We start from the raw sequence: 113,396 nt of genomic DNA on the forward strand, positions 1-113,396 counted from the left end.
GCCGAGGTATTCGAGGGCCCCGTCGGGCCGTCGCCGCACGCGGTCGCCGGTGCGGTACATGCGCTCCCCCGGCTCGCCGTACGGGTCGGCGACGAAGCGGCCCGCGGTCAGTCCGAGCCGGTCGTGGTACCCGAGCGCCAGCTGCGGGCCGGCGATGTACAGCTCACCGGTGGTGGCCGGCCGCAGGAACGGGTCGAGCACGTAGAGGCGGGTGTTCCACACCGGACGTCCGATGGGGACGGTGCTGCCCTCCGCCCCGTCCACGTCCCAGGACGTGACCTGGACGGCGGACTCCGTCGGGCCGTAGACGTTGTGCAGCGGCGCGCCGGCCGTGGCCAGCCAGTGGCGGGCGGTCTCGGCGGTCAGCGCGTCACCGCCGGCCAGCACCCGCCGCACCCCGGCGAACGCGCCCGCGCCGGCGTCGGCGAGCGGGCCGAGCAGCGACGAGACGGTGACGACGGTGGTGACGCCGTGCTCGCGGACCAGCTCGGCGACGTACCGGGGGTCGCGCAGCCCGTCCGGCTTGGCGAGCACCACCGCGGCCCCGGCGGTGAGCGGCCAGAAGATCTCCAGGATCGACGGGTCGAAGCTGGCGGAGAGCTGGTGCAGGACGCGGTCGTCGGGCCCGAGGCCCCACCTGTCGCGGGCCCAGGCGAGCTGGTGGCCGATCGCCCGGTGGGTGACGAGGACACCTTTGGGTGTGCCGGTCGAGCCGGAGGTGTAGAGCAGGTAAGCGGGGTCGCTCGCGGTCGGCGGCGGTCCGTCGACGGCCGGGCCGTCGATGTCGAGGTCGCGGAGGACGAGCGTGGCGCCGGAGTCGGCGAGCAGGAACGCGATCCGGTCTTCCGGGTAGTCCACGTCGACCGGCAGGTAGGCGGCGCCGGCCCTGAGCACGCCGAGCAGCGCGACGATCTGCTCCACCGAGCGGGGCATGGCGACGGCGACGACCTGTCCGGACCGGACGCCCCGCGCCCGCAGCCGCCCGGCGAGCGTGCCGGCGCGCGCGTCCAGGTCGGCGTAGGACACCCGCTGGTCGCCGGCGACGAGTGCGGTCGCCTGTGGACGGAGCGCGACCTGCTCCGCGAAGGCGGCGACGAGCGTGGTCCCCGGTACGTCCCGGGCCGGTCCGGCGAGCGGCTCCACCGGCGGGATCAGGTCGACGCGGGCGGCCAGCTGGTCCGGGTCGGCGGCGACCGCGGTGAGCAGCCGGGCGAGCTGGTCGGCGACGTCCCGCACCGTGGCCGCGTCCAGCCGTGCGGCGTCATGCTTGAGCCGCAGCTCGAGACGGTCGCCCGGCATGACGATGAGAGCGAGGGGGTAGTGGCCGGTGTCCACGTAGTCCGGTACGCCGGCGCGGAGCGTGCCGCCCGGGTCGGTGAGGTCGCCGTCGACCGGGTAGTTCTCCAGCACGACGATCGTGTCGAAGAGGTCGCCGAGCCCGGCCATCCGCTGGAGCTCGGCCAGCCCCACGTGCTGGTGGTCGAGGAGCGCGGACCGCTCGGCCTGCAAGGTGCCGAGCGCGGTGGCCAGCGACTGGCCGGGACGCCAGCGCATGCGTACCGGCAGCGTGTTGACGAGCAGGCCGACCAGCGACTCGACGCCGTCCACCTCGGCGGCCCGGCCGGAGACGGTGGTGCCGAAGACGACGTCGGTGCGGCCGGTGAGGCGGCCGAGCAGCAGGCCCCAGGCGCCCTGGACGACGGTGCCGAGGGTGAGGCCGCGCTCCCGGGCCCGGGCGGTGAGACCGGCGGTGACCTCCTCGGGCAGCGCGACGCGCACCTCCTCGTGGCGCGGCGGCGCGGTGGCGGCGGCCGGTGCGAGCATCGTCGGCTCGTCGAGCCCGGCGAGCGCGGCCCGCCACGCCTCGGTCGCGGCCGCCCGGTCCCGCCCGCCGAGCCAGGCCAGGTAGTCGCGGTACGGCGCGGGCGGCGGCGGTGCGGCGCCGCCGTAGAGGGCGAGCAGCTCACGGAGCAGGACGGAGACCGACCAGCCGTCGGCGACGATGTGGTGGAAGCGCAGGACGAGCTCGTGCCGCTCGGCGTCGCGCCGGACCAGCGCCGCCCGCACCAGGGGCCCGGCGCCGAGGTCGAACGGCGCGTCCACATCGGACCAGGGCAGCTCGACCGACGGCGCGATCAGCTGCACCACCCGCCCGTCCGGCCGCTGCCGGAACGTGGCGCGCAGCGGGGCGTGCCGGTCGACGAGCGCCTGTGCCGCGCGGCGCAGGGCCGGCACGTCGAGCGGCCCGGTCAGGTCGACGGTGAGCCGGACCGCGTAGACCGCGGAGCCGGGATCGAGGTGGGCGTGGAAGAAGAAGCCCTCCTGTAGCGGCGACAGCGGCAGCACCTCGGCCGCGTCCTCGCCCGGCAGCGGCTCCAGGACGACGGCGGGCAGCTCCACAGTGGACCCGCCGGCACCCGCGGCCGTGGCGAGCGCGGCGGCGGTCCGGTGCCGGAAGACGTCCCGCAGCGACAGCGCGAGGCCGGCCTCGCGGGCCCGGATCAGCAGCTGGATCGCCACGATGCTGTCGCCGCCGAGCGCGAAGAAGTCGTCGTCCACGCCGACGCCCGGCAGGTCGAGCACCTCGCCGAACAGCGCGCACAGCACGCCTTCGCGGGCGTCCCGGGGCGGCGTGCCGGTGGCGAGCGCGGCGAAGTCGGGAGTGGGCAGCGCCTTGCGGTCCAGCTTGCCGCTGGCCGCGACCGGCAGCCGGTGCAGCGGCACGATCGCCGACGGCACCATGTACTCCGGCAGCCGCTCCCGGGCGTACGAGCGGACCGACCGCAGGAACGCGTTGACGTCCAGGAACGCGGCGGGGGTATTCGCCAGCGCCGGCCGGACCCGCTGGCCGGGGCGGTACACCGTGCCGAACCCGGTGCCCGGCCGGGCGAACACCGCGTCCAGCTCGCCGACAAGGCCGTCGCCGGCCCAGGTGACACCGACCTCGTAGCCGAGCTCGGCGGCGAGGTCGTGCAGGTCCTCCGGTTCGACGCCGCCGACGGCCAGGCGCGCGTTGGGGATCCCGGTGACGCGCAGCCGCTCGAGCCGGCGCGTCCGGAGCAGGTCGAGGGCCTGCGGCCACGGCGCCTCGGGAGCCGCCGTCGCCGGGGCCGGCGGCGAGAGCACCACGTCGTACCGGTACCGGCTCAGCTCGTTGTGGTAGCGGCCCCGCTTGACCCGCACGTCGGCCACCACACCGGGCAGGGTGGTGAAGTAGTCCGGGTCGAGCAGCAGCTCGCGCTCCCAGGCCACGGCCCGGTCGACGTCGGCCGGCCCGCCGCCGCGCACCGACTCGATCGCCGCGCGGAAGTGGCGCAGCAGGCGGTGGTTGCGGATGTCCCCGGCGAAGACCCGCCCGCCGGGCGCGAGCAGGCCGAACGCGGCGGTCAGCACCGACGTGAGGTAGGCGGCGCTCGGGAAGTACTGCGCCACCGAGTTGACCACGATGGTGTCGAAGAAGCCGCGCGGCAGCCCGTCGAAGTCGTGCGCCGGCTGGCAGCGCAGCTCCACGTGCGGCGGGATCCCGGTACGCAGCCGCCGGATCGCCTCCGCCGACAGGTCGGTGGCCCAGTACGCCTCGGTGTGCGGGGCGAGCGCGGTGAGGATCAGTCCACTGCCGACACCGATCTCCAGCACCCGGCGCGGGCGCAGCGCGAGGACGCTCTCCACGGTGGCGTCCCGCCAGGCGTGCATCTCGTCGACGGGCAGCGGTTCGCCGTCGTAGCTGCTGTTCCATCCGGCGAACGGGTTGTCCACCGCGTCCGTCTTGAAGAGCGCGTCGTGCGCTTCCCGCCAGCCGCGCACGTGCGCGTCGACCTCCGGCGTGGCGCCGACGGCCGGCACCACGTAGGCCGCCAGCCGCTGGTCCCGCGCGACGACGGCGACCTGCGCGACGGCCGGGTGTCCACCGAGGACCGCCTCGACCTCGCCCGGCTCGATCCGGTACCCCCGGATCTTGACCTGGTCGTCGGCCCGCCCGACGAAGTCCAGGCGCCCGTCGTCCAGCACCCGCACGAGGTCGCCGGTGCGGTAGAGGCGGGTGCCGGGCTCGAAGGGGTTGGCGACGAACCGCTCCGCGGTCAGCGCGGTCCGCCCCAGGTAACCGCGGGCGAGCCCGGCGCCGCCGAGGTACAGCTCACCGAAGTCCGCCGGCCGCAACCGGGAGTCGAGAACGTGGACCGCCGTACCGGGGTCCGCCACTCCGATGGGGACGGACGAGGACGCGGTGGATGGATCGCACAGGCCCAGCGTGGAGTTGACGGTCGCCTCAGTCGGGCCGTAGGCGTTGAACATCCGCCGGCCGCGGGCGTGCCGCGCGACGAGCTCCGGCGCCACCCGCTCTGTGCCGGCCAGCAGCGTGGCCCCCTCGGGCAGCACGCAGTCGGCGGGCAGCGCGGCCAGCAGCGCCGGCGGCAGGATCATGAAGTTGGCGCCGTGCGCGTGGATGTAGTCGGTGAGCGCCGGTCCGGGCACCCGCCGCTCGGCCGGCACGACGACGAGCCGCCCGCCGGAGAGCAGGCCGAGGCACAGGTCCCAGAACGCGACGTCGAAGCTCGGCGACGCGAACTGGAGCACGCGGCTGTGCGGCCCGACGCCGAACCGCTCGACCTGCGTGGCGAGGAGCTTCGCGACGCCGGTGTGCGACAGCACGACGCCCTTGGGGCGGCCGGTGGAGCCGGAGGTGTAGATGACGTAGGCGGCGTTGGTGACGTGGAGCGACCGGACCGGGTCGGTGTCCGGCTGGCCGTCGGCGAGCCCGTCCAGCGAGTCCAGGACGCACACCGGCGACGCGTCGGCCACCATGAAGGCGATCCGCTCGGCCGGGTAGTCGGGGTCGAGCGGCAGGTAGGCCCCGCCCGCCTTGAGCACCGCCACCTCGGCGACGATCATGTCGACCGAGCGGGGCAGGGACAGCCCGACGACCTGCTCCGGGCCGACGCCGCGCGCGACGAGCGCGTGGGCCACCCGGTTGGCGCGGGCGTTGAGCTGCGCGTACGTCAGCTCGGTGTCCTCGAAGACGAGGGCCACCGCGTCCGGCGTCGCGCGCACCCGCGCCTCGAACAGGTCCGGCCAGGTCGTTCCACTGCTCACTTGTTGCCGCCTCCGGCGAGGATCGGTACGACCTGGTCGATCGCGTACGGGATGCTCAGCACGGTGTTGAAGGAGAGCGCCCCGCCCAGCGGCGGCTCCTCGTACGGCAGGAACGTGGCCCGCCCTTCCTTGGCCACCGCGAGCCCGGCGTAGACCTTGTCCGCCTTGACCCGCGACTCAGCCGTGGGATCGCTGCTGAGGAAGAGCAGGCGGTCGACGTCGACGAGGTCGAGCCGCTCGGAGCTGACGACCGTGGCGTTCTCCTTGCCGGCGAGCTTGGTGATCTCGTCCGGGATGGTGAAGCCGAGCGCGGTCAGGAACACCGCCTTCGGGTCGCTGCCGGCGAAGACCGCGTACTGGCCGGGCTCGAACGGGTCGACGACGGCGGCCGTCTTGCCGGCCCACTCCGGGTGCTGCGCGCGCACGTCGGCGAAGCGCTTGTCGATGCCGGCGATCAGCTCCTTCGCCCGCGCCTCCTTGCCCAGCGCCTTGCCGATCGCGAGCGTCATGTCCTGCCACGGCGCCGCGTAGTCGTCGAACTTCGGCGGCTGTCCCACCGTCGGGGCGATCTGGGACAGCGTCGCGTAGTTCTCCTTCGTCATCCCGCTGTACTGGGCCAGGATGAGGTTCGGCTTCAGCGCGGCGATCTTCTCGAAGTTGTACTCGTCGCGCTCGCCGACGATCTCCGGCGGCGCGGAGCCCCACAGCGGCTGGGCCCACGGCCACTTGCCGAACGGCTTCTCGCCGAACCAGTCCACCGCGCCGACCGGCTTGACGCCCAGCGCCAGCACGGCGTCCTGGTCGCTGAGGCCCAGCGTCACCACCCGGGCGGGCGCCGCCTTGATCTCGGTGCTGCCGTACTTGTGGGCCACCGTCACGGGAAAAGAGCCCTGGCCGGACGCCGCCGCGGGTTCCTCCGGATCGGAGCCGGAACCGCAGGCTCCCAGAGCCAGTGCGGCCGCGAACGCGGCCACCACGGGCATGCGTGATCGCAACATGTCGCTCCCCTGGGACTGGTCGAAGGGTCAGGCAGTCGTGAACTGCGGGGCGGGCACTCCCGCGCCGACGATCGAGGCCAGGATCTCGGCGGCCCGGATCGCGGTGTTGGAGAGCAGCGACGACGTGATGCCGTGGGTGTGCTCGGTGCCGCCCTGTAGGTAGATGCCCGGTCCCAGCGCGGGATCGGTCACCACCCGGTAGTCCCGCCCCACCCGCAGCCGGCCCGCCTCGTCGCGGTCGCAGGGGCAGGACGCCAGCAGCGGGCCCGGGTCGGCGGGGCGGTAGCCGGTGGCGTAGATCACCGCGTCGGCGTCCAGCACCGTCCGCTCGCCGGTGGCCAGGGACTCCACTGTGGTCCGGACGCCCGAGGCCGTCTCGACCGCGTCGGTGACGCGGGAGACGTTGAACAGCCGCAGCCGCTGGGCGCCGAGCACCTTCTCGCGGTAGACCCGCCGGTACAGCTCGTCGATGAGGTCGATGTCGACGACGGAGTAGTTGGTGTTGGCGTGGTAGTCCACAAGGGACTGTTTGACGTCCGCGGGCGCGTCGTAGAAGTCGTCGACCGCGGCGGGGTCGAAGATGCGGTTGGCGAACGCGCTGTCGTCGGCCGGGCTGTACCCGTACCGGGAGAAGACCGCGCACACCTCGGCCGCCGGAAAGCGCTCGTGCAGGAACGCCACCACCTCGGCCGCGCTCTGCCCCGCCCCCACGACCACGAAGCGCCCGCCGTCGGTGAGCTCGCCGGCCCGTTCGAGCAGACCGCGGTTGTGCCAGATCCGGCGCGACTGGACCACCCCGGCCGGCAGGTGCGGGCGCAGGCCGGTGGCGAAGACCACGTTGCGCGCGCGGTAGACGCTCACGCCGTCGGGGCTGCGCACGGTGACGTCGAGGAAGCCGTCGGCCGGCTCGACGCTCAGCACCTCGTGGCCGTAGCAGACCAGGTCGTCCACTTTGGCCGCCGCCCACTCGAGGTAGTCGTGGAACTCCACGCGAAGCGGGAAGAGGTTCTTGTGGTTGATGAAGTCGATCAACCGGTCCTTGCTGTGCAGATAGCAGAGGAAGGAGAACTCGCTGGTCGGGTTGCGGAGCGTCACCAGGTCCTTGAGGAACGAGACCTGCATCGTGGCGTCCTCGATCAACATGCCGCGGTGCCAGCCGAAGTGCGGCTGCCGCTCCAGGAAGACGCCGGTCGTCTTGTCCGCGGAGATCGCGTTGTGCTCGGCCAGCGCGATCGCCAGTGCCAGGTTCGACGGCCCGAAGCCGACACCGACGAGGTCGTACACGGGTACCGCCTGCGACATGCCTGCCCCATCACTCGGTTGCGACTTAGGACAGCCTTGCTTAAGTTATCGAGTTAGGCAAGCCTTGCTTAACTGATCACATTTTGTGGAGGGCACTGATGCGGGTCGTTATGTTCGGGTATCAGACCTGGGGGCATCGCACCCTCCAGGCACTGCTCGAGTCCGGTCACGAGGTAGTCCTCGCGGTCACCCACCCGAAGAGCGACCACGCGTACGAGAAGATCTGGGACGACTCGGTCGCCGAGCTCGCCGAGAAGCACGGGGTGCCCGTCGAGATCCGCAGCCGGCCCGACGAGAGCCTCGTCGAGCGGCTGCGCGAGGTCGAGCCGGACGTCATCGTCGCGACCAACTGGCGCACCTGGATCCCGCCGGAGATCTTCCGGCTCCCCCGCCTCGGCACGCTCAACGTGCACGACTCGCTGCTGCCCGCGTACGCCGGCTTCGCGCCCCTGATCTGGGCCCTGATCAACGGCGAGGAGCAGGTCGGTGTGACCGCGCACATAATGGACGACGACCTCGACGCCGGCGACATCGTGCTCCAGCGGGCGGTGCCGGTCGGCCCCACCGACACCGCCACCGACCTGTTCCACCGCACGCTCGACCTCTTCGGACCGATCACAGTGGACGGTCTCGGGCTGATCGCGAGCGGACGCACCGATTGGGTGAAGCAGGACCGTTCCAAGGCCAGCTTCTTCCACAAGCGATCGATTGAGGACAGTCGCATCGACTGGAGCTGGCCCGCCGAAGACATCGAGCGGCTCGTGCGCGCGCAGTCCGACCCGTACCCGAACGCGTTCACGTACCACCGGGGGCAGCGCCTGCGGATCCTCGCCGCGGCCGTGTCCACGGGTCGCTACGGCGGCACGCCCGGTCGGATCTTCATCCGGGAGGGCGACGGCGTGGTCATCGTGGCCGGCGCCGACGCCCGGCATGGCCGTAACCACGGACTTCTCGTCAAACGGGTACGCCTCGAGGACGGCACTGAGCTGCCCGCGGCGGACCACTTCACGACCATGGGCGGGTACCTCACACCCCACGCCTGATCACAGTTTGACGCAAGAATCCCCTAGGACCGGCCTCCCATCGCTTGACACTTATCTGAGTCTATGTAACAAAATTGAAACGTAGTCCTAACCGCCGGGGAGGCCGGTATGGGACAGGTTTCGGCACCGAGTGGGCACCTGGTGCGGGTGGCCATCCGCTCGCCCCGGCGCCTGTTCCGCGACACGCTGGCGGTCTGCCTGTCCGGGCAGCCCGAGTTCACGGTCGTCGGGCACGTCTCCGACGACGCGGCCCTGCTCGGCCTCTGCGACCTGTGCGGGCCTGACCTGGTCGTCTACGACGCGGGCGCCGGCGTGGGCGAGGCACTGCGCGCCCTGCGGATGCTGCGCACCCGCTTCGTCCGCCTCCGGCTCATCGTGATCTACGACCGGCTCACGCCCGCCGACCTGTCCGGCAGCCGCCAGGTCGGCGTCGACACGCTGATCCCCTGCTCGCACGGGCTCGACGCGCTGCTCATGCTGCTGCACCAGCACGTCGACGCGCTGCGGTCCGGCGTGGCGGTACCGGTGCCGGGCGGGCTGACCACCCAGGAACGCGAGATCATCACCCTCACCGCCGCCGGGCACCCGGTCAGCCGCATCGCCGAGCTGCTCATCACGACCCCGTTCGCGGTGGAAAACTGCAAGCGGCGGATCTACCAGAAGCTCGCCGTCACCAGCCAGAGCCACGCGATCGCCCGCGCCATCACGCTCGGCCTGGTCAACCGCGCGCCACTGCCGCGCCCGCGGGTCTACGCGGCCGGCGGCCTCACCCTGGCCGTCCTCTGTGGACCGGACGTGCCCGCCCGCTACGACGTGGCGGTGGCGCTGCTCGCCCAGCACATCCCGTTCGTCACCGACGGCGGGAACGGCGGCGAGGGCCTCGACCTGTGGGACCACGCCGGCTCGGGCACGGTCCCGGTCATCCTTGTCGACCCGGACGCGGAGGCGTGGCAGCGACTCGGCGACGCCCGCGTCCCCATCATGGTGGTCACGACCCGCCCCATGAGCCGCGGCGAGACCCTGGACGTACTCGGCCGCGGCGCGGTGGCCATCGTGGCCGCGGAACGCATCGGCGAGGCCCTGGTGCCCGCCCTCACCCTCGCCGCGGCCGGTCACCTGACCATCGACCCCGCCGCCGCCAACTGGCTCATCGCCGCCGCCGGCACCCACGCCGGCGAGGCGGACGGCGGGCTGCCCGAGCTCACCATCCGCGAGGGCGACATCCTCCGCTCGATCGCGGCCGGCCACAGCGTGCGGCAGACGGCCCGGTCACTCGGGATCGCGGAGAAGACGGTGGAGAACACGCAGGCGCGCCTGTTCCGCAAGCTGGGGGCGCGGAACCGGGCGGGCGCGCTGGCCACCGCCCACGCACTCGGCCTCCTCGAACTCCTCGACCCTTAGGTTTGCCCACGTCCGCTTTTGGTTGCGCGCCGCATGCTCCCGCGGGCCTCAGCTTCGCTTGTGGTCGCGGTTAGATCGGCGCCTCCGGCGGGGCCACAGTGTCTGGGCGGCTCCATGATCGTTAGCCCTCCAGCTGTGCGACACGCCGGGGAGAGTCCGGTTTGCGGGCTAACGATCATCGGGCGGAGCGGTCGCGCGGTGGGCTTGTCCCGCGGACCCGGCAGTGGACGGCCGGGGATTTCGGCTCGCCCTGCGAGCCGCCGGCCGGGAGCGGTGCCCGCGGGAGCATACGGTCTACCGCTGACACGGACCTGGGAAAGAGTCTGTTCCGGATTTGACCGTGCGTTGTGGCCAGTCTCGCGACCCCCGACCGCGAAAGCTCTCCAGAGCGGTGATCAGGGAGTTGGTGGAGCGCCCCACCGACTCCCTGATCGACACGCCAGACCTCACTCAACCAGGCTGCTCGCCCACGGCGAACTGGACGGCGCCGTTGGCGTCGACCGCGGCGTCCAGGCTCTTGTCGTCGAGGATGCGGGCCGCCTCGGTCTCCAAAAAGACGCGGGCGCCGGCCTCGTCGCGCACCTCGTCGCCGTCCATGGGCTCGGCGGCGAGGGTGAGCATGAGCGCGCCTTGGGCGTCGTCGGTGGCGATGCGCAGGCCGGCGCCCTCGGGCACCTGGGGCTGCTCGGTGAGGTTGCGGATCACCGCCACCGCGTTGTCGGTCAGCGTGAGCATCGGAAGCTCCCTCCGGTTTTCTGCATGCAGGGTCCCGGCCGCCATACCCACGGATCCGCCGCCCGAACCTTGTCTTGACGACATCGACATGCCCACTTACCGTCTCGAAAGGAACAGCGGACGTCCTATGTCTGATCGCCCACCAGCGAGTGGAGGACCCCATGACCCGCCTGCCGAGACCTGCCGTACTCCTGTTCACCGCCGCCCTCCTGGCCACCGCCGGGTGCGCCGAGGCCACCGCCGCCGGGGGTGACCGGGAGCGGTGTTCGAGCTCCGTCCCGTACGTCGCCGGCACCGACGGGTACAGCGCCTTCCGCATTCCAGCTGTCGTGGCCGCCCGGTCGGGCGCGCTGCTGGCGTTCGCCGAGGGGCGGGTCGGTGGGCTCGGTGACGCCGGCGACATCGACCTCGTGCTGCGGCGCTCCACCGACGGCGGGTGCACCTGGGGGGCGCTCCAGGTGGTCGCGGACAGCGGCGCCAACACCTCCGGCAACCCGGCGCCCGTCGTGACGGCCGGTGGGCGGGTGGTGTTGCTGTCGACGTACAACGGCGGGACGGCGACCGAGGCCGCGATCATGCGGGGTGAGGTGCCCGCGGACCAGAGCCGGCGGGTGTTCGTCCAGACGAGCGACGACGACGGGGCGAGCTGGACGGCGCCGCGCGAGATCACCGCGGCGGCCAAGGCGGCCAACTGGCGGTGGTACGCGACCGGGCCCGTGCACGGCATCCGGCTGGCCCGGAGTGGGCGGCTGGTCATCCCGGCCAACCACTCGATCGCCCCGCCGGCCGGCTCGCCCGACAGCGGCACCGAGGCGAAGTACTACGGCGGGCACACGCTCTACAGCGACGACGGCGGCGAGACGTGGGCGATCGGGGCGGTCGACGACAACCCCAACGGGTACCTCAACGTGAACGAGACCACCGTCGCCGAGCTGCCCGACGGGCGCCTCTACCTCAACACCCGCGAGCACAACGGCACCGGGCCGGGAAACCGGGCGGACGCGTACAGCGCGGACGGCGGGGTGACCCTGGAGAAGCCCTACCGGCCGCAGGCCACGCTCACCGGGCCGGTCGTGCAGGGCAGCGTGCTCCAGCTGTCCGGGCCGGGCGCGCCGCTGGTCTTCGCCGGGCCCGCCGACCCGGCCGCCCGCGCGGCGCTGACGTTGCGGGTGAGCACCGACCGGGGCGTCACGTGGCGGGCCGCGCTGCCGCTCTCCGGGTTGCCCGCGGCGTACTCCGATCTGGTGCAGCTCGGCACCACGCTGGGTGTGTTGTACGAGACCGGCGACTTCGGTGCCAACGAGCGGATAGCCTTCCAGCGGATACCGATCCAGCAGCTTCGATAGGGTAACCTCGGACGTCCTATGACTCGCGCGAAAGACGGAAGACCATGACCCCACCGCGGCGGGGAGCCAGCGAAAACCAGCGGGCGCTGCAAGAGGCGATCAAGGAGCTGATCGTGCGGCGCGGACTGGCCCCTGGCTCCCTGCTGCCGACCGAGACCGAGCTGATGGCCGAGCTCTCGGTCAGCCGCCACCCGCTGCGCGAGGCGATCAAGGCGCTCCAGGCGCTCGGCATCGTCGACATCCGCCACGGCCTCGGCACGTACGTGGGCACGCCGTCGTTCTCGCCGCTGGAGGCCGGCCTCACGTTCCACTCGCACCTCTCGCTCCGCGGCGACCTGCGCGACATCGGCGACCTGGTGCAGATCCGCGAGGTGCTGGAGACCGGGCTGGTGCGCCAGGTGCTCGCGCTCGTCGACGACGCCGACTTCGACACCCTCGAGACCGCGGTCGCCGCGATGGAGCGGGAGGCCGCCGACGGGCGCTACTCCCCCGAGGCCGACTGGCTCTTCCACAAGACGCTCTACGAGCCGCTGCGCAACGAGCTGATCAGCGACCTGCTGCGGGTCTTCTGGAGCGTCTTCGACAAGGTGAACGCCGAGCTGCCGCGCACGGTCGAAACCCCGCAGGTGGCGGCGGCCGCCCACCGCAACATCCTCAACGCGTTGCGCGACGGCGACGGGCAGGTGCTCGCCGCCGCCATGGCCGACCATTTCAACGACATCCGTGAACGGATCTCGCGCGTCCCGCGCCGGTGAGCGCGCGGCGGCGGGCGTAGCATCGGCCCGTGAACCGCGGTGAGGTGTGGACCATAGGAGACCGCACCGACCTGCGGTACCGGGTCGTCGTGCTCTCCGGCGACACGCACAACGACCGCCCCAACGCCGCGCCCTACTGCGCGCCGGTCGTGCGGCAGCGCGGCAGCATCACCGACCTGCCGCCGTTCGCGGTGCCGCTGTCGGAGACCGACCCGGTGTCGGGCGTCGTCGTGGTCAACCGCATGCGCCGCCTCCCGGTGACCTCCGGGGCCGAGCGGCTCGGCATGATCACCGGCGCCAGCCTCGCCCGCGTCGACGACGCGCTGCGCAACCTCTTCGACCTCTGAGCGCGGCGGGGTCAGCAGCTCCACATCAGCAGCTCGGTGCCGGTGGCCGTCGCGGCGCGCTCCTTCGTGGACAGTGCCCCGGCCTCGGGGGGCTGCGGGAAGCGTTCGCCGTACAGGCGGCGGTTGTCGTCGCTCAGCGCGGTCGGGTAGCCGTCGGCCGGTCCGGGCAGGGTGGTCAGCTTGCCGGCGGGTGAGATGACCGTCGGGCCGGCGTCGCCGGGGATGGCGACCCAGCCGGTGGCGTTGACCGCCGTGGCCGGCATGGCCAGGTCGGGCCAGTGGGTGACCTCGCCGGTGCGCAGGTCCCAGCGGGCGGGCGCGGTCACCAGGTTGCCACCGGCCACCGCCTTGCCGAGCATGTCGAGCACGCGCCGGTCGGGCTCGCTGCCCTGCACGCGCGGGGCGACCTGGTGGGCTGGCGGGGGGCCTTCCTCGACCGGGAGCCCCACCCAGCCGGCGGCCCAGTGCCCGCGGACGGCGAGCACCTGCCCGGCGGCCGCGCCCGGCGGGAGGTCGAGGGCGCGACCGGTGCCGTCGGGGTGCCAGGCGTACGGTGCGGCGCCCTCGCCGCGCGTGCCGACCACCGTGCCGTCGCCGCCGACGCCGGAGCCGCGCACGTCGCCGGGGCGGGTGAGCAGCACCGGTCCGCGGAGCGGGTCGGCGTGCGGCCACGACACGACCGCGAACCGCACGCCGCGCCACGCCTCGCCGGTGACGTCGCCGCCCTCGTCGACGGCGAGCGGCGTCCACCATTCGTACCCGTCGACGGGGGCCAGCTTGACGGTCGAGCCGTCGTGGTAGATCCAGGCCAGCGGGCCGCCGTCGGCGGTGGCGGACGTGCCGACCACGACGCCGGAGGAGTTGACCGCGCGGGGCTCTGCGTTCGTGCCGACGGCGGGCAGCACCTTCGGCTCGCCGCCGGTCCAGAGCACCGGGCGCACGGAGCCGTCGGGCCGCACCAGGCCGGCCGCCGCGTACCGGCCGGTGGGGTCGGCGACGACCTGCCCGGTGAGCCTGCCCTTGCCGGCCGGTGCGGGCAGCGCCGCCACGGTGCAGGTGCTGAACGGCGGCGGGGTCGAGGTCACTGTCTCGCCGATCGGCACGTCCAGCCGGTCGGCGCCTTCGGTGCGGTCGAGCGCCTGCCCGACCGCCGCGGTGCCGGCGAGGGCGAAGACGGTCGCGGCGGCCACGGCCGCGTACCGGCGGCGGCGCCGCACCACTCCCCCGGCCTCGATCGCCCGCGACAGGTCGGCGTTGGCCGGCGGGACCCGCGCGGTCTCCAGCAGCACGCGAACGTCGTCGGCCCGCTCCTCGAACGGATCACTCACGCTTACAAGCCCCCACCCTTGCCCGTGCCCGCCCCGGCGAACGGTGCCTCCTGGCCGAGCCGTGCGCGCAGCGTGGCGAGGCCGCGCGCGGTCTGTGCCTTCACATTGCCGGTTGAGCAACGCATCGCCGCCGCCACGCTCTCCACCGGCATGTCGCAGAGGAAGCGCATCACCAGCACCGTGCGCTGGCCCTTGGGCAGGTCGGCGAGCGCCCGCACCACAAGGTCGCGCTCCTCCACGCCGCTGTCGCCGGACGCGCCCCGCTCCGGGGTCGCCGACATCAGCCACACCTTCGACCAGGCCAGCCGCTTTTCGTCGATGTACGTGCGGACGAGCATGCGGTGCACGTACCCGTCGAGGTTGTCGGCGGCCCGGGCCCGCGCCCAGTGCACGTAGAGCTTGGTGACGGTGGTCTGCACCAGGTCGTCGGCGCGGTGCTCGTCGCCGCACAGCAGGTAGGCGGCGCGGTGCCACCGGGCCAGCCGCGCCGAGACGAACTCGACGTACTCGGACGTGTCGTCCGTCCGCATACGGTGCACTCCTCCCCCGACCACCCTCACCCACGATGACGGGCGGCGGTCACGGCGGGGTTGCGGTGGCGGCGAAGAAAAAAGAGCGGGCCCCGCGAGGGGCCCGCTCCTGTGTGCGGTTGGTTACGCGCCGCACACGTTGTCGTTCAGGCGGATCCCGGTCGGGCCGGGCGAGCCGCTGCTGGTGAACCCGATCGTCGCGGACGCTCCCGCGGCGAGGGTCGAGTTCCACGACGGTGCCGCGGCGGTGACCGTGGTGCCGCTCTGGCTCACCGTCGCGTTCCAGCCGCTGGCGACCGTCGCACCGGCCGGCATCGTCCAGGTGGCCGTCCACGGGCTGAGCGGGGCGGTGCTGTTGTTGCGCACCGTCACCTCACCCTGGAAGCCACCGGACCACTGGCTGCTGATCCGCGTCGTCGCGGTGCACGTCTGCGGGCCGCTGGTGGACGGCGGCGGGCTGGTCGGCGGCACCGACGTGGGCGGCGGGCTGGTCGGCGGCGGAGAGGTGGGCGGGGTGCCACCGAACTGCACGTCGACGCAGTTGTAGAACGCCTCGGGGCTGTCCGACCGCTGCCAGATCGAGTAGATGATGTGGCGGCCCTGCTTCACCGGCAGGCGGGCGTTCCAGTAGTACTCGTTGCCGGACGAGCCGTTTTGCGTGGGCGGGTTGGTCACCTGGTCGAACGGCGTCGCCTCGAGGTCCGACCACTTCAGCGGCTGGTTCGGGTCGAACCCGTCCCGGGTGATGTACTGCGTCCAGGTGCCCGGGTGCGGCGCCCACGCGTTGTACCGGAACTGCATCGTGCTGCCCGACTGGACCTGGGTGACCGGCCAGTCGAGGCGGCCCGCGTTGTAGGCGGCGTACTTGGTGGTGCCACCGCCGCACAGCTGGCCGTCGGCGATGATCGTCCGGTGGTTGCCGGCGGCGTTGCTTTGCAGCACGCCGAACCAGTCCCACAGCGGCTGCTTGCCGCCCTGGGCCACGGCGGCCACGCAGGCCGGGTTGGTGGGGTTGATGTCGCCACCGCCGCCCGCCAGGCCGTCCTTGTAGCACGCGTACGTGCGGGTGGCCGGAGACACGAACGCGCCGTGCGCCTCCACCGGACTGGGTTTCAAGAGCAGCGGAATCCCGCTGCCCAGTAGCGCGGCGGCGGCGAGCACCGCCAACCTGCGTCTCGCTTTCACTTTCGTTGCCTTTCGTCGCGACTGCACAGGGTCGCCCGGACAGGCGAGGGCGCCCACCGGGGGTGCCGCCCGTTGACACCCGTGCCCGGCGCGCCCTTCGCGGTCGAGAAAGGCCACTCGCGTCCGACTATTGAATCATGCGAATACATGAGCGAACAAACAGGCCCGGCCTCCGCGGAGGCCGGGCCTGGTTCGCCGGTACAGGCTCAGTAGCGCGTCTGGGTCTGCGCGTTGAGCTGGTGGAACCTGTTGAACTCGGCGCCGAAGAGCCGCCAGTCACGCACCTGGAGGACGTCGAGGCCCTTGGTGATGTCGTTGGAGTAGATGTAGCCGTTGTAGTAGTACGCCGACCACGATCCGGCCAGGACCAGGTCGGTCGCGGAGACCGGACCCCGCTCCCAGTACGCGATCTCCTTCGGGCGGGACGAGTTGGTGAAGTCCCAGATGGAGATGCCGCCCTGGTACCAAGCCTGCACCATGATGTCGCGGCCGGGCACCGGGATCAGCGAGCCATTGTGCGCGACGCAGTTCTCGGTCTCGGCGTTCAAGCGGGGGATCTTGAAGTAGCTCTTGAACACGAGCCGGCGGTGCTTGCCCCAGCCCTGGATGTCGTAGATCGCGTCCGCGCCCTTGGTGGACGGGACGCTCGCGAGGCACTCCGCCGCCACGCCGCCGCCCAGCTCGTCGGTGAAGACGACCTTGGTGCCGGCGTTGTTGAACGTGGCCGAGTGCCAGAAGGCGAAGTTGACCGTGTCGCGCACCCGGGTGATCACCCGCGGCGCCTCCGGACGGCTGATGTCGAGCAGGATGCCGTCACCCATGCACGCGCCCGCGGCGATGTCCTTCTTCGGGTACGCGGTGATGTCGTGGCAGCCGCTGGTCTCGGTGCTCGGCGTGCCCGGCGGGTTGCCAGAGTCGCCCGGGAACAGGTTGGGCGTCGCCACGACCGCCGCGGAGGTCGGGTTGCGCACCGGCACCTTGACGATCGAGATCAGGTCGTGCGGCGGCTTGCAGTCCGGGAACGTCTCCGACGGGAAGTACGACGACACGTACACGTAGAGCGAACGGCGGTCCTTGCCCGGCACCAGCGTGTGCGTGTGCGAGCCGCAGTTGGTCTCCACGGACTTCACGTAGCGCGGGCTGGCCTTGTCGCTGATGTCGAAGATGCGGATGCCTTCCCAGGCCGCCTTGTTGGTGGCGGAAAGGCTCGTGCTCTGGCACGAGTCGTCGCTGCGCGACGAGTCGACCGACATGATGAGCAGGTTGCCGTCGACCGAGACGTCACCCTGGCCGCCGGGGCAGGACACCTGGGAGACCAGCCTCGGCTGCGACGGCCGGCTGATGTCGAAGATGGCGAACCCGTTGAAGTTACCGGCGAACGCGTACTTGCCCTGGAACGCGATGTCGGAGTTGATGCCGTTGGCGAGCGGGCCCGAAAGGGGCACGTTCGTCAACAGGCGGATGTTGTTGCTGCTGACGATCTCGTCGACGCCGGGGATCTCGTTTGTGGACGGCGACTGGGCACTCGTCGGGGAGGCGGAGGCCGCGACAGCCAGCGTGAGAGCGAACGCGGCCGCCGCGACGGCACTGAGCCGCCGCAACCCTTGTGGGGCCGATCTGAACATGGGCATACCCCGTCTTTCAGGCCCTTTCAACGGCGAAAGGGCGCCAGATTGGTGCACACCTTACCGAGGCATCGTAACCGTCGATGTGACACCCGTCACTCGGATACTCAGGTCGGCGATATACGATCGCGCGCACCCTGCGATTACGGAGGTCAGTCTTGATGAGCCGTCGCACGTACGCGGTGATCGGCGCCGTAGTGGTGGCGGTAGCCGGCGTCGCGATAGCCCTCGGCGTCCGCGCGGCCGGCTCGGGCGACGACCCGGCGGCGAGCGCCTCCCCGACACCGACCACGTCGCCGGTCCCGGTGATCGTGCCCGGCCGCCCCGGCGAGTCCGCGTCGGTCATCCCCTCCGACAAGATCCCCGCGCCCGACGGCAGCCTCTACAACCAGGCCGACGCCTTCTTCATGCGCATGATGATCCCGCACCACGCCCAGGCCCTGGAGATGGCCGCCCTCGCCCCCGACCGGGCCGGCCACGAGCAGATCCGCGCCCTCGCCTCCCGCATCACCGCGGCGCAGAAGCCGGAGATCGCGGTGTTCCAGGCCTGGCTGAAGGCGCGCGGCCTCCCCGAAGACCAGGCCGGCCACAGCCACGCCGGCATGTGGGGGATGCAGCCGCCGGAGGCCCTGAAGGCGCTGGCCGGCATGCGCGGTGACGCGTTCGACAAGATGTTCGTCGACATGATGGTCGCCCATCACGAGGGCGCGGTCGCGATGGCGACGGACGCACTGCGCGCCGGCCGCGACCAGGAGGTGGAGCGGCTCGCCACCGGCATCGCCGCCGAGCAGCAGGCCGAGATCGGCCGAATGCGCCAGATCCCCCTGTAACGCCCGCGCTCAGTCGCGCTGTCGGGGCCGCACCAGCACCACCTTGTGCGGGTCGACGCCCGGCCGGTGGTAGAGCTGCGGCACGACCCGGGCCTCCGGAAACTTCTCGACCTCCAGCAGTCCCTGTTCGAACGCCTTGCGCATAGACTCGCCGAACGCGAGCGACGAGTAGACGCGGGCCGCGAACATGCGGGCCATCGTGTCCGGCAGCCGGCCGCGCATACCGATCACCACATCCAGCAGGCGGGCCGCCGCGACCGCCTGCTCCTCGGAGTCGCAGACGTTGAAGAACGCCACCCGAAGGTGATCGGCCGACGCCTTGAACATCCGGACCAGCAGGTCGGTCGGCACCGGCTCCGGCCGATCAGGACCGCCGGTCATGATCAGTGCGCCCGGCTGGCCGTGGCCGCTGAAGTGGACCATGTACGGCTTGTGCCGGTTGAACATGGGCATCAGGTCCAGCGGACGCGTCGCCTGCCATGCCTTGAGCCGGACGTACGCCGCCAGCGTGGCGTCATTGATCTTCATTTCGATCTCACGCGCCTCCTCGGCGACGTCGACCGTCGTCTCCTTGGGCACGTGGGACGCGAAGAGCAGGACGGTGACGCGCTCCGGGAGTGCGTCGAGCTCCGCCTCGGGGATGGCGCGCGAACAGGGCTCGGACACCGGCTGGAAGTCCGGATTCCAGCCCCTCCGCTCGACCGTCGGCTCGACGGCGTTGGTGATCTGGGCGACCGTGCCCTCCACCGCGCGGAACGTCACCCGCGCGTTCGCGACCTCGCCGGCCAGCCGATCGATCCGGGTGCCGATGGCCTTGACCGCACCGGCCTGGCCGGCCTGGCCGCTCCGGAGTGCGCCGATCGCGTCCGTCAGCGCGCCGACCCGGGTCTCCAGCGCGGACAGCCGCGCGCCCAGGTCGTCCACACCCTTCCGCAACAGGTCGTGCTGGCGCTCAGCGCCCAGGAGGAGCTCCGATGCGGCCCACATCGCGGCGATGAAGTCGACGATCTCCTTCTCCTTTGCTTCGAGCCTCCCTTGCAGCGCCTTTTCCTGCGGCCGGATAGCCATCTTGGCCTCGTGCGCGTTCTGCGCCTTCCGGTGCAGATGGCTCCGCCGCGACCCGGTGCTGCCGCGCATCTCCTCGATGAACTCGTTGTATTCGTCGGTGAGGTCGTCGCGCCGATCCCGCAGCACGCGGATCTGCTGGAAGATGGCGGCACGATCGGCAAGGAGGACCGAGAGCCGCTCGAGGTTGAACGCCGGCATCAGGCGCCCGCTCCGCCGGACTGCTCGTCGGCCAGTGCGGTCAGTAAAGTGGCGACGGCCTCGACGAGCTTCTCCGGTAGGTCGTCCGTGGCGTATCCGTCGGTCTCGAACACCACCGAACCACCCACCGGCGTGTGCCCGACCGCCACCGTGATGCGGCGCCGGCCCGCCGGGTCGGGTCGCGACGACCGCCAAAGCCGACGGACGAGCCGGGCGACCTCATGCCGGCCGACCAGGATGGACACCGCATCCGCACCCAGGCCGAGCCCTGCGCCGAGCACGGCCGCGGCCGCCTGTGCGGCGTCGAGCACCTCTCCCGCGCCACGGTCGTCGCCGCGTCGGAGGAACCCGTCGCTGTGCAGGTCTCCGGCCAGCTCCGGGGGGACTCGCACGTAGAAACCGGCCGCCATGAGTCAACAGACTAGAGACGGATCGACGGGACGGAACGGATCGACCAAGATCTGTCAATCGATCCGCCGCCACCCCGGGTCAGCAGCCGACGCGGGTGGTGCTCAGGGCTATGTCGTCCATGAGGATGTCGTAGGCGGGTGGGGTGGGGTCGCCCTGGTAGAGCTGCCAGCCGATCTTCACCGTGTCGAAGCGCGGGAAGACGAAGTCGACCGGGTTGCCGCCGTGGTCCTTGGTGGTGACGGTGAGGTCGGGCTGGGGGCGGCCGTCGATCCAGATGTCGATGCGGTTGTCGGCGGCGTCGGCGCGCCACTCGACGCACTGCCAGCGGCCGGCCACGGAGGGGGCGGACTCGCGCCAGTTCGTCCAGTCGCCGGTCGGGCCGCCGTCGGCGCCGACGCCCCACAGCGCGCGGTCGAGTGTCGGGACGTACTGGCCGCCCAGCGGGCGGACGATCTCCGGGCCCTGGCCGGTGGCCTCGACGAGCGTGTAGTGGGCCCAGTCGGGCGCGGTCGGGAAGGCCGCCACGCGTAGGCGGAGGCGGCCGAAGAAGCTGTTGCCGGGCGCGGCGAAGTCGTCGACCTTGAGGAAGGCGCGGCCGTTGCCCTCGGTGTGCACGTGGAGTACGCGGTCGCCGCGGTGGCGTTCGACGGTGAGGGTGCCGTGCTTGGTGTCGATGCCCCACTTGAGGCTGGCGGCCCCGCCCAGCGGCATGCGCTCGAAGTCCTCGCAGAACAGCAGCCGGTCGGAGCATCCGCCGCGGGAGTGCGCCGGCGCGGCGGCGGGAGCGGCGAAGAGCAGGAGTACACCGGCCGCGGCGGCCGCCAGGCGAGTCATCATGTCGATATTCTTACATATCTCGATGGAGTGTCGGTCGAACGTCGTTCGGTTCCGCGCGGATTTTCCGGTGGCGTCCGGATTTGCTTCGGCGGCGCTGGTCATGCGGCTGAAAGCGAATAGCGTCGGGCCATGACGTTCGATCATGAACAGCTTACCGTCCACAAGGGACGACGCAGCGGGCTGCCGGTGGCGATCGCCGTGCACTCCACCGTACGGGGCATGGCGATCGGCGGGTGCCGGCTCAAGCACTACGCCGACTGGCGCGACGGGGTGGCCGACGCGCTGCGGCTGGCCGAGGCGATGACGTACAAGACCGCGGTCGCCGGCCTCGACCACGGCGGCGGCAAGACCGTCGTGGCGCTACCGACCGCGGCGCCGTTGACCACCGACGAGAGGCACGACGTGCTGCTCGACGTGGGCGACGCGGTCGAGTCGCTCGGCGGGCGCTACGGCACCGGGCCCGACGTCGGCACCGGGCCGGCCGACATGGTGACGATCGGCGAGCGCACGCGGTGGGTCTTCTGCCGCCCGGCCGAGCGGGGCGGCAGCGGCGACTCGTCCGGCCCGACCGCCGAAGGGGTGCTCGCCGCGCTCGCCGCCCTCTGCGCGCACCGCTTCGGCAGCGCGGACATGGCCGGGCTGCGGGTCACGCTGATCGGGCTGGGCCACGTCGGCACCCACCTGGCGAAGGCGCTCGCCGGCGCCGGCGCGATCCTCACGGTCACCGACGTCGACCCCGGCCGTCGCACGCTCGCGGACGCGATGGGCGCGGCCTGGGTGGCTCCGGCGGAGGCGGCCACCGCGCCGGCCGACGTGGTCGTGCCGGCCGCGCTGGGCGGGCTGTTGACACCCGATCTTGTACCGCGCCTGCGCTGCGCCGCCATCGCCGGGCCGGCCAACAACCAGCTCGCCGAGGAACGCGTCGCCGACATGCTGCACGAGCGGGGCGTGCTGTGGGTGCCCGACCCGGTGGTGAGCGCGGGTGGCGCGATCTACGGCACCGGCGTGGAGCTGCGCGGCCTGACCCCGGCGGCGGCGCTCGCGGAGGTGCGCGGGATCGGCGCGACGGTCACCCGGATACTCGGCGCGGGCATGAGCCCGCACCGCGCGGCGAAGGACCTGGCCGAGGAACGCCTCAGGGGAGCGTGAGGCCGGCGTCGTGGGCGAGCAGCGCCACCTGCACCCGGTTGTTGAGCTCCAGCTTGGTCAGCACCCGGGACACGTGCGCCTTGACCGTCGCCACGCTCATGAAGAGCTCGCCGCTGATCTCCGCGTTGGACTTGCCCTGGCCGACCGCGACGGCGACCTCCCGCTCCCGCTCGCTCAGCCGGCCGAGCAGCGCCAGCGCGTGGCGCCGCCGCCCGTCCGCGCCGGTGTCGCTGACGTGGTCGATGAGGCGGCGGGTCACGGCGGGCGAGAGCATCGGCTCGCCGAGCGCGACCCGGCGCACCGCGCGCAGGATCTCGGCCGGCGGGGTGTCCTTGAGCAGGAAGCCGCTGGCGCCGGCCCGGAGCGCGCGCAGCACGTACTCGTCCGCGTGGAACGTCGTCAGCACGATCACCTCGGGCGGCTCGGGCCGGCGGCGCAGCGCCTCGGTGGCGGCGAGACCGTCGAGGCGGGGCATGCGGATGTCCATGAGCACGACGTCGGGCGCGTGCGAGCGGACGGCGGCGGCCACCTCGGCGCCGTCGGAGGCCTCGCCGACCACCACGATGTCGTCCGCGCCGCCGAGGATCATCGCGAGGCCGGCGCGGACCAGCGCGTCGTCGTCCACGATCAGGACCTTGATCGGCGCCTGGCCGCCCGCGGCGCCGACGCCGCCGGCCCGCGCGCCACCCGGAAAAGCGCCCGCGGCGCCGTCGCCGCCGGGCGGCGGGCCGCCCGGGAAGGCGCTCACGCCGGCCACGGCAGCCAGGCCCAGAGCCGGAAGTCGCCGGACGCGGTGCGGCCGCTCTCCAGCCGCCCGCCGGCGAGCGTGGCCCGCTCGGTGAGCCCCACGATGCCGGTGCCCGTGCCGGGAATCTCCGGCCCGGCCGGCACGCCCACCGGCCACGGGTTGCGCACCTCGACCGACAGGCCGTCGCCGGCCGCCCCCGCCACGATCACGTCCACAGTGGAACCGTACGCGTGCTTGCGGGCATTCGTGAGTCCTTCCTGCACGATCCGGTACGCGTTTCGCCCCACCGCCACAGGCACCGCGCCGAGGTCGGCCACCCGCCGGTCGAGGCGCACCCGCATGCCGGCCGCCCGCGACTCGTCGACGAGGCCGGGCAGGTCGGCGAGCGTGGGCTGGGGACGGTCGGGCGCCTCGTCGGCCGGGTCGTCGCGGAGCACGCCGATCACCTCGCGCAGCTCCTGGAGCGCCTGGTGGGCGCTGTCGCGGATCACGCCGGCCGCGCGGGCCACCTCCTCCGGCGGCGCGTCCGGGCGAAACTCCAGCGCGCCCGCGTGCAGGCTCAGCAGCGAGATCCGGTGGGCCAGCACGTCGTGCATCTCCCGCGCGATGCGGGCCCGCTCGGCCTGGCGGGCCTGCGCCACCCGCAGCTGCTGCTCGGACTCGGCGCGGTGGGCCCGGTCGCGGAGCGAGAGCACCAGCTGGCGGCGGGCCTTGACGACCAGCCCCCAGGCGAGCACCAGCGCCATGAACACCAGGGTCCAGACCAGGTCGACCCACATGGGGCTGCTGCTCCACTCCGGCCGCAGCAGCGGAAAGACGAAGCCGCTGGCGACGCCGACCGCGGCGAGTGCCAGCGCCACCGCGACGCGCCGGTGCACCACGACCGTGAAGAACGCGACCACCGCGGCACCGACGCTGGTCACCGACCAGAGGCCGACGACCGTCACGGCGATAGTGAGCCCGACCGGCCAGCGCCGCCGCACCCACAGGCCGAGGCAGCACAGCAGGCCGAGCAGGAAGTCGAGGGTCATCCGCCCCTCGTCGATGCCCTGCTCGAAGCCGTACGCGGCCAGGATCAGCGCGAGCCCTACCGCGAAGAGGAACAGCAGCACGTCGACGACCCAGTCGCGGGCCGTGCGCCGCACCCGCCGGCGGTCCTCCGGGTAGGGTTTCGCCAGCAGCGCGCCGGGCAGCAGCGCGCGGTATTCGGGCGTTGCCCCACCAACCATGATCAAATGGTACGACCCGGCAGGCGCCCGGGCATCCGACCAAAGTCGAATGCCGGCCATAGACCTCGGTCGGCGCGGGGACAGCCCTCGGTCACCCGCCGCCGACCTCGGGCCGATTCCGGGGTACCGGCCGGAGCCGCAGGCTGGACGCATGATCAGTGTGGAGCACCTGACCAAGCGGTACGGCCAGCACACGGCCGTCGACGACGTGTCGTTCCGCTGCGAGGCCGGGACAGTGACCGGGTTCCTCGGGCCCAACGGCGCCGGCAAGTCCACGACCATGCGCATGATCTGCGGCCTCACGCCACCCACGGTGGGCGGGGCGACGGTGGACGGCGTGCCGTACCGGCGGCTGCCCAACCCGGGCCGCCGCGTGGGTGTGCTCCTGGACGCCTCCGCGCAGCACCCGGGCCGCACCGGCCGGGAGACGCTCAGCCTCGCCGCGCACGTCATGGGCGTCGACCGCGGCCGGGTGGACAAGCTGCTCGACCTCGTCGGGCTGGACGCCAAGGCCGGCCGCAAGCGGGTCCGCCAGTACTCGCTGGGCATGCGGCAGCGGCTCGGCCTGGCGCACGCGCTGCTGGGCGACCCGCGCGTGCTCATCCTCGACGAGCCGGCCAACGGGCTGGACCCGGAGGGGATCTTCTGGATGCGTACGGTGCTGCGCGACTTCGCCGACCGGGGCGGCACCGTGCTGCTCTCCTCGCACCTGCTGCGCGAGGTCGAGGCGGTGGCGGACCGGCTGGTGGTCATCGGGGGTGGCCGGGTCGTCGCCGACGGCAGCAAAGAGGAGTTGCTCGCCGGCTCCGGGGTACGGGTGCGCGGCCTGGAGCCGGACAAGCTCGAATGGGCGCTCACCGCCGCCGGCGTGGCCGTGACCCCCACGCCGGACGGCGCGCTCGTCGCGCAGACCGACGCGGAGACCGTCGGGCGGGCCGCTACCGCGGCCGGGCTCGTGCTGCTGGAGCTCCGCCCCGCCGACGGCGGCGGGCTGGAGCAGCTCTTCCTCCAACTCACCTCGAACGGAGCGCCTCGATGACCACTCTGGAAGCGCCGCCCCGCCCCTCGCTCGGGCGCCTCACGCTCGTCGAGGTGCGCAAGATGACCGACACGCGGGCCGGCTTCTGGCTGCTGGCCGTGACCGGGCTCGCGTACGCGGCGCTGGTCGTGGTCATGCTCATCGTCGCCGACCCGCCGGACCTCACGTTCTACGGCATCTTCCAGACCACGCTGCTGCCGGCCGGCGTGCTGCTGCCGGTCATCGGCATCCTCTCGGTCACCAGCGAGTGGACGCAGCGGGGCGCGCTGACCACGTTCACGCTGGTGCCGGAGCGCGAGCGGGTCGCCGCGGCCAAGGTGCTCGCCGGCTTCGTGCTGGCCGGCGCCTCGGTCGTCGCGGGGCTGCTCGTCGCCGCGGTCGGCAACGCGATCGGGATGACGTTCTTCGACGGCGACGGCAGCTGGCGGCTGACCGCCGGCGCGCTGGGCAGCGCGGTGCTGTTCCAGCTGATCAACATGACCGTCGGCGTGGCGTTCGGCATGCTGCTGATGAACTCCGCGCTCGCCATCGTCATGTACTTCCTGCTGCCGACCGTGTGGAGCATGCTCACCAACATGATCGACGCGCTGCGGACGCCGGCCGAGTGGCTCGACCTCGGCATGACCTCCCAGCCGCTCGTCGACAACACCATGGCCGGCGCGGACTGGCCCAAGCTCGCCGCCTCCGTCGGCGTCTGGCTCGCCGTGCCACTCGCCGCCGGCCTCGCGCGCCTCCTCCGCCGGGAGGTGGCCTAGGGCCTGTCTCCTGGGTCTCGGTGGAGCGAGGCGAGATCCAGGCGGCGTCCGGGGGTGCCGGGCGAAAGGCCGCATACAACACCGGTATGCGACCTTTTCGCCCGGTGCCGCCGCTCGTCGTCTGGGCCCGCCGCAGCCCGTCGAGACCCAGGAGACAGGCCCGGGCGGTATACAGAGGAGATGGCGGCTGACGCGGTACCCGGTGAGATGTCTGAGGCTGCGACGGCGCTGCTCGCCGCGCTCGACGGCGAGCAGCGCTCACTCGCGTCGCGGCCCTTCGCCGACGAGGCCGCGCGGCGGTGGATCGAGTACCGCCCGCGGCCCCGGCCCGGCGCGTGCCTCGCGGACCTGGACCGCACCGCGCGCAAGGCGGCCCACCGGCTACTCGCGACGGCGCTGAGTCCGCCCGCGTACGCGCAGGCGATGGCGATCGTCGCCCTGGAGGAGGTGCTCGACCGCCAGGAGGGGTGGGCGCGCGGGCGGCACAGCAACGACTACTGGGTGGCGGTCTTCGGCGAGCCGGGGCGGGACGAGCCGTGGGGGTGGCGCTTCGAGGGCCACCACCTCTCGGTCACGATGACGGTCGCCGACGGGGTCGTCTCCCCCGCGCCGATCTTCCTGGGCGCCAACCCGCACCGCGTCGGGTACGCCGGCGGCACCGTGCTGCGCCCGCTCGCCGCCGAGGAAGACCTGGCCCGCGCGCTGCTCGACGCGATGGGCCGCGCCGACCGCCGCGCGGCGATCGTCTCCGACGAAGCCCCGCCGGACATCCGCACCGCCACCCGACCCGCGGTCGGCGGGCCCCTCGAGCCGCGGGGCGTGCCGGCCAGCCGCCTCGGCCCCGGCGCGCGGGCGGCCCTCTACCGCCTCGTCGCCCTCTACCTCGACCGGCTGCCGCCCGGCCTGGCCGCGCTGGAGTACGCGCGGATCGAGAGCGGCGAGCAGTGGTTCGCGTGGGAGGGGCCGACCCGGCCGGGTGGGCGGCACTACTACCGGGTGCAGGGCGAGGACGTGCTGATCGAGTACGACAACACGACCGACGACGGCAACCACGCGCACACGGTGCTCCGCCGGCCGCACGGCGACTTCGGCGACGACGTGCTCGCCAGCCACCGCGCGTCGGTGCCACACTCCGCCTAGCGCGGCCCGCTCACCCAAAATCGCGCAACGATTCGTGAAGTTGCTGCGAATGTGTGCTTAGGGTACCGACCGCTTCGCCGCCGCTTCCGACCATTCCAGCAGGAGCAGGGTGGCGTCGTCGGCCGGCGGCCCGCCCTGGTGGTCGCGGACCGCGTGGGAGATGCGTCGGGCGGTCTCGGCCACCGGGAGACCGACCGCGGCGTGGCGTTCGACCAGGTCGACGAGGCGCTCCAGGCCGAAGAGCGTGCCGTCGGCGTCGCGGGCCTCGGTGATCCCGTCCGTGTAGAAGAGGAGGCGGTCGCCACGCTCCAGGCGCTCCTCGGCGACGGCGGTGGGCGCGGGCACGCCGAGCGGGGTGCGGCGGCCACCGGCCAGCGCGCGCACCGCCTTGCCGCGGCGCAGCAGGACCGGCGGCGGGTGGCCGGCACCGACGTAGCGGAGGTGGCCGGCGTGCAGGTCGAACTCGGCCAGCACCGCCGTCACGAAACGCGAGTCGGTGAACTCCCCCTTCAGCGCGCGGTCGACCTCCTCCGCCATCTCGGCCAGCCCGGCACCGGCGCGGCGGCTGGCGCGGCTGGCGCCGAGGGCCACGGCGGTGGTGAGGGCGGCGGGCAGGCCCTTGCCGACTCCGTCGTACACGGCGAAGCGGGCCACCCCGTCGTCCACTGTGTAGTCGAACGCGTCGCCGCCCACCTCGTAGCTGGGTTCGAGCACGGCGGCGAGGACGAAGTGGTCGGTGGCGAACGTGAGCGGCGGCAGCAGCTGCCACAGCACCTCGGCGGCCGTGGTCATGGGCCGGGAGCGGCGGGCCACGACGATCGCGTCGCCGTACGCGGTCTTCGAGGTGATCATGTGCCCGACCAGGCCGGCGAGGAGGCGGGTGCCGGAGATCATCGCCGGGTCGGCCGGGTCGGCGCCGCGGACCTCCAGCACGCCGATCCGCTCGGTGCCGTTGACGATGGGCATCCAGAGGCGGGGCGGGTCGCCGGCGGACGGCACCGGGGTGAGCGTCATGAACGCCCGGCCCGCGACCGAACCCCGTATCGGGATCGGGTCGGTGGCCTTGTCGGGCGACAGCACGCGCAGCCGCTCCTGCTCGTGGTCGACGAGGTGGATGGTGACGTCGAGGCCGACCCGCGCGGCGGCCACCTCCACGATCTCGGCGAGCCCGCTCGGGCCGACGAAGTGTGCCACGTCGATCAGCTCGGCGAGCATGCCGTGCCATTCCGCGGGGCGCGGGACGCTCATAGCCCGAACAGCGGCGCCACGCCGGTGATCCGCAGAACCTCCTCGACGATGCGCCGGGGGTTGCGGACGCACAGCCGCACGCCGCTCCGCTGGGCCGCCTCGCGCCCACGCAGCAGCGCGCGCACGCCGCTGGAGTCGAGGAACGGCACGGCCGACAGGTCCACCACCACGTCGCGCTGGGCGCGGGCGAGCGCCGCCTCGATCTCGGCGACCACGCGATCCTCGGCCTGCATGTCCAGGTCGCCCTCGAGGTAGATCACGGCTACCTCGTCCCGCGCGAGTGTCATCGGTCGCCTCCTAAGCCGTGATCAAATCTCAGTTACCCCGGACCGACCCTACTCACACACGCGGCCCTCGACAGCTCTGCCGCCAGGTAACTAGTCTGAGGCACATGAGTCCTTACATCGTGGAGGCGGCCGCCTGGCAGGAAAGCTGGGACCGCCAGCAGGAGGCGTACATGCCGGACCGCGAGGAGCGCTTCACCGCCCTCCTGGACACGGTCGACGCGGTCACCGCCGGACGCGCACCCCGCGTACTCGACCTGGCCGGCGGCACCGGCTCGATCTCACTGCGGCTGCTGCGGCGCTTCCCCGAGGCCACCACCACCCTCCTCGACCTCGACCCGGTGCTCCGCCACATCGCCGCCGGAACACTCGGCGAGCGGGCCACGGTGGTCACGGCCGACCTGCGCACCAAGGAATGGCTGTCGGCCCTCCCCCACCAGGACTTCGACGCGGTGCTGACCGCGACCGCGCTGCACTGGCTGGACCCGTCGCGCCTGGCCGAGCTGTACGGCGAGATCCGCGAAGCCCTCCGCCCCGGCGGCGTCTTCGTCAACGCCGACCACATGCCCGACGACGGCCTGCCCGGCTTGTCAGCCCGCCTCGGCGAGCGCGCGGACGCACTCCGCCACGCCCGCTACGCGGCCGGCGCGGCCCTGTCGTGGGCCGACTGGTGGGATCGGGCGGCGGCCGACCCGACGCTGGGGCCGCTGGTGATCGAACGCAAGCGCCTCTTCACCGAGCACCACAGCTCGGAGTGGACGCCACCGGTGTCGTGGCACCTGGAGGCGCTACGGGCGGCGGGGTACGCGGAGATCGGGCTCGTGTGGCGCGGCGCGCGGGATGCCGCGGTGGCGGGGGTCAAGGGCTAGGCATCTTTGCCCGCGTCCGCGTCTGGTCACCCGCCGCCACTCCCGCCCGGTACCGCTCGCCCGTGCGCTGCGCTTAGCTGAGGCTGCGCACGCGCTCCTCGAATCAGGCCGCGCGCACGCGCCGCACTCGGCCCGGGTTTCGGGCGAGCACCAGGTCCACATGGCGGGACAAGCGGCTCGCATCTGAGATGCGCCATGATCGTTAGCCCGGAAACCGGACGACACGCCGGGGAGACTCTGGGTGTTGGGCTAACGATCATCGGTGGACGCATTCGTGCGAGCAGGTCGACAGCTCGCCGAGAGCCACACCGTGACCCCCGCGCGCGGAGCGTGGCTAGGCGAAAGCGCTTCGGGCGAAGCTCACGCCGCCGCGTTCGGCCGGGTCTAGGAATGGGCGAGGCACCAGGCGCGGCGGCTGCCTGATGTAGACCTGGAGCGACGCGGCCTGGACGCGGATGTCGAGCCCGTCGCCCGCGATCCGCCAGTCGGGGTCGATCCAGCCGGTGCGGGGCGTCTCCTGCCGCACCTCGCGCAGCACCGCTGCCGTCTCGACGCGGCCGTGACCCAGACGGGCCGGCCGCGCGTCGTGGCCGATGGCCGCGGTGATGCCGCCGGCGTCGCAGTCGAGTGTCGCGGGCGCGACCCACCACAGCGGCTGGCCGTCGGGGGTTTGCGGCTCGACGCGGCGGACGATGTAGTCGAAGTCGACGCGCAGGTAGTCGACGGGCATCGTGTCGTCGACGATGTCGTCCTCGTCGGGCTCGCCCTCCAGCTTGCCGACGTCGACGGCGTGGACCAGGCAGCCCTGCCAGGCCAGCACGGGGGCGTCGTCGAGCGTCCACGCGGCCGGGTGCCACCAGCGGGCCGCGGGCAGGCCGGACTCCGGGTGCGCGGGTGGAGCCACGCCCGCCAGTGTCACATGTTGATCATGTGGCCGGCCAGGCCGTGGATGGCTTCCTTGACGGCCTCGCCGAGGGTGGGGTGGGCGTGTACGTTGCGGGCGACCTCGTGCACCGTCAGGTCCCATTGCTGGGCCAGGGTCAGCTCGGGCAGCAGCTCGGTCACGTCCGGGCCGATGAGGTGGGCGCCGAGCAGCTCGCCGTACCTCGCGTCGCTGAGCACCTTGACGAAGCCGGAGGTGTCGCCGAGGCCGTTCGACTTGCCGTTCGCCGTGAAGGGGAACTTCGCGACGCGCACGTCGAAGCCCTTCTCGCGGGCCTGCGCCTCGGTCCAGCCGAAGCTGGCGATCTGCGGCTGGCAGTATGTGGCGCGCGGAATCATCACGTAGTCGAGCTCCATGGTCTCCGCGTCGCCGATCGTCTCGGCGGCCACGATGCCCATCGACTCGGCGGCGTGCGCGAGCATCAGCTTGGCCGTGACGTCGCCGATCGCGAAGATGTGCGGCACGCTGGTGCGGCAGCGGCCGTCGACGTCGATGGCGCCGCGGTCGGTGAGCTTGACGCCGGTGTTCTCCAGGCCGTAGCCCTCGACGCGGGGCTGGAAGCCGATCGCCTGGAGCACCTTGTCCGCTTCGAGCACCTGCTGCTGGCCGTCGCGCGACACGGTGACGCGCACACCGGAGTCAGACTCCGAGATCGACTCCACGCGCGTCGAGGTGAGCACGTCGATGCCGAGGCGGCGGTAGCGCTTGGCGAGCTCGGCCGACACCTCCTCGTCCTCCAGCGGCACGAGGCGGTCGAGGAACTCCACGATCGTCACGCGCACGCCGTAGTTCGCCAGCACGTAGGCGAACTCGACGCCGATCGCACCGGCGCCGGCGATCACGATGCTCGACGGCAGCGAGTCCGAAAGGATCTGCTCCTCATAAGTCACGACACGTGGGGACAAAGACGTCCCGGGCAGAAGCCGCGTCGTAGCCCCCGTCGCGATGATGCAATGGTCGAACGTCACGGTGGCATCCCCCACCCGCAACGTATGAGGATCGACGAACACACCTCGCGCGTCGTACTGCCTGATCTTGTTCTTCTTCATCAGGTAGTTGACGCCCTTGACCCGGCCGTCGGCGACCTTGCGGCTGCGCTGGAACGCGGCGCCGTAGTCGAACGTCACCTCGCCCTGGATGCCGAAGGTCTTCGCCTCCTGGGTGAAGATGTGCGCCAGCTCCGCGTTGCGCAGCAGCGCCTTCGAGGGGATGCAGCCGATGTTGAGGCAGACCCCGCCCCAGAACCGCTCCTCGACGACGGCAACCGACAAGCCGAGCTGGGCGGCCCGGACCGCGGCGGTGTACCCACCCGGTCCGGCGCCCAGCACCACGACGTTGAAGTGGTCAGTCATACAAGAAACCTAGTCAGCGCGACGACAACCGCCGACCGACCGCCGAAATCAACCGGTCGAGCTCCGAGCCGAACGGGTTGTCGTGCACCAGGTAGGTCCAGGTGGCCGACGGGCGGACCAGCGTGGCCTCCTCCGGTTCCCAGTCTTCGGTGACCTCGATCGTCTCGAAGGTCTCCAGCGTGAGCTGCTCGATCTTCGGGAAGAGGTCGTTGAACGCCGGCACCGCCGACCGGTGGAACTCGTCGAGCGGGTCGAGCCGCCCCAGCGCCCGCAGGTGCACGCCCTCGCGCACCTCGTTGAGCTCGGCCAGGTGCTCGGCCCACAGGCGGTCGAGGTGGTAGAGCGCGATCGAGCGGCCGATGCGGGAGAGCAGCTCGTCGTCGATCTCCTCGGTCTCCTCCGGGAAGCGGTCGCGGAGCAGGTCGGCGGCGACGTCGGTGGTGAGCAGCCGCTCGCGGCGCTCGGCGAGCGCGATGCGCTGCTGCTCGATCACCACGCTGTACCGCCAGGTGTTGCGGTGGATCTCGTGGTTGACGCCCTCGGCGACGCGCTGGGCGTGCTCGATCGCGTACGTGACCTGCTCGTCCACGACCAGACCGTCGGCGTGCATCTTCGGCGAGGCGGGGATCAGCTCGGGCGCGTGGCGCACGACGAGCTCGTCTTCCAGGCTGACGAAGAAGACCGAGTGCCCGGGGTCGCCCTGCCGGCCGGAGCGGCCGCGCAGCTGGTCGTCGACGCGGCGGCTGTCGTGGCGGCCGGAGCCGATGATGTACAGCCCGCCCAGCTCGGCGATCCGGTCGTAGTCGGCCTGGTCGCTGCCGCCGAGGCGGATGTCGACGCCGCGGCCGGCCATCTGGGTGGAGACGGTCACCGCGCCGTACGTGCCGGCCTCGGCGATGATCGCCGCCTCCTCCTCGTCGTTCTTCGCGTTGAGCACGACGCAGGGGATGCCGGCGGTGTTGAGGCCGGCGGCGAGCTGCTCGGACTCCTTGACGTCGAGCGTGCCGATCAGCACCGGGCGGCCCGCCTCGTGGGTGAGGCGGATCTCCTCGATCAGCGCCTCCTCCTTCTCGGCCCGGGTGGCGTAGATGCGGTCTTCGTCGTCGACGCGGACGCAGGGTGTGTTGGGCGGGATGACCGCGACCTCGAGCTTGAAGAACTCGCGCAGCTCGTTGCCGACCAGCACCGCGGTGGCGGTCATGCCGCAGAGCGTCTTGTAGAGCGCGATGTACGCCTGCACGGTGATCGTGTCGAGCACCTCGCCCTCGGCGGTGGCGCTCAGCCCCTCCTTGGCCTCGACGGCCGCCTGGAGCCCGTCCGGCCAGCGGCGGCGCTGGGCCACCCGGCCGCGCATCTCGTCGACGAGCTCGACCGCGCCGTTGCGCACGATGTAGTCGACGTCGCGGTGCAGCAGCGCCTCGGCGTGCAGGGCGACGTTGACGGCGGAGAGCTGCTCGACGTTCTCGTCCGCGTACAGGTCGATGCCGCCCAGCGCCTTCTCGACCGCCCGGAGACCGCGGTCGGTGAGCGCGACCGACCGGCCGTCGTCGGCGATCTCGTAGTGGCGCTTGTTGACCAGGGCCTTGACCAGGGCGGCCGCGGCGTGCACCGGGTCCTGCTCGCCGGGCACGGTGCCGGCCAGCACCATCGGCACGCGGGCCTCGTCGATGAGGATCGAGTCGGCCTCGTCGACGATGCAGCAGGCCAGCTCGCGCTGCACCCGGTCGTCGATGTCGGTGACCAGCTGGTCGCGCAGGTAGTCGAAGCCGCCCTCGCTGACCGAGACGTAGGTGACGTCGTTGCCGTACGCCGCGCGGCGCTGCTCGGGGGTGGACGCCTCGGTGACCCACCCGACGGTCAGCCCGAGCAGCCGGTAGACCGGTGCCATCCAGAGCGCGTCGCGGCGGGCGAGGTAGTCGTTGACCGTGATCACGTGGACCGGGCCCTTGCCGCGGCGCACGTGCCCGTACGCGGCGATCGCGGCGGTCAGCGTCTTGCCCTCACCGGTGGCCATCTCGGCGACCTTGCCGGAGAGCAACGCCATCGCGCCGAGGAGCTGCACGTCGTACGGCGTCTGGTCGAGCCCGCGCCGGGCCGCCTCCCGCCCGAACGCGCAGATGTCGACGTAGTCGGTCGCCTCGGCGGCCTTCTCGGTCAGCTCGGAGTCGCTGAGGTCGGCAAGCTCCTCCGCCCGACTACTGATCTTGGGGAGCAGCTTCTCCAGCGGGCCGAGGTCGACCGTGGTACCCGGGCGCTGGAGGAAGCGCTGCATCCTGCTTTTCAACCGCTGCGACACACCCATGGTGGGCAACGGTACTATTCAACATTCCAAGATCGTCGCCACCTCCTGCCGCGTTCGCGACGCGAGGTCGCGTAGCAGCTCAGGGCCCTTGTCGAACGGCACCACCGCGGTCACCACGTGACGCAGGATCCCCGCGGCGCACTCGCGCACCATCGATATCGTCTCGGCGGAGAGCCGTTCCCGGTCCCAGGCGGCGGCGAGACCGCGCGGCACTCGCCCGATCTGCGCGCAGCGCACCGAAAGCCCGTTGTGGTGGAACTCCTCCCCCAGCCGCAGCTCGCCCGCCCCGCCCTGGTAGAACGCCAGGTCGACGACGGTCCCCTGGGGCCGCAGCAGGCGCGTCGCCAGGTGCAGCGCCGACGCCCGCCCCCGGCACTGGAAGACCACGTCGGCGCCGCGGTCGCCCGGCCCCCGCCGCCACCGGCTCTTGACCGCGACCGCCGGGTCACCGGCCGCCGGGTCGAGCACCGCGCAACCGAGGGCCGCCGCGACATCCCGGCGCCGCGACGTCTCGTCGAGTACGAGCACCGAGTCCGCGCCGTGACGGATTGCGAACGCCGCGGTCAGAAGACCGATCATCCCGGCGCCGACGACGGCTACCCGCCGACCCCGCACGCCGTCGCCGAGGTCGCGCACCCCCGCGCCGAAGACGTCCGCCGCCGCGTGCAGCAGACCGTTGGCGCAGATGGGACCGGCGTGCGCCACGTAGACGCCGAGCATCGGGTCGAGGTCGGCCGGCAGCGGCACCCACCGGTCGACCAGCGGGTCGGCGAGGTAGCCGGTGCGGTGCCCGTACGCCATCGCGACGACCGTGCCCTCCGCGACGGCCGGGGTGGCCGACTCGGTGACCTGCCCGACCTCCATGTAGCCGAGCCGCTCCACCGGGTACGCCTGCGCCGGTTCGCCGGGCACGAACAGGCCGAGTTCGGGATCGAGGCGGGCGGAGAGTAACGGGTTGGTGCCCTTGACGTAGCTCAGCTCGGTGCCCGCCGACACTCCACTGTAGAGCGTGGCGACCCGGAAGGTGCCGTCCCGCAGCGGCGCCGGCTCCTGCTCGCGGATCTCCACGTGCTGCGGCGCGGTGACGACGATGACCCGCTCAGACACCGACCGCCTCCCCCGTCGCGGCCGAGCGGGCCACGGCGGCGGCGAGGCGGTGGGTGCGCAGCGCCTCGGCGTAGGGCACGCGCACGTCGTCGGCCACGCCCAGCACCGCGTCGACGAACGCCCGGTCGACCGCGACCCGCGCCGCGACCGGGTCACCGGGGTAGCGGTGTTCGCCGCCCGCGTCCCGTACCAGAAGGGCGTCCTCGCCGACCGCGATGGCCAGACCGTCCGCGATGACCTCGACCGCGGCGCGGTGTTTCCAGCCGAGTACACAGGCGGTGGTGAGCGTTCCGGGGGCGCCGCTCGCGAAGTGCACCATGGCGGCGGTCGCCGCGTCGACGTCGGCGCCTTGCACCGCCGGGCGGCCGCCGCCGGCCGCGTGCACCCGCACCACCTCGCCGGCCAGCAGCCGCATGACGTCGAGCACGTGCGGAGCCTGCTCGATCAGCGGCCCGCCGGAGGACTCGCGCCGCACCCACCAGTCGACCGGCGGCACCTTGTCGAGCCAGGCGCCGTTGACCAGCCGCACCTCGCGGCCGGCGAGCAGGTCGCGGGCGCGCTCGACCACCGCCAGGTACCGCCAGTGCAGCCCGACCGCGGTGACGACGCGCTCGGCGAGCGGGGCGATGCGTTCGGCGGTGGCGAGGTCGACGGCGAGCGGCTTCTCCACGAACATCGGCAGCCCCGCGGCGAGCACCGCCTCCTCGGCCGGCCCGTGCGCGAAAGGTGGCACGCATACGTATACAGCATCCGGTTGGGCATCGACGAGAGCCGCTACGTCCGGGTACGCCAGCGCGCCGTGCTCGGCCGCGAGCGCGCCGGCCGCGTCGGGTACCACGTCGGTCACGCCCACGACGCGCACGTCCGGGAAACCGGACAGCACGCTGGCGTGGCGCCGCGCCACGTTGCCCGCACCGACAATGGCGACGGCGCACGTTCCACCCATGTGTTCTCGCTCCCAACGCCCGACTGTCGCGGCGGTTGGATACCCGATCTTTGGGAAACCACTCCCCCATGTGGCATCCGCTTTCGGTGAGCCCTGTCGTGGAGGCCTGGTCCGCGTACCGGACCGGCACCGCCAGCCAGTGGCAACCCCGAGATCTGGTCCGGGCGAAGGGATCCAGCACGGTGTCCGTCGTGCTCCCCGCCCGCGACGAGCAGGACACGGTCGGTGAGATCGTCCGTACGATCCGCCGGCACCTCGTCGAGCGGCTTCCGCTCGTGGACGAGGTCATCGTCGTCGACTCCCGTTCCGGTGACGAGACCGCGCGCGTCGCGGGCGAGGCCGGCGCGCGGGTGGTCGACCAGGACCAGATGACCCGGGGCCTGCCCCGGCTGGAGGGGAAGGGCGACGCGCTGTGGGCCGGCCTCGCGGCCGCGCGCGGCGATGTCGTGGCGTTCGTCGACGCCGACCTGCGCGAGTTCCGGCCACACTTCGTGACCGGGCTGCTCGGGCCCCTGCTCACCGACCCCTCGGTCGTGTACGTCAAAGGCTTCTACCACCGGCCGCTCGAAGCCTCGGCCGACACCGAACGCGACGGCGGCGGCCGGGTCACCGAACTCATGGCCCGCCCGCTGCTCAACCTCTTCTGGCCCGAGTTGGCCGGTTTCGTGCAGCCCCTCGCGGGCGAGTACGCGGGCCGCCGCGAGGTCCTCGAACAGCTGCCCTTCGTCTCCGGGTACGGCGTCGAGCTCGCCATGCTCATCGACCTGCTGGAGACGGTGGGCCTCGACGCGCTCGCCCAGGTGGACCTCGGCGAGCGCCACCACCGCCACCAGAGCACCGAGGCGCTGGGGCGAATGGCCGCGCAGATCCTGTACACCGCCTGGTCCCGCCTGTACCGCCAGGGCGTCGTGCCGACGGCGCAGCCGGTGGCCGGCGCGCTGACCCAGTTCCGGCGGGGCGGCGAGGACGCGCTGCCCGGCCTCGGCCGCGAGGTCGTGACGCACGACGTGTCGGTGAGCGAACGCCCCCCGCTGGCCCGGCTGCGGGTCGTCTCGTGAAGGTCCTCATGAACGCGGGCCCGTGGCTGCCCGTCCCGCCGGACGGCTACGGCGGCATCGAGAACATCGTGGCCACGCTCGTCCCCCCGCTGCGCGAGCTGGGCGTGGAGGTGGTGCTGGCCAGCGTCGGCAGCTCCACTTTGGACGTCGACGAGCTCGTGTCGGTCTTCCCCTCGCCCCAGTTTCCCCAGCTTCAACGCCCGTACAACCAGGTCAACGGCGTCGTACCGGCGCACCAACACGCGGTCGTCCGGGCGGTACGCGAGCGCGGCGACATCGACCTCGTGCACGACCACGTCGAGGCGGCCGGCCTGTCCACGCTGGCCGCGCTCGGCCGGGACGACCCGCCGGTGCTGCACACGCTGCACTGGGACCTGCACAAGCACCCCGAGCTGTACGGCACGTTCGAGGGCGGGGGCCGGGTGTGGGTCAACGGCGTCTCCGCGAACCAGCTGTCCCGGGCGCCCGAGGCGTTGCGCGCGCACGCGGTCGGCCACGTACACCTGGCCACGCCGCTGGCCGACGGCGCCGACCGGCGGCGGCCGCCGGACAAGGGCGACCACGTCGTGATCCTGGGCCGGATCACGCCCGGCAAAGGGCAGGACCTGGGCGCGCGGCTGGCGCACGAGCACGGCTTCGACCTGATCCTGGCCGGCCCGGTGGGGCCGTACCACTCCCCTTCGGACCTCGCGGCGGTCTCCACTTCGGACAATCCCGACGTGGCCTACTTCCGCGAGAAGGTCGAGCCCTATGTGGACGGTCGGCGGGTGCGCTGGCTCGGCACCGTACGCCCACCGGCCCGCGACGACCTGGTCGCCGGCGCCCGCGCGGTGCTCGCGCCGCTGCGCTGGGCCGAGCCGGGCGGGACGTTCGTGGTCGAGGCGCTCGCGCTGGGCACGCCCGTCGTGGGCCTGTCGATGGGCTGCCTGCCCGAGCTTGTCGACCACGGCCGCACCGGCTTCCTCACCGCGCACGAGGACGAGCTGCCCGACCTGGTGGAGGCGGCCGCCAAGCTCGACCCCGCCGAGGCGATGCGCGAGGCGGCGCGGCGCTTCACCCCCGCCGTGATGGCGGCCCGCTACGTGGAGCTCTACCGGGCGGTGCTCGCGTCCGTGTAACGCAGGACCGCGCCCACCCCGTGGCGCAGGTCGGCGTCGTCGGGGCCGACCAGGACCAGGTCGGCCCCGGTGCCGGCGACGGCGCGGACCAGCGCGGCGTCCGCCCGCACCCGCACCGGCTCCTCGACACCCATCTCGGTCAGCTGCGCCGGGTCGAGCGCCAGCTGCGCCGGCTCCGGCCCGATCCACAGCTCGTCGGTCGACGACGGGTCGTCCACGATCAGCATCGCCTCGACCTGTTCGCGCTGGAGGGCGTTGACGACGGCGGCGAGCCCGTTGCCGACCCCCGCCTGCGCGCCGAACCGGTCCACCGCGTCCCGGGTACGCCGGTCGGCCACGTCGGCGACCGCCACGGTCGTCGCGTCGTCCAGCGGCTCCGGGTCGGCGCCGGCCGCCCGCGAACCCGCGTCGGTCACCACCGCCCGCTCCCGCCACCGCTTGGGCAGCTGGTCCAGGAGCAGCTGGCGGGCCCGCACGTCCCCGGCCAGGACCAGCACGTCCGGCCCGAGCGTGTCGGCCAGCTCCGTCGTGGCGGCGGCCACGTCGCCGGTGTTGCGCTGCCAGGTGGTCTCCGCCTCCCGCTGGTACCGCGCCTGCGACCACCCGCCCGGCTTGACCTTCCGGATCGGGTACGACTCGTGCCCCCGCACGGTCTCGCTGTGCCGCACCGTCCCGGTCGGCGGCACCGTGCCCGCCTCGGCGGGCGGCGCCACGCCCGCACCCGGCCGCACCCCACCGGTGTCGAACGCGGTCAGGTCGCCGCCGGTCCGGTCCGCCACGACACGCAGCCAGCCGACCTCCTCACCGCGCTGGGCGACGAGGGGCATGGTGTGCGGCAGCGCGCCGTACCGGGCCAGGTCCGCCCGCGGTGGCGTGGGCAGCCGCTCGACGGTCACGTCGTCCGGCGCCGCCTCGCTCACGAACAGCGCGACCCCCCGCCGGTCCGGCTCGGCCGGCGCAGCGTCGAGCGCCTGGTCCATCGCGCTCAGCAGGCCGGCGCTGGCCCCCTGCCCGGCGAGGCTCTCGCGCAGCGCCCGCCAGCGCAGCGCCACCGCCCGCGCGGCGTCCTCGGTGTCCGGGGTGGCATCCAGGTAGGCCGACGCCCAGGGCCCCGGGTGGGCGTAAAGCGACCGCAGGAATGAGAGGTCCATGACGTCGCCATACCCGATGACAACGCATTCACTCACCCGCCGCCCCCTCGTGGAAATGCGCGGCAATCGATACGCTGAGTACTTGCGCGATAAACAATCGGTAGGACTGCCATGACCTGGGACCGGGAGCTCTTCCCCGAACCCGTGTCGCACCGGCCGGGCCCCATCATCAACGGCCACGTGGTCAAGCTCGAGGCCGGCTATCCGCGCGAGATCAAAATCGGCCAGCCCGTCCTGGTCGGCGTACTGGCCGCCGCGGCCGTGGTCCGCCTGATCCTTTCGCTGCTGCGGGCCGGCTCCGGCGGCGGCCGCAAGTGGAAAGAGCTCAAGAAGGGCCCCGAGTACCTGGTCACCCCGATGCGCGTCCGCGCCACCGACGGCGTCCTCTGCGAAATGGAAATCCACGGCCACCTGCCGCAAAGCGCACTGGAACCGCGCGACCACGTACAGGTCACGGTCCGCCGCCAGAAAGACCCGGAACTCGCCCCCCGCGTCGAAAAGATCGTCAACCTGACGACCGCTCAGCTGCTGACCCCGCACACCCCGACGCTCTGGTCCCACCTGGGCCCGGCTCTGCTGACCCAGGCCCTGCTGGGCCTGCTCGTCTTCGCCACGGTCGCCGCCTGCACGGTGATCACCTGACCGCTACGCCGTCTCGCGGGTGACCACATGTGAGGGGTAGGCGGTGACCGGTGGGACGCGGGCGCCGGTCAGCACCGCCGACGCCGCTCCCGCCGCGATGTGCTCCACCGGGTGGGTCGCGGTCGTCAGCGACGGCAGGCTCAGCGCGGCGAACGGGATGTCGTCGAAGCCGGCCACCGCCATGTCGCCGGGCACGTCGAGGCCTCGGGTGCGGAGCGCGGCGAGCGCGCCCAGCGCCATCGCGTCGCTGGTGGCGAAGACCGCGTCGGTGTCCGGCCAGCGGTCCAGGATCCGCTCCGCGGCCGCGCGGCCGGAGGCGGCCGTGAAGTCGCCCGGCACCAGGCGCACCGGCAGGCCCACCTCGGCCGCGGCGGCGCGGTACGCGTCGATCGGGCGCTGGGTGCACGGCATCCACCGCGGGCCGGTGACCATGGCGACGCGGCGGCGGCCGGTGGTGTACATGTGGTGGATCATCGCGGTGGTGGCGCCGCCGTTGTCGACGTCGAACGACGGGACGTCGCGCGAGCCCACCCCGATCGACGCCACCCGGCCGGCGAGGGCGGGTGGCATGGCGGCGAACACGGCGTCCGTGGTGTTCGCGACGATCAGCCCGCGCACGCCGCGGTCCTCGGCGAGCCGGCGCAGCACCGGGCCCGGGTCGTCCACCGGCAGCCACACCAGCGAGACGCCCACGTCGTAGGGCGCGCCGGTCTCCGCGGCGGAGCGGAGCACGCGGTCCACGTACGGGTCGTCGAGCACGGCGGGGGTGGCGCCGGCGATCGCGACCACGAGGCGGTAGCCGGCGCCGGTCTTGAGTGCGCGGGCGACCTGGTCGGGGGCGTACCCGAGTCGGTCGGCGGCGACCCGTACCCGGTCGCGGGCGGCGGGCGACGCGAAGCCGTAGCCGGCCAGGACCCGGGACGCGGTCGAGCGGGAGACACCCGCGGCGCGGGCGACGTCGTCCAACGTTGGTGCCATGAGAGAAATCATGCACCCGCTTGAGATGAGAACGCTCTCAGCGTTGTGATTCACCAATGCGCCCGCAGCACCCTCGCTACGTCATCGCCGCCCGCAACGGGGTCGCCGCGGCCTTCGGCCTCAACGGACTGGCGGTCGCGACGTGGTTCGCGCGGGTGCCGGCCGCCCGTGACGCGCTCGGCCTCACCGCGGGCGAGCTCGGCCTGCTCATGCTGAGCCTCTCCGCCGGCTCGCTGCTGGCCCTGCCACTGGCCGGCCTGATCGCGAACCGGCTCGGCACCGCCCGTACCGTCGCCGTCGCCGGCCTGGCGATGGCCGCCGGTCTGGTCGGGGCCGGCGTGGCCGCGGACGCCTGGGGTTGGGCCCCGGCGGTGGGTGCGGGGCTCTTCGCGATCGGCTTCGGCGCGGGCAGCTGCGAGGTCGCGATGAACGTCGAGGCGGCCGCCGTCGAGCGCAAGCTGGAGCGCACCATCATGCCGCGCTTCCACGCCGCCTGGAGCCTGGGCACCGTCGCCGGCGCCGGCCTGGGCGCGGCCGCCGCGCGGGCCGGCGTGCCGATCGCGGCCCACCTGGCGGTGATCGCGGTGGTAGTCGGCGCCGGCACGCTGGTGGCGGTCCGCTCCTTCCTACCGGACGAGCGGGCGGCCGCCGAGGGCGGCGCGAAGGGTGGCGGCCTGCTCGCCGCCTGGCGCGAGCCGCGCACCGTCCTCATCGGACTGCTGGTGCTGGTGATGGCGTTCACCGAGGGCACCGCCAACGACTGGCTCGCGGTCGCGTTCGTGGACGGGCACGGCGTGAGCGAGGCGGCCGGCGCGGCGAGCTTCGGCATCTTCGTGGCCGCGATGACCGTAGGCCGCACCGCCGGCACGCTGGCGCTGGACCGCTGGGGCCGGCTCCGGGTGCTGTGGACGACAATGGCGTTCGCCGCCGCCGGCGCCGCCGTAGCGGTGTACGCCGACTCCGTACCCCTCGCGCTCGCCGGCGTGGCCCTGTGGGGCCTCGGCGCCTGCCTCGGCTTCCCGGTCGGGATGAGCGCCGCCGCCGACGACGAGAACCGGGCGCCGGCGCGGGTGAGCGTGGTCGCGGTGATCGGCTACACCGCGTTCCTGGCCGGCCCACCGTTCGTCGGCCTGCTCGGCGACCGGGTGGGCGTGCTCCGCGCCCTGCTGGTCGTGCCCCTGCTGATCCTCCCCGCGCTAGCGCTGGTGCCCGCTCTCCGCCCACCCCGCACCCCGACACGAACCCCCGAACCCGTGAAGGCCGCCGTCGACTAGCTTTCGGCGTCGGAGTTGCCGCGCAGTGCATAACCATGCGACCCGTGCGCACCCTCAGAGCCCCTTCGCCGCCACCCATAAGCCAGTGGATCTAGAGACCTTTCGGGGTCAGGGTCGCCGCTCGTCGCGGCGTTGCTTCAAGGCAGATTTGCCCACGTCCGCGTCAGCGGCGGACCGTATGCTCCCGCGGGCACCGCTCCCGGCCGGCGGCTCGCAGCGCTCGCCGAAACCCCCGGCCGTCCACTGCCAGCTCCGCGAGACAAGCCCGAGCGGGTCTGCGCGGGGGCCTACCTGCGCCATCCTGACGCAGCGTAACCAGCCAAAGGGACCAGACTTCCCCGTCGCTTCCCGGATCGCCGATCCGGGAACAGACATTGTGGACAAACGTCGACCACCGCCTGGCGCGAGCTCCGTCACCACGCCCCCTTTCCTCCCGGCCGGTTGCGCGCAGGGTGATCGCGACCAACGGCGGACGGGTGAGGCCGCGGGAGCAACGGTCTGGACCACGACGGACATCGCGGTAGCTCAAATCTCTGTCCAAATAGGGGTCGAAGCCACCCCGACTCCGCAACCACCCACCAACAAACCGAACCAGCCGGAGACGGCCCGCCGACCCGCGCGTTCTCCGGCGGGAGCAGTGGTCCGCAGCTGACACGAACCGGGGCCATTCAAGCCTGAGGCACCGCGTTACCCCTCCTACAGACGTTGCTTCTGGACCTTGCCCATGTCGTTGCGGGGCAGTTCGGGCAGGAAGCGGACTTGGCGCGGCCGTTTGTGCGCCGACAGCTGGCTGGCGACGAAGCCGATCAGCTCGTCCGCCTCCACGCCGTCCGCCACGACGTACGCGACGATCTCCTGCCCCAGCTCGTCGTGGGGTGCGCCGACGACGGCGGCCTCGCGGACCGCGGGGTGGGCGAGCAGCGCGTTTTCCACCTCGCCGGCCCCGACGCGGTAGCCGCCGCTCTTGATGAGGTCGGTGGACGAGCGGCCGACGACGCGGTGCCAGCCGTCCGGGCCGACGGTGGCCACGTCGCCGGTGCGGAACCACCCGTCCTCCGTGTACGCGGCCGCGGTCGCGTCCGGCCGGTTCAGGTAGCCGGAGAAGAGCGTGGCGCCGCGGACCTGGAGCTCGCCCACGGCCTCGCCGTCGTGCGGTGCCGGCGCGCCGTCCTCGCCGACCAGGCGGGTCTCGACGCCGGCGATCGGCCGGCCTACCGCGCCCGGCCGCCGTTCGCCGTCGGCGCGGGTGGCGACGGTGATGAGGGTTTCGGTCATGCCGTACCGCTCGACCAGCTCGTGCCCGGTCAGCTCGCGCAGCGCCGTGAATACCGGCACGGCAAGGGCGGCGCTGCCCGACACCAGCAGCCGCGCCGGCACCAGCGCGCGGGCCGCCGCCGGGTCGGCCGCGACGCGGTGCCAGACGGTGGGTACCCCGAAGTAGAGGGTGCCGGCGGCCGCCGCGTACGCCTCGGGGCGGGGGCGGACCGTGTGCACCAGCCGGGAGCCGGTGCGGAGGGCGCCGAGCACGCCGAGGACGAGTCCGTGCACGTGGTACAGCGGGAGGCCGTGCACGAGCGTATCGCCGGCGGTCCAGGCCCAGGCGTCGGCGAGCCCGTCCAGGCCGGCGGCGATGGCGTCCCGGCTGAGGAGCACGCCCTTGGGCGCGCCGGTCGTGCCGCTCGTGTAGAGGACGAGCGCGGTCGCGCCGCCCGCCGGCCGCGCGGCGAACGACCCGCGCGCGTGGACGTCGACGCCGTCGAGGAGCTCAGCGCCCGCGTCGCCGAGGATGTGCGCGCGCTCCATCGGCCCCGAGTCGGGCGGGATGGGCACGACGGGGACGCCGGCGGCCAGACCGCCCACCACCGCCACGATCGTCTCCAGCGACGCGGTGGCGGTGACCGCGACGGCCGGCGCGCCGGCGACGCGGGCGGCGAGGGCGCTCGCGGCACCGGCCAGGTCGGACCAGGACATCGCGCGGTCACCGACCCGCACGGCGTCGGGACGATCTCCGAAACGCCCGGTGAGCGCGGGCAGCAGGTCCATGCGGGACACCCTAGGCTAGGGGGATGGCACGGAAACCGACCGTTGTCGACGTCGAGACCGGGCAGAAGAAGGTCTTCGCCTGGGCGGTCGACTGGCCGGGGTGGTGCCGTTCGGCCAAGACGGAGGAGGCGGCCCTCGCCGCGCTCGCCGACTACGTGCCGCGATACGCGGTGGTGGCGGAAAAGGCAGGGCTGACCTTCCCGAAGACGATCGGCGACACGTTCGAGATCCGGGAGCGGCTGCCGGGCGACGGCGGCACCGAGTTCGGGATCCCCAGCAAGATCTCGGCGGGCGACCGCGAGCCGGTGAAGGCGGCCGAGGCCACCCGCGCCGCCAAGCTGATGACCGCCGCCTGGGAGACGCTCGCCGAGGTGGCGGCGGCTTCCCCGGCCGAGCTGCGCAAGGGCCCGCGCGGCGGCGGCCGCGACCGGGACAAGATGCTCGACCACGTGGTCGGCGCCGAGCAGGCCTATGCACGGCAGGTCGGCATCAAGCACAAAACGCCCACCTTCGACGACGAGGAGGCGGTCGGCGCCCTCCGGGCCGACCTGCTGGCCCTGCTGGGCAAGCCGACCAAGGCCGGCGACGAGCCGAAGTGGCCCCACCGGTACGCGGTGCGCCGCATCGTCTGGCACGTGCTCGACCACGTGTGGGAGATGGAGGATCGGGCGGCCCCGGAGCTGGCACAACCCGAAGCTGGGCGCGCGGCGGCCGGCTCGGATTGAGCCGGCGTCCGGGGCCGAAGCGGCGGAGCGAGCCAGCCGGCAGAGTTCCACATCCCTCTTGAGGATGAGGCGTGACGGACGTCCTACCGCGCATGACGTAGCGCACAAACCAACTGGTGGTGGACGCCGAACGACGTTTCGCGAGAGATCATCGTTGTCATGAGTGCGGTAGCGCTGGCCGTGATCTTCGCGATCGCGTCAGCAGCGGCGTACGCGGCGGGGGCAGTGGTGCAGGAGCGACTGGCCGCCGAAGCTGTGCGCATGCCCGTCCTGGCGCTGCTGCGCCGGGGCCGGTGGTGGTTCGCGGTGGGTCTCAACGCGGCCGGCGGCGCGCTGCACGTCGCGGCGCTCGCCTTCGGCCCGCTCTCCCTCGTGCAGCCGCTGGGCGTGCTGACGCTCGTGCTGGCCTTGCCGATGGGCGCGGCACTGGCCGGCCGGCGCGTCTCGGCCCGCCACTGGCGCGGCGCCGGATACACGGTCGCCGGCCTCGTGGTGCTCCTGTTGCTGGTGAGCCCCGCGACCGGTGCCGAGGCGCTGACCGGGCGCGACGCCACCACGCTGGCCATCGCCGCCACCGTGACCGTGGCCGTCCTGATGGCCGCCGCCCGCCTGTCCCGCCCCCTGGTCGTCCGCAGCCTGCTCAACGCCGCCGCGTCCGGCGTGGCCTTCGCGGTCGCGTCCGCGCTGACCCAGACCGTCGCGCTGCGCACCAGCGAAGACGGCCCGCTCGCCCTGCTGAGCCCGCTCGCGCTCGTGCTCGCCGCGATGGCGGTCGGCGGCCTGCTGCTCTCCCAGATGGCCTACCGCCACTCCGGCCTCGGCGCGCCGCTCGCCACCGTCACCTTGGCCAACCCGATCGCCTCGGCGGTGATCGGCATGGTGCTGCTCGGCGAACGCTTCGTGGGCGGCACCGCCGGCGCGGCCGCCGCTCTGGCCGCGGCCGCGGTCGCCGCGCTCGGCGTGGTCGCCCTCGCCCAGCCCGACCGGTCGACGCCCCCGACTCCCCCTACGCCCAATCCCACGCCGGACCGCGAGCCCGCCCTGGTCTAGCTTCGGCCTCTGGATCCTCCTTGGACAAAAGATTCGGGCCTTCGGGGTCGGCCGCGGAGGCCGAGGTCACCCCCTACCCGGACAGTCTCTAGCCCTGGGGGGCTCGGCGTGTCAACGTAACTGCATGGGCACGGAGGTGGAGCGGCACGAGTTCAGCCGGGAGGACCGTGCGCGATACCGGCGCAAGGTGCGGCAGTGCCTGGACGTGTTCGCGGAGATGTTGCGGGAGTCGCGGTTCGAGTTCGAGCGGCCGATGACCGGGCTGGAGATCGAGCTCAACCTCGTCGACGAGCAGGCCGAGCCGGCGATGCGCAACGCCGAGGTGCTCGCCGCGATCGCCGACCCGGACTTCCAGACCGAGCTGGGGCAGTTCAACGTCGAGATCAACGTGGCGCCGCGCCGGCTGGCCGGTGACGGCACGGCCGGCTTCGAGCGGCACGTGCGCGGCAGCCTCAACGCGGCCGAGGAGAAGGCGCGCACGGTCGGCGCGCACATGGTGATGATCGGCATCCTGCCGACGCTCGCCCGCGAGCACCTCACGCTGGAGTCGCTCTCGGCCAACCCGCGCTACGCGCTGCTCAACGAGCAGATCTTCGCGGCCCGCGGCGAGGATCTCGACATCCGCATCGACGGGATCGACCGGCTGGCGGTGACCGCGGACACCGTGGCGCCCGAGGCGGCGTGCACCAGCACCCAGTTTCACCTCCAGGTGAGCCCCAGCCAGTTCGCGGCGTACTGGAACGCGGCCCAGTGTGTCGCCGGCGTGCAGGTCGCGCTCGGCGCCAACGCGCCCTTCCTCTTCGGCAAGGAGCTGTGGCGGGAGACCCGCATCCCCCTGTTCGAGCAGGCCACCGACACCCGGTCCGAGGAGATCAAGGCACAGGGGGTGCGGCCGCGGGTGTGGTTCGGCGAGCGGTGGGTGACCTCGGTCTTCGACCTGTTCGAGGAAAACGTCCGCTACTTCCCCGCGCTGCTGCCGGTCTGCGAGGACGACGACCCGGCCCGGACCCTGGCCAGCGGCGACATCCCGCAGCTGACCGAGCTGCGGCTGCACAACGGCACGATCTATCGATGGAACCGCCCGGTGTACGACGTGGTCCGCGGCCGGCCCCACCTCCGGGTGGAAAACCGCGTGCTCCCGGCCGGCCCGACGGTGGTCGACACGGTGGCCAACGGAGCGTTCTACTTCGGACTCGTGCGGGCGCTCGCCGAGTCCGACCGTCCACTGTGGTCGCAGATGTCGTTCAGCGCGGCGGAGGAAAACTTCCACGCCTGCGCCCGCCACGGCATCACCGCCACGGTCTTCTGGCCGGGCCTCGGCTACCTGCCGGTGACCGAGCTGGTGCTGCGGCGGCTGCTGCCGCTGGCCCGCGAGGGCCTGGACGCCTGGGAGGTCGACCCGGCCGAGCGCGACCGCCTGCTGACCATCATCGAGCAGCGCTGCCTGACCGGCCGCAACGGCGCGACCTGGCAGGCCGACTCCCTCCACCTGCTGGAAGACGACCACCACCTGGCGCGGCCGGACGCGCTGCGGGCCCTGCTCCAGCGCTACATCCCGCTGATGCACGAAAACACGCCCGTGCACGAGTGGCCCCTCGACTAGGTGCCCGCCGTCAACACCGCCTCGTCCACCGGTGCGATGACCGTCGCGCCGTCCGGTGCGACCGGGGTGAGGCGGACGGCGCGGCCACGGGCCAGGTCGTCGGCGGTGCAGATGTAGCGGTCGGTCACAATGAACTCCCACCACGGGTCGCGCGCGCACACCCGCCGCCCGGTCCGGTCGCTCCGCGCGACCAGCGCGGTGAAGGCCGGCCACGCCTCCTGCGTCACGTCCATCACCGCCGGGCGGCCGCCGGTGTACCGGTCGAGCGCGGCCATCACCGCGGGCATGTCCGGCACGTGCTCGGGCATCGTGTGCAAGGCCGGCGCGCGGCTGCCCACGCCGAGCGCCCCGATCACCACCGCCGTCACCAGCCACGCCGGCGCCCGCCGCGCGGACGGGAGGGACGCGGCGGCGGCCACCGCGATCCACAGCAGCAGCAGGGGTACCGCGCGGGTGAACTGCCCGACGTACGTGAAGCGCAGGTCGTCGACGGCGCGTGCCACGTACCCGACGAACAGGATCGTGGCCAGCGCGGCGGCGCACACGCCGGCGGCGAGGAAGCGGCGCGGCGGCCCGGGCGGCAGCCGGCGGGTGAGTAGCGCGGCGGCGCCGAAGAACGCGGCGGCGACCACCGCGCCCGCCGGCGTCCACGGCGCGTAGTAGCGGAGCACGTAGCCGGCCACCTCGCCCGCGGCGGGTGTCGCGTGCCCGCCGCCGTACCCGAAGTAGCGGGCGAACTCCCCCGGCCAGTGCAGCAGCAGGTTGAGCGCGATCGGCAGCGCGAAGACGGCGAGCACCGCAGCCGCGCCGAGCACCGCGACCCGCGCCTCACGCCAGGCCGGCCGGGCGGTCAGGAGTGACGTGGCCACCGCCGCGCCGGCGATCGCCGGGGCGAAGAGCAGGAAGCTGACGTGGCCGTGCACCAGCAGGCCGGCGGCGAGCGCGAGCGCGGGCAGGTGGCCGACCCGGCCGGCGGCGACCGAGGCGGCGGCGGTGAGCAGCAGCAGGAACGGCGCCACGTAGAGGTCGGGCATCCACGCCGAGGCCAGGATCGCCGGCTGCACCGCGAAGTACAGTACCCCGGCCGCGCCGCAGAGGGCGGTCACCGCCCGCGAGCCGGTCCAGCTGTGCACGATGGCCAGGCTGAGGCCGAGGAGTACCGAGTTGAGGGCAAGCAACGCCACCCACTGCCCGTTCCACGGGGTGGGTACGGCGCCGAGCAGGTCGTACAGCAGCCACTCGCCGAAGGCCTGCACGTAGAAGAACGCCGGGCCGGGGTGGTGGAAGCCGAGCCGCGAGTAGTTGCCGACCAGCAGGTCGAAGTGCTTGGCGTCGGCCGTGATGATCGAGTTGGCGGCGAAGTCGCCGCGCTCGTACACCACGCGGCCGAAGGTCACCGGGTTGCGCAGGAGCAGCAGCCCGAAGAGCGCACCCGCCGCGACGGCGAAGACGGCGGGTCCGCTGGTGCCCCGCCGTCTTCGTACCGCAGTGTCTTGCATCCCCGCTCCTTAGATCGGAGCGGATCGTATCGCGAGTTACCGCTGGTCGATGGGAACGTAGCTCCGCTCCGCGGCGCCGGTGTAGACCTGCCGCGGGCGGCCGATCTTGTTGGCCGGGTCGGACATCATCTCGCGCCACTGGGCGATCCAGCCGGGCAGCCGGCCGAGCGCGAAGAGCACCGTGAACATCTTCGGCGGGAAGCCCATCGCCTTGTAGATGAGGCCGGTGTAGAAGTCGACGTTCGGGTAGAGCTTGCGGGAGACGAAGTAGTCGTCGGCGAGCGCGATCTCCTCCAGCTGCATCGCCAGGTCGAGCAGCTCGTCGGGCTGGTGCATGCGCTCCAGCACGTCGCGGGCGGCCTGCTTGACGATCGCGGCGCGGGGATCGTAGTTCTTGTACACCCGGTGGCCGAAGCCCATCAGCTTGACGCCGGGCTCCTTGTCCTTGACCCGGCGTACGAACGACTTGACGTCGCCGCCGTCCGCCTTGATCTTGTCGAGCATCTCCAGCACGGCCTGGTTGGCGCCGCCGTGCAGCGGGCCGGAGAGCGCGTGCACGCCCGCCGAGACCGAGGCGAAGAGGTTGGCCTGGGCCGAGCCGACCAGCCGCACCGTCGACGTGGAGCAGTTTTGCTCGTGGTCGGCGTGCAGCACGAAGAGCATGTCGAGGACCTTGGCCACGACCGGGTCGACCTCGTACGCCGTCGCGGGCACGGCGAACGTCATGCGCAGGAAGTTCTCCACGTAGCCGAGCGCGTTGTCCGGGTACATGAACGGCTGGCCGATCGACTTCTTGTACGCGTACGACGCGATGGTCGGCACCTTGGCCAGCAGCCGGATCGTGGAGATCTCCACCTGGTCGGCGTCGAACGGGTCGAGGTGGTCCTGGTAGAACGTCGAAAGCGCGCTCACCGCCGAGGAGAGCACCGGCATCGGGTGGGCGTCGCGGGGAAAGCCGTCGAAGAAGCGCCGCAGGTCTTCGTGGAGCAGCGTGTGCAGGCGGACCTTGTCGCTGAACGCGTCCAGCTGCTCCGTGGTCGGCAGCTCGCCGTAGATCAACAGGTAGGACGTCTCGAGGAAGGTGGCGCCCTTGGCCAGCTCCTCGATGGGGTACCCGCGGTAACGGAGGATGCCCGCGTCACCATCGATGTACGTAATCGCCGAGGTCGTCGAGGCGGTGTTGACGAAGCCCGGGTCGAATGTGACGTACCCGGTCTCCTTCAGAAGCTTGCCGACGTCAATGCCTGAGGCGCCCTCGACCGCCTCGTGCACCGGCATCGGCAGCTGTCCGCCGTGGTGCTCCAGCTTCACAACCGTCATGGGGTGCCTCGCTTCGCCCGCAGATTCTTCGAGATTGCTTTTACTCAACCGTAATCCCTCCGGGCTTGATAGACCTGTGCGCATCTGCCGGTGAGGAATGCGTCACTAAGGCTTGTCCGATTCCTTCAAGACCCCTACCCGCCGGGGTCCTAGCGTGAGGGCCATGGCACCCAGAGCAGACGCGATCGGCCTCGTCGTGGCCGACATGAGCCGGTCCCTGTCCTTCTACCGCCGCCTCGGTCTGGAGTTTCCCGCCGGGGCGGAGTCCGAACCTCACGTGGAGGCCCAGCTGCCCGGCGGGCTGCGGCTGCTCCTCGACACGGTGGCGACGATCCACTCGTTCGACCCGGAGTGGCGCGCGCCCTCGGGCAGCCCGCGCGTCGGTTTGGCGTTCGCCTGCGACGGCCCCGCCGAGGTCGACAAGGTGTACGCGGACATGGTGGGCGCCGGGTTCGAGGGGCACAAGGAGCCGTGGGACGCCTTCTGGGGCCAGCGGTACGCGACGCTGCACGACCCGGACGGCAACGGCGTGGACCTCTTCGCCCCGCTGTCCTAGCGCGGCGCCGCCCGTCCTGGCGCGCGGCGGCGCTGTCCTAGCGCGGCGCCGGCGCCGGCGTGGCGCGCGGTTGTCGGGGGGCGCCGGTAGCCTCGGCTTGTGTACCACGAGCGGCCCTCGCGGCTGCCCGGCGCTTTCGTGTGGCGGCGCGCCGAGCGCGCGCCCCGCGCCGGGCGGGTGCTGCCCGACGGCTGCATCGACCTGCTCTGGTGGCAGGGCGACCTGATCGTGGCCGGCCCCGACACCATGGCGTACGAGTCGGTGCTGGAGGCCGGTGAGACGATCGTCGGCCTCCGCTTCGCGCCCGGCGTGGCACCGGCCGCGCTCGGCGTGCCCGCCGACGAGCTGCGCGACACGCGGGTGCGGCTGTCGGCGCTGTGGCCGGCCCGCGCGGCCCGGGAGGCCGCCGAGCGGGTGGCCGCCGATCCGTCACACGCGTTGGAAGACCTGGCCGAAGGCCGGCTGGCGGCGGCCGACGGCCCCGACCCGGCGGTGCCCGCCGTCGTGGCGCTGCTGCGGTCCGGGGCGCCGGTCGCCACCGTCGCCGACGAGGTGGGGATGAGCGAGCGGCAGCTGCACCGCAGGTCGCTGGCCGCGTTCGGATACGGGCCGAAGACGCTCGCCCGCATCCTGCGCCTGGGGCGGGCGCTCGACCTGGCCCGCGCCGGGAGGCCGCTCGCGTCGGTGGCCGCCGAGACCGGCTACGCCGACCAGGCCCACCTCTCCCGCGACACCCGCGCGCTGGCCGGCGTGCCGCTGGGCGCGCTCATCCGGCCCTGAGCGCGCCCCCGGCTCGGGGGCCGGGCGCCCCGGCTCGGGTGCTCATCCGGCCCCGCGGCGCCCTCCGCTTGGGGGCCGGGCGCGCTCATCCGGCCTTGAGCGCCCACACGGCGACGGCCGTCGCGGCGAACAGGGCCGCGGTGACCAGGCCGGTCGCGTGCAGCCCGGTGAGGAATACCCGGGTGCCGGGCGCGCCCGCCACCGCCCCGTACACGGCGATGCCCATGGCTCCCCCGGCCTGGCGGGCGGTGTTGTTGACGCCGGAGGCCAGCCCGGAACGTGCGGCCGGCGCGGCGCCGATCGCGGCCGTGACCACGCCCGGCGTGAGCAGCCCCAGCCCGACGCCCCAGGCGAGCAGCGCCGGGAAGAGCCGCGTGTACGGTGTGCCGGCCTCCCAGGTGGCCAGCGGGGCGACGCCGAGCGCCGCGACCGCGAGCCCGGCGACGATCGCGGGCCGGGGGCCGGTACGCGCGATGAGCCGCCCGGCCAGCGGCGCCAGCACGGCCAGCGGCAGGAAGAGCGGCAGCAGCGCCGCGCCGGCGGCCAGCGCGGAGCGGTGCTGCACCACCTGGAGGAAGAGCGTGAGCAGGAACAGCAGGCCGAGCGTGCCGAAGTTCATCAGACCGGCGGCGAGGTTGGCCACGGCGAACGTCCGCCGGCGAAACAAGCCCAGCGGCAGCATTGGTTCGGCGGCACGCGCCTCAGTCCACACGAACGCCACCGCCGCGGCCACTGCGACGACCACCACGGCCGGCTGACCCGCCACGGTCGCGAACGTCGCCGCCGCCAGCGCCACTGCCGCCAACACCGTGCCCGCGTAGTCGACGCGCTTGCCCGGCCGCCCCTCCTCGGCCGTCACCGCACGCGCGGTGACGGCGGCGGCGAGCAGGACGATCGGGACGTTCAGCAGGAAGACCCACCGCCAGCCCCAGGCCTCGACGAGCGCGCCGCCGACCAGCGGCCCGGCGGGCAGCGCCAGGCTGCCGACGCCGGCCCAGACACCGATCGCGCGGGCCCGTTCGCCCCGCTCCGGGAACGCGCGGCCGATGATGGCGAGCGTGCCGGGCAGCAGCAGCGCGGCGCCGGCACCCTGCACCACCCGGGCGGCGACGAGCACGCCGACGCCCGGGGCCAGCCCGCAGGCCAGCGACGCCGCGCCGAAGAGGCCGAGGCCGAGCAGCACGATCCGTCGGTGGCCGCGCAGGTCGCCGAGCGCGCCCGCGGCGAGCAGCAGGGCGGCCAGCGCGAGGGCGTACCCGTCAACCACCCACTGGAGCCCGGCCACACCCGCGCCGGTCCCGGCCTGGACGGCCGGGAGCGCCACGTTGACCACGGTCACGTCGAGCAGCACCAGGAAGTACCCGGCGCACATCGTGACCAGGACGAGCCGGCGCGCCCGCCCGCCGCCGGTCACCGACCGCCGCCGTACTCCTCGTCGCTGATCTTGTCGCCCCACTCGGACTCGGGCTCGTCGCCGGCGGGTGCCTCCCACATGGCCAGGTGGGTCATGAAGTGGTCGGGCGCGGCGCCGTGCCAGTGCCACTCACCGGGCGGGGTGTGCACCGTGTCGCCGGCGCGGATCTCGAGGATTTCGCCGCCCCGCGCCTGCACCCGTCCGACACCCTCGGTGACGTGCAGCGTCTGCCCCACAGCGTGGCGGTGCCAGGCGTTACGGGCGCCGGGCGCGAAGCGCACCGCGTTCACCCTGATCCGCGACGCCCCCTCGCCCCGCGCGATCACATCCACCCAGACGTCGCCGGTGAAGCGCTCGGCCGGCCCCTTCACCGTCGGCTCCTTCTTCACGATCTCCATCGTCCATCTCCCTCTCGGTGCGGCAGCGCTCCTCCATGGCGCGGTACCCATCGGCGGCCCGTTCCAACGGAAGTGTCAGGCCGAACACCTTTCCAGGGTCGATCGGCTCGGGCGGGAAGCGCCCCCCGTGGCCGGAGAAGCAGGTACTGGCAGGACCGCTCAGCTCGCGCCGCGCGGACGTAGCGTGGGATCTTGCACAGCAAGGAGGACGTGCGCCAGTTTCTGGCCACCCGGCGCGCCCGGTCAACCTGGCCCGCTTCGCGTTTCTGGACCCGCGCGCCACCACCCGGTGGTCGGCGACCTGACGCTCAGCTTCGAGGCCCTGCCCCTGCCGGCGGATACCGGCCTGACGCTGACCGCCCACACCGCCGAGCCCGCCTCCCCGACACACGAGGCCCTGATGCTGCTCGCCAGCTGGACCGCCACCCCGGACTAAAGATCTTTGTCGGGCTGTTCCCGGGTCCGCGTCAGGTGCGGACCGCTGCTCCCGCCGGAGACCGCGCGGGTCGGCGGCTCGCAGCGCTCGCCGAAACCCCCGACCCGCGCTGCCACGTCCGCGAGACAAACCCGAAGACCTTAAGACCTCGCGGCTAGTCGGCGGCATGGCTGGAGCGGGTGCGCCGTTTGGTAGGCAACAGGCATTGTGGACAAACACCCCTGCGTCCGCGGGCCGCGCATCCGCCGAGGCAAAGGGATGACCGCGACCAAACGCGAGAGTGAGCCGCGGACCGCCGCTCCCGTAGCCTCGCCCTGCGCGGGTTGGTCGCGGTCACCCCCCACGGGTGCGCATTGTCCACAATGGCCCTTGCCGGGACGGTGCGCGGGCGGTCAGCGGGGCTAGATCCCGAAGTCCCGACCCGCGGGCTGGTTACGCCGCGTCAGGGCGGCGGAGGGTGGGGTCTGCGACTGCCGGTGGAGATCTTCCGGGGCTTGTCCCGCGGACCTGGCAGTGGACGGCCGGGGATCTCGGCTCGCCTGGCGAGCCGCCGGCCGGGAACGGTGCCCGCGGGAGCATACGGTCCGCAGCTGACGCGGACGCGGGAAAAATTGCCTTGGAAGCCTCTAGATCCGGAAGCCCCTCACCCAGGCCGCGACGCCGCGTTACGGCCGGTGCGGCGAAAGGCGCATGGATACGGCTTGGACGCGTTGTTGCCAGCAGCTCGACAGCTTCGTGCTAGCGCTGGCGGGCGACCTTGCCGTCCACGCGCAGGGCGAGCGTGGGGCAGGCCGCCACCGCGCGGCGGGCGTGTGCGACGAGGTTGGTGGGGAGCGGGTCGGTCTCGATGATCGGGTAGCCCCATTCGTCGAGCTTGACGCGTTCGGGCAGGAGCTCGAGGCACGACGCGTGGCCCACGCATTTGATCATGTCTACCTGGAGGCGGAGGCCCTCCGCGTTGGGGGCGGTCATTTCCAGCTCCGGTCGCGGTGTCGCTTGTCGGGCAGCGGGAGGATCGGGTCGCGGCTGACCCCGGTGCAGGTCCAGCCGTCCATGTGGGTCTCGACGTCGGCCGCGAAGGTGGCCAGGGCGCTGGTCGCGAGCCGGGTGGCGGCGTCCGGGTGCCGGCAGGCGCCGCGGCCGTTGACCTGGGCCATGCGGCGGCTCAGGCGCTGGCGGGTGGCGGGGTCGCAGCGGCCGTACGCGAGCGCGGCCAGGTCACCGGCGATGGCTGGGAGGCCGAACATGCACGGCCCGCACTGCCCCGCCGACTCCTCGGCCAGGTAGCGGACGATCCGGGCGGTCTCGGCGAGGCCGCACGACTCGGCGGGGAGCGCGATGATGCCGCCCGCGCCGAGGCTGGTGCCGAGCGGGCCGGTGCGGTCGTGGCTGAGCGGCAGGCCCCAGCCGTCGGGCATCGGCACCCAGGTGCCGAAGTAGCCGCCGACGAGCACCGCGCCGATCGGCTCGACGGCGCCGCCCGCGGCGTCGACGACCTCGCCGAGGCGCATGCCGGGCGCGATCTCGTACACGTTCGGGCGGGCGACCGCGCCGCCGATGGTGACCAGCGTGGACCCGGGGTCCGAGCGCGTGCCCACCTCCCGGAACCAGTCCGGTCCGTACGCGGCGATCAGCGCCACGTGCGCGAGCGTCTCGACGTTGTCGACGAGCGTGGGGCGCCCGCCCACCCCCTTCTCGAACGGGCGGGGCGGCGCCGCCAGCGGCCGGCCGTCGCCGTCGTTGATGAAGTGGACGAGGGCGGACTCCTCGCTGGACACGTACCGGCGCGGGGCGCGGACCAGCTTGATCTTCACCGGGTCGTCGCGCTGGGCGAGCTCGCGCTCCAGACGGTCGGCGATGCTGGTGCCGCGCTCGACGCAGAGGTACACGCGGTCGGCGCCGACCGCGTGCGCGGCGAGCACCGCGCCGTCGAGTACGAGGTGCGGCGCGCAGGCCATCAGCATCTTGTCTTTGCGGCTGGCCGGCTCGGACTCGCAGCCGTTCGCGATCACGACCGGGCGCTTGGCGCCGGCGGCGACGCTGGTCATCTTGCGGCCGGTCGGGAAGCCGGCGCCACCGCGGCCGCGCAGGCCGGCGTCGGTGATCGCGCGGATCAGCACCCGCCGCCCGTCTTCGCCGGTGAAGCGGCGCATCGGGATCTGCCCGTACGTGGCGCGGTGCTCGGCCAGCCGCCGGCCGCCGGCCAGCAGGCGGGGCAGCGTGCCGGAGCGGCCGCCTTGCCGCGCGCCGCGTTCCATCATGATCGTCATGAGAGCCTCGCCAGGGTCGTGTTCCGCGTGTCGTCGCCCGGCGTGCGCCGCCGCGCGGAGGCCGCCACCCGCCAGCCCACGCCGGCCAGGACGGCCAGCGTGCAGAGCACCGACAGGCCGAGCGGCCAGCTGGATAGCGCGTCGGTGCCGATCCCCAGTCCGTGCACCAACGCGAGCGGCCAGCACAGGTAGGCCGACCAGTGCAGCACCCGCCAGAAGCGCGGGTTGATCCGTGGCCGCAGCAGGCTCGTCACCAGCAGCACCAGGATGATGTCGAACGACAGCGTGCCGAGCGCCATCCAGAACGGGTGGTACGCGGACACGAACGGCACGAACAGGTCGAGCCACGTGATCGGCACGTACGAGTCGACGGCGACGCTGACCACGTGCACGCCGAGCAGCACCATCGCGAGCAGCGAGATGTTGCGGTGCAGGCCGGCGAGCGTGAAGCGCGGCCAGCTCGGCGTGCCCACCCGCATCGGCCCGAGGATGCCCAGCAGCACCGTGGCGGTGAACAGCAGCGTCGACACGAAGCCGGTCGCCCGCGCCACGTGCCAGAGGGACACGTCAGGCATGAGATCTCCACCCCCCGACGGTCACGACCCGTCCGTCGTGACCAACCAGCCGGGCCGGCAGGCCGGCCCCGTCGAGCCAGGCGTCCGCGCCGTCGCCGCGGACGATCGCCGCGGTGGCCGCGGCGTTCGCGTCCACACAGGACCGGGCGGCGACCGTGACGGTACGCCACACCGGCGCCGGCAGGTCGCCGGTACGCGGGTCGACGATGTGGTGCACCGCGCGCCCGCCCCGCCGCCAGGCGCGCTGGGTGACGCTGGAGGTGGCGAGCGCGCCGGAGCGGATCGTCACCACCGGGTCGCCGGGCGCCGCCGCGCGGTGGTCGTCGCCGACACCGACGAGCCAACCGCCCTCCGGCGGCGGGCCGGCGGTGGCGAGGTCGCCGCCGAGCGAGACGAGCACACCGCAGCCGAGGGCCGCGATGCGGGCGGCGGCCCGGTCCGCCGCGAACGCCTTGCCGGTGGAGCCCAGGTCGAGGCGGACGCCGCGGGGCACGACGACCTGGCGGGTCGCGGTGTCCAGCCGCACCCGCCAGTAGCCGGGAGCCGGGCGGGGCGCCGGCGCCGCGCCGTCCGGATCCACGAGCGCGAAGTCACGGTCGTACCCGAGGTCGATCATGGCCTGACCGACCGTCGGGTCGACCAGGCCATCGGTGGCGGCGGCCGCCCGCAGGGCCGCGTCGAGCGCTTCGGCGAGCAGGGGGCTGACCGGCGCGGCCCGCCCCTCGTACGCGCCGAGCCGCATGATCTCCGAGTCGTCCCGGAACCGGCTGTACGCCGCGTCGACCTCGGCCAGGCCGGCGCGGAGCAGCCGCTCCCCGTCGGCGAGCGCTTCGCCGTCGGTGACGAGCAGGACCGCCGTGGTCCCGAGCGCGGAAAAGGCGGCGCGAGGTGGCGCCGCCCGGAGCGATCTCATGATCCGCCCGACTGCGTGTCTGGCGGCGGTGCCGCCTCCTCTTCCTGGGGTGGCTCCTCGACCGGGGCCTCCTCCGGCGCCTTGAGGTCGGCGCCCTGGTTGGTGCCGGCGGCCGGCTTCTTCACGGCGGGTTTCTTCGTCGCCGGCGGCTTCTTGACCGGCGCGGCCGGCTGCTCGGCCGCCGGGGCCGGCGCGGGCTGGGCGAACACCCACCCGAAGAGCAGCGCGAGCGCGGTGGCCCCGCCCGCCGCCGCCTGGGTGACCAGGCGTTGCCGTCGCATGCCCTGGTCACGCCGGTCGACGTGCCTGGCCTGGTGGCGGTCCGACTGCTCCCTCACGCACGGCTCCCTCACACAGGTGACGAGTACCTACTGGTACGGACGGTTCCCCCGCAGGGTTCATTCGCCAGATGCGGTACGGTGCCTCCGGTGGAACGGGCAGTGACGGACGTACCGCCGAAAAGTGTCGAACCGCGCCGGGGGCCGCGCCGGCCCTGGCTGCTGGCGGTGGCGGCGGCGCCGCTGCTCTTCACCGCGTATCTGTTGATCTCCCGCCAGCTGGGCGTCAACTCGGACGGCGCGAGCAACGCGCTCCAGGCGCGCGAGATGCTCGAAGGCAACCTGCTGCTCAGCGGGTGGACCGTCACCGACGTGTCGTTCTACACCAACGAGCTGCTGCTGTTCATGCTCGTCGAGCTCGTGTACGGGTTTCACGGCGACACCACCCACGCCACCGCCGCGCTCGTGTTCACGCTGGTGGTGCTGCTCGTGGCGGCGGCCGCGAAGGGGCGGACCACCGGCCGGGAGGCGGCCGCGCGGGTCGCGGTGGCCGTCGCGATCGTGGCGGTGCCGCCGCTCGGACACGCCGCGATCACCCTGCTCACCTCGCCCGACCACACCGGCACCGCGATCCCGCTGCTGGCCACCTGGCTGGTGCTGGAGCGGGCGCGGCCCGGCCGCTGGCTCCCCCTCGCCGTCGCCGTGCTGCTCGCCTGGGCGCAGGTGGCCGACCCGCTGGTCATGTACATCGGCGTCCTGCCCTTGATCGTGGTGAGCGGCTGGCGTGCCGCGCGGGAGCGGTCGTGGCGCGGCCTGGACGCCCGCCTCGTGCTCGCCGCGGTGGGTTCGGTGGTGCTCGCCCAGCTCGCGCTCACGCTGATGCGCGCGGCCGGCGGCTTCGGCGCGCACGCGGCCGAGGCGAAGCTGGCCGAGTTCTCCAGCCTCGGCCGCCACCTCTGGCTCGGCGTGCGCGTGGTGGCGGTCGACTACGGCGCGTACCCGCCGGACCGGCACGGCCCCGCCGACACGCTCATGAGCGCGGTGCACCTGGTCGGGCTGCTCGCCGCGGCCGCCGCGCTGGTCGTGGTCGTCGCGCGGGCGCTGCGCGGCGCGTCCGACGACCGTCTCGCCGAGCTCGTCGCGGTCGGCATCCTGGTCAACCTCGGCGCGTTCGTGGTCTCCGCCCTCCCGGTCGACCTGCTCTCCGCCCGCCAGGTCGTGGCGGTGCTCCCGCTCGGCGCCGTGCTCGCCGGCCGCGTGTGGGGCCCCCGTCTCGCGTCGCTGCCGCGCGCCGTGCCGGTCGCGGCCGTGGTCGGTGTGCTGCTCGCCGCCGAGCTCGTCGGGCACGCCGCCGCGCGCGGTAGGCCGGGGCACGCCGAGGACGTCGCGAGGTGGCTCGACGCGCGCGGCCTGCGGTACGGGCTCGGCGAGTACTGGAACGCCAACAACATCACCCTGCTCACCAGCGGCCGCGTGGCGGTGCGGCCGGTCGTGGCCGCCGACCGGGTCGCCGCGTACCGGTGGGAGTCCAAGGTGGACTGGTACGACGCGGCAGCGCACGACGCCACGTTCCTGGTGCTGGACACCCGCGGGACCGGCGCGCGGGCCGAGGCGGTCGCGGTGGCCCAGTTCGGGCAGCCGGCCGAGCGCCACGAGTTCGACGGCGCGGTGGTGCTCGTCTACGGCAAGGACCTGCTCGTGGGGCTGCCCGCCTACTGCGTGCCGGAGACGGTGCCGGACATCCGGGACTGCCCCCAGCACGGGGTCGCCCTCTTCTGACTACTCCAGGTGTGCGACATCGTTGTAGCGCATCAGGACCCACGGCCCGCCCGGCTCGGTGTACTCCCACTCGGTGATCGAGGTGTACGACGGGTTGATGTAGGCCCCGGTGCCCGGCCGCGGCACGTCGAAGCGGGTCAGGAACGCCCACGAGATGAACCCGCCGTGACTCACCACGACCACCCGGCGCCCCGGGAAGCGCCGCGGCAGCGCGTCGGTGGTGCGGCGCACCCGGGTGACGAAGTCGTTCCAGCACTCGCCGCCGGGCGCGACCACCCGGTTGGGCTCGGCCTGCACGTCGAAGGACCCGTAGCGGGCCGCGAACTCCGCGATCGGCAGCCCGTCGCCCTGCCCGGGGTGCAGCTCGCAGAGGTCGCAGTCGACCAGCGCGTCGGCCGGGGACACCGCCGGCGCCAGGATCCGCGCGGTCTCCTGCGCCCGCGGGGTGGCGCTGGTCAGCAGCACGTCAGCCGTGAACTCCTCGTCCTGGAACCGCCGCCGCAGCGCCCGCGCCTGCTCCCGCCCGCGCTGCGTGAGCCCCGGGCACCCGCGCGGGCCCGCGACGAGCCCGCGCCGCCCGTGCTCGGATTCACCGTGACGGATGAGTACCAACCGCATGGCGCCCAAGCCTAGGACCCCAACACGGCACCCTCGCAGTGATCCCCCTCGCTAGAGCGCGTGGCCCGCGGTGCTGTCCACGTGACCAGGGATCTCACCCTCGTGGTGGTCGCCCGTGGTGAGGGTGCCCGTCGGTTCGAACATCAGGATCGAGCCGCCCGGCGACGACGGCTTGTGCGGCGTGCCGCGCGGCACCACGAACGTGTCGCCCTGGCGGAGCACGATCGTGGTCTCGGTGCCGTCGTCGGCGCGGACGGCCACGTCGAACTGGCCGTCGAGCACCAGGAAGAACTCGTCGGTGTCCTCGTGGGTGTGCCAGACGTGCTCCCCGCGGGCGTGGGCGACGCGCACGTCGTAGTCGTTCATGCGGGCGACGATCCGCGGGCTGTACACCTCGTCGAAGGAGGCCAGCGCCGCGCTCAGGTTGACCGGTTTCATCCCTCGAAGCTAGGCGAAGAGCCACTCCAGTGCGACCAGGGACTTTGTCACGTAGCGTTCGCGGCTCGTCTCCAGGCCGTAGGCCATGTCCTCGAAGAGGCTGCACCGCGCGTAGAAGACCGCGCGCTCGCGCAGGCCGGCCGGCGCGCCGCCGTAGGCGGCCAGCGCCGCGTCGAGCGCCGCGGGGCCGAGGTCGCGGTGGATGAGCCCGAAGTCGTACGCCGGGTCGACGATCGCCGCGTCGGACCAGTCGATGACGCCGGTGACCGTGCCGGTGAGCGGCTCGACGAGCACGTGCTCGATGCCCAGGTCGTTGTGGGAGAAGGCGAGCGTGTGCGGGTCTTCCGGCGGCGGCGTCTCCAGGAACGACTCGACGCGCCGCCGGTACGCGGCCGGAATGTTCGCGGAGACCGCCGAGTAGGTCTCCCGCGCCTCCCGCCGCCACTCGTCGACCGGCAGGTCGTCGGTCTCGACGAGCTTGGCCATCCGGTCGACCGGCGCCGCGTGCAGCGCGGCCAGGAAACCACCCAGCGCCGCCGCGACCGGGACGCCGTCGACACCGGCGGCGTACAGGAGGGGCACGCCGCGCAGCTTCGGGTACGCCAGGCAGCCCGCGTCGGTGAAGCGCGGCACCGGCACGGGCAGCGGCGAGAAGTTGCCGACGGCGGTGAGCAGGCGGGCCTCGCGGTCGGCGTTGGCGCCGGTGCCGAAGCGGACGATGAGGTCGCCGTTGACCTCGTACGCCACGTTGTCCAAGCCGGCACCGAGCCGTGTCAGCGACTCCACCTCGTAGCCGGGCAGGTGCGCCGCCACCAGGGCGCGGACCCGCGCCGCGGCGTCCCCCATGGCACGATCCTATGGGTGTGGAGTGAAGTTGGTGAGCGGGTCTTCGTGAGCCCGGGTGACGGCGTCAACCCCAACGTCGGCCTGATCGTCGGCGCGGCCGCCTGCGTGGTGGTCGACACGCGCATGACGCACCCGCTGGGGCGGGCGATCGCCGACGCCGTCCGCCAGGTGACCGCGCTGCCGTGGACGGTCGTCAACACGCACGGCCACTACGACCACTGCTTCGGCAACCACGCGTTCCTGCCGGCGGAGATCTGGGGCCACGAGCGCTGCGCGGAGATGCTGCGCCGCGACGGCCCGGTCAAGCGGGCGTACTTCGCGGCCGGCGCCGAGCCGCCGCTCGCCGCCGAGCTGGCCGCCGTGGAGATCGTCCCGCCGGACCGCACGTTCGCCACCGAGGCGCGCCTGGACCTGGGCGGCCGCACCGTCCACCTGCGACACCTGGGCCGGGGCCATACCGACAACGACGTGGTGGTGGAGATCCCGGACGCGGCGGTGCTCTTCGCCGGCGACCTCGTCGAGGAGGGCTACCCGCCGGTGTTCGGCGACGCGTTCCCGCTCGACTGGCCGCTCACGATGGAGGCCGTAGCCGCGCTGGCCGCGGGCGCGGTGGTGCCGGGGCACGGCAAGGTTGTCGACGCGATGTTCGTGCGCGAGCAGGGCGCCACGCTGGCCCGCACGGCCGAGGTGGCGCGGGCGGCGTTCGCGGCGGGCCGCACGGTCGACGACGCGTGGCGCGACACCCCGCTGCCGGAGGACTTCGCCCGGCAGGCCCTCGACCGCGCCTACCGCCAGCTGCGCGGCGACCCGGCCTACGACCCGCCCGGCGTGCTGGCGGCGCGGCTCGGCGTCACTGCCTAGCGCGTCACTGCTAAGCAGGTCACTGCTTAGCGCGTCACTCCTTGGCGACGAGCAGCCGGGCGTAGTTGGCCATCGAACGCTGGTAGCGGGGCAGGTGCGGGGCGAGCGCGCCGAGCAGCAGCGACACCGCCTCCCGCTCGCGGCCGAGGTCGGTGAGGGCGAGCGCGAGCACGGCCCGCACCGCGTCGTCGAGCCCGTCCGAGTCGCGGGTCAGCTCCGCCTCCAGCAGCGCGACGCTCTCTTGTGGACTGCCGAGGTTACGCAGCGAGCTGGCCAGCTGGATCGTGGCGCGCCGCCGCCGCTCGCCGCCGACCCCGGCGGCGAGGGCCCGCCGGTAGAGCGGCACGGCCTGGTCGGGATGCCCGGTCGAGTCGAACGCGGAGGCCCGCTCGAACGCCGCCTCGGCACTCCCCTCGGGCAGCTCCGCCGCGAGCGCGTCGATGAGCTGGCGGAAGGCCTCCGGCTCGTACTCGTCGATCCTGCGCCACGCCTCGGCGATCCGCTCTTCCCACATCACGCAGACAACCCTAGAGATCTCCCGGCGCCGAGGTCACGCTGCCCGTGCTGTGATTTTCTTCAGGCAAATCCAGTCTCGGGGTCGCCGTCCGTTGTGGTGTTGTTGCGAGCCATATTCGCCCACGTCCGCGTCAGCCGCGGACCGTTTGCGCGGGGCCCCTAGAGCCAGCCGGACTCGTCGGCGAGGCGGACCGCCTCGGCGCGGGTGCGGGCGCCGGTCTTGCCGATCGCGGACGAGAGGTGGTTGCGCACGGTGCCCTCGGAGAGCGCGAGCGTGGCGGCCAGGTCGGCGATGGTCCCGCCGTCGCGGGCGGCGCGCAGCACCTCGGTCTCGCGCACGGTCAGCGGGCTGTCGCCGGCGGCGAGCGACTCGGCGGCCAGTCCCGGGTCGACGACGCGCAGGCCGGCGGCGACCCGGCGGACGGCGTCGGCGAGCTGGCGGGCGGGCGTGTCCTTGACCACGAAGCCGCTCGCGCCGGCGGACATCGCCCGGCGCAGGTAGCCGGGGCGGCCGAACGTGGTGACGACGAGCACCTTGCACGCGGGCAGCGCGGCGCGGAGGGCGGCGGTGGCGGCGAGCCCGTCGAGGCCGGGCATCTCGACGTCGAGCAGCGCCACGTCGGGTCGGGTGCGGCGGGCCGCCTCGACCACCTCGTCGCCGCGGCCGACCTCGGCCACCACCTCCAGGTCGGTCTCCAGGGACAGCAGCGCGGCCAGCGCGCCCCGCACGAGGGCCTGGTCGTCGGCGAGGAGGAGGCGGATCACGGCACCCGTACCCGCAATGTGAAACCCCTCTCCGGCGCGCGGCCGACGGTGAGCGAACCGCCCGCGGCCTCGGCCCGCTCCCGCAGCCCGGCCAGGCCGCGACCGCCCGCCGTGCCGTCCGGGCCGTGCCCGTCGTCGCCGACTTCCACCTCGTGTGGCGTGACGCGGATCCAGCAGCGCTTGGCGCCGCTGTGCCGCACCACGTTGGTGACACCTTCGCGCACCACCCAGCCGAACAGCTCGCGACGCTCCGGTGGCACCTGCTCCACGTCGTCCGGCAGCTCGACGTCGATGCCCGCGGAGGTGAGCGCGGCCTGCGCGCCGGCCAGCTCGGCGGCGAGGGAGGCCTGGGCGTACCCGGCGACGGCCGCCCGCACGTCGCGCAGGGACTGGCGGGCCAGCCGCTCCACGTCGCCGATCTCCTCCTCGGCCCGCTCGGGTGCCATCCGCACCAGCCGCCCGGCCAGCTCGGCCTTGACCGCGACCACGGTCAGCGAGTGGCCGAGCAGGTCGTGCAGGTCGCGGGCGAGGCGGTTGCGCTCGTCGGCGACGGCGAGGCGGGCGATCTCCTCGCGGGCGGCGGCCAGCTCGGCGTTGCGCTGGAGCAGCTGGGTCACGCCGAGCACGATCAGGCAGGCCAGGAAGACCGTGAAGCTGAGGTCCGGGCGCGGCCGCCACCCCGGCACGGCGACCGGCACGGCGACGGGCGCGAGCACGAACAGCCCCGCCAGCACCAGCGCCGGCCGGCGGGGCAGGCCGAAGAGCGCGACGACCGAGACGAAGGTCAGCAGGCCCAGCGCGCTCTCGCCGATCGCCGGCGTGAGCGCGCAGAGCAGCACCAGCATGCCGGCCACGCCGGCCCAGCCCCACCAGCCCGGCACCGCTCGGCGCTGCTGGCGGGCCCGGCGGAACGCCCCGAAGAACGCCACGAAGATCGCGGCGAACAGCCCGACCGCCACCACGCCGAGCGCGCGGGCGGCCGGGCTGTCCTCGCTCCACGCCTGGACGAGCGGCTCGACGAGGTAGACGAGCCAGACCCCGTACCAAAGGTGGAAGACGCGTCCCCGCACGCTGGGAACGCTACTCATGCCCTGGCCGTGTCGGCGCCGAACCGCCGCAGCGCCACGAACCCGAGTCCCACCGCCCAGGCCAGCAGCACCAGCAGCCCGCGCATGTCGAGCGAGCCGTGGAAGAGCGGGTTGCGGGCGAGCTGGCCGACCCAGTACGCGGGCGTGAACTCGGCGATGTCGCGCATCAGCCGTGGCATGACCTCGATCGGCACCCACAGCCCGCCGAACGCGGCCAGCAGCATGTACAGCAGCGCGGAGATTTGCTGCACGCTGTCGGGGGTGGCGACGTAGCCGATCACCACACCGAGCGCGGCGAACGGGAGCGCGCCGAGCCACGAGCCGACGAAGACGAGCAGCCAGGTGGTGGCCGACAGGTGCACGCCGAGCGCGAGCGCGCCGAGCAGGTACACGACGACCAGCGGCGGGATGGCCATCAGCAGCGACGTGGCCACCTTGATCGCGACGTACCGGCTGGGCCGCAGCGGGGTGAGGCGGAGCTGGCGGTTCCAGCCGATGCCCCGCTCGACGGCGATCGAACCGCCGCGCCCCATCACGCTGGTCATCGAGCCGAAGACGCCGAGGCTCACCATGAGGTACGCCGAGGTGTCCACGCCGTCGAGGTCCTGGCCCTTGTTGAGCCCGCCGAAGATCAGCAGCAGCACGGCCGGCATGAGCATGCTGAAGATCAGCACGCGCTTGTTGCGGGGCAGGCGCTTGAGCTCCATGAGCAGGTATGTCTTCATGCCGGCGCTCCTTCCAGGGTCAGGGCGACAAAAGCGTCCTCCAGCCCGCGGGCGGTGACCTCGATGTCGTACGCGGGTGTGGTGGCGACCAGCGCGCGCAGCGCGGCGTCGGAGTCGTGGCAGGTGAGCAGCACGGCGTCGCCGCGGCTCTCCACCTGGTCGACGCCGGGGAGGGCGGCGAGCGCGTTGAGGTCCGCGCCGGGCAGCGTGGCCCGGATGGTGCGGCCGGACACCTGCGCCTTGATCTGCGCGGCGGTGCCGTCGGCGACCACCCTGCCGGACCGCATGAAGACGATCCGGTCGGCGAACGCGTCCGCCTCCTCCAGGTAGTGGGTGGCGAAGAGCACCGTGCGGCCGTGGCCGCTCTCCTCCCGCATCGCCGCCCAGAACGAGCGCCGGGCCTCCACGTCCAGGCCGGTGGTCGGCTCGTCCAGCACGATCAGCTCCGGGTCGGCGACGAGCGCCATCGCGAACCGCACCCGCTGCTGCTGCCCGCCGGAGAGCTTGGCCACCCGGCGCCCGGCGAGGTCGGTGAGCCCGGCCCGGGCCAGCACGTCGGGCACCGAGCGGTGGCCGGCGTACAGGGCGGCGGAGAGCTCGACGATCTCGCGCACGGTGAGGTCGGGCAGCAGCCCGCCGGACTGGAGCAGCGCGCCGACCTTGCCGGCTGCGATCGCGTCGGCGGGCGGCATCCCGAAGAGGTGGGCGCTGCCGGTGTCCGGGCGGGCCAGGCCGAGGAGCATGTCGATGGTGGTGGACTTGCCGGCGCCGTTCGGCCCGAGGAGGGCGACGACCTCGCCGGGCCGGATGGTCAGGTCGAGCCCGTCGACGGCGGTGACGCCGCCGTACCGCTTGGTGAGCCCGCGAAGGGCGACTGTCGGTGTCATGCCCTCACCGTCCGCCCGAGCGGCGCCGACCAGGTCGCCCGCCAGTCACCCCCGAGCCATGACGGATGTCATGCCCGCTGGTTGGCCCAGGTCCGGCGGTACCAGTAGAAGGTGCGGCGCAGCCCGTCGGAGAGGTCGACCGACGGCTCGAAGGCGGTGAGCCGGCGCAGCTTGGACAGGTCGGGCGCGCGGCGGGCTGGCGAGCCGGGCGGCGCGGGCTCGGCCACCACCCGCGTCTCCACGCCGGCGATGCGCAGCACGGCGCGGGCCAGGTCGCCGATCGTGGACTGGGCGCCGTCGTTGCCGATGTGGACGATCTCGCCGACCGCGGCGGGCGCCTCCATCAGCCGCAGCGTCGCCTCGACCGCGTCGTCGATGTAACAGAACGCGCGCTTGCGGTGCGGCCCCTTCACCAGGAACGGGTCGTCACCGCGCACCGCCCGCAGGCACATCTGCGGGATGAGCTGGTCGATGCCCATCCGCGGCCCGTAGACGTCGTAGAAGCGGCCCACCACCACCCGGCTGCGCCCCGCGCGGGCGGCGTGCACGAGCGCGGCCTCGGCGAAGAGGCGGCTGGCCGCGTACGCCGAGCGCGGCTCGGCCAGGTCGCCGACCACCACCGGCTCGCCCTCCTCGGTGGGCACCTGCACGACGCCGTCTTCCACGCCGTCCGCGTAGACCTCGCCGGAGGAGGCGAAGAAGACCTTGTCGCCGGGCGCGGCCCAGTCGATGAGGTGGAGGGCGGCGAGCGCGTGGCCGCGGACCGCGCGGACCGGGTCGGACTCGATCGACTTCGGCAGCGGCGCGGGTGGCAGCAGGTAGATCTGGGCCCAGCCGCGGGGCAGCGCGGACCAGGTCGCCGGGTCGGTGAGGTCGCCCGCGATCACCTCGACGCCGGGTGTGGCGCCGAGCGCGGCCACCTCCGCCCGGTCGCGCCCGCGGGACAGGTTGTCGACGACCACGACGTGGTAACCCTCCGTGACCAGCCGTCGCGCCAGGTGCAGGCCGAAGAAGTCGGCACCGCCCAGTATGAGAGCCCGAGCTTTCAGGCTGCCTGTCCCGCCGTTCACCGCCCATTTCCCCCAAGCCCACGCTCCGACGGAGACGTTAGCAATGTGGGGCTGACCCCCCAAAGAGGTGCGTCGATTCCGCGACAGGCCAGGTCAGCGGGTTATGTTAGGCTCACCAAACTTGGGGGTGATTCGGTGTCGGTGAGGCTCTCCGGTGAGGGGCTCACGCTCGCGTACGACCAGCGGGTCGTCGCCGAAGGACTGAGCGTGACGATCCCGGACAACTCGTTCACGGTGATCGTCGGTCCCAACGCCTGCGGCAAGTCGACGCTCCTGCGCGCCCTCTCCCGCATGCTCCGCCCCCGCACCGGCGCGGTCCACCTCGACGGCAAGGCCATCACGTCGTATCCGTCCAAAGAGGTCGCCCGCCGCCTCGGCCTGCTCCCCCAGACGTCGATCGCGCCCGACGGCATCACGGTGACCGACCTCGTGGCCCGCGGTCGCTTTCCGCACCAGCGGCTGCTGCGGCAGTGGTCGCGCGAAGACGAGCGGGTGGTGCGCGAGTCGATGGCCGCCACCGGCGTCACCGACCTCGCCGACCGCCTCGTCGACGAGCTCTCCGGCGGCCAGCGGCAGCGGGTGTGGCTGGCGATGGCGCTCGCCCAGCAGACCGGCATCCTGCTGCTGGACGAGCCCACCACGTTTCTCGACATCACCCACCAGGTCGAGGTGCTCGACCTGTGCGCCGACCTCCAGGAGACCGGCGGCCGCACGCTCGTCGCGGTGCTGCACGACCTCAACCAGGCCTGCCGGTACGCCACGCACCTGATCGCGATGCGCGACGGCCGCGTCGTGGCCGAGGGCGCGCCCGGCGACATCGTCGACGCGACGCTCGTGGGCGAGGTGTTCGGCCTGGCCTGCCGCGTGGTCGCCGACCCGGAGACGGGCACCCCGCTGGTGGTGCCGGCCGCCCGCCGCCCTTCTCACGCCGCGAGCTTGGCGGCGAGCACCGCGTCGCCCGCCTGAAGGTCCGCGCTTCACGGTGAACCGGGCAGCCGCACGGTGAACTCTGTGCGCCCCGGCCGGCTCGACACCTCGACGGTGCCGTGGTGCGCCTCCACGACGGCGGCCACGATCGCGAGCCCCAGCCCGGTGCTGCCGGCCGCGCGGGAGCGGGAGGTGTCGCCGCGCGCGAAGCGTTCGAACACGTCCGCCTGGAGGTCCGGCGCGATCCCCGGCCCGGTGTCCAGCACGGTGAGCACCGCACCGTCGCCGGCGGCGGCGCGCAGGGCGACGGTCACCTCGGTACCCGGCGGGGTGTGCGTACGCGCGTTGGCGAGCAGGTTGGCGACCACCTGGTGCAGGCGGGCCGCGTCGCCGGGCACGGTGAGCGCCTCCTCGGGCAGGTCGAGCCGCCACTTGTGCTCCGGGCCGGCCACGTGCGCGTCGCTGACCGCGTCGACCAGCAGCCGGGACAGGTCCACCGGCTCCGTCTCTAGTGGACGGCCCGAGTCGAGGCGGGCGAGCAGCAGCAGGTCGTCGACGAGCGTGGTCATCCGCGCCGACTCCGACTCGACGCGCCGCAGCGCGTGCGCCACGTCCGGCGGCACCTCTTCCCGGCCGCGGCGGGTCACTTCCGCGTACCCCCGGATCGCGGCGAGGGGGGTGCGCAGCTCGTGGCTGGCGTCCGCGACGAACTGCCGTACCCGCGTCTCGCTGGCCTGCCGCGCGGCCAGCGCGGCGGCGACGTGGCCGAGCATGCGGTTGAGCGCCGCGCCCACCTGGCCCACCTCGGTGCGCGGGTCGGTGTCCGCCTCGGGCACGCGCACGGACAGCGCCACCTCACCGCGGTCGAGCGGCAGCTCCGCGACCCGCCCCGCGGTGGCCGCGACCCGGCGCAACGGTCGCAGCGCGCCACCGATGATGAGCGCGCCGACCGCCACCGCGAGGCACACGCCCGCCCCGACGACGGCCACCTCGATGCCGACGAGCCGCAGCACGGTGTCGTTCACGGTGGCCAGCGGGATGGCGGTGACGACCGTGCCGTCCGGGGTCGCGATGGCCAGGACCCGGTAGTCGCCGAGGTCGGGCAGCTCGACGGTGTGGATGCGGCGGTCCGTCGGCACCGTGACCAGCGCGGTCTCCTGGGCGGCGGTCAGCGGGACCTCGCCGTAGGCGTCGGGGTCCACCCGGGCCCCCCGGTCGACCGCGCCGTCGAGGACGATCGCGCGGACCGAGTCGGGCGGCAGGCCGGGCGTGGTGAGATCCTTGCCTCGCGGCGGCGGCCGGTGGCCAACGTCGACGACCTGCCCGTCGACCTGCTCGATGAGGTAGGCCCGCACCGCGAACGTGGTCGCGACCCCGATCAGCAGCCCGACGATGGCGAGCAGCGCGATGATCGCCGCGAGCAGGCGCGCCCGCAGCGACCAGGTGCTGGGCCGGGCGCTGGGCCGGCTGTTCGGCCTTTTCGGCCGGCTATTCGGCCGGCTTGAGGACATATCCCGCCCCGCGCAACGTGTGGATCATGGGTGGGCGGCCGGCGTCGATCTTCTTGCGCAGGTACGAGATGTACAGCTCGACCACGTTCGCCTGCCCGCCGAAGTCGTAGTGCCACACCCGGTCGAGGATCTGCGCCTTGCTCAACACCCGGCGCGGGTTGCGCATCAGGTAGCGCAGCAGCTCGAACTCGGTCGCGGTCAACGACACCAGGTCGCCGCCCCGCCGCACCTCGTGGCTGTCCTCGTCGAGGCTGAGGTCGCCCACGACGAGCACGGCGTCGTCGCGCGTCGTGCCCACCCCGGCCCGCCGCATCAGCGCGCGCAGCCGCGCCACGACCTCCTCCAGGCTGAACGGCTTGGTCACGTAGTCGTCGCCGCCCGCGGTCAACCCCGCCACCCGGTCCTCGACCGCGTCGCGCGCGGTCAGGAAGAGCACCGGAACGTCGGGCCGCACGCCACGCAGCCGCCGCAGCACCTCCAGGCCGTCGAGGTCGGGCAGCATGATGTCGAGCACGACCGCGTCCGGCTCGAACTCCTTCGCCACCCGCACGGCCGCCATCCCGTTGGCGGCGCTGCGCACCTGCCACCCCTCGTAGCGCAGGGCCATCGAGAGCAGGTCGGTGAGCGTGGCCTCGTCGTCCACGACGAGCACCCGCACGGGCTCGCCATCCGGCCGGCGCAGCTCGGGCCCGGCCGTCCTCGCGTTCACGCTGATCACGCTCCTATGCTGGCGAGCGCGCCTGTGCCCGTCCTTGGCCGTTTCTGTGCGCCACCTGTGAGAATCTCATAGCCGGCGCGCAGCCGGGCTCGCTTCGCCGCGGTCGCCGCCCACGGCTACGGCGGCGGGGACTCGGCGAAGGCCTCGTAAGCCGGGCGCAGCCGGGCTCGCTTCGCCACGGTCGCCGCCCACGGCTACGGCGGCGGGGACTCGGCGAAGGCTTCGTATGCCGGGCGCAGGCGGGCGACCAGGCCGGCGCCGCCCAGCGCGGGCCCCGGGGTCGGGAGCTGGCGCAGCAGCAGGTCGGGCTCGGTCTCCAGCGTCGGCGGCCGTGCGGGCAGCGGCTGGGGCGGCAGCCAGAAACGGTCGACCGCGTCCTCCAGCGGCGGGTCGGCCACCTCGGCCAGCGCGGCGGCGGCACCCACCGGCGCCGGCGGGCGGGCGCGGTCGGAGCGCCGCGTGCCCTCGACGCCGCGGTCGGAGCGCCGCGTGCCCTCGACGCCGCCGCCACGGAGCAGGCGCAGGCGCGACAGCAGGTCTTCGCGGGCGCGGCCGCGCCAGTGCAGGATCTGGAACGGGTCCTCGTCGAACTCCTCGGCCAGCAGGTAGAACGTCGCCGCCAGGTGCTTGCACGGCACCGCGTGGTCGGGGCACGTGCAGCGCATCCGCAGGTCGGCCACCCGCTGGGGGAACAGGGGCGCGCCCAGCCCGGCGAAGAGCTCCTCCAGGTCGGGCGGCACGTCGCCGGCCAGCAGGCGCGCGCTGTAGATGGCCTGGCCGGCCAGCACCTCCTCGGCGCGCGCCCACACCGCGGCGGAAAAGCGCTCCAGGCCGATCGTCACCCGGTACGGCTGCTCGCGCGAGCCCTGCACCGACGCGGTCACCTCGCCGGGCGCCACGGCGAGGGAGAGGACCTGGCCCTTGCGCGCGTACGAGCGGCCGCGGGTCAGCCGGCTGCCGATCGCGAACGACTCCAGCACCGCCAGGAATCGGCGGGACCACCACGACTCACCGATCGCGCCGCGGGCGCTGCGCGCCTTGAGCCCGCCCTCGACCTCGCGGGTGCGCCCGAACCGCTGGAAGTTCATTCGACCACCGCCCCGGCCTCCAGCGCGAAGAGCCGCCGCAGATCCGATGTGGACAGCTCGGTGAGCCACTGCTCGCCGGTGCCCACGATCTTCGCGGCCAGCCCCCGCTTTTCCCGGATCATGTCGGCGATCTTCTCCTCGACGGTGCCGGCGCACACGAACTTGCGCACCTGCACCGCCCGCCGCTGCCCGATCCGGAACGCCCGGTCGGTCGCCTGGTCCTCGACGGCCGGGTTCCACCAGCGGTCGACGTGCACCACGTGGTTGGCCGCGGTCAGCGTGAGGCCGGTGCCGCCCGCCTTGAGCGAGAGCACGAACAGCGGCGGCCCGCCCGGACCCTGGAAGCGGCCGACCATCCCGTCACGGTCCTTCTTCGACACTCCACCGTGGAGGAAGAGCACCTCGCGGCCGTAGCGGGCGGACAGGTGCGCGCGGAGCATCCCGCCGAACTCGGCGTACTGCGTGAACAGCAGCGCCCGCTCCCCCGCCGCGAGCACCTCCTCGAGGATCTCCTCCAGGCGGGCCAGCTTGCCCGAGCGGCCGGCGAGCCGGGTGTCGTCGTGCAGGAACTGCGCCGGGTGGTTGCACACCTGCTTGAGCTTGCTCATCGTGGCGAGGACCAGGCCGCGCCGCTCGATGCCGTCGCTCCGCTCGATCTTCTCGATCATGTCGTCCACGACCGCCTGGTACAGGGACGCCTGCTCGCCGGTCAGGTTGCAGAGCACCTCCATCTCCAGCTTGTCGGGCAGGTCCGAGATGATCGTCTTGTCGGTCTTGAGGCGCCGCAGCACGAACGGCCCGGTGATCCGCCGCAGCCGCCGCGCCGCCTCCTCGTCACCGTGCCGCTCGACCGGCTCGGCGTACTTCTTCTTGAACGCCGCCGCCGCGCCCAACAGCCCCGGGTTGGCGAAGTCCATGATGGACCAGAGGTCGGCGAGGCGGTTTTCCACCGGTGTACCCGTGACGGCCACCCGGTGCCGCGCCGGCAGCGCGCGCACGGCGGCCGCCTGCCGGGTGGCGGCGTTCTTGATCGCCTGCGCCTCGTCAACGACGACCCGGTGCCACGCGATCTCACCCAGGGCCTCGGCGTCGCGCGCCGCCACCGAGTACGTGGTGACGACGACGTCCGCCTCCCGCACCGCCGCCGCGAACTCCGCCCCGCGCGCCCGCTCCGCACCGTGGTGCACGTGCACCCGCAACCCGGGCGCGAACTTCGCCGCCTCCCGCTCCCAGTTGCCGACCAGCGACATAGGACACACAAGCAACGTCGGCCCCACCTCCGCCTCGTCGCCGGCCATCAAGGCGAGCAACTGCACGGTGTTGTGGCACAGCATGCCGCCGGCGACGAAGTTGTGGTGCTGGGCGACCTCGAAGTCGTACACCCACCCGGTGTGGTCCACGTCCTCGACCGACACCACCTCCGCGAAGTGCACCTCGCTACCCGCCCGCCAGGCGAGCGCGTCGCGAAGGTCGCCCAGCCCGTCCAGATCCAGGTGCCGGTAGGCCTCGGTCACCGCCGCTGTCCACTTGGTGTGCGGGCGGGCGGCGTACTCCGCGGCGGCCTCTCCCGAGATGATCCGGTCCATCCCCGCCACCGCGAGGGCCGAGGTCGCCCGCGACGTTTCCTGGCTGCCGACGAAGTAGACCGTGCCGACGCCGAAGTGCCGCGCGGGCAGGCCGGTGACCGCCTTCGCGTACGAGAGGATGTCGGCCGCCGGCACTCCCTCGACGTTCGTGTTGGCGGGCTTGGCGCAGAGCTTCGCCAGCTTGGCCGTCTTGACCGGATCGGAGAAGCCGATGTGCTCCTGGAAGAGGCGCAGGGACGGCCCGCCGATGACGCCCACGTGGTACGGGCGGAGGATCCCCGCGCCGTTAGTCGCCCGCTTGTGCTTCACGGTGAAGCGCAGCCAGATGCCGAAACGGCGCAGCATCGTGGAGAGCTGCCGCATGATCACCGGCGAGGCCGAGCTGATCTCCACCATCCGCATCGACGGGACGACGGAACCCTCCGCCGTGAAGTACTCCCGCAGGAACAGGGCGATGGTCGCGTCATCGGCGGCGACGACGAAGTCCGGAATCGCCTTGCCCGCCGACCGCTGGCCCCACCGGTATCCGCGCTCCTCCAGATAGCGCATGTACGCCACGCTACGGATGCCGAGGACGCCGTATCCCCGGGTGTTACGAGCGAGCGAGGGTTGGTTGATCCGGACGCCCAGTCGAGTTCCCCAATCGAGCGCGGCCCGACGCACCCTTTCGAGGACCGCGGTGTCCTTCTGCGAGATGTACAGGGCACCGCTGCGCACCTCGTAGCCTTCGCTGATCTGCCACGCCAGCAGCGTCGTGAGGTCGGGGTCGACCGGCTCGCCCCGCCAGACCAGCCGCGCCGGCACGCAGAGCCGGTCGCCGACATTGATGTCGTTGGTCCAGCCGTGCGTGCCGAGGAGCTTGTGTCGCCGGGTGATCAGGACCTCGCTGCCGTCGTCGAGCCGGATCCGCCGTAGCCGTTCGCTGACCTGCTGGCGGTAGAGGCGGCGCACCGGGGCCTCCACCATCGGGCCCGGGAATGGCCCCCCGGAGAGCGCGTTGACGATCAGGGGCCGTGTGGGTGCCGCCCACTCCCCTTCTCCGTCCGACTCGGACGGCCCGGCACACTCGGCCCACAGCCGCTCGGCGGTGATAAGCTGCCCATTGACAAATACAGACATGTCACCACTTATGCATTTACCTAAGCCCATGTCGTCCGCCAATATGCCGCCCAGGCCTAGGGACTGGAGGAACGTCAGCCAGGCCAGGCCGCGCTTCTGGTATGGGCGTAGCGTGCCGGCGAAGGTCGGTGGCGGGTCGATCGGGGCCAGGTGGCGCTCGGCCTCGCCTGCGAGCAGGTCGCCCAGCGGACCATCGGCCGTCACCGCCTGGATCGGGAGGGCGTCCGGGTCGTCCTCCATGGACAGTCCTAGGTGGAGCAGCTCGCCCACGCTCATCTCGCCGCCCGACTTGAGCAGCTTGAGACCGGCGGCCAGGTGCTTGGCGTCGAGCTCGACCCACTGCCCGCGCAGGCGGACCAGTGGGGTCTTGAGCTTGGCCAGCTCGCGCAGCTCCTTTTCGGACAGTGGCTCGTCACCGAGCGCCAGCTCCCACTGGTAGTCGACGAGGGAGCGCATGCCGACCGAGCTGGTGGAGGCGACCGTGCCGGGCGCGGTGCGGCTGCCGCGGGCGCGGAGCTTGGCGCCGAGCCGCGAACCGGGGCGGCCCCACCACGTGGGCAGCAGCACGCCGAACCCGGCCGCGTGCAGCAGCGGCGCCCCCTCGCGCAGGAAGCGGTGCGCTCCGGTGACGTCGAGGCCCAATGTGGACGGTTTGGCGGTGCGGAGGGCGTCGTCCAGCTCGGGCCAGAGCCGGCTGGCGCGGCCCAGCTCGGTGAGGAGTGTCTCCTGTGGAGCGTCGAGGTGGCGCGCGAGGGCGCGGAGGGCGCCGCGCGAGCGCCACACCTTGTCGGCGTCGATGACCAGGCTCGGCTCGTCGGCGGCTTGCAGCGAGAAGTCGACGCGCCAGTCCTGTACCTCTTCCTCGTCCGGCTCGACGAGGCGGAAGCAGGCCCGCACCGCGCCCCCGGCCGCGTCGCGCTGCCACTCGGCCACGGCGCCGGCGAGCGTGGCCAGCTCGGACGCGGCAGCGTCGACCCGGCGCTCACGGCCCGACAGTGCCCCCAGCCACGCGCCTGACGTCGTGCCACGGCCCCCGGCGATGCGTACCCCATCCAATGCCGCCCGCGCCGCGGCGTCGACCAGCGCGTCGAGGGTGACCCCGAGGAGGGTCGCGGGGTTTCCTCCGGCCGCCCGGCCGGAGGGTGGCAGCGCGGCGGCGAGCGCGCGGGCCCACGCGGCGTCGGCGCCGGTCAGCACCGGCCGCCACGCGGCCGCGCCCTCGGCCACCGCCGGCAGCACCCGGCCGCGCCGCACCAGGTCCGCGGCGAAGGCGGCGACCTCCGCCGCGTGCCGCAGCGAAGAGCCGTGAGCCACGCGGTCGTCCAGCCCGCGCAGCAGCGACAGCGCCGCGTCGGGATCCAGCTCCAGCGTGGGTACGAGCCAGGGGGCGAGAGCCACGGCGGCGCTCCCCCGGCGCGGCGGGTCGGTGCGCACGAGCTCGGGTGAGTCGAGCGGGCGGCCGCCCGCCGTGGGCAGCTGGAGCGTGGCGGTCGCGTGGCGTGCAACGGCCGTCTGGTGGTGCGACCCGTCGCGTTGGCCATCACTGAGTCCAATGGTTCGCTCGCAAGCTCGCTCACGTGCCGCGGCGTCACCGAGCGCGGCGGCCACCGCCTCGGCGGGCGCGGCGAAGGGGTGCTTGCGCGACCGCCGGGCGCGCACGGTGGAGTCTTCCGCCCAGAGGCCGAGGTGGCCGGTGGGCAGGTAGAGACCGTGGACGACCAGCACCGCCCAAGTCTGCCAGCCCAGTGCGGTGAGCCGGCGGAGCGGCACGGCCGGCGTGGGTAGGTTGGGTGGCATGACACAACCCACGGTGAGCGTCGGTGACGGCCCGGAGATGCCGCTGCTCGGCTTCGGCACCTGGCAGCTGCCCGGAAGGAAGGCGTACGAGCCGGTGCGGGTCGCGCTGGAGACCGGCTACCGGCATCTGGACACCGCCACCATGTACCGCAACGAGAGCGAGGTCGGTCGGGCACTGCACGACAGTGGCGTGCCGCGCGGGGAGGTGTTCGTCACCACGAAGCTGCCGGCCGAGCGGGCCGGCCGCGAGCGGGAGACGATCGAGGCGAGCCTGAAGGCGCTCGGCGTGGACCAGCTCGACCTGTGGCTCGTGCACTGGCCGCCGAACGGGTCGGCCCGCCCGCAGACGTGGCGCGAGTTCGTGGCGGCGCGGGAGGACGGGCTGACCCGCGCGATCGGGGTGAGCAACTACTCCATCGCCCAGATCGACGAGCTGACGAAGGCGACGGGTGTGACGCCGGCGGTCAACCAGATCCCGTACAGCCCTGCGCTCCACGACGCCCGGCTGCTGGCCGAGCACCGCGAGCGCGGCGTGGTGGTGGAGGGCTACAGCCCGTTCCGCCGCAGCGATCTGCGCGATCCGGTGTTCGCCGAGGTGGCGGCCGCGCACGGGGTGGCGGTGACCCAGGTCATCCTGCGCTGGCACATCCAGCGCGAGATCGTGGTGATCCCGAAGTCGGCGACGCCGGAGCGGGTCCGGGACAACTTCGACGTGTTCGGCTTCGCGCTCACCGACGAGGAGATGGCCCGCATCGACGCGGTCCGCTAGGCCGCCCGGGACCGTGCGATGATGGCGCCGCCCATCGCACGGTTTCCCATCTCGCAGGAGCGAGGTTTGAGCTTCGACAGCGCGGCGACCCTGCCCCTCGCGTCCGGCGACCGCAGGGACTACGCGCTCGATCCACGGCCGATCGCGACCGGCGGCCAGGCGACGGTCTTCGCCGCCACCCACAAGCCGAGCGGCCGCCGGGTGGCGTTCAAGCGCCTGGACGGGCGGCACCCGGACGTGGTCGCGCGCATGCGGCGGGAGATCGAGGCGGCCGAGCTCTTCGGCGACCATCCACACGTCATGCCGGTGCTGGATCACAGTCCCGCCTTCGACTGGTTCGTCATGCCGCTGGCCGAGGCGACCGCGCTCACCCTGGCGGCCGACCTGTCCCAGACCGAGGCCCTGCGTGACCTCGTGGGTGCCATCTGCGAGGCGTTGCGCCTGCCGCACCAGCAGGGCTGGATCCATCGGGATCTCAAGCCGGACAACCTCCTGCGGCTCGACGGCCGCTGGGTCGTCGCCGACTGGGGCTTGGGTCGCCGCCCGCGCGGGCAGACAACCGACGCGCGCCGGACCCGCACCGGCACCGCGTTCGGCACGGAGGGCTTCGCCGCGCCCGAGCTCGCCGTCGACGCACACGCCGCCGGCCCGCAGGCCGACATCTACAGCATCGGGCAGATCATCGGCTGGGCGCTCACCGGCAGCCTGCCGCACGCCAACATCCCGTTGCTGCCCGCCGGCGGGCCGTGGCGGGCCGTGGTCAAGGCGGCGACCCGGCACGACAGCCACGACCGCGTCGCGAGCGTCGACGACCTGCTCGCTCTGGTGGACGGCGAGCTGGACAGCCCGGACGCCGTCGCCGACCGCGGCGCCCAGCTGCTCGCGAAGGCACGGGACGGCGACCCCGGTGCGCCGGCGGCGCTGCTCCGGCTGGCCGCCCAGTCGGGGGAAAACGCCCAGATCCTCGAGGAGAGCCTGCTCGGCCTTGGCGACGAGCGCACGCGCGCGGCGGTCGCGGCCGATCCGGCGACCGCCGCGGAGATGGTTCGCCTGCTGCGGGCGGGGCCGGTGGAGGACGCCGCGGCGGCGGCCGGGCCCGGGGCGCTGCCGTGGCTGCTGGTCGTGGCCGACCACGCCGAGCGGGGTGAGCACTGGGATCTGCTCGACGAGACGATCGAGAGCGTCCTGGTCCTCAGCGCGCGAGCTGGCGATCGCGAGCTCCTGGCCGGCGTCGCGGACTGGATGGGCGGCCGGACCGGGCAGGCGGCGTCCAGCCTCGCGAGCGCACTGCGTCGCTGGCCGGCCCACCCCCAGGTCCGCGAGCTGCTCGCGGGACGTCCAGGCGTCGACCATCGGGTCGCGCGGGCGCTCCGCGGGCCGCGCGGCGGCGTCTCCCGACCCGCGCCCCGGCGCGGCGTCCGGCGGCGTGCCGGACTCGTGGCCGGTGCGCTGGTGATCCTGGTGGCGATCCCGGTCGCCGGTGTCGCGCTGAGCCAGCTCGGCGACCGGGGATCGCCCGGCGCCGGCCCGTCGTCCGGCAATCCCTTCGCCGGGCTGCCGAAGACTCCCGGGGAGCTGGCGCTGTTCGCGATGGAAGACTTCGTCGCGCCCTGGGACGACTATCCGAGCTGGGCGGAATGCCGCAGCGGCTCCGGCGACACGGCCGTCACCGGCCGCTTCCCGGCCGGTCTCGGCGAGGCGATCACCCCGTCGAAGAGCATCCACTGCCACAACGGCGGCAACCTGACGGCGATGTTCGCCGAGTTCGACAAGCAGGCCGACTTCGACACGGTCCGCGGCCGCTACCTGGCCGCCCAGCGGCCGGCCACGAAGGCGCGGGGCGAGGCCGATCCGCCGCCGGGCCTGCACGTGTTCCAGTGGAGCCCGACACAGCGGGCTGTCGTCTGGACGAGTGCGAAGGACCGGCTTATCGGCCTCCTGGTCACCGACAGTGACGGCACGGATCTCGTCGAGCTCTGGCAGCGATATCAGGGCTAGGCCGGGCCCAACACCTGATCCACGTGCGCGTAGCCGCAGGTCACCTTGTCGCCGCGCACCGCCCTCGCCAGCACCCAGTCGCCCCTCTCCTCGTCCGTCAGGTAGGGGGAAACCGAGAGCTCGCTGACCATCAGGCTGTCGTACCGCTGAGCGGGTTCGACGATCGGCGCCCGCGCGTCGGTGTCGACGCGTAGCTGGACCTCCCCGCCGGGTCGCAGCGGCACGGTCAGCGCCTTCGGATCGCACGTCGCGAGCGGGCCGAACTCCGGCCTGATCCGCACCGGCCACCCGTCTCGCACGCCGGCCACGAACGTGACCGGTACGGCGCCGCCGCCGGCGCAGTTGTCCACGTTGGACTGGAAGACGAACGTCCGGACCTCGAACCCGCCGGCCACCGCCGTCACCCCGTCGATCGGGCGGTCGCACCGGGTGGTCGACACGATCGCCCGACGCAGCTGGACGGCGGTGCCGCCCTGCCACAGCCAGATGTACCACCCGACGTTCGCGGACTGCCCGCCGGAGGTCGCCAGGCCGACCGCGGCGTCCTCGTCACCGTCTCCGTCGGCGTCGGCGAACTGCGCCCCGTCGAGCAGCTTCCACGAGCCACCGCCAGACATGGGGCTGAGCGCGGTGTCCTCGCTACGCCGGGCGGCACCGTCCTGGAGTTTCTCGGTCTCGCTCACCGACGTGTCGAGCCACTCCGCGTTGGCGAAGTCGAACTCGCGGATCTCGCGGGACGCCACCGACGGCGGGGGTGTCGGCGGCGTGCCGTCGGTGGCGAAGCAGCCGGACGGCACGAGCGTCAACGCCGGCGCCAGCGAGACGATCGCCAACCGGCCGACTACCGAAACCCGCATCGACGGCGCCCCGGAGAGACGTCAGTCGCGGACGAAGGCCAGGCGGATGAACGTGTAGTCGATGCCGACGCGCTTCCAGTGCACGGGGCGCTCGGCGTGCTCCAGCGCGAGCTCGCCCAGCAGGCGCAGCCCGTGCTTTTCCGCGACGGCCACGAACTCCTTGATCTCCACCGGGGAGAAGATGTGCACCTGCGCGCCGTACGCGGTCTTGTCGCTGGTGTCCGGCGGGTCCTGGTCGTAGTCGGTGGAGACGACGAGCAGGCCGCCCGGGCGGATGATCCGCGCCGACTCGGCCAGGAACGGCTCGAGCGGCACCCCGTGCTCGATCACGCTCATGCAGGTCACCGCGTCGAAGCGGCCGTCCGGGAAGTCGGTGCCGGTGATGTCGCCGTAGCGGAACAGGACGCCGTCGCGGCGCACGTCCTCACCGAACTCCAGGTTGTTACCGACCAGGTCCTCGAGGCCGAACAGGCGCAGCCACGGGAGCACCGAGGAGTAGCGGGCGCTGCCGGCGTCGAGCACCGAGGCGTCGCCGCCCAGCCGGTCGAGGATCGTGGCGACGGCGCCGAGCGCGTCCCAGTTCTTCGGGCGGTCGTGGTGCAGCGGCAGCCGCAGCCGCCGGCACTCGGCGACCGCCTGCTCCCACTCGGCCCGCGAGCGCAGTACGTCGGTGGGTGGCATGGGCGCCGGCTGGGACGACGGCGCGGCGATGGCGCGCTGGAGCCGGACCCTGGTCCAGAGCGCGCTCTCGGCCACGCGCTTGGCGAGCGCGGTGGCCGCTCCTCCGGGCGGTGCCGCCTCTGTCATGTTGACTCCTCGTGGTGCCGGGTGCGGTGGATGCTCAGCGCGGCCATGCCCATGTCGACGACGGCGAGCGCGAGGCGGGAGACGAGCACGACGGCCGCGGCCGCCTGCGGTGAGATCGCGGTGGCCAGGGCGGCGCCGAGCGCCAGCTCCCGCACGCCGACGCCGGCGGGTGCCGGCACGAAGAGCACCCCCGCACAGTACGCCAGCGTGAAGCCGCCCACCGCGAGGGGAAGGATCGACCAGCCCTCGGCCCCGGCGGCGCGGACCAGGATGAAGCAGTGCAGGCCCATCAGGCACCAGCTGAGGACCTGCCAGCCGGAGGCGGCGAGCATGCCGCGGCCACTGGGGCGCACGGTGAGCGGGGGCCGGCGCAGGATGCGGAAGAGCAGGTTGATGCCCCAGGTGGTGACCGCCGGGTGGATCGCGGCGGCGAGCACGGGCAGGATGAGCCACAGCCACCAGAACTGGCGCAGCGCGTCGCCCGCGCCGAAGGGCAGCAGGACCACCGCGATGCCCAGGCCGACCGCGAGCGACAGCACGAGCGCGAGCACGCTGACCGCGAACGACACCGCCCGCGGCACCTTGAGTTGCTTGGCGAGCTCGACCTGCGCGAGGAACGTCCAGACCGAGCCGGGCAGGTACTTGCCGAGCTGGCTGGTGTAGAAGACCCGCCCGGCCGCCACGACCGGCAGCGGGTGGCCGAGGTCGGCGAGCAGCCGCCGCCAGGCGAGCATGCCGGCGATCCCGGCGCCGACCACCGGGGGCACCGAGGCGAGCGCCGCGCCCCAGCCGATCTGGCGGAGGGCCGGGCCGGTCTCGTCCCAGTTGGCCACGACGTACCAGACGCCGGCGGCGGCCGCGACGACCAAAAACCCGATCTTGAACCAGATGCCGAGGCCGCGCCGGCGTTTCGGCGGTCGTTCCGAGGGGTCGGCCACGACGGTTTCCGACGAAGGGGACGCGGTCACGCGGAGGCCGCCGAGAGCAGCGCCGTGGAGTACGCCTGCCAGCCCGGCCCGGTGTCGACGGGGCGCACGCCCAGGCGCAGCCGCAGCGGCTCGCCCTCGGCGTAGAAGCGGGTGAGCGCGTCGGCGAGCGACTCCACGTCGTCGGGCGCGCAGAGCACACCGTCGACGCCGTCGCGCACGTCCTGCTCGACCGTGCCGACGCGGGTGGCGATCACCGGCCGCTCGTGCGCGAACGCCAGGAACGCGTTGAGCGAGGCGGTCGCCGCCCGGTACGGCAGCGCGAGCGCGTCGACGTCGGCGAAGAGGCTCGGCACGTCGGCCGCGTCGACGTACCCGGGGCGAAGCTCCACTCTGGACTCCAGCCCCAGCTCGGCGATCAGCCGCTTGGTCTCCTCGGGCCCGCCCCAGAACTCGCCGGCGACCCGCAGCGACACCTCGTCGGGCCCGGCCGCCATGGCGCGCAGCAGCACGTCGAGGCCCTTGTAGGGGCGCACGATGCCGAAGAACAGCAGCCGGTTGAAGACGCCGTCCGCGGCGGCCGCCGACGCCGGCGAGGCGACCACGATGGGCGCCATGTGCTCGACCACGACCGGCTTGTCGGTCAGCGACTTGGCGATCTTCGCCTGCTCGGCCGTGTGCACGAGCACACCGTCCACACGGGACAGTACGCCGCGCATGAGCCGCACGTCGGTCGCGCGCCGCTCGTGCGGCAGCACGTTGTGGCACTGGGCGATCACCCGCGCCTTACGGCGCCGCCCCAGCCCGGCGAGGATCCCCCGGTAGGCCGGCATCTGGATCGGCGTGGCGGTGACGAGCACGACCACGTCGTAGCCGCGCAGCCGCCGGCCGCACGCGTACCAGGAGTCGGGCCGGCGCCACGACAGCTTGCGATGGGTGCCCGGAAACGGCGGCAGCTCCGGCTCGCTGACCGTCAGCTGCCCCGGGTAGAGCAGCTTCGGGTACTGGTGCGACCAGGACTCCAGCCGCACCTCGTGCCCGGCCGCGGTCAGCTCGTGGGCCAGCGCCGTCGTGTACTGGGCGATGCCGCCCTTGTACGGGTGGGCCGGCCCCACGATAGCGATACGCACGACGCGGCCCCGCTCAGTCGGCGCGGGATCGGACGATGAGGTCCGCCAGCAACGCCACCGCGGCGATGATGAGCCCGGTGACGATGAGCAGCATCGCGTTGGTGGTGATGCGGAAGTAGTACTGGAAGATGTCGACGACCGCCTTGACCACGCCCACCCCGAAGAGGAAGAGCGCGAGCGGCATCAGCACCTTGATCGGGTTGAAGTACACGGTCATGCGCAGCACCTGGAGGATGTACCGGTAGGCGTCGCGCACGAAGTGGAACTTGCTCGTGCCGGACCGCTTCGCGTACTCGATCGGCATGAAGTCGACCTGGTGCTGGTTGGACAGGAACGCCAGCGTGATCGTGGTGACGCAGGAGAACCCGGGAGGCAGCAGCCGCAGGTAGGGCAGCGCGACGGTCTTGCGGAACGCGCGCAGCCCCGAGTTGAGGTCGGGGATCTTCGTGCCGGCGAGCAGCTCGGCGAACTTGCGGATCGCCCACTTGGCCGGCACCCGCAGCGCCTTGTGGCTGCCCTGCTCGGACGTGCGCGCGCCGACGACCTGGTCGACGTGCTCGTTGTCGATCAGGTGCTGCACGAGCTCGGGGATCCGCTCGTTGGGGTAGGACATGTCGGCGTCGGTCCACACCACGATGCCGCCCCGGGCCTCCTGCGAGCCGATGCGGCGGGCGGTGCCGGAGCCGCCGTTGCGCTGGAACGCCATCAGCCGCATGTGCGGGAAGCGCGGCTCGGCCTCGCGGAGCACGGCGAGCGTGTCGTCCGTCGACTTGTCGTCGATGACGAGCAGCTCGTAGGTGAACCCGCTCGCGTCCATCGCCTTGGTGATCCGCTCGAGCTCCTCCACGACGTGGGTCTGCTCGTTGTAGCAGGGCAGGACGACGGTCACGTCGAGCGTGGCCGGCTCTGGTGGCGTTGGTGCCATGCTGGGGCGCCCCTCGGCGGTCCGTACCGTCTGCTCGATAATCATCGACTAGTCACAATCTGGCTCCGGCGTGCGGTGCCGATGCCCTCGGATGTGGAACGGCGGCGGTCCCGGACGCGCCCGGCCACCGCCACCACGATGAGGGCGATGACCATGAGCATAGAGACCCAGCCGCCGAGATTATCGTATGGCGCGGCATATTCGACGCGCACCACGTGGTCGCCGCTCGGCACGGCGACGGCCGCGAGGCCGTGGTCGGCCGGCACCAGGTCGGCCGGTTTCCCGTCTACGGTGGCCTTGAAGCTGCCCTGGATCGCGTCGGCGATGACCAGGTAGCCGGCACCCTTCGCGGAAACCGACACCTCGATCGAGTCGGTGCCGTCCTCGTCGATCCGCAGGTCGGCCGGCGCGCCGTCGGCCGCCGGCCCCGGCGTGTCGAGCACGACCTGGTCGGGGCGGAGCGTGCCGCTGGCCTCGCGGTTGATCCGCGCGTTGCCGTCGGGCTCGACGATCGCCTCGCTCGCCCAGCGGATCCGCGGCGCGGCCTTGAGCCGCTCGTAAATGACCGCGGGGGTCGACTCCACGAGCCGCAGCCCGTCGTCGCGGGCGGTGACCGTGCCGACCCGGAGGGTGCCGTCGCCGTCCGTGGCGGCGTTGAGCGGCCCGCCGAGCCCGGAGGTGGTGAACTCCGCGGTGAGCGCCGTGCCCGCCGCCACGCCCTCGGCCGCCACCGGGAAGTCGAAGGGCTTGCCGTCGGCGAGCCCGCTCGCGAGCCGGTGGGACCGGCCCACTTCCTTCCCACTGGCGTCCTTGAGCACCATGTCGATCGCGGCGGCGGGGGTACGCGGCGGCAGCGGGCCGACCGGCGTGACCGTCACCGCCCGCAGCCCGCCCTCGGTGGTCAGCCGGACCGGCGCGGACCCCAGCGCGACCGGCGTGCCACCGCCGCCCTCCACCACGGGTGAACGCTCGCCGAAGACCACCGCGGCCGGGCTGGCCACGAAGTAGCGCACGCCGAGCCGGTCGAGCACCGGGCTTGTCGCCACGTCGGGCAGCGCGGGCAGGTCGAGCCAGGTCGGCGAGGCGAACTGCCGGGTCGGTATGCCCTGGACCAGCTCGGAGAAGCGCAGGTTGACGAACTGGTGTCCGCTCAGCGCCCGCAGCTGGAGCTTGGCGTCGGCGCCGAGCATCATCGCCCGCGAGGTGCCGGCGAACCGCTCGTGGCCCAGGTGGTCCAGCAGGTACCGGTGGGTGGCCGTGACCGGGAAGTACGTGTCCTTGTCGACCCGCGGCAGGTAGGGCACGGTGAGCGTGAGCGCCTGCACGGCGGCGAGCACCGGCAGCGTGGCCGCCGCGCCGACCCGCACCCGGGCCCACACCGGCTCGCCGCGGCCGCCCGACCACCACACGAGCGCGACCGCGAGCGTGGCGAGGGTGAGGAAGGCGAGGCCGGTCAGCACCTCGTCGTTGACCTGGCGCAGCCGCTCGACCCGCACGGCCGAGTCGGCGGGCGCCACGTAGGCGGCGTGCCGCGCCTCGCGGAAGATCAACACTCCGGCCACCCCGAAGGCGGCCCACACGCCGGCGGCGTACCCGAGGCGGAGGCGGCGCCGGCCCTCGACGGCGCTGGCCTCCCGCCGGCGGCGCAGGATTATCTCCAGGCCGACGGCCGCGAGCGCGGCGATCAGCAGCCACACGACGCTGCGCGCGCGCCCCACGAAGTTGCTGGAGAAGACCGGCAGGTGGTGGGCGAGTCCGGAGCCGGCCGCGGTGTAGAGGACGGCCGCCCAGACGCCGAGCGTCGCGACGAGGAACGTCCAGGTGCCGCGCGGCAGGAACCCGCGGGCCACCCACGGCGCCGCGACCGAGACCACGATCAGCACGAGCCCGGCCGAACCGATGTACGACATCGACTCGACGAGGTTGACCGGCAGGTACCAGCCGGGCGGGTCGCCGGCCTTGACGGTGCCCAGTGCCCAGGGCGCGAGCGTGGTGATCAGGCTGGCGATCGAGAGGTGCTCGTCGGGCTGCTGGTCGCGGCCGGCGATCAGCACCCGCGACATCGTCGCGCTGAACGGCAGGAGCTGGAACGCGACGAGCGCGAGCGCTCCCACCAGGCCGGCGGCGGCGCCGGCGACCACCCCGACGATCCGCTTCACCTGCCCGGGGTACTCGGCGAGGGCCCGGACCAGCAGGTACGGCGCGGCGGTGAACAGGGTGAACGCGGTGACCGCCGGGAAGCCGCCGGCCAGCATGCCGCCGACCGCGAGGCTGATGAACGCGGCGTCGCGCACCCGTCTTTCCTGGACGAACCGCTCGGCGGCCCAGAACACCGCCGGGATGAACGCGGCGGTGCGGGTGTGCGGCCAGTTGGTCCACATGATCATGAACGCGCTGCTGGCGAAGACGAGCCCGCCGAGCACGGCCGCCGGCCGCCCGAGCCGCAGCCGCCGCAGGAACAGGAACATCATGATCCCGCAGAACGCGGTCTCCAGCAGCTTGACGTACCCGGGCGCGAGCGAGTCGGGCAGCAGGTAGTACGGCAGGGTGAGCGGGTTGGCCAGACCGAGCGTGGGGATCGCGCCGAGCGGGACGCCGCCGACCACGTACGGGTTCCACGCGGCGATGTGTCCGTCCTTCAGCTGCCCGGAAAAGAGCAGCGTGTCCGGAATCACGGCGTTTGTCGTATCGTCCATGAAGGTGTTCTGCACCTGGACGCCGGCGAAGCCGGTCTCCGCGTACGGACTGCGCAGCCCCAGCTCGTCGGTGCCGGCGAGCACCTTGCCACCCCACAGGGGCGAGCCGACCGTGCCGAGCGTGAAGAGCACGAACGCCAGCACCCCGACCGTGGTGATCAGGTCGGGCCGCCACCGCCGCCGGGCGGGCGCCCGCTCAGGGGCCGGCGCCGCGGGATCGGCGGGCACAGCCGGCAGCGTGGAGTGCTGTGTGGTCATCGCTCTCTTCCGTATGACTCCTCCACATCGAACGCCCGGGAGGACCGTTGGAGGATACCGGTGGCACCCGCCGGGCGGATGCCCCGCTCCCCCGTGTCAGATCCCGATGACGGCGGCCGACTCCGCGGGGAGATCGGCGATCTCGCCGCCGACCGACACGGCCGGGTCCGTGACAAGTAGGACGGAACGGGCGGCGGCCGGCAGCAAGAGCCGCTGGGGACGCGGGGCGAGGTTGGCGACGACCGCCGTGGACCCGCGGCGGATCACCAGCGACCGGTCCCCCGGCCACGCCTCGACCCGGTCCAGCCGCGGGTCGGCGAGGTCCGGGCGGCTCTTACGCAGGGCGATCAGCGCGCGATGGAAGTCGTACAGCTCGCGGTGGGCCGGCTTGTCCAGCTCGGCCCAGTCGAGGCGGGAGCGGGAGAACGTCAGCGGGTCCCGCGGATCCGGCACGTCCGCGCTCAGCCAGCCGTGCGCGGCGAACTCCTGGCGCCGCCCGCCGGCCACCGCCGCGGCCAGCTCCGGCTCGGGGTGGCTGGCGAAGAACTGCCACGGGGTACGCGCGCCCCACTCCTCGCCCATGAAGAGCATCGGCGTGAACGGGGCGGTGAAGAGCAGCACCGCGCCGACTTTGAGCAGGGCCGGGCTCAGCGTGTCGCTGATCCGGTCACCGGTCGCCCGGTTTCCGATCTGGTCGTGGTTCTGGAGGTAGGCGACGAAGCGGTGTCCGGGCGTCCTGGCCCGGTCGACCGGCCGCCCGTGGGTCCGCCGCCGGAAGCTCGACCAGGTGCCGTCGTGGAAGAAGGCGCTGGTGAGGACCTTCGTCACGCTCTCGGCCGAGCCGAAGTCGGCGTAGTAGCCCTGCCGCTCCCCGGTCAGCAGCGCATGCAGCGCGTGGTGCACGTCGTCGTCCCACTGCGCGTGCAGGCCGTATCCACCGGCCTCGCGGGGCGTGACCAGGCGCGGGTCGTTGAGGTCCGACTCGGCGATCAGCGTGAGCGGGCGTCCGGCGTGCGCGGCGAGCGCGTCCACCTCGGCGGCCAGCTCTTCCAGCAGGTGTACCGCCCGGTGGTCGACCAGCGCGTGCACCGCGTCCAGCCGCAGCCCGTCGGCGTGGTAGTCGCGCAGCCACGCCAGCGCGCTGTCGATCACGTACCGCCGCACGCCGTCGGAGTGCGGCCCGTCGAGGTTGAGCGAACGGCCCCAGCTGTTGCCGCCCTCGGCCAGGTAGGGCGCGAAGCGCGGGGCGTACGCGCCGGAGGGGCCGAAGTGGTTGTACACCGCGTCGACGATCACGGCGAGTCCGCGCGCGTGGCAGGCGTCGACGAGGCGCTTGAGACCGTCCGGCCCGCCGTACACCTCGTGCGGCGCGTACCAGCAGACGCCGTCGTAGCCCCAGCCGTGCGTGCCGTTGAACGCGTTGACCGGCAGCAGCTCGACCGCGGTGACGCCCAGGTCGACGAGGTGGTCGAGCCGGGTGACCGCCGCGTCGAACGTGCCCTCCGGCGTGAACGTGCCGACGTGCAGCTCGTACAGCACGCCGCCGGGCAGGGCGCGGCCGGTCCAGTCGGCGTCGGTCCACGGGAAGGCGGCGTGGTCGTAGACCCGGCTGGGCCCGTGCACGCCGTACGGCTGCCAGGGTGAGCGCGGGTCGGGCAGCGGCTCGTCGCCGTCGTCCAGCAGAAACGAGTAGTCGGTGACGGACGCCGTTGTCCGCCACCAACCGTCTTCACCCCGGGTGAGGTCGACCTCCCGCCCGCCGTCCAGGCGCGCGCGCACCCGGGATCGCTCGGGCGCCCACACGGCAAGCTCGGCCATGAGCTCTATCGTGCCCGCTCGGGTGTTTTTTATCCTGATTTGCGGCGGAGCCACACCGCGGCGTAGGGGCCGACGTGGACCTCGGCCGACTGGTCGTGGCCGTCCCGTGCCGGGCCGTCCGCCTCGACGCCGCCGAAGTTGCCCACGCCCGACCCGCCGTACACGTGCGCGTCGGTGTTGACGACCTCTTCCCAGCGGCCGCCCTCGGGCAGCCCGACCTGGTAGCCGACCCGCGGCACCCCAGAGAAGTTGACCACGCAGGCGAGCGTCTCGCCGTCGGCGTGGCGCAGGAAGGACACCATGTTCGAGGCCCGGTCGTCGTGGCGGATCCAGCCGAAACCGGCCGGATCGGTGTCCTTCGCCCACAGCGCCGGCGACTCCCGGTAGACCCGGTTGAGGTCGCGGAGCAGGCCGGGGGTGCCCTCACCGGTGAGGGACCAGTCGAGCCCGCGGGCCTCGCTCCACTCCCGCTCGTCGGCCAGCTCGCAGCCCATGAAGAGCAGCTGCTTGCCCGGGAACGCCCACATGTACGCCAGGAAGCCGCGCAGCCCGGCCAGCTTCTGCCACCGGTCGCCGGGCATCTTGCCGACCAGCGAACCCTTGCCGTGCACCACCTCGTCGTGGCTGATCGGCAGCAGGAACTGCTCGTCGAACGCGTACACGCTCGGCCAGGTCAGCTCGTCGTGGTGGTACGTGCGGTGCACCGGGTCGCGGCCGACGTAGCCGAGCGTGTCGTGCATCCAGCCCATGTTCCACTTCAGGCCGAAGCCCAGGCCGCCCCAGTCGACCGGCCGGGAAACCCCGGGGTACGCGGTCGACTCCTCGGCGATCATCACCACGCCGGGGTGGTTGCGGTAGACCGTGGCGTTGAGCTCCTTGAGCAGGTCGATGGCCTCCAGGTGCTCCCGCCCGCCGTACGCGTTGGGCTCCCACTGGCCGTGGCCGCGCGAGTAGTCCAGGTACAGCATCGAGGCGACCGCGTCGACCCGCAGGCCGTCGATGTGGAACTCCTCCAGCCAGTACAGCGCGTTGGCGACCAGGAAGTTGCGCACCTCCCACCGGCCGTAGTTGAACACCAGCGAGCCCCAGTCGGGGTGCTCGCCCCGCCGCGGGTCCGGGTGCTCGTACAGGCAGGTGCCATCGAAGCGGGCCAGAGCCCACTCGTCCTTCGGGAAGTGCGCCGGCACCCAGTCGAGCAGCACGCCGACGCCGGCCTGGTGCAGCCGGTCGACCAGGTAGCGGAACTCGTCCGGCGACCCGAACCGGGCCGTCGGCGCGTAGTAGCCGGTCACCTGGTAGCCCCACGAGCCGCCGTACGGGTGCTCGGCCACCGGGAGCAGCTCGACGTGTGTGAAGCCGAGGTCGGTCACGTACGCCACGAGCTGGTCGGCCAGCTCCACGTAGGACAGACCCGGGCGCCACGAGCCGAGGTGCACCTCGTACACGGACATCGGCCGGGCGTGGTGGTCGGTGCGGCGCCCGTCGACCCACGCGCCGTCGCCCCAGTCGTAGGCCGACTCCTCGATCACCGACGCGGTCAGCGGCGGCGCCTCGGTCGCCCGCGCGAGCGGGTCGGCCTTGTCGACCCAGCGGCCGTCGGCGCCGTGGACCTTGAACTTGTACCGGTGGCCGGCCGCCGCGCCGTCGACGTACCCGGACCAGACGCCGCTCGAACCGAGCCGCTCCAGTGGGACGCCCTCCCAGCCGGTGAAGTCGCCGGCGACCTGTACCTCCCGCGCGTTGGGGGCCCAGACCGCGAACCGCGTCCCGGCACCCCGCACGTGCGCGCCCAGCACCTCCCAGAGCCGCTCGTGCCGGCCCTGGCCGATGAGGAAAAGATCGAAGTCGCTGATCCGGGAGAGAGTACTCAGTGCCGTGGTCATGCCACCGCCAACAGGTTGCCCTCGCGGATGTTGATCGCCGGACGCCCCTGCGCCATGCGGGCCTCGGCCTGCGCGGCGTTGAACGCCGGCGCCTGCGCGATCGCCGAGGAGTAGACGGCCGCGGTGCGGGCCGCGATCGAGGCCCAGCCGTAGCGCTCGCTGACCATCGCGCGGGCGCGGTTGGCCATCGTGCGGGCCTGCTCGGCGTCGGCCAGCAGCGTGCCGACCGCGTCGGCGATCGCGTCCGGGTCCTTGGCCGGGAACGTCATGCCGTTGAACCCGGGCGTGACGAACTCCGCGAGGCCACCGGTCGAGGCCACGGCGAGGGGCGCACCCGCCGCCGCGCCCTCCAGCGCCACCATGCCGAACGGCTCGTAGATGCTCGGCACCGTGAACACGTCGGACGCGGCGATCAGCGCCGGCAGGTCGGTGCCGCCCAGGAACCCCGGGAACGTCACCGTCTGGCTCAGGCCGTGGCGGTGGATGTCCGCCTCCAGCTCCTGCTTGTAGGGGCCGTCGCCGGCGATCACCAGGCGCAGGCCCGGGTGCCGGTCGCGCAGCTTGGGCAGGCTGGCGATCAGATCCTGCACGCCCTTCTCGTACACCAGGCGGCCGGCGAAGGTGAGCAGCGGCCCGTCACCGGCGAACCGCCGGCGCGCGTTGGCGACCGCGTCGGCAGGAACCTGCCAGCGGTCGGTCTCGACCCCGTTGGCCACCACGTCGAGCCGCTCCATGGGCAGGTCGAACAGGCGGTTGACCTCCCACTTCATGTAGTCGGAGCAGACGACCACGCGGGTCGCCTCCTGGCCGAGCCACCACTCGACGGAGTGGATCGCCTTGTTCATCTCCTCGGGGAGCCAGCCCTGGTGCCGGCCGGCCTCGGTGGCGTGGATGGTCGCCACGAGCGGCAGGTCCAGGTGCTCCTTGAGGGTCATCGCGGTGTGCGTGACCAGCCAGTCGTGCGCGTGGATCACGTCGTACTCGCCGGACTCCGCGGCGCGCAGCGCGGCCCGGGTCAGCGTGTGGTTGAACGCCATCGTCCAGGCCAGCAGCGAGGGCGTGGCCAGCGGGAACACCGGTGGGTCCTCGGGTGCGCGGACGATCCGCACGCCCTCGGCGTACTCCTCGAGGGGAGCGCCGGGCGCGTGGCGGGTGACGACGGTGACCTCGTGGCCGGCGGCGGCCAGGGCGGTCGAGAGGTGGTGCACGTGCCGCCCGAGGCCACCCACCAGGACCGGCGGGTACTCCCAGGAGAGCATCAGGATCCGGCGGCGCCCGTCAGGAGCACTGCCGCTGCGGCTGGGGGTCTGCGGGAAGGTGTTGTTCCGGGCCTGCTGGGTGGGAACTGTCGGGGAGGGACGGTAGGCGCCGTCGGTGGGGTCGACCCGCAGGGTCACTCTCATCTCCTTCTACGTGAATCAGGCATGGGGGTACGCCAGCCGGCGCCTGTGGCGGCAGTGCGTTCGAAGCTTGTTTTGTGGCCGAGCGGCCACGTATAGGAAAAAGCATCCGTGTTACGCCCGCATTCCGAGGGCGTGTAAAGGTGAGCGACGACACCCCGGACGCCCTCTGATCAGCCATTGATGTGTCTCAGCCCACCCGCCCACGTCACACCGGGGCGGCGCCGCGTCACCGCACGGGCGAACCTGAGTGGATGCCCCGCCCTCCCCGGGCGCCCGGCCGCCTTGGCCGGCAAGATCTTCCTGGCTCGCGACGCCCTGCGGCACCGGCTGCTGACTCCCGCCGCCCTACGCGCCGGTGCGCGTGTGACGGGGGTCGCCCTTGATGTGTGCGGGACGGCATGACAGCATCACTTCGAATCAAACTGAACAGTTTGGTTTGAAGCGGGGCCCAGGTCAGGGCGCCGACGGGGGGCATGGGGGTGTCTCGTGGAGCTCGACTCGCGGCGAGCCCAGGCCAAGCGGGAGCAGATCCGCCAGGGTGCCCTCGCCGCGTTCCTCGAGTCGGGCGTCTCGGGCACGAGCATGGACCACGTCGCGGCCTGCGCCGGCGTGTCCAAGCAGACCTTGTACGTCTACTTCCGCAGCAAGGAAGACCTGCTCGTCGACGTGCTGGGCGGCATCGTCGCCTCGCTCGACGAGCGGGCACCACTGCTGGCCGACCGCACGGTCACCGACCGGGAGCACCTGCGCGACGTGCTCTCCGAGGTGGCCTGGGTGATGGTCAGCCACCTCATGAGCGACGACTACCTGGCCCTGTTCCGCATCTTCATCGCGGAGATGGCCACCACGCCAGGGCTGCTGACGATCTGGCGGGAGACCGTGCCGGCACGCTTCCTCGCGCGAGTGGAGGCCGTGCTGGACCGGGCCCGGGAGGCGGGTGTGATCCGCGACGTCGACCTCGACCTCGCCACCCGGCTCTTCATCGGCCCGATGATGACCTTCGTCTTTCTCGATGGGCTGGCCCGTCCGGGCGAGGTCCTCGTTCCGAATCGCAAGCGGCTCGACCAGGTGGTCGAGCTCTACCTGCGCGCCGTAACTTGACCCCCTCGGAGGCCGGCCGTCATGTCCTTTGACCTCGACCATTACAAACAGACAGCGAAAGCGGTGAGCGTCGACGACATCGACTTCGACGACTTCCGCGACAAGCCCCTCAGCGCCGAGGCCATCCGCGTCCTGCACTACATGACCGATGTCGAGACGCACACCGTCTGCTACCTGCGCGACCTGCTGGTCACCCCCTCCCACCAGAACCCTCGGATCACCGCGTTCCTCACGATGTGGAACTTCGAGGAGTACTGGCACGGCGACGTCATCGACAAGATCCTCGACGTGCACGCGGAGATCAACGGGCTGCCGCGGCACCGCGCGGTGCGGGTGGCGCAGGGCTTCAAGGGAAACGTGATCGCACCGATCACCCAGTGCCTCACCGCGGCCGTTCTCGGTGAGGACTTCATCGCCACGCACATGACGTGGGGCGCGGTCAACGAGTGGTCGGCACACGCCGCCTACGGCAGGTTGATCGAGCTTGAACAGCATGCGACGCTGACGAAGATTTTGCAGCGTATCCAGCAACAGGAGAGCCGACACTTGGCGTTCTACATGTCCGAGGCCCGCGAGCGACTGGCCAAGAGCCGGAAAGCGCAACGGATCACCCGGTTCGCGCTGCGCAAGTTCTGGGCCCCGGTCGGCTCCACGATCACGCCGAAGGCCGAGACGCGTTTCGTCCTCAACTACCTGCTCGGCGGCGAAGGGGGCAACAAGATGGTGAGGATGCTCGACCAGAAGGTCGACAAGCTTCCCGGCCAGGAAGGGCTGAGCCTCGTCTCGAAGGCCGTGCGCGCGTTCGGCGTCCGGGTCGCCACAGCGTGAGCGAGCGAGCTGGCGCGGCGGCGTCTGGACGGAGCCTCCCCGCCGACGAAGTCGGGGTTTCGGGGTGGCGGAGGAAGACGTCGCCTTCAGCGCCGCGCGAGCGAGCGAACCAGGAGACAGCGTGAGCGAGCACCTGCGGGGTCAGCACATCCTCCTGACCGGCGGCACCGGGTTCCTCGGTCAGGCGTTGCTGGAAAAGCTGCTGTCGAGCTACCCGGAGACGCGGGTAACGCTGCTGATCCGGCGGCGGGGCAGCTCGTCCGGCGCCGACCGGCTCAGGACGCTGCTCAAGCGGCCGGTCTTCGCCAGGTGGCGGGAGGCGGTCGGCGCGGAGGCGGCCGCGGCCATCGTCGCGGAGCGGGTCAGCGTCGTCGACGGCGAGCTGGGCAGCACCGACGTGACCCTGCCCGCCGACATCGACGCGGTGATCCACGCCGCCTCGACGGTCTCCTTCGACCCGCCGATCGACGACGCCTTCCGCACCAACGTGCAGGGCGTGATCGACCTCTACGAGGCGGTCAAGGCCGGCGGCGCCACCCCGCACGTCGTGCACGTCTCCACGGCGTACGTGGCCGGGGCGCGCAAGGGCGTCGTACCCGAGCGGTCGCTGGACCACGACGCCGACTGGCGGGTCGAGCTGCCGGCCGCATTCGCGGCCCGGGAGAGCGTGGAGTGGGACTCGCGGCGCCCCGCGGTGCTCAAGCGGGCGATCGCGGACGCCCGCAAAGACCACGGCAAGTCCGGGCCGCGGAGCACTGCGACCGCCGCCGAGGAGCGGCGGGTCGAGTGGGTGGAAAAGCAGCTCGTCGAGTACGGGCGGCTGCGCGCGCAGAGCGTCGGCTGGCCCGACGTGTACACGTTCACGAAGGCGCTCGGCGAGCGGGTGGCCGAGGAGACGCTGACCGGCGTGATGCCGCTGTCGGTGGTGCGGCCGGCGATCGTGGAGAGCTCGCTGCGCCACCCGTTCCCCGGCTGGATCGACGGCTTCAAGATGGCCGACCCGCTGATCCTCGCGTTCGGCCGGGGCATCCTGCCGGAGTTTCCCGGCCTGCCCGACGGCGCGCTCGACGTGATCCCGGTCGACATCGTGGTCAACGCGACCCTGGCGGTCGCCGCCGCTCCCCCGCCGGTGGACGAGCCGGCGTACTACCACGTGGGCTCCGGCGCCCGTAACCCGCTGACGTTCCGGGCGATGTACGACAGCGTGAAGGAGTACTTCACCGACCACCCGATGCCCGACGGCGGCCGCGGCCAGATCAAGGTGCCGGAGTGGACGTTCCCCGGCGCGCGGCGGGTCGAGCGGCAGCTGCGCACCGGCGAGCGGGTCCTGTCCGTGGCGCAGAAGGCGCTGCTGTCCGCCCCGGCCAACAGGCGCACCCGGCGGTGGCAGGACGACCTGACCCGGCAGCAGGACCAGCTCGACTTCCTGCGCAAGTACGCCGACTTGTACGGCGTCTACACCGAGGCCGAGGTCATCTACACCGACAACAAGCTGCTCGCCCTGCACCGGTCGCTGCCGGCCGAGCGGGTCGAGAAGCACGGCTTCGACGCCGCGGTCATCGACTGGCACCACTACCTACAGGAGGTGCACTACCCGGCGATCACCGCCACGATGCGCAAGGCGACCAGCGGGCGGCGCACCAGCAGCAACGCGCTGCCGCCGCTCAAGCGGTCGCCCAACGGCGGCGACGTGGTGGCGGTCTTCGACCTGGAGGGCACGCTCGTCGCGTCCAACGTGATCGAGACGTACCTGCTGGCCCGCCTCTGCGACCTGCCCCGCTCCGGCTGGCCGGGCGAGCTCGCCGACCTGGTCCGCAAGCTCCCCCGCTACCTGGCGGCCGAGCGGCGCGACCGGGGCGAGTTCCTGCGCACGTTCATGCGGCGGTACGCGGGCGCCGACGAGGCCGGCCTCGCCCGCATCGTGCACGACCGGCTCGGCGACGCGCTGCTGCGCCGCTCCCACCCGGAAGCGATCCGCCAGGTGCGCAAGCACCGCGCGGCCGGTCACCGCACGATCCTCATCACGGGTACCGTCGACGTCCTCGTCCAGCCGATCGCCGGCCTGTTCGACGAGGTGGTGGCCAGCCGGCTGCACATGCGCGACGGGCGCTACTCCGGCTTCCTGGAGGCGCCGCCCCTGGTCGGCGAGGCGCGCGCGGCCTGGCTGCGGCGCTACGCGGAGCACGCCGGCGCCGACCTGCCGGCCAGCTACGCGTACGGCGACAGCTACTCGGACCGGCCGCTGCTGGAGGCGGTGGGCAACCCGGTGGCGGTCAACCCCGACCCGCACCTGTACCGCCACGCCAAGTCCCGCCGCTGGGCGGTGGCGCAGTGGAAGGCGTACACCCTGGCGGCCGGCGACGCCTTCCTGGAGACGGTCCCGTGAACCTGAATCTCGAGTACCACCGCTCGCCGATCCGCTACATCACGGCGCGCACCGCCACCGGCACGATCGCCACCGGCCGCGCCGCCGGCTGGTGGGCGGCCAACATGTCGCCGGTGCGGCTGGTCAACCGGCCCGAGCCGCGCCTGCCCGGGCCGGGCTGGACCCGGGTCAAACCGCTGCTGTCCGGCATCTGCGGCTCCGACCTGGGCCTGCTGACCGGGCGCAACTCGCCGTACCTCAGCGCCATGATCTCGTTGCCCTTCACACCCGGGCACGAGGTGGTCGGCGAGACGCTGGACGCGCTGCCCGACCTGCCGAAGGGCAGCCGGGTGGTGCTCGACCCGGTGCTCGGCTGCCGGCCCCGCGCGGTGGAGATCTGCCCCGGCTGCGCGGCCGACCAGCACAGCCGCTGCGACCACATCACCTCCGGGCTGGTGTCGGCGGGGCTTCAGACCGGCTTCTGCGCGGACACCGGCGGCGGGTGGAGCCGCATGTTCGTGGCGCACGGCAGCCAGCTGCACAAGGTGCCCGACGAGCTCGACGACGAGCGAGCCGTGCTGGTCGAGCCGCTCGCCTGCGCGGTCCACTCGGTGCGCCGCGTCCCGATCCCGGACGGCGCGAGCGTGCTCGTCGTCGGCGCCGGCACGGTGGGGCTGTTCACCACGCTCGCGCTGCGCGAGTACACGAAGGCCGGCCCGATCTACGTGATCGCCCGGTACGGCCACCAGCGCGAGCGGGCCCGCGAGATGGGCGCCACCGAGGTGCTCTCGTCCGACCGCGCGGCGCGGGCGCTGCGGCGCGCCACCGGCGGCTTCCTGGCCCGGCCCGAGCAGGGGGCGGAGTTCCTGCTGGGCGGCACCGACATCGCGTTCGACTGCACGTCGGGCTCCGGCCTGGACACCGCGCTGCGGGTGGTCCGGGCCGGCGGTACCGTGCTGTTGTCGGGCATGCCCAACTCCAGCGTCGACCTCACGCCGGCCTGGTTCCGTGAGCTCAACATCGTCGGGGCGTACGCCTCGGGCGGCAACGACTTCCCGGACGCGATGGCGCTCGCGAGGTCCGCGCCGCTGACCGGCTACGTCGACGCCGTCTACCCGCTGTCCCGGTGGCGGGACGCGATCGGCCACGCCAGCTCCTCGGGGCGGCTGGGCACGATCAAAGTGGCGTTCGACCCGACCAAGGACCAATAGGGGGACCCTGATAATGAGTAGGCCCGGATTCGTCCTCGAAGTGGACGAACGCACGCCCGCGTTGCTGATGCACGAGGGCGAGGGGTTCCGCCTGGAGAAGCTGCCGCTGGGCAGCCGGGTCATCTACCCGCCGGAGTCGCTGCCCGGGCTGCGCGACGTCGACGGCGAGATCCGCCGCGCGCTGGACAACCCGCTCGGCCGCGAGCCGCTGCGCGAGCTGCTCTACGCGGGCATGAAGCTGACGATCGTCTTCGACGACCTGTCGATCCCGCTGCCGCCGATGCGCACGCCGGACATCCGCCAGCGGGTGATCGAGCACGTGCTGGAGATGGCCGCGGCCAAGGGCGTCGACGACGTCGAGCTGATCGCCGGCAACGCGCTGCACCGCCGGATGACGCCGGCCGAGCTCAAGCGCACGGTCGGCGAGCGGGTCTACCGCTCCTTTTTCCCCCGCCACCTGCGCAACCACGACGCGGAGGACAGGGCCAACCTCACCGAGATCGGCCAGACCAAGCACGGCGAGGTCGTCGAGATCAACCGCCGCGCGGCGGAGAGCGACCTCATCGTGTACGTCAACGTGTCGCTGACCGCGATGAGCGGCGGCCCGAAGTCGGTGTCGGTGGGGCTCGCCTCGTACCGCAGCCTCAAGCACCACCACAACGTGCACACGCTGCGGCACTCGCGCTCGTTCAACGACCCGGCCAACTCGGCCATGCACCACTCGTACGACCGCATGGCCGGCCTGCTCGGCGACAGCCTCAACATCTTCCAGATCGAGACGACGGTCAACAACGACACGTTTCCCGACTACGTCAGCTTCCTCAACAAGCGCGAGTGGGAGTGGACGCTCAAGGACCAGGCGGCCTACCTGGCGTTCAAGCGGGCCAACGACCTCGCCCCGCCCAAGCGGCGCCGGCAGATCTGGCACAAGACCGCCTCGCCGTACGGCATCACGTCGGTCACCGCGGGCGATCCGATCCAGGTGCACGAGGTCACCATGCGCAACGTCCTGCGGCAGCAGCTGACCGAAGTGGACGGTCCGGCCGACATCGGCATCTGGGGCCTGCCGTACATCTGCCCGTACAACGTCAACTCGATCATGAACCCGATCCTGGTGATGTCGCTCGGGCTCGGCTACTTCTTCAACCTGTACCGCAACCAGCCGATCGTCCGCCCCGGCGGCGTGGCCATCTACTACCACCCGGTGCGCAACGAGTTCCACCCGGTGCACCACCCCAGCTACATCGACTTCTTCGAAGAGGTGCTCGCCGAAACCACCGACCCGGTGGCCATCGAGACGAAGTTCGAGGAGCAGTTCGCCACCGACCCGTGGTACACCCACCTGTACCGCAACAGCTACGCGTACCACGGCGTGCACCCGCTCTACATGTGGTACTGGGGCGCGCACGCGATGGAGCACCTCGGCGACGTCATCTTCGTCGGCGGCGACCGGAAGACCACGGCGCGCATGGGCTTCCGCTCGGCCTCCACTTTGGACGACGCGCTGGAGATGGCGCGCGAGCGGGTCGGCGGTTCACCGACCATCAACTACCTGCACGCCCCGCCGCTGACGATGGCGGACGTACGGTGAAGGGGTTCTCTTCGTGGGCCTGATGAAGGAGATCCGCACCCTCACCGGGGGGCGTGACTGGCGCGGGCGTTCGCGCACACCTCGTTCGGCGGTCGCGCACGAGCCGCCGGAGCCGCCCCGCGAGTTCCCCACCGGGTGGGCGCGGACGCCGGTGGCGCAGTCCGCGCGGCGGGCGCTCCAGCGCGGCGTGCTCACGCCGCTGACGTGGAGCCAGACCCGCCCTGAGGTACAGGGGCGCGACCGGCTGGCCGGGCTGAAGGGCCCGGTGGTGTTCGTCGCCAACCACAGCAGCCACCTCGACACCCCGCTGATCCTCGGCTCGCTCCCCCGCCACCTGGGCGAGCGCGTCGCGGTCGGCGCGGCGGCCGACTACTTCTTCGACGCCCGCGTGCGCGCGGTCGTGACGGCGCTGGTGTTCAACGCGTTCCCGGTCGAGCGGCACCGCTCGCGCCGGCTGCGCAGTCTCGCGCCGATGCTGCTGGCCCGCGGCTGGAGCCTGCTGCTCTTCCCGGAGGGCACCCGCAGCGAAGACGGCTGGATGTCCCCGCTGCGGCTGGGCGCCGCCCACCTGTGCGTGACGCAGGGCGTGCCGATGGTGCCGATCGGCCTGCGCGGCACGTACGCCGCCATGCCCCGCGGCCGCAACTGGCCGATCCCCGGCCGGGCCCGCGTGGTCGTCCGCTACGGCACGCCGCTGCACCCGCAGGCCGGCGAGGGCGCCCGCGCGTTCAACGCCCGCATGGCCGACTCGATCGCCCAGCTGTGGGCCGAGGAGGAGCTGGGCTGGTACGGCTCGCTGCGCGCCCAGGCCAAGGGCGAGCTGGCGCTGCCCAGCGGCCAGCAGTTTCCGGCCGGCTCGTGGCGGCGCACCTGGGAGTCGACCCGCCCGCTGGGCGCCAAGGCCCCGAAACCCGCCTGGGACGACTAGCGCGCCAGGATCTGGGCGATCCGCTCCGCGTGCGGGGTGCGCAGGCGTACCTCCACGCGGCCGGACTTGGCGGGGTTGGTCGTCCCGGCGTCGTACGCGAAGCACACCCGGTCCGGCCGCTCGGCCGCCACCTCGATGGTCGCCCGGACCGGGTGGTCGAGCGGCACGTCGATGTGCTTGAAGTGGCCGGCCCACACCAGCAGGCGGTTGGCGGTGACGGCGACCGCGCCGGCCGCGGCGTCCTTGCGCCAGTTCGACCGCCGGCCCGGCGCCCGGTAGTTCCGGTAGGTGACCGAGCCGCTCAGCCCCTCCTCCAGCAGGATGACGTCGGTGCGGGCGAGCTCGGCCCGCAGCTGCTCGGGCAGCCGGCCCGACCCGACGAACATGCGCAGGAACCGGTTCACAGCACGGACGCTAGCGCCGTCACGCAAGCGTCAGCGTGAGCGTGGCCGTGTACACCCGCGCCGCCGAGGGCACCCAGCCCAGCTGGGCGCCCGGGGAAAGTGCGCGGTGCGGCGCGTGAACTTCGGGGTCGGTTCAACCGCGGTGGCCGGTGGGCCGCAGGTAGCGGTCGAGGCTCCAGTCGGCGACCTCCTGACCCATCCGGACGCCACGCGTGTCCGCGCCGCGGAAGTGGATGCCCAGCCACACCCGCGCGTCGATCACGTCACCGTTGAGGCCGCGCTCCGAGTCGTAGTGGCGGGTGACGCCCGGCACCGCGGTCGAGGTGAGGTCGAGGCGCAGGTGCCGGCTACCCGTCGCCTCGGCCAAGGCCCGGCTGAACGCCCCGGTGACGCCCGAGTAGCCGCTCACGTACTCCGGGTACGGCGGTGTCACCAGCAGCGGCGTCCAGGCCGGGTCGGCGGTCGTCGCGGGGTTGCCGTCGGTGTCGGCGAGCGCGATCGCGGTGATCGGCCGCCAGAAGCCGTAGCGGAACTTCGAGTGCCACACCGAGATGACCGCGTCCGCGATGCTCATGTCGACGGCCGCGAACAGCCGCGCGGTGTCCGCGATGTCGGTGCCGCGCAGCGCCGCCTGGCTGCGCACGGCCGCGTTGTACTGGACGAACGCGTTGCCGGAGAAGAACAGCGCGGTGGCCGTCTGCGCCGCGGTCCGCACCGTCGAGCCGGCCGAGCCGGTCGCCTTCACCTCCTCGAACTCGCGCGCGTAGCGGGCCGAGGTCAGCGCCGGCGGCGGCCCGGGCGTGCCGAACTGCGCTCCACTGTGGACCATCAGCGGCCGCACACCGCCCATCCACGGGACCGCGAACGGCAGCATCCCCGGCGGCGTCGGGCGCCAGACACCGGGCGCCGGCGCGCGGGTGAACGTCACCGGCGCGTTGCGCCCGTCGCCGACCCGCTGCGCGATCAGCACGTCCGCGGCCAGCTCGCCGAACGCCACGCCGCGGCGCTCCGCCCGGCCGTCGGGAACCCGGGCGAGCGAGTCGGCGTACGCCGCGTCGAGCGCCGCCCGCGCGGACGGCGAGTACGTCACAAGGACCTTGTGCGCGGCCGCGACCGCCGCCGCCTGCGACGAGGCGTGGCGCGGCGCGCGGGCGTGGAAGCGGTAGGGCTCGTACCGCCCCTCTATGCCGACGACGGCGTTGTAGACGGCCGCGTGTACGAACCCCAGATAGAGCCCGGTCTCCAGTGGCGACTTGGTGGTATCCCCCGCGAGTGTGGTGACGGCGATCGCGTTCCACTCCGCGACGACGCCCGGATCGGCGGCGACGTGCGACGACGCCGCGGCGGGCGCCGCCGGCACGAGCGACAGGAAGAACAGGCAGATCGCGCTGGTTACGGTACGCATGTCGAGCCCCCCTTTGCGGGCCCGAATCTTCTCCGGTACCCGGGGCGCGTCTACCCGACTGTCCAAGACTCGACTCGACGACATCCGCTCCGTTGCGGACTTTGACCGATCGCGCTGCGTCGCCGCGTGGACGCGTCTACGGTGAAGCCACGCGACACGCGTGAGGAGGACGGATGTCAGACCACGTCTACCGCGTCACCGAGATCGTCGGCTCGTCACCCGACTCGATCGACCAGGCCGTGCGCAACGCCATCGGCCGGGCGAAGCAGACCCTGCGCCACCTCGACTGGTTCGAGGTCACCGAGATACGCGGTCACATCGAGGCGGACGAGATCGGTCATTTCCAGGTCACGCTGAAGGTCGGCTTCCGGCTCGACGACGGCGGCTAGCTGGAGCTTCCCGGCCAATGGCCGGCGATTGGCCATGGATCGGGGTTCGCCCGGGTGCGTAGCGTGCGGGCATGGTGGTCATCGCGCACGTCAGTGACACCCACATCGACTCCGGCGAGCGGAGCGTCGAGCGCACCCGGCGGGTCGTGCGCTACCTCGCCGGCCTGGTGCGGCGACCGGACGTGGTCCTGGTGACCGGTGACGTCGCCGACCACGGCGCCGAGTCGGAGTACGAACGGGTGCGCGGCCTGGTCGACCTGCCGTCGCCGGTGCTCTTCTGCCCCGGCAACCACGACGTGCGCGAAGCGTTCCGCAAGGTGCTGCTCGGCGACGAGCCGGACGGTTCGCCGGTCAACCGGGCGCACCGGGTCGGCGGCGCCCTGTTCGCGATGTGCGACTCGAGCATCCCGGGCCGCGACGACGGGCTGCTGGCCGACGAGACGCTCGACTGGCTGGAGGCGGAGCTGTCCGCGGCGGCCGACCTGCCGGCGTTCGTCTGCTTCCACCATCCCCCGCTCGTGCTCGGCACGCCGTACGTCGACGGGATCCGCCAGTTCTCCGAGGACCGGCTGGCCCGCCTGGTGGCGCGCCACCCGCAGGTCGTGGCGCTGCTGTGCGGTCACGCGCACACGGCCGCGGCCACGACGTTCGCCGGCCGGCCGCTGCTCGTCGCGCCGGGTGTGGTCTCGACCTCGACGCTGCCGTTCGAGAGCGACGCGATCGTCGACCTGGGCCAGCCGCCGATGCTCGCGTTCCACGTCCTGCACGAAGACCGCCGGCTGACCACGCACTACCGGGTCGCGCCCTGACCCGCGGCCGGCCGCGGCGTCAGCCTTGGCGGCCTGGTACCGAAGCGGCGGCGAGCAGTTCGGAGACGGTGACCGGCTTCAGGCCGCGGCGCCGGAGGCCGACGATGATGGCGTCCAGCTGGCTCAGCGCGACCAGCCGCTTGGCCTTGCCCACGTCGTGGGCGAGCACGATCGAGCCCGGCCCGACGTTGTCGACGATGTCGCGGGCCTGTGCCGGCGGGTCGGCCTTGTACCTGTCCTCGTGCATCTGGTGCGACCACATCACCACGTCGTAGCCGAACTCCTCGGCGATGACCAGCGTGCTGCCGCCCAGGTGTCCCCAGGGCGGGCGCATGAGCGTGGTGGTCTCGCCGGTCACCCGCTTGATCGCGACGTGGGTGCGCAGGATCTGGTCGCGCACCTGCTCCTCGTCGAGCCGGGCCAGGTCGTGGTGTGCCCAGGTGTGGTTGCCGAGCTCGTGGCGGGCGATGCGTTTGCGCACAAGCTTTTCGTGCCGGGTGAGCCGCTCGCCGACCACGAAGAACGTCGCGCGGGCCTGGTGCCGGTCGAGCGTGTCGAGGACCATCGGCGTCCAGCGCGGCCCGGGGCCGTCGTCGAAGGTGAGCGCCACGAGTGGCTGGTCGGTCTCCACCCGCCACCGCACCTCGGTCGCGCCCCGCCGCTGGACCGCGTGGCCCTGCTGGCGCGGGTCGCGCGCGCTCGCCACACCTCCGGGCGCGTAGCCGCCGCTCAGCGGAAGGCGGTCGGGACCGACCTCGTCGGACAGCCGGTCGACCGACAGGCCGGCGGCCACTCCGCCCGCGAAGGTCAAACCACGGCGCAGTAAAGCACGGCGGTCCTCGCCCATGTTCTCCCCCGTTTGTGATTTTCGATCTTCGATGATGCCATGGCGGAGGAGGCCGCGGCTGCCCCGCCGGATAGCGTGAAAGCATGATGAAAGGCCCCCTGGCCGGTGACGTGTTCGGCGAGATGCTGCGCGACGCGCTCGCCGTGGCGGCCGGCGTGGGCCGGCGTCCGCTGGCCGGCGGGCGGCTGCCGCGGCCGGTCATCGAGATCGTCGAACGCGACGACGGCCTGGTCAACGGGGTGCTCGCGGCGCCGTATCTCGCCGGGCCGGACGAGTGGCCCGCGCACGACCGCCGAGCGCTCGACCTGGTGCGCGGTCGGGTGCTCGACATCGGCGTGGGTGGCGGGCGGGCCGCGCTGGCGCTTCAGGAGCGCGGGGTGGCGGTGACCGGCCTCGACGTGTCCCCCGGCGCGATCGAGGTGTGCCGCGCCCGCGGGGTGCGCGACCTGGTGCACGCCACCGTCGAGGAGCACGCCGCCGCCGGGCGGCGCTACGACACGTTCCTGCTGCTGGGCAACAACCTCGGCCTGCTGGAAGGGCGGGAGCGGGCGCCGAGGTTTCTGGCCGCGCTCGCCGCGATGGCCAACCCCGGCGCGCGGGTGGTCGCCCAGGGCACCGACCCGTACGGCACGACCGATCCGGTGCAGGTCACCTACCACGAGCGCAACCGCGGGCTGGGCCGGCTCGGCGGGCAGCTGCGGCTCCGGCTGCGCTACCGGGAGCTGGCCACCGACTGGTTCGACTACCTGGTCTGCTCGCTGGCTGAGCTGGCCGAGCTCGTCGACGGCACCGGCTGGCGGCTGGCGGAGGTCGACGACGCCGACGCGCCCTACTACCTGGCCTGCCTACACCTCGATGGCGCCGCCGATGGCGCGCAGGTGCTCGCGTAGCGTCAGGTCCGGCCGCTCGCGGCGCCGCTCCAGAAACTCCGCGAACCGCAGCTGGTCACGCAGCGTCTCCCCGGACCGGATGCGGTCGGCCTGGCGGCGCTCGGTGTCGCGGATCGTCTCCGCGTGGCCCAGCACGGCGTCCAGCTGGGCCGACGGCACGAAGAGCACCCCGTCGTCGTCGCCGAAGACGATGTCGTCGGGGGTCACCGTCCACTCGCCGAACCGCGCGGAGTCGAGCGCGTCGGACGGTCGCGGGTCGAGGCGCAGCGGCCCGGTCGGTAGGGAGCCGAGGCTGAAGACCGGCAGGCCGATCGCGCGGACGTCGGCGGTGTCGCGGTGCAGGCCCCAGATGACCACGCCGCTCAGGCCGGCGGCCTTGGCCTCCAGCACGGCGAGGTCGCCAGCGCAGCTCTCGTCGACGCGGCCGCCGTTGTCGACGACAAGTACGTCGCCGGGCTTGGCGCGCTCGTACGCCTCCAGGAACACGTCGACGCTCCCCACGTGGCGCGCCGGAGCGACCCGCCCGGCCACGCGGTCGCCGACGACCGGGCGCATGCCGGCCGGGCCGCACCGCACCGGCACGCCCGCGCGGACGCAGCCGTCGGCCACGTGCGCCGTCGTCAGGGAGGCGAAACGGTCGAGCATCAGATCTCCTTCTCGAACCAGTGGTGGGCGTACGGCTCGTCGTTGAACGGGGCCACCTCGCGGTAGCCGGCCGACCGGTACAGGGCGACCGCCTCGGTCAGCGAGTCGTTGGTCTCCAGGCGCAGCAGCCGCACCCCGCGGCCGGCCGCGGCCGCCTCCAGCTCGGTGAGCAGGCGCCGGCCCAGGCCGAGGCCGCGCACGGACGGCGCGACCCACATGCGCTTGACCTCGGCGTACGAGTCGCGAACCCGGAGCGCCCCGCAGCCCACCGCCTCCGCGTGGAGCGTCGCCACCAGCAGCAGCATGCCGTCGGTCGGGTTGCTGCGGGCCGGGTCGAAGCCGGTGTCGAAGCGGGCGGCCAGCTCCGCCGCGTACGCGTCGAGGCAGGCGCGCGCCTCCGGCTGGTCGGGGTCGGTCGGCGCGACCCGGACCATCGACGCGACGAGCAGGCGCTCGACCTCGCCCATCGCGGCGACGAGGCGGTCGCGCTGCGCCTCGTCGAGCGGGGCGAGGATGCCGGCGGCGAGGTCGTCGGAGCGGCGGTCGAGCTCGTCGCGCTCGGCCACGCCGGCCGGGGTGAGCCGCACCGTGCGCACCCGGCCGTCGCCCGCCGGCACCACCTCGACGAGGCCGTCGGCGCGCAGGGCGGTGAGCAGACGGCTCAGGTAGCCGGAGTCGAGGTCGAGCCGGGCCCGCAGCGCGCGGACCTCGCTGCCGCCCTCGCCGATCTCCCACAGCACCCGGCACTGGCCGAGCGGGCGGCCGCGCGCCAGGTATGCCTCGTCGAGGGCGCCGACCCGCTGCGTGACGGTGCGGTTGAAGCGCCGGACCCGTTCGACCAGCGACGGAACCATTCTCTGACCTTAGTCAGAGAAACGCTGCGCGGGAAGAGTCGGCGGTCGGCGGCGGCGCAGCCACCACCACTCGCCCAGGACGGCGAGCAGCAGGAGCGTTCCGGTGAGAAGGGTGACCCAGCGGCCCAGGTCGTGCCGGCTCGGCGCGTAGCTGAACCGCACCGTGTGCGTCCCGGCCGGCACCGCCACCGCCGCCAGCCCGTGGTCGCCGCGCACAATGTCGGCCGCCGCGCCGTCGACCGTCACCCGCCAGGTCGGCTGGATCGCGTCGGCGAGCACCACGTATCCGGCGCCGGCCGCGTCGACCGTCACCGCCATGTCGTCGAACCCGTCCTGCACCCACCGCACGTCGGCCGGCGCACCGCTCGCGGCCGGGCCGGCGCTGTCCAGCAGTACCTCGTCCGGTCCGACCGTGCCGGCGGCGAGGCGCGCCAGGCGGCGTTCCGCGGAGGGTTCGACGGTGGCCCGCGCCGCCCACCGCACCCGGGGCAGCGCACGGGTGCGCTCGTAGATGACCGACGAGTCGTCGAAGACGAGCTTGAGGCCGTCGTCGGCTGGTTCCACCGTGGAGAGCGCGGGCGCGCCACCGCGGGCGGCGACCGCGATGGCCGGGCCGTCGCGGAGGGTGATCTCCGCGGTGAGCGGTCCCCGCGCGCTTTCCGCGGCGAGCGGGACGAAGAAGGGCTTGCCGGCGGCGATGCCGCGGTCGTAGCGCCGGGCCTCCGCGACCACGGCGCCGGCCGCGTCCTTCACGACCACTTCGATCCGGGTACGCCGCGTCTGCGTGATCCCCGGCGTGACCGGTGTGACGCCGACGGCGCGGAGCGGGCCGTCACCCGGCACGGCGACCGTCATGGTCTGGCCGGGGCGGAGCGGCACGCTGCCGCCGTCGCCCGCGTCGACCCGTTGCGGCCCGTACGGCACCCGCTCCGGCGGCGTCACGTAGTGGCTCACGCTTACCCGGTCGAGGATCGGGCTGGTGGGCGGCTCGCCGTCGAGCGGCTCGGTGCGCAGGTACGTGGCCGGCTTGGGCGGCGGGCTGAACTGCCGCCCCGGCATCGCGTCGAGCAGCTCGGCGAAGCGCGCGTCCACAAAGGAGTGACCGTGCAGCGCGCGCAGCTTGTACTGCATGTGTATGCCGCCGAACAGCGCGTTGTTGCTGCCGAACCACCGCTCGTGCTCGAGGTGGCCGGCCAGGTAGGTGTGCACGTCGGTGACCGGGTAGAAGTTCTCCCGCTCGGTGCGGGGGTAGTACGGCCGTACCCAGATGAGCGCCTGGACCGCGACGAGCATGGGGATGAGCGCGGCGACCGCCACCCGGAAGGCCGGCCGTCTGGGGCCCCACCACAGCAGCAGGACGCACGCCACCGCGACCCCGACGAACGCCAGTCCCGCCACCACCTCGCGGTTGAGCTGGGCGACGTAGTGGCCGCCGAGGAACGAGACGCGGCGGCCGGCGGCCTCGTCGGCGTAGTCGCGCCCGATCAGGTACGCGGCCGCGCCGCCCACTCCGACCACGGCCCAGACGCCGGCGGCGTAGAGCTTGCGGACCCGTGTGGTGGCCTCGCGGCGGTGGCGCAGCAGCACCTCGAAGCCGGTCGCGGCGAGCACCGCCACGAGGAAGCCGAGGACGCTGCGGACCCGCTCGACGGAGTTGTCGGAGAAAAGGTAGGGCAGCTTCTGGAGCGCCGCGAGCAACGGGCCGCCGCCGAAGGCCACGATCCCCCAGAAGAGCGTCGCGCCGACGAAGAACGCCCAGGTGGCGCGGGGCAGCACGGCCCGGCCGGCGCGGGCCAGCGCGACCGCGGCGATGGCGAGGACGAGGACCGCCGCGCCGACATACGCCACTTCTTCGAGAAAAATCCGGATGTGGAAGTAGTTGGGCGGGTTGGCCGGATCGGTGGTGCCGAACGCGTACGGCGCGATCGCCGTCAGCAGCATCTCGAACGGGATGTGCTGGTCAGGCGTCTGCTCCCGCCCCCGCACGAGCACCGTGGACATCACGCTCGCCCACGGCAGCAGCTGCACCGCCACGAGCGCGACGCCGGCCAGCACCCCGCCCGCGGCCAGGCTCAGCGTGCCGGCCACCCGGCGCAGGGCGCCCGGATTTTCCGCGAAGGCGCGCACGGTCAGGTAGAAGGCGCCGGTGAAGAGCGCGTATCCGGTGACGGCCGGGAAGCCGCCGAGCAGCAGCGCGGCCACCACCAGCGCCAGCAGGGCCAGCTCGCGGAGGCGGCGATGTCGCACGATCCGTTCCAGGGCCCAGAAGAGCGCCGGGATGAACGCGGCCACCCGCGACTGCGGCCAGTTGGTCCAGACCACCATGAACGCGCTGGTGGCGTACGCGAGGCCGCCGAGCAGCGCGGCCGCCCTGCCGAGCCGCAGCAGCCGCAGGAACAGGTACGCGCCGCCGACCGCCACGAGGATCTCGAGCAGCTTGACGAACCCGGGCGCGAGCCACGCCGGCAGGAACCAGAACGGCAGCGCCACCGGCGAGTTGAGCCCCTGGTTGGGGGTACCGGCGAGCGGCGTGCCGCCGAGCACGTACGGGTTCCACGAGGGGTACTCGCCGTCGCGTACCGCGTCGCCGAAGAGCCACGCGTTCGGAATCGCGCCGTCGACGGTGTCGCCGAGGTCGAGCGTCTGCTGCCCGACATCCCGGAACTGCCCGTCCGTGTACGGGCTGACGTGGTTGAGCAGCCCGGTCTCGACGAGCGCCGTGCGACCCCAGATCGGCGAGCCGATGCCGAGCACCGCGAACGCCGCGATGGCGACCACGACGGCACACACGACGGGGTCGGGAAGCCGCCGCCACCAGCGCGGGGGCCGGCCCGGCGGCGGAACGGTGGTGGTGTCGGTGCGCTCGACGGCGCCCAGCGTGGTGGTGGCCATTTGGCCCGGGACGCTATCACGCCCGGGTGTCGGCGTAAGGGTGCCTAGCCGGCGGCCTCCGGCGAGGTGTCCGGGTCGGGCGACTCGTCGCTGCCCGGTGTGCCCTCGGCCTCGCTCTGGCTCGGCTGCGTCTGGTCCGGCTCGCTCGTCTCCTCGGCCGGCGGGGAGGCATCCTCGCTCTCCTCCGGCGCGCTCGTCGCCTCGCCCGTCGTCGGTGCCTGGCTCGGCGTCACGCCGCCGGTGTTACGTGGCCGGTCCGGCTGGTTTCCACCGGCGGGGCGGCTCGTCGCGGCGGAGGTCGCGGACGGCCCGGTCGTGGTCTCGCCGTCCGCGGGTGGCGGGTTGCCGTCCGGCAGGAACAACACCAGCGCCAGCAGCACAAGCAGGCCGGCGCCGGCGACGGCGCCCGCGATGGCCGCGGTACGGCGCCGTCCGCCACCGCCGCCCGCGCCGGCCGGGACCGTGGCGGCGTCGTCCGGGCGGGCACCGTTTACCGGGCGGACCACGCGCGTCGCCTCGGCGGCGGCCAGCGGCGCGGTCGCGTCCGGGTCGTCCACCGCCGCCATCTCGGCCGTGGACGCCAGGGGGCCGGCGCCGACCGCGGACAGCGCCGCCGACGCCAGGGCGGCGCCGCTCTGGTACCGGTCGGCCGGGTCCTTCTCCAGCGTCCGTATCACGACCGCGCGCACCGCCGGGGGTACGTCCGCGGGCAGCTCCGGCGGCGCCGTGTCCAGGTGCATCATCGCGACCGCGACCGGGTTGTCCCCCATGAACGGCGGGTGCCCGGCCAGCGCGTGGTACGCGACCGCGCCGAGCGCGTACATGTCGGTGGCGGGCGAGACGGCCTGGCGCCGCGCCTGCTCGGGCGCCATGTAGAGCGCGGTGCCGAGCACGGCCGCGTTGGTGCCGGTGACGCTGGTGACGGCCGTCGACCGGGCCACGCCGAAGTCGAGCAGCACCACGCTCCCGTCCGGGCGCAGCAGCAGGTTGCTCGGCTTCACGTCGCGGTGGATGATGCCGCCCGCGTGTACCGCGTCGAGGGCGCGCGCCGCCTCGGCCACGATCCGCATCGTCTCGGCGGCGGGCAGCCGCTCCTCGCGGGCCAGGCGCTCGGAGAGCGGCTCGCCGTCGACGAACTCCATCACCAGGTACGTGGCCCGGCCGCCCTCGGGCAGCGCGCAGTCGCCGCGGTCGTACACCTGGACGACGCCGGGGTGGCGGACGGCGGCGAGCATCCGCGACTCGGCGAGGAAGCGCGCCCCGAAGCCGGCGTCGGCGGAGAGGCTCGGCAGCAGCACCTTGACCGCGACGGTGCGGCCGAGGGTGAGGTCGGTGGCCCGCCACACGTCGCCCATCCCGCCGGTGGCGACGCGCTCCTCGAGGCGGTATCGGTCGTCGAGCGACACTCCGGAACGCAGCACGGAACATCCCTACCCCAAACCGGCCGCGTCCATCCATGAAGAGTGACCATCGACTCCGCCTTGACAGGATCTTTACGCCCGGGGGTCAGGTTTGTCGATGGAGGCACATACCCCCCGAGGAGGACGGATGAGGATGACAACCTTGGCGCGGGCCGCGGTGAGCGTGGCGGCGGCCGCGCTGCTCGTGGCCGCGACCGGGGCGCCGGCCGGTGCCGCCGGCCGCGACCGCACCCCGCCGACCGCGCCGGCGAACCTGCGCGTCACCGGCGTCACGGCCACCACCATCTCGCTGGCGTGGGACGCGTCGCGCGACGCCGGCGGGCTCAACGCGTACATCGTGTTCCAGTCGTCGAGCGCCGGCGAGTGGGGCTTGTACCACTCCCCCACGTCCACGACCGAGACCGACACCATCGGGGTACGGGGGTTCACCCGCACCTACTGGATCGTCGCCGAGGACCGGGCGGGCAACCGCTCCGCGCCGAGCAACCGGGTGACCGCGACGACCACGCCGGACACGTCGCCGCCCACCGCGCCCACGCTGACCGTCGGCGACGTCACCCAGTCGACCGCGTCGCTGTCGTGGACCGCGTCCACGGACGACGCGGGCGCGCCCGGCTACCGGATCTTCGTGAACGGCGCGCCCTGGGAGTTTCTCGCGCCCACCGGGGCGGCCGGCCTCTCCCGGAGCGTGCGCCACCTGACGCCGGGCACCACGTACTCGTTCACCGTGCGGGCGGCCGACGCGGCGGGCAACCTCTCCCCGCCGAGGAACGCGGTCACCGCGACCACCCGGCCCAGCACCGACACGTCACCGCCGACCGCGCCGGCCGGGCTGCGGATCACGCGGGACAGCGGCTGCGACGTCGGGCTGGCCTGGACGCCGTCGACCGACGACGTGGAAGCGGCCGCGGCGATCGAGTACGAGATCGTCGTCAACGGCGGGGTCCAGCAGATCTTCGTCGGCGTGAGCACCGCGTTCGCCTACCACTCCGACGTGACCGGGCTGAACACGTTCGCCGTGCGGGCCGTCGACCGGTCCGGCAACAGCTCGCCGCTCAGCAACGCCGTGAGCAGTCCGTTCCAGGACTGCTGAGTCGATTGCGTCGCGGCGCGTTGTGGGGGCGCCGCGGCTCACGGGACTCAGGCGCGGCGCCTCGCGTCCTGGGCCGCCTCGGTCAGGCGCGGCGCCACCGCTCCGGGTCGGTGAGCATCTCGTTCATCGACCCGGAGCGGAACGGCTCGACCGCCACATCCGCACCCTCGAAGCCCGCCGCCCGGATCGCCGCGTGCAGGGCGGCGTCGTCACGCGCCGTGTCCACCAGGTGGGCGTCCACTTCGAGGCGGGCGCTGGCGCCCAGGTCCCGTACCCGGACATTATGGACATGATGGGCGGCGAGGAAGCGGCGGGCGGCGGCCTCCGCGCGCTCCACCCGGGCCAACCGGGCGGGCGTGATGGAGACGCCGTACGCGATGCGGCTGGACAGGCACGCGGCCGCGGGCTTGTCCGCGGTCCGCAGGTCCCAGGTCCGCGCGATCGCGCGCACCGCCGCCTTGTCCAAACCAAGATCAGCCAATGGGGTACGCGCGCCGCGCTCGGCCGCCGCGCGGATGCCCGGCCGGAAGCCGGCGGCCACGTCGGAGGCGTTGGTGCCGGTGGCGACCGCGTCGAACCCGTGCTCGGCGGCCACCCGCCGCGCCGTGTCGAGCAGCGTGCTCTTGCAGAAGTAGCAGCGGCGGGGACCGTTTTCCCGGTAGCCGTCCACGTCCATCTCGCGGGTCTCCACCGCGTGGTGGGTGACGCCCAGCCGCGCGCAGAACTCCGCCGCCTCGGCCACCTCCGCCGCCGGCACCGCGGCCGACACCGCCGTGACGGCCGCCACCCCGCCGGGACCCAGCGCCCGCGCCGCCGCGGCGAGGACCACGCTGGAGTCGACGCCGCCGGAGAACGCCACCAGCGTCCGGCCGTATCCTGCGATTTCGGTGACCAGGCGGTCGGAGGGCAGCATGTCTGAACGGTACCCAACGGGGAGCGGGGCGGAGATCGCGGATCTCGGGTTCGCCCGCCTCGACCTGGAGCGTGCCGCCCGCACCGGCGACCCGGAGGTGGTCTTCGGCCGGGGCAAGACACCGGCACAGATCGTGGCGGCGCTGCGGGCGCTGCACGAGGCGCACCCCGAGGGCGCCGTGCTCGCCACCCGCCTCGACGACGAGGCCATCGCCCGCTGCCACGCCGAGCTGCCCGACGCGGACGTCGACGAGGTGGGCCGCACGGCGGTCCTCGGCAAGCCGCTGCCGCCGCAAGGCCGGGTCGCCGTGGTCGGCGCCGGCACGGCCGACCTGCCGGTGGTCCGCGAGTGCGTCACGACGGTGGGCGTCTTCGGCGCCGAGGCCGACATGATCCTCGACGTGGGCGTGGCCGGCCTCCACCGCCTGCTCGCCCAGCGCGAGCGCATCGACACGGCCGACGCGATCGTCGCGGTCGCCGGCATGGAGGCGGCGCTCCCGTCGGTCATCGGCGGCCTGACCGGCGCCCCGCTGATCGCGGTGCCGACCAGCGTCGGGTACGGCTGGCACCTGGACGGCCTCACCGCCTGGCTCGCCACGCTCAACAGCTGCGCGCCCGGCGTGCTCACGGTCAACGTCGACAACGGCTTCGGCGCCGGCGTGGCCGCCGCCCGGATCGCGCGGCGGGCCCGTTGACCCGCAAGCTCTGGGTCGACGCGTCGAACGGCGCGGCCGGTGACATGCTCCTCGCCGCGCTGCTGGACGCCGGCGCCTCGCTGGA

Annotated in this window: 100 protein-coding genes and 1 pseudogene (2 of these 101 running past the window's edge); 38 read left to right on the top strand and 63 right to left on the bottom strand. The window is 73.1% G+C overall.

Annotated features, from left to right (window positions below; all coding sequences use genetic code 11):
- The 3 genes in view from AC5L36_RS10320 to AC5L36_RS10330 are tightly spaced (at most 27 nt apart) and all read right to left on the bottom strand, a layout consistent with a single transcriptional unit that may run on beyond the window.
- Positions 1-5,091 carry the start of a non-ribosomal peptide synthetase gene (locus tag AC5L36_RS10320; protein ID WP_441214731.1) on the bottom strand. Its footprint begins 12,378 nt before the window's first position, so 5,091 of the gene's 17,469 nt are visible here — the first part of the coding sequence; the start codon lies at positions 5,089-5,091; the stop codon falls past the left edge of the window.
- Entirely contained in the window at positions 5,088-6,089 is a 1,002-nt protein-coding gene (locus AC5L36_RS10325; RefSeq protein WP_441214732.1) for an iron-siderophore ABC transporter substrate-binding protein, read from the bottom strand. The genes AC5L36_RS10320 and AC5L36_RS10325 overlap by 4 nt, the downstream gene beginning before the upstream one ends.
- Positions 6,090-6,116: 27 nt before the next feature.
- A complete protein-coding gene (locus AC5L36_RS10330) occupies positions 6,117-7,391 on the bottom strand; it encodes a lysine N(6)-hydroxylase/L-ornithine N(5)-oxygenase family protein (protein ID WP_441214733.1) in 1,275 nt (424 codons plus the stop codon).
- Positions 7,392-7,489: 98 nt separating this feature from the next.
- Here AC5L36_RS10330 and AC5L36_RS10335 point away from each other — a divergent pair, with 98 nt between their 5' ends.
- Together AC5L36_RS10335 and AC5L36_RS10340 are read left to right on the top strand one after the other, a co-directional pair.
- The gene (locus tag AC5L36_RS10335; RefSeq protein ID WP_441214734.1) at positions 7,490-8,434 is read left to right on the top strand and encodes a methionyl-tRNA formyltransferase; all 945 of its coding nucleotides are present in this window, start codon (positions 7,490-7,492) and stop codon (positions 8,432-8,434) included.
- A gap of 108 nt (positions 8,435-8,542) precedes the next feature.
- Entirely contained in the window at positions 8,543-9,835 is a 1,293-nt protein-coding gene (locus AC5L36_RS10340) for a LuxR C-terminal-related transcriptional regulator (RefSeq protein ID WP_441214735.1), read from the top strand.
- Between the two features lie 450 nt (positions 9,836-10,285).
- Here AC5L36_RS10340 and AC5L36_RS10345 read toward each other — a convergent pair whose 3' ends face one another.
- Positions 10,286-10,570: an adhesin gene (locus tag AC5L36_RS10345; RefSeq protein ID WP_441214736.1), complete on the bottom strand. Its 285-nt coding sequence runs from the start codon at positions 10,568-10,570 to the stop codon at positions 10,286-10,288.
- A 161-nt stretch (positions 10,571-10,731) separates the two neighbouring features.
- On the opposite strand from AC5L36_RS10345, the gene AC5L36_RS10350 reads away from it, so the two are divergent.
- Genes AC5L36_RS10350 through AC5L36_RS10360 form a run of 3 tightly spaced genes read left to right on the top strand, consistent with a single transcriptional unit; the run spans position 10,732 to position 13,018 of the window.
- Positions 10,732-11,916 carry a sialidase family protein gene (locus AC5L36_RS10350; RefSeq protein WP_441214737.1) on the top strand — a complete coding sequence of 395 codons (1,185 nt, stop codon included), beginning with the start codon at positions 10,732-10,734 and terminating at the stop codon, positions 11,914-11,916.
- A 44-nt stretch (positions 11,917-11,960) separates the two neighbouring features.
- A complete protein-coding gene (locus AC5L36_RS10355) occupies positions 11,961-12,671 on the top strand; it encodes a FadR/GntR family transcriptional regulator (RefSeq protein WP_441214738.1) in 711 nt (236 codons plus the stop codon).
- A 29-nt stretch (positions 12,672-12,700) separates the two neighbouring features.
- On the top strand, positions 12,701-13,018 hold the full coding sequence (locus tag AC5L36_RS10360) for a type II toxin-antitoxin system PemK/MazF family toxin (protein ID WP_441214739.1): 318 nt from the start codon (positions 12,701-12,703) through the stop codon (positions 13,016-13,018).
- Positions 13,019-13,029: 11 nt separating this feature from the next.
- Here the strand turns inward: AC5L36_RS10360 and AC5L36_RS10365 are convergent, their stop codons facing one another.
- The 4 genes from AC5L36_RS10365 to AC5L36_RS10380 form a co-directional block, all read right to left on the bottom strand.
- Positions 13,030-14,346 (bottom strand): hypothetical protein, encoded by a 1,317-nt coding sequence (locus tag AC5L36_RS10365; protein ID WP_441214740.1) that lies wholly within the window; start codon positions 14,344-14,346, stop codon positions 13,030-13,032.
- A 2-nt stretch (positions 14,347-14,348) separates the two neighbouring features.
- Positions 14,349-14,876, bottom strand: a complete 528-nt coding sequence (locus AC5L36_RS10370) for a SigE family RNA polymerase sigma factor (RefSeq protein ID WP_441214741.1) — start codon at positions 14,874-14,876, stop codon at positions 14,349-14,351.
- 123 nt (positions 14,877-14,999) lie between these two features.
- Positions 15,000-16,061, bottom strand: a complete 1,062-nt coding sequence (locus tag AC5L36_RS10375) for a lytic polysaccharide monooxygenase auxiliary activity family 9 protein (RefSeq protein ID WP_441214742.1) — start codon at positions 16,059-16,061, stop codon at positions 15,000-15,002.
- A gap of 206 nt (positions 16,062-16,267) precedes the next feature.
- A complete protein-coding gene (locus AC5L36_RS10380; protein ID WP_441214743.1) occupies positions 16,268-17,686 on the bottom strand; it encodes an LVIVD repeat-containing protein in 1,419 nt (472 codons plus the stop codon).
- Positions 17,687-17,847: 161 nt separating this feature from the next.
- Between AC5L36_RS10380 and AC5L36_RS10385 the strand changes: the two genes are divergently transcribed.
- The gene (locus AC5L36_RS10385; RefSeq protein WP_441214744.1) at positions 17,848-18,516 is read left to right on the top strand and encodes a DUF305 domain-containing protein; all 669 of its coding nucleotides are present in this window, start codon (positions 17,848-17,850) and stop codon (positions 18,514-18,516) included.
- 9 nt (positions 18,517-18,525) lie between these two features.
- Here the strand turns inward: AC5L36_RS10385 and AC5L36_RS10390 are convergent, their stop codons facing one another.
- The 3 genes from AC5L36_RS10390 to AC5L36_RS10400 all read right to left on the bottom strand — a co-directional run bounded on the left by AC5L36_RS10390 (position 18,526) and on the right by AC5L36_RS10400 (position 21,030).
- A complete protein-coding gene (locus tag AC5L36_RS10390; protein WP_441214745.1) occupies positions 18,526-19,782 on the bottom strand; it encodes a coiled-coil domain-containing protein in 1,257 nt (418 codons plus the stop codon).
- Complete coding sequence (locus tag AC5L36_RS10395; protein WP_441214746.1) at positions 19,782-20,192, bottom strand: hypothetical protein; 411 nt, start codon at positions 20,190-20,192, stop codon at positions 19,782-19,784. The genes AC5L36_RS10390 and AC5L36_RS10395 overlap by 1 nt, the downstream gene beginning before the upstream one ends.
- 79 nt (positions 20,193-20,271) lie before the next feature.
- Positions 20,272-21,030: a hypothetical protein gene (locus AC5L36_RS10400; protein WP_441214747.1), complete on the bottom strand. Its 759-nt coding sequence runs from the start codon at positions 21,028-21,030 to the stop codon at positions 20,272-20,274.
- A gap of 129 nt (positions 21,031-21,159) precedes the next feature.
- Here AC5L36_RS10400 and AC5L36_RS10405 point away from each other — a divergent pair, with 129 nt between their 5' ends.
- Complete coding sequence (locus AC5L36_RS10405) at positions 21,160-22,179, top strand: Glu/Leu/Phe/Val dehydrogenase dimerization domain-containing protein (protein WP_441214748.1); 1,020 nt, start codon at positions 21,160-21,162, stop codon at positions 22,177-22,179.
- On the opposite strand, the gene AC5L36_RS10410 is transcribed toward AC5L36_RS10405, so the two are convergent.
- Both AC5L36_RS10410 and AC5L36_RS10415 read right to left on the bottom strand, forming a co-directional pair.
- A complete protein-coding gene (locus AC5L36_RS10410) occupies positions 22,166-22,945 on the bottom strand; it encodes a response regulator transcription factor (RefSeq protein WP_441214953.1) in 780 nt (259 codons plus the stop codon). The genes AC5L36_RS10405 and AC5L36_RS10410 overlap by 14 nt on opposite strands.
- A complete protein-coding gene (locus AC5L36_RS10415) occupies positions 22,924-24,156 on the bottom strand; it encodes a sensor histidine kinase (protein WP_441214749.1) in 1,233 nt (410 codons plus the stop codon). Before AC5L36_RS10415 ends, AC5L36_RS10410 begins: the two co-directional genes overlap by 22 nt.
- Before the next feature lie 151 nt (positions 24,157-24,307).
- Here AC5L36_RS10415 and AC5L36_RS10420 point away from each other — a divergent pair, with 151 nt between their 5' ends.
- From AC5L36_RS10420 to AC5L36_RS10430, 3 genes are all read left to right on the top strand, one after another.
- Positions 24,308-25,195: an ABC transporter ATP-binding protein gene (locus AC5L36_RS10420; protein ID WP_441214750.1), complete on the top strand. Its 888-nt coding sequence runs from the start codon at positions 24,308-24,310 to the stop codon at positions 25,193-25,195.
- Positions 25,192-25,950 (top strand): ABC transporter permease, encoded by a 759-nt coding sequence (locus AC5L36_RS10425; protein WP_441214751.1) that lies wholly within the window; start codon positions 25,192-25,194, stop codon positions 25,948-25,950. The genes AC5L36_RS10420 and AC5L36_RS10425 overlap by 4 nt, the downstream gene beginning before the upstream one ends.
- A gap of 180 nt (positions 25,951-26,130) precedes the next feature.
- Complete coding sequence (locus AC5L36_RS10430; RefSeq protein ID WP_441214752.1) at positions 26,131-27,090, top strand: DUF3500 domain-containing protein; 960 nt, start codon at positions 26,131-26,133, stop codon at positions 27,088-27,090.
- Positions 27,091-27,147: 57 nt separating this feature from the next.
- On the opposite strand, the gene AC5L36_RS10435 is transcribed toward AC5L36_RS10430, so the two are convergent.
- Together AC5L36_RS10435 and AC5L36_RS10440 are read right to left on the bottom strand one after the other, a co-directional pair.
- Positions 27,148-28,338: a PP2C family protein-serine/threonine phosphatase gene (locus AC5L36_RS10435; protein WP_441214753.1), complete on the bottom strand. Its 1,191-nt coding sequence runs from the start codon at positions 28,336-28,338 to the stop codon at positions 27,148-27,150.
- Positions 28,335-28,625, bottom strand: a complete 291-nt coding sequence (locus tag AC5L36_RS10440) for an STAS domain-containing protein (protein WP_441214754.1) — start codon at positions 28,623-28,625, stop codon at positions 28,335-28,337. Before AC5L36_RS10440 ends, AC5L36_RS10435 begins: the two co-directional genes overlap by 4 nt.
- A 104-nt stretch (positions 28,626-28,729) precedes the next feature.
- Here AC5L36_RS10440 and AC5L36_RS10445 point away from each other — a divergent pair, with 104 nt between their 5' ends.
- Complete coding sequence (locus AC5L36_RS10445) at positions 28,730-29,491, top strand: class I SAM-dependent methyltransferase (protein WP_441214755.1); 762 nt, start codon at positions 28,730-28,732, stop codon at positions 29,489-29,491.
- Between the two features lie 334 nt (positions 29,492-29,825).
- Here the strand turns inward: AC5L36_RS10445 and AC5L36_RS10450 are convergent, their stop codons facing one another.
- Genes AC5L36_RS10450 through AC5L36_RS10470 form a run of 5 tightly spaced genes read right to left on the bottom strand, consistent with a single transcriptional unit; the run spans position 29,826 to position 36,141 of the window.
- Positions 29,826-30,395, bottom strand: a complete 570-nt coding sequence (locus tag AC5L36_RS10450; protein WP_441214756.1) for a hypothetical protein — start codon at positions 30,393-30,395, stop codon at positions 29,826-29,828.
- Between the two features lie 11 nt (positions 30,396-30,406).
- Complete coding sequence (gene lpdA, locus AC5L36_RS10455; RefSeq protein WP_441214757.1) at positions 30,407-31,786, bottom strand: dihydrolipoyl dehydrogenase; 1,380 nt, start codon at positions 31,784-31,786, stop codon at positions 30,407-30,409.
- Positions 31,787-31,799: 13 nt separating this feature from the next.
- Positions 31,800-34,088 (bottom strand): accessory Sec system translocase SecA2, encoded by a 2,289-nt coding sequence (secA2, locus tag AC5L36_RS10460; protein WP_441214758.1) that lies wholly within the window; start codon positions 34,086-34,088, stop codon positions 31,800-31,802.
- An 18-nt stretch (positions 34,089-34,106) separates the two neighbouring features.
- Positions 34,107-35,195, bottom strand: a complete 1,089-nt coding sequence (locus AC5L36_RS10465) for a zinc-dependent alcohol dehydrogenase (protein WP_441214759.1) — start codon at positions 35,193-35,195, stop codon at positions 34,107-34,109.
- Positions 35,188-36,141, bottom strand: a complete 954-nt coding sequence (locus AC5L36_RS10470; RefSeq protein ID WP_441214760.1) for a Gfo/Idh/MocA family protein — start codon at positions 36,139-36,141, stop codon at positions 35,188-35,190. The genes AC5L36_RS10465 and AC5L36_RS10470 overlap by 8 nt, the downstream gene beginning before the upstream one ends.
- 68 nt (positions 36,142-36,209) lie before the next feature.
- Here AC5L36_RS10470 and AC5L36_RS10475 point away from each other — a divergent pair, with 68 nt between their 5' ends.
- Together AC5L36_RS10475 and AC5L36_RS10480 are read left to right on the top strand one after the other, a co-directional pair.
- Positions 36,210-37,199 (top strand): glucosyl-3-phosphoglycerate synthase, encoded by a 990-nt coding sequence (locus AC5L36_RS10475; protein WP_441214761.1) that lies wholly within the window; start codon positions 36,210-36,212, stop codon positions 37,197-37,199.
- Positions 37,200-37,207: 8 nt separating this feature from the next.
- Positions 37,208-38,317, top strand: a complete 1,110-nt coding sequence (locus AC5L36_RS10480) for a glycosyltransferase (protein ID WP_441214762.1) — start codon at positions 37,208-37,210, stop codon at positions 38,315-38,317.
- Here the strand turns inward: AC5L36_RS10480 and AC5L36_RS10485 are convergent.
- Entirely contained in the window at positions 38,290-39,468 is a 1,179-nt protein-coding gene (locus AC5L36_RS10485; protein ID WP_441214763.1) for a baeRF2 domain-containing protein, read from the bottom strand. The two genes, AC5L36_RS10480 and AC5L36_RS10485, sit on opposite strands and share 28 nt — an antisense overlap.
- Before the next feature lie 111 nt (positions 39,469-39,579).
- On the opposite strand from AC5L36_RS10485, the gene AC5L36_RS10490 reads away from it, so the two are divergent.
- Positions 39,580-40,110 carry a hypothetical protein gene (locus AC5L36_RS10490; protein ID WP_441214764.1) on the top strand — a complete coding sequence of 177 codons (531 nt, stop codon included), beginning with the start codon at positions 39,580-39,582 and terminating at the stop codon, positions 40,108-40,110.
- 3 nt (positions 40,111-40,113) lie between these two features.
- Here the strand turns inward: AC5L36_RS10490 and AC5L36_RS10495 are convergent, their stop codons facing one another.
- Positions 40,114-41,088, bottom strand: coding sequence for a LacI family DNA-binding transcriptional regulator (locus tag AC5L36_RS10495; protein ID WP_441214765.1), 975 nt, complete (start codon positions 41,086-41,088; stop codon positions 40,114-40,116).
- A gap of 56 nt (positions 41,089-41,144) precedes the next feature.
- On the opposite strand from AC5L36_RS10495, the gene AC5L36_RS10500 reads away from it, so the two are divergent.
- Entirely contained in the window at positions 41,145-42,362 is a 1,218-nt protein-coding gene (locus AC5L36_RS10500) for an MFS transporter (RefSeq protein ID WP_441214766.1), read from the top strand.
- A 696-nt stretch (positions 42,363-43,058) separates the two neighbouring features.
- Here the strand turns inward: AC5L36_RS10500 and AC5L36_RS10505 are convergent.
- A complete protein-coding gene (locus tag AC5L36_RS10505; RefSeq protein ID WP_441214767.1) occupies positions 43,059-44,405 on the bottom strand; it encodes an acyl-CoA synthetase in 1,347 nt (448 codons plus the stop codon).
- Between the two features lie 23 nt (positions 44,406-44,428).
- Here AC5L36_RS10505 and AC5L36_RS10510 point away from each other — a divergent pair, with 23 nt between their 5' ends.
- The 3 genes from AC5L36_RS10510 (at position 44,429) to AC5L36_RS10520 (ending at position 47,783) form a co-directional block, all read left to right on the top strand.
- Entirely contained in the window at positions 44,429-45,130 is a 702-nt protein-coding gene (locus tag AC5L36_RS10510; RefSeq protein ID WP_441214768.1) for a hypothetical protein, read from the top strand.
- 159 nt (positions 45,131-45,289) lie between these two features.
- On the top strand, positions 45,290-46,180 hold the full coding sequence (locus AC5L36_RS10515; protein ID WP_441214769.1) for a DMT family transporter: 891 nt from the start codon (positions 45,290-45,292) through the stop codon (positions 46,178-46,180).
- A 124-nt stretch (positions 46,181-46,304) separates the two neighbouring features.
- Positions 46,305-47,783 carry a glutamate-cysteine ligase family protein gene (locus AC5L36_RS10520; RefSeq protein ID WP_441214770.1) on the top strand — a complete coding sequence of 493 codons (1,479 nt, stop codon included), beginning with the start codon at positions 46,305-46,307 and terminating at the stop codon, positions 47,781-47,783.
- Here the strand turns inward: AC5L36_RS10520 and AC5L36_RS10525 are convergent.
- Entirely contained in the window at positions 47,780-49,282 is a 1,503-nt protein-coding gene (locus tag AC5L36_RS10525) for a hypothetical protein (RefSeq protein WP_441214771.1), read from the bottom strand. The two genes, AC5L36_RS10520 and AC5L36_RS10525, sit on opposite strands and share 4 nt — an antisense overlap.
- Before the next feature lie 36 nt (positions 49,283-49,318).
- Complete coding sequence (locus tag AC5L36_RS10530; RefSeq protein ID WP_441214772.1) at positions 49,319-50,602, bottom strand: citrate synthase; 1,284 nt, start codon at positions 50,600-50,602, stop codon at positions 49,319-49,321.
- A 163-nt stretch (positions 50,603-50,765) separates the two neighbouring features.
- Here AC5L36_RS10530 and AC5L36_RS10535 point away from each other — a divergent pair, with 163 nt between their 5' ends.
- On the top strand, positions 50,766-51,158 hold the full coding sequence (locus tag AC5L36_RS10535; protein ID WP_441214773.1) for a VOC family protein: 393 nt from the start codon (positions 50,766-50,768) through the stop codon (positions 51,156-51,158).
- Positions 51,159-51,257: 99 nt separating this feature from the next.
- Positions 51,258-51,938, top strand: coding sequence for a helix-turn-helix domain-containing protein (locus tag AC5L36_RS10540; RefSeq protein ID WP_441214774.1), 681 nt, complete (start codon positions 51,258-51,260; stop codon positions 51,936-51,938).
- Positions 51,939-52,023: 85 nt separating this feature from the next.
- Here AC5L36_RS10540 and AC5L36_RS10545 read toward each other — a convergent pair whose 3' ends face one another.
- On the bottom strand, positions 52,024-53,352 hold the full coding sequence (locus AC5L36_RS10545) for an MFS transporter (RefSeq protein ID WP_441214775.1): 1,329 nt from the start codon (positions 53,350-53,352) through the stop codon (positions 52,024-52,026).
- Positions 53,349-53,750 carry a (R)-mandelonitrile lyase gene (locus tag AC5L36_RS10550; RefSeq protein ID WP_441214776.1) on the bottom strand — a complete coding sequence of 134 codons (402 nt, stop codon included), beginning with the start codon at positions 53,748-53,750 and terminating at the stop codon, positions 53,349-53,351. The genes AC5L36_RS10545 and AC5L36_RS10550 overlap by 4 nt, the downstream gene beginning before the upstream one ends.
- 289 nt (positions 53,751-54,039) lie before the next feature.
- Here AC5L36_RS10550 and AC5L36_RS10555 point away from each other — a divergent pair, with 289 nt between their 5' ends.
- The gene (locus AC5L36_RS10555) at positions 54,040-54,186 is read left to right on the top strand and encodes an MmyB family transcriptional regulator (RefSeq protein ID WP_441214777.1); all 147 of its coding nucleotides are present in this window, start codon (positions 54,040-54,042) and stop codon (positions 54,184-54,186) included.
- 738 nt (positions 54,187-54,924) lie between these two features.
- On the opposite strand, the gene AC5L36_RS10560 is transcribed toward AC5L36_RS10555, so the two are convergent.
- The 5 genes from AC5L36_RS10560 to AC5L36_RS10580 are packed head-to-tail and all read right to left on the bottom strand — an operon-like array spanning position 54,925 to position 58,282.
- Positions 54,925-55,158, bottom strand: coding sequence for a ferredoxin (locus AC5L36_RS10560; RefSeq protein WP_441214778.1), 234 nt, complete (start codon positions 55,156-55,158; stop codon positions 54,925-54,927).
- The gene (locus tag AC5L36_RS10565) at positions 55,155-56,456 is read right to left on the bottom strand and encodes an NADH-ubiquinone oxidoreductase-F iron-sulfur binding region domain-containing protein (RefSeq protein WP_441214779.1); all 1,302 of its coding nucleotides are present in this window, start codon (positions 56,454-56,456) and stop codon (positions 55,155-55,157) included. The genes AC5L36_RS10560 and AC5L36_RS10565 overlap by 4 nt, the downstream gene beginning before the upstream one ends.
- On the bottom strand, positions 56,453-57,031 hold the full coding sequence (locus tag AC5L36_RS10570; RefSeq protein ID WP_441214780.1) for a ferric reductase-like transmembrane domain-containing protein: 579 nt from the start codon (positions 57,029-57,031) through the stop codon (positions 56,453-56,455). Before AC5L36_RS10570 ends, AC5L36_RS10565 begins: the two co-directional genes overlap by 4 nt.
- A complete protein-coding gene (locus tag AC5L36_RS10575; RefSeq protein WP_441214781.1) occupies positions 57,024-57,944 on the bottom strand; it encodes an FAD:protein FMN transferase in 921 nt (306 codons plus the stop codon). Before AC5L36_RS10575 ends, AC5L36_RS10570 begins: the two co-directional genes overlap by 8 nt.
- Positions 57,941-58,282: a hypothetical protein gene (locus tag AC5L36_RS10580; protein ID WP_441214782.1), complete on the bottom strand. Its 342-nt coding sequence runs from the start codon at positions 58,280-58,282 to the stop codon at positions 57,941-57,943. The genes AC5L36_RS10575 and AC5L36_RS10580 overlap by 4 nt, the downstream gene beginning before the upstream one ends.
- Positions 58,283-58,372: 90 nt before the next feature.
- Here AC5L36_RS10580 and AC5L36_RS10585 point away from each other — a divergent pair, with 90 nt between their 5' ends.
- Complete coding sequence (locus tag AC5L36_RS10585; RefSeq protein ID WP_441214783.1) at positions 58,373-60,001, top strand: hypothetical protein; 1,629 nt, start codon at positions 58,373-58,375, stop codon at positions 59,999-60,001.
- Here the strand turns inward: AC5L36_RS10585 and AC5L36_RS10590 are convergent, their stop codons facing one another.
- The 3 genes from AC5L36_RS10590 to AC5L36_RS10600 are packed head-to-tail and all read right to left on the bottom strand — an operon-like array spanning position 60,002 to position 61,903.
- Positions 60,002-60,619, bottom strand: coding sequence for a histidine phosphatase family protein (locus AC5L36_RS10590; protein WP_441214784.1), 618 nt, complete (start codon positions 60,617-60,619; stop codon positions 60,002-60,004). It lies immediately after the preceding gene.
- A 51-nt stretch (positions 60,620-60,670) separates the two neighbouring features.
- On the bottom strand, positions 60,671-61,057 hold the full coding sequence (locus AC5L36_RS10595; protein WP_441214785.1) for a cupin domain-containing protein: 387 nt from the start codon (positions 61,055-61,057) through the stop codon (positions 60,671-60,673).
- A gap of 9 nt (positions 61,058-61,066) precedes the next feature.
- The gene (locus AC5L36_RS10600; protein ID WP_441214786.1) at positions 61,067-61,903 is read right to left on the bottom strand and encodes a phosphotransferase family protein; all 837 of its coding nucleotides are present in this window, start codon (positions 61,901-61,903) and stop codon (positions 61,067-61,069) included.
- Positions 61,904-61,918: 15 nt separating this feature from the next.
- Between AC5L36_RS10600 and AC5L36_RS10605 the strand changes: the two genes are divergently transcribed.
- Positions 61,919-62,764: an MBL fold metallo-hydrolase gene (locus AC5L36_RS10605; RefSeq protein ID WP_441214787.1), complete on the top strand. Its 846-nt coding sequence runs from the start codon at positions 61,919-61,921 to the stop codon at positions 62,762-62,764.
- 34 nt (positions 62,765-62,798) lie between these two features.
- Here AC5L36_RS10605 and AC5L36_RS10610 read toward each other — a convergent pair whose 3' ends face one another.
- The 6 genes from AC5L36_RS10610 to AC5L36_RS10635 all read right to left on the bottom strand — a co-directional run bounded on the left by AC5L36_RS10610 (position 62,799) and on the right by AC5L36_RS10635 (position 67,815).
- Positions 62,799-63,278, bottom strand: a complete 480-nt coding sequence (locus AC5L36_RS10610) for a tetratricopeptide repeat protein (protein ID WP_441214954.1) — start codon at positions 63,276-63,278, stop codon at positions 62,799-62,801.
- 161 nt (positions 63,279-63,439) lie between these two features.
- Positions 63,440-64,045 carry a response regulator transcription factor gene (locus AC5L36_RS10615; RefSeq protein ID WP_441214788.1) on the bottom strand — a complete coding sequence of 202 codons (606 nt, stop codon included), beginning with the start codon at positions 64,043-64,045 and terminating at the stop codon, positions 63,440-63,442.
- On the bottom strand, positions 64,042-65,115 hold the full coding sequence (locus tag AC5L36_RS10620; RefSeq protein WP_441214789.1) for a sensor histidine kinase: 1,074 nt from the start codon (positions 65,113-65,115) through the stop codon (positions 64,042-64,044). Before AC5L36_RS10620 ends, AC5L36_RS10615 begins: the two co-directional genes overlap by 4 nt.
- Positions 65,116-65,129: 14 nt before the next feature.
- The gene (locus AC5L36_RS10625; RefSeq protein ID WP_441214790.1) at positions 65,130-65,858 is read right to left on the bottom strand and encodes an ABC transporter permease; all 729 of its coding nucleotides are present in this window, start codon (positions 65,856-65,858) and stop codon (positions 65,130-65,132) included.
- Positions 65,855-66,745: an ABC transporter ATP-binding protein gene (locus tag AC5L36_RS10630; RefSeq protein ID WP_441214791.1), complete on the bottom strand. Its 891-nt coding sequence runs from the start codon at positions 66,743-66,745 to the stop codon at positions 65,855-65,857. The genes AC5L36_RS10625 and AC5L36_RS10630 overlap by 4 nt, the downstream gene beginning before the upstream one ends.
- Before the next feature lie 68 nt (positions 66,746-66,813).
- A complete protein-coding gene (locus AC5L36_RS10635; RefSeq protein ID WP_441214792.1) occupies positions 66,814-67,815 on the bottom strand; it encodes an NAD-dependent epimerase/dehydratase family protein in 1,002 nt (333 codons plus the stop codon).
- A gap of 135 nt (positions 67,816-67,950) precedes the next feature.
- Between AC5L36_RS10635 and AC5L36_RS10640 the strand changes: the two genes are divergently transcribed.
- Positions 67,951-68,781 carry an ABC transporter ATP-binding protein gene (locus tag AC5L36_RS10640; RefSeq protein ID WP_441214793.1) on the top strand — a complete coding sequence of 277 codons (831 nt, stop codon included), beginning with the start codon at positions 67,951-67,953 and terminating at the stop codon, positions 68,779-68,781.
- A gap of 11 nt (positions 68,782-68,792) precedes the next feature.
- On the opposite strand, the gene AC5L36_RS10645 is transcribed toward AC5L36_RS10640, so the two are convergent.
- The 5 genes and pseudogenes from AC5L36_RS10645 to AC5L36_RS10665 form a co-directional block, all read right to left on the bottom strand.
- Positions 68,793-70,253, bottom strand: coding sequence for a HAMP domain-containing sensor histidine kinase (locus tag AC5L36_RS10645; RefSeq protein ID WP_441214794.1), 1,461 nt, complete (start codon positions 70,251-70,253; stop codon positions 68,793-68,795).
- Entirely contained in the window at positions 70,231-70,962 is a 732-nt protein-coding gene (locus AC5L36_RS10650) for a response regulator transcription factor (protein ID WP_441214795.1), read from the bottom strand. Before AC5L36_RS10650 ends, AC5L36_RS10645 begins: the two co-directional genes overlap by 23 nt.
- Before the next feature lie 203 nt (positions 70,963-71,165).
- Positions 71,166-72,059: an SWIM zinc finger family protein gene (locus AC5L36_RS10655; protein WP_441214796.1), complete on the bottom strand. Its 894-nt coding sequence runs from the start codon at positions 72,057-72,059 to the stop codon at positions 71,166-71,168.
- Positions 72,056-74,794 (bottom strand): SNF2-related protein, encoded by a 2,739-nt coding sequence (locus AC5L36_RS10660; protein WP_441214955.1) that lies wholly within the window; start codon positions 74,792-74,794, stop codon positions 72,056-72,058. Before AC5L36_RS10660 ends, AC5L36_RS10655 begins: the two co-directional genes overlap by 4 nt.
- Positions 74,774-76,465 (bottom strand): annotated as a pseudogene (locus AC5L36_RS10665) (SNF2 helicase-associated domain-containing protein); the annotation flags it as partial. The gene AC5L36_RS10660 and the pseudogene AC5L36_RS10665, both read right to left, overlap by 21 nt.
- Before the next feature lie 94 nt (positions 76,466-76,559).
- Here AC5L36_RS10665 and AC5L36_RS10670 point away from each other — a divergent pair.
- Both AC5L36_RS10670 and AC5L36_RS10675 read left to right on the top strand, forming a co-directional pair.
- Positions 76,560-77,330, top strand: coding sequence for an aldo/keto reductase (locus AC5L36_RS10670; protein WP_441214797.1), 771 nt, complete (start codon positions 76,560-76,562; stop codon positions 77,328-77,330).
- Between the two features lie 66 nt (positions 77,331-77,396).
- A complete protein-coding gene (locus AC5L36_RS10675; protein ID WP_441214798.1) occupies positions 77,397-79,328 on the top strand; it encodes a protein kinase domain-containing protein in 1,932 nt (643 codons plus the stop codon).
- Here AC5L36_RS10675 and AC5L36_RS10680 read toward each other — a convergent pair.
- The 9 genes from AC5L36_RS10680 to AC5L36_RS10720 all read right to left on the bottom strand — a co-directional run bounded on the left by AC5L36_RS10680 (position 79,325) and on the right by AC5L36_RS10720 (position 91,887).
- Complete coding sequence (locus AC5L36_RS10680) at positions 79,325-80,185, bottom strand: hypothetical protein (protein WP_441214799.1); 861 nt, start codon at positions 80,183-80,185, stop codon at positions 79,325-79,327. The genes AC5L36_RS10675 and AC5L36_RS10680 overlap by 4 nt on opposite strands.
- Before the next feature lie 21 nt (positions 80,186-80,206).
- Entirely contained in the window at positions 80,207-80,992 is a 786-nt protein-coding gene (locus AC5L36_RS10685) for a class I SAM-dependent methyltransferase (RefSeq protein WP_441214800.1), read from the bottom strand.
- The gene (locus AC5L36_RS10690; RefSeq protein WP_441214801.1) at positions 80,989-81,930 is read right to left on the bottom strand and encodes a lysylphosphatidylglycerol synthase transmembrane domain-containing protein; all 942 of its coding nucleotides are present in this window, start codon (positions 81,928-81,930) and stop codon (positions 80,989-80,991) included. Before AC5L36_RS10690 ends, AC5L36_RS10685 begins: the two co-directional genes overlap by 4 nt.
- Positions 81,931-81,956: 26 nt before the next feature.
- Positions 81,957-83,048 carry a glycosyltransferase gene (locus tag AC5L36_RS10695; protein ID WP_441214802.1) on the bottom strand — a complete coding sequence of 364 codons (1,092 nt, stop codon included), beginning with the start codon at positions 83,046-83,048 and terminating at the stop codon, positions 81,957-81,959.
- 13 nt (positions 83,049-83,061) lie between these two features.
- The gene (locus AC5L36_RS10700; RefSeq protein ID WP_441214803.1) at positions 83,062-84,018 is read right to left on the bottom strand and encodes a glycosyltransferase family 2 protein; all 957 of its coding nucleotides are present in this window, start codon (positions 84,016-84,018) and stop codon (positions 83,062-83,064) included.
- Entirely contained in the window at positions 84,015-86,927 is a 2,913-nt protein-coding gene (locus AC5L36_RS10705; RefSeq protein ID WP_441214804.1) for a hypothetical protein, read from the bottom strand. The genes AC5L36_RS10700 and AC5L36_RS10705 overlap by 4 nt, the downstream gene beginning before the upstream one ends.
- Positions 86,928-87,023: 96 nt before the next feature.
- On the bottom strand, positions 87,024-88,745 hold the full coding sequence (gene treZ, locus AC5L36_RS10710; RefSeq protein ID WP_441214805.1) for a malto-oligosyltrehalose trehalohydrolase: 1,722 nt from the start codon (positions 88,743-88,745) through the stop codon (positions 87,024-87,026).
- Positions 88,746-88,774: 29 nt separating this feature from the next.
- Positions 88,775-90,628, bottom strand: coding sequence for a 1,4-alpha-glucan branching protein GlgB (glgB, locus tag AC5L36_RS10715; protein ID WP_441214806.1), 1,854 nt, complete (start codon positions 90,626-90,628; stop codon positions 88,775-88,777).
- Complete coding sequence (locus tag AC5L36_RS10720; RefSeq protein WP_441214956.1) at positions 90,625-91,887, bottom strand: glycosyltransferase family 4 protein; 1,263 nt, start codon at positions 91,885-91,887, stop codon at positions 90,625-90,627. The genes glgB and AC5L36_RS10720 overlap by 4 nt, the downstream gene beginning before the upstream one ends.
- Before the next feature lie 630 nt (positions 91,888-92,517).
- On the opposite strand from AC5L36_RS10720, the gene AC5L36_RS10725 reads away from it, so the two are divergent.
- The 6 genes from AC5L36_RS10725 to AC5L36_RS10750 all read left to right on the top strand — a co-directional run bounded on the left by AC5L36_RS10725 (position 92,518) and on the right by AC5L36_RS10750 (position 100,055).
- Complete coding sequence (locus AC5L36_RS10725; RefSeq protein WP_441214807.1) at positions 92,518-93,132, top strand: TetR/AcrR family transcriptional regulator; 615 nt, start codon at positions 92,518-92,520, stop codon at positions 93,130-93,132.
- 63 nt (positions 93,133-93,195) lie between these two features.
- On the top strand, positions 93,196-93,960 hold the full coding sequence (locus tag AC5L36_RS10730) for a hypothetical protein (protein WP_441214808.1): 765 nt from the start codon (positions 93,196-93,198) through the stop codon (positions 93,958-93,960).
- A 121-nt stretch (positions 93,961-94,081) separates the two neighbouring features.
- Complete coding sequence (locus AC5L36_RS10735; protein ID WP_441214809.1) at positions 94,082-96,346, top strand: HAD-IB family hydrolase; 2,265 nt, start codon at positions 94,082-94,084, stop codon at positions 96,344-96,346.
- Positions 96,343-97,536 (top strand): zinc-dependent alcohol dehydrogenase, encoded by a 1,194-nt coding sequence (locus AC5L36_RS10740; protein WP_441214810.1) that lies wholly within the window; start codon positions 96,343-96,345, stop codon positions 97,534-97,536. Before AC5L36_RS10735 ends, AC5L36_RS10740 begins: the two co-directional genes overlap by 4 nt.
- Before the next feature lie 13 nt (positions 97,537-97,549).
- The gene (larAH, locus tag AC5L36_RS10745) at positions 97,550-99,127 is read left to right on the top strand and encodes an NPN-dependent hydroxyacid isomerase, LarAH14/15/16 family (protein ID WP_441214811.1); all 1,578 of its coding nucleotides are present in this window, start codon (positions 97,550-97,552) and stop codon (positions 99,125-99,127) included.
- A 22-nt stretch (positions 99,128-99,149) separates the two neighbouring features.
- Entirely contained in the window at positions 99,150-100,055 is a 906-nt protein-coding gene (locus AC5L36_RS10750; protein ID WP_441214957.1) for a lysophospholipid acyltransferase family protein, read from the top strand.
- Here AC5L36_RS10750 and AC5L36_RS10755 read toward each other — a convergent pair.
- A complete protein-coding gene (locus AC5L36_RS10755; RefSeq protein WP_441214812.1) occupies positions 100,052-100,459 on the bottom strand; it encodes a hypothetical protein in 408 nt (135 codons plus the stop codon). The two genes, AC5L36_RS10750 and AC5L36_RS10755, sit on opposite strands and share 4 nt — an antisense overlap.
- A 133-nt stretch (positions 100,460-100,592) precedes the next feature.
- Positions 100,593-101,864 carry a vanadium-dependent haloperoxidase gene (locus AC5L36_RS10760; protein WP_441214813.1) on the bottom strand — a complete coding sequence of 424 codons (1,272 nt, stop codon included), beginning with the start codon at positions 101,862-101,864 and terminating at the stop codon, positions 100,593-100,595.
- 173 nt (positions 101,865-102,037) lie between these two features.
- Between AC5L36_RS10760 and AC5L36_RS10765 the strand changes: the two genes are divergently transcribed.
- The gene (locus tag AC5L36_RS10765) at positions 102,038-102,253 is read left to right on the top strand and encodes a dodecin (RefSeq protein WP_441214814.1); all 216 of its coding nucleotides are present in this window, start codon (positions 102,038-102,040) and stop codon (positions 102,251-102,253) included.
- 71 nt (positions 102,254-102,324) lie between these two features.
- Positions 102,325-103,062, top strand: coding sequence for a metallophosphoesterase (locus tag AC5L36_RS10770; RefSeq protein WP_441214815.1), 738 nt, complete (start codon positions 102,325-102,327; stop codon positions 103,060-103,062).
- A 19-nt stretch (positions 103,063-103,081) separates the two neighbouring features.
- Here the strand turns inward: AC5L36_RS10770 and AC5L36_RS10775 are convergent, their stop codons facing one another.
- Positions 103,082-103,909: a polysaccharide deacetylase family protein gene (locus AC5L36_RS10775; RefSeq protein ID WP_441214816.1), complete on the bottom strand. Its 828-nt coding sequence runs from the start codon at positions 103,907-103,909 to the stop codon at positions 103,082-103,084.
- An 86-nt stretch (positions 103,910-103,995) separates the two neighbouring features.
- Between AC5L36_RS10775 and AC5L36_RS10780 the strand changes: the two genes are divergently transcribed.
- Positions 103,996-104,799 carry a class I SAM-dependent methyltransferase gene (locus AC5L36_RS10780; protein WP_441214958.1) on the top strand — a complete coding sequence of 268 codons (804 nt, stop codon included), beginning with the start codon at positions 103,996-103,998 and terminating at the stop codon, positions 104,797-104,799.
- On the opposite strand, the gene AC5L36_RS10785 is transcribed toward AC5L36_RS10780, so the two are convergent.
- Genes AC5L36_RS10785 through AC5L36_RS10800 form a run of 4 tightly spaced genes read right to left on the bottom strand, consistent with a single transcriptional unit; the run spans position 104,755 to position 110,611 of the window.
- Complete coding sequence (locus AC5L36_RS10785) at positions 104,755-105,444, bottom strand: RraA family protein (RefSeq protein ID WP_441214817.1); 690 nt, start codon at positions 105,442-105,444, stop codon at positions 104,755-104,757. The two genes, AC5L36_RS10780 and AC5L36_RS10785, sit on opposite strands and share 45 nt — an antisense overlap.
- Positions 105,444-106,298: a GNAT family N-acetyltransferase gene (locus tag AC5L36_RS10790; RefSeq protein ID WP_441214818.1), complete on the bottom strand. Its 855-nt coding sequence runs from the start codon at positions 106,296-106,298 to the stop codon at positions 105,444-105,446. Before AC5L36_RS10790 ends, AC5L36_RS10785 begins: the two co-directional genes overlap by 1 nt.
- A 9-nt stretch (positions 106,299-106,307) precedes the next feature.
- Positions 106,308-109,190: a hypothetical protein gene (locus AC5L36_RS10795; protein ID WP_441214819.1), complete on the bottom strand. Its 2,883-nt coding sequence runs from the start codon at positions 109,188-109,190 to the stop codon at positions 106,308-106,310.
- A 44-nt stretch (positions 109,191-109,234) separates the two neighbouring features.
- Positions 109,235-110,611, bottom strand: coding sequence for a serine/threonine-protein kinase (locus AC5L36_RS10800; protein WP_441214820.1), 1,377 nt, complete (start codon positions 110,609-110,611; stop codon positions 109,235-109,237).
- 127 nt (positions 110,612-110,738) lie between these two features.
- Here AC5L36_RS10800 and AC5L36_RS10805 point away from each other — a divergent pair, with 127 nt between their 5' ends.
- Positions 110,739-111,704, top strand: coding sequence for a fibronectin type III domain-containing protein (locus tag AC5L36_RS10805; RefSeq protein WP_441214821.1), 966 nt, complete (start codon positions 110,739-110,741; stop codon positions 111,702-111,704).
- 82 nt (positions 111,705-111,786) lie between these two features.
- Here AC5L36_RS10805 and larE read toward each other — a convergent pair whose 3' ends face one another.
- Positions 111,787-112,617 carry an ATP-dependent sacrificial sulfur transferase LarE gene (gene larE, locus AC5L36_RS10810; protein ID WP_441214822.1) on the bottom strand — a complete coding sequence of 277 codons (831 nt, stop codon included), beginning with the start codon at positions 112,615-112,617 and terminating at the stop codon, positions 111,787-111,789.
- Between larE and larB the strand changes: the two genes are divergently transcribed.
- Together larB and larC are read left to right on the top strand one after the other, a co-directional pair.
- Positions 112,616-113,311, top strand: a complete 696-nt coding sequence (gene larB, locus AC5L36_RS10815; protein ID WP_441214823.1) for a nickel pincer cofactor biosynthesis protein LarB — start codon at positions 112,616-112,618, stop codon at positions 113,309-113,311. The genes larE and larB overlap by 2 nt on opposite strands.
- A protein-coding gene (gene larC / locus AC5L36_RS10820; protein ID WP_441214824.1) for a nickel pincer cofactor biosynthesis protein LarC crosses the window boundary here: on the top strand, positions 113,308-113,396 show its start. The gene runs 1,111 nt beyond the window's last position; the window shows 89 of its 1,200 coding nt (coding positions 1-89); it begins with the start codon at positions 113,308-113,310; the stop codon falls past the right edge of the window. The genes larB and larC overlap by 4 nt, the downstream gene beginning before the upstream one ends.

The sequence above is a fragment of the Phytohabitans sp. LZ39 genome (genome assembly GCF_059359075.1).

Coding starts and splice junctions, on each gene's coding strand:
- AC5L36_RS10325 (WP_441214732.1), bottom strand. CDS start 6,089: ATGTTGCGATCACGCATGCCCGTGGTGGCCGCGTTCGCGGCCGCACTG.
- AC5L36_RS10330 (WP_441214733.1), bottom strand. CDS start 7,391: ATGTCGCAGGCGGTACCCGTGTACGACCTCGTCGGTGTCGGCTTCGGG.
- AC5L36_RS10335 (WP_441214734.1), top strand. CDS start 7,490: ATGCGGGTCGTTATGTTCGGGTATCAGACCTGGGGGCATCGCACCCTC.
- AC5L36_RS10340 (WP_441214735.1), top strand. CDS start 8,543: ATGGGACAGGTTTCGGCACCGAGTGGGCACCTGGTGCGGGTGGCCATC.
- AC5L36_RS10345 (WP_441214736.1), bottom strand. CDS start 10,570: ATGCTCACGCTGACCGACAACGCGGTGGCGGTGATCCGCAACCTCACC.
- AC5L36_RS10350 (WP_441214737.1), top strand. CDS start 10,732: ATGACCCGCCTGCCGAGACCTGCCGTACTCCTGTTCACCGCCGCCCTC.
- AC5L36_RS10355 (WP_441214738.1), top strand. CDS start 11,961: ATGACCCCACCGCGGCGGGGAGCCAGCGAAAACCAGCGGGCGCTGCAA.
- AC5L36_RS10370 (WP_441214741.1), bottom strand. CDS start 14,876: ATGCGGACGGACGACACGTCCGAGTACGTCGAGTTCGTCTCGGCGCGG.
- AC5L36_RS10380 (WP_441214743.1), bottom strand. CDS start 17,686: ATGTTCAGATCGGCCCCACAAGGGTTGCGGCGGCTCAGTGCCGTCGCG.
- AC5L36_RS10385 (WP_441214744.1), top strand. CDS start 17,848: ATGAGCCGTCGCACGTACGCGGTGATCGGCGCCGTAGTGGTGGCGGTA.
- AC5L36_RS10390 (WP_441214745.1), bottom strand. CDS start 19,782: ATGCCGGCGTTCAACCTCGAGCGGCTCTCGGTCCTCCTTGCCGATCGT.
- AC5L36_RS10395 (WP_441214746.1), bottom strand. CDS start 20,192: ATGGCGGCCGGTTTCTACGTGCGAGTCCCCCCGGAGCTGGCCGGAGAC.
- AC5L36_RS10400 (WP_441214747.1), bottom strand. CDS start 21,030: ATGATGACTCGCCTGGCGGCCGCCGCGGCCGGTGTACTCCTGCTCTTC.
- AC5L36_RS10405 (WP_441214748.1), top strand. CDS start 21,160: ATGACGTTCGATCATGAACAGCTTACCGTCCACAAGGGACGACGCAGC.
- AC5L36_RS10415 (WP_441214749.1), bottom strand. CDS start 24,156: ATGGTTGGTGGGGCAACGCCCGAATACCGCGCGCTGCTGCCCGGCGCG.
- AC5L36_RS10420 (WP_441214750.1), top strand. CDS start 24,308: ATGATCAGTGTGGAGCACCTGACCAAGCGGTACGGCCAGCACACGGCC.
- AC5L36_RS10425 (WP_441214751.1), top strand. CDS start 25,192: ATGACCACTCTGGAAGCGCCGCCCCGCCCCTCGCTCGGGCGCCTCACG.
- AC5L36_RS10430 (WP_441214752.1), top strand. CDS start 26,131: ATGGCGGCTGACGCGGTACCCGGTGAGATGTCTGAGGCTGCGACGGCG.
- AC5L36_RS10435 (WP_441214753.1), bottom strand. CDS start 28,338: ATGAGCGTCCCGCGCCCCGCGGAATGGCACGGCATGCTCGCCGAGCTG.
- AC5L36_RS10440 (WP_441214754.1), bottom strand. CDS start 28,625: ATGACACTCGCGCGGGACGAGGTAGCCGTGATCTACCTCGAGGGCGAC.
- AC5L36_RS10445 (WP_441214755.1), top strand. CDS start 28,730: ATGAGTCCTTACATCGTGGAGGCGGCCGCCTGGCAGGAAAGCTGGGAC.
- lpdA (WP_441214757.1), bottom strand. CDS start 31,786: ATGACTGACCACTTCAACGTCGTGGTGCTGGGCGCCGGACCGGGTGGG.
- secA2 (WP_441214758.1), bottom strand. CDS start 34,088: ATGGGTGTGTCGCAGCGGTTGAAAAGCAGGATGCAGCGCTTCCTCCAG.
- AC5L36_RS10470 (WP_441214760.1), bottom strand. CDS start 36,141: ATGGGTGGAACGTGCGCCGTCGCCATTGTCGGTGCGGGCAACGTGGCG.
- AC5L36_RS10475 (WP_441214761.1), top strand. CDS start 36,210: ATGTGGCATCCGCTTTCGGTGAGCCCTGTCGTGGAGGCCTGGTCCGCG.
- AC5L36_RS10480 (WP_441214762.1), top strand. CDS start 37,208: ATGAACGCGGGCCCGTGGCTGCCCGTCCCGCCGGACGGCTACGGCGGC.
- AC5L36_RS10485 (WP_441214763.1), bottom strand. CDS start 39,468: ATGGACCTCTCATTCCTGCGGTCGCTTTACGCCCACCCGGGGCCCTGG.
- AC5L36_RS10490 (WP_441214764.1), top strand. CDS start 39,580: ATGACCTGGGACCGGGAGCTCTTCCCCGAACCCGTGTCGCACCGGCCG.
- AC5L36_RS10495 (WP_441214765.1), bottom strand. CDS start 41,088: ATGGCACCAACGTTGGACGACGTCGCCCGCGCCGCGGGTGTCTCCCGC.
- AC5L36_RS10500 (WP_441214766.1), top strand. CDS start 41,145: ATGCGCCCGCAGCACCCTCGCTACGTCATCGCCGCCCGCAACGGGGTC.
- AC5L36_RS10505 (WP_441214767.1), bottom strand. CDS start 44,405: ATGGACCTGCTGCCCGCGCTCACCGGGCGTTTCGGAGATCGTCCCGAC.
- AC5L36_RS10510 (WP_441214768.1), top strand. CDS start 44,429: ATGGCACGGAAACCGACCGTTGTCGACGTCGAGACCGGGCAGAAGAAG.
- AC5L36_RS10515 (WP_441214769.1), top strand. CDS start 45,290: ATGAGTGCGGTAGCGCTGGCCGTGATCTTCGCGATCGCGTCAGCAGCG.
- AC5L36_RS10520 (WP_441214770.1), top strand. CDS start 46,305: ATGGGCACGGAGGTGGAGCGGCACGAGTTCAGCCGGGAGGACCGTGCG.
- AC5L36_RS10525 (WP_441214771.1), bottom strand. CDS start 49,282: ATGCAAGACACTGCGGTACGAAGACGGCGGGGCACCAGCGGACCCGCC.
- AC5L36_RS10530 (WP_441214772.1), bottom strand. CDS start 50,602: ATGACGGTTGTGAAGCTGGAGCACCACGGCGGACAGCTGCCGATGCCG.
- AC5L36_RS10535 (WP_441214773.1), top strand. CDS start 50,766: ATGGCACCCAGAGCAGACGCGATCGGCCTCGTCGTGGCCGACATGAGC.
- AC5L36_RS10550 (WP_441214776.1), bottom strand. CDS start 53,750: ATGGAGATCGTGAAGAAGGAGCCGACGGTGAAGGGGCCGGCCGAGCGC.
- AC5L36_RS10560 (WP_441214778.1), bottom strand. CDS start 55,158: ATGACCGCCCCCAACGCGGAGGGCCTCCGCCTCCAGGTAGACATGATC.
- AC5L36_RS10565 (WP_441214779.1), bottom strand. CDS start 56,456: ATGACGATCATGATGGAACGCGGCGCGCGGCAAGGCGGCCGCTCCGGC.
- AC5L36_RS10570 (WP_441214780.1), bottom strand. CDS start 57,031: ATGCCTGACGTGTCCCTCTGGCACGTGGCGCGGGCGACCGGCTTCGTG.
- AC5L36_RS10575 (WP_441214781.1), bottom strand. CDS start 57,944: ATGAGATCGCTCCGGGCGGCGCCACCTCGCGCCGCCTTTTCCGCGCTC.
- AC5L36_RS10590 (WP_441214784.1), bottom strand. CDS start 60,619: ATGCGGTTGGTACTCATCCGTCACGGTGAATCCGAGCACGGGCGGCGC.
- AC5L36_RS10595 (WP_441214785.1), bottom strand. CDS start 61,057: ATGAAACCGGTCAACCTGAGCGCGGCGCTGGCCTCCTTCGACGAGGTG.
- AC5L36_RS10600 (WP_441214786.1), bottom strand. CDS start 61,903: ATGGGGGACGCCGCGGCGCGGGTCCGCGCCCTGGTGGCGGCGCACCTG.
- AC5L36_RS10610 (WP_441214954.1), bottom strand. CDS start 63,278: ATGTGGGAAGAGCGGATCGCCGAGGCGTGGCGCAGGATCGACGAGTAC.
- AC5L36_RS10625 (WP_441214790.1), bottom strand. CDS start 65,858: ATGAAGACATACCTGCTCATGGAGCTCAAGCGCCTGCCCCGCAACAAG.
- AC5L36_RS10630 (WP_441214791.1), bottom strand. CDS start 66,745: ATGACACCGACAGTCGCCCTTCGCGGGCTCACCAAGCGGTACGGCGGC.
- AC5L36_RS10645 (WP_441214794.1), bottom strand. CDS start 70,253: ATGTCCTCAAGCCGGCCGAATAGCCGGCCGAAAAGGCCGAACAGCCGG.
- AC5L36_RS10655 (WP_441214796.1), bottom strand. CDS start 72,059: ATGAACTTCCAGCGGTTCGGGCGCACCCGCGAGGTCGAGGGCGGGCTC.
- AC5L36_RS10660 (WP_441214955.1), bottom strand. CDS start 74,794: ATGGGCTTAGGTAAATGCATAAGTGGTGACATGTCTGTATTTGTCAAT.
- AC5L36_RS10670 (WP_441214797.1), top strand. CDS start 76,560: ATGACACAACCCACGGTGAGCGTCGGTGACGGCCCGGAGATGCCGCTG.
- AC5L36_RS10680 (WP_441214799.1), bottom strand. CDS start 80,185: ATGCGGGTTTCGGTAGTCGGCCGGTTGGCGATCGTCTCGCTGGCGCCG.
- AC5L36_RS10685 (WP_441214800.1), bottom strand. CDS start 80,992: ATGACAGAGGCGGCACCGCCCGGAGGAGCGGCCACCGCGCTCGCCAAG.
- AC5L36_RS10700 (WP_441214803.1), bottom strand. CDS start 84,018: ATGATTATCGAGCAGACGGTACGGACCGCCGAGGGGCGCCCCAGCATG.
- AC5L36_RS10705 (WP_441214804.1), bottom strand. CDS start 86,927: ATGACCACACAGCACTCCACGCTGCCGGCTGTGCCCGCCGATCCCGCG.
- treZ (WP_441214805.1), bottom strand. CDS start 88,745: ATGGCCGAGCTTGCCGTGTGGGCGCCCGAGCGATCCCGGGTGCGCGCG.
- glgB (WP_441214806.1), bottom strand. CDS start 90,628: ATGACCACGGCACTGAGTACTCTCTCCCGGATCAGCGACTTCGATCTT.
- AC5L36_RS10720 (WP_441214956.1), bottom strand. CDS start 91,887: ATGCTCTCCTGGGAGTACCCGCCGGTCCTGGTGGGTGGCCTCGGGCGG.
- larAH (WP_441214811.1), top strand. CDS start 97,550: ATGAGTAGGCCCGGATTCGTCCTCGAAGTGGACGAACGCACGCCCGCG.
- AC5L36_RS10750 (WP_441214957.1), top strand. CDS start 99,150: ATGAAGGAGATCCGCACCCTCACCGGGGGGCGTGACTGGCGCGGGCGT.
- AC5L36_RS10760 (WP_441214813.1), bottom strand. CDS start 101,864: ATGCGTACCGTAACCAGCGCGATCTGCCTGTTCTTCCTGTCGCTCGTG.
- AC5L36_RS10765 (WP_441214814.1), top strand. CDS start 102,038: ATGTCAGACCACGTCTACCGCGTCACCGAGATCGTCGGCTCGTCACCC.
- AC5L36_RS10770 (WP_441214815.1), top strand. CDS start 102,325: ATGGTGGTCATCGCGCACGTCAGTGACACCCACATCGACTCCGGCGAG.
- AC5L36_RS10775 (WP_441214816.1), bottom strand. CDS start 103,909: ATGGGCGAGGACCGCCGTGCTTTACTGCGCCGTGGTTTGACCTTCGCG.
- AC5L36_RS10780 (WP_441214958.1), top strand. CDS start 103,996: ATGAAAGGCCCCCTGGCCGGTGACGTGTTCGGCGAGATGCTGCGCGAC.
- AC5L36_RS10785 (WP_441214817.1), bottom strand. CDS start 105,444: ATGCTCGACCGTTTCGCCTCCCTGACGACGGCGCACGTGGCCGACGGC.
- AC5L36_RS10790 (WP_441214818.1), bottom strand. CDS start 106,298: ATGGTTCCGTCGCTGGTCGAACGGGTCCGGCGCTTCAACCGCACCGTC.
- AC5L36_RS10795 (WP_441214819.1), bottom strand. CDS start 109,190: ATGGCCACCACCACGCTGGGCGCCGTCGAGCGCACCGACACCACCACC.
- AC5L36_RS10805 (WP_441214821.1), top strand. CDS start 110,739: ATGAGGATGACAACCTTGGCGCGGGCCGCGGTGAGCGTGGCGGCGGCC.
- larB (WP_441214823.1), top strand. CDS start 112,616: ATGTCTGAACGGTACCCAACGGGGAGCGGGGCGGAGATCGCGGATCTC.
- larE (WP_441214822.1), bottom strand. CDS start 112,617: ATGCTGCCCTCCGACCGCCTGGTCACCGAAATCGCAGGATACGGCCGG.